This window comes from Methylobacillus glycogenes JCM 2850 (assembly GCF_000617925.1).
Lineage (GTDB): Bacteria > Pseudomonadota > Gammaproteobacteria > Burkholderiales > Methylophilaceae > Methylobacillus > Methylobacillus glycogenes.
In genome coordinates this window covers 1-105,434 of the sequence record NZ_BAMT01000010.1, presented here as the reverse complement: position 1 = coordinate 105,434, position 105,434 = coordinate 1, and the positions used below count along the sequence as shown (strand labels likewise).

Below are 105,434 nucleotides of genomic sequence, written 5' to 3'. Positions count from 1 at the left end.
TGCCTGTCGTGGTGTTGCCTGTCGTGGTGTTGCCTGTCGTGGTGTTGCCTGTCGTGGTGTTGCCTGTTTTTGCACCACCAGTAGAACTTCCGCTACCTCCTGCGGCACCACCAGAGGAGCCCCCCCCTCCGCCACTTGCAGTCGGAGCGCCTGCAGTCGCTTTCGCCCGAGGGGTAACTCTTTGAACATCTGTGGTTGTGTTAACATTCGGCGTAGGTTGCTGGCTCACTTGCGCATTATCATCCGTAGCCCCCCCAGACGACTGTCCCTTGGAAACAGGTGAACTAGCAGAACCTTTGCCCGGATAAACCTTAAGATTTTGTGAGCCGGATTGTGGTCGGTCTGAATAGGTAATAGTGCCGTCAGGTTGAACGGTTTTGTATACCTCACCATAAACCGGAGAAATCGCTAAAATGTATGAGCCCAAAAGCAAACAAAGATTTTTTTTCATGGCATCAAGTTCCCGTACATTTGGCTATCAAATAAAGACATATAGTAGCTTAAATTATTTTTAAGTTACTCGCCTGAAAAACAATTTACATTCAAACCCCTCAATATTTATTACAAAGCATGCTTGAAAATACAATTCTCGTCACTGGTGGCGCTGGTTTCATCGGTAGTAACTTTGTTCTTGACTGGATTAATGCTGGACTTGGCAAGGTAGTTTCTATGGACAAGCTTACCTATGCCGGAAATCTGGATAATCTTGCTACAGTGATTGACAACCCGCATCACAAGTTCGTTCATGGTGACATTGCAGACCGCGCCTTGGTCACCAAGCTTCTATCTGAGTATAAACCTCGGGCTATCCTCAATTTCGCTGCCGAGAGCCATGTAGACCGTTCTATTCATGGCCCGGAAGATTTTATTCAAACCAATGTCGTGGGTACTTTCCACTTACTTGAAGAAGCCAGGGCTTACTGGAATGCCTGTAAAAACCTGGAAGATCCTTCAGGGAACAGCTTCCGCTTTCTGCACGTTTCTACCGATGAGGTTTATGGCACCTTAGCAACGGACGACCCTGCGTTCACAGAAACCACTCCGTATGCCCCCAACAGCCCCTACTCTGCGTCAAAAGCCGCTTCAGATCATCTGGTAAGGGCGTATCACCATACATATGGCCTGCCTGTGCTGACCACGAATTGCTCTAACAACTACGGGCCTTATCACTTCCCTGAAAAGCTGATACCGCTTTGCTTGCTTAATGCACTAGCAGGTAAGCCTTTGCCGATTTATGGTGATGGCAAGCAGATTCGCGACTGGCTTTATGTCAAGGATCATTGCAGCGCCATTCGTCGAGTATTGGAAGCTGGAAAGCTTGGCGAGACCTACAATGTTGGAGGGTGGAATGAAAAGACCAATCTTGAGGTAGTCAGCTTATTGTGTCAGATACTCAATGAGTTGCAGCCCAGAGCAGATGGTCTGGCGTATGAATCCCAAATTACCTATGTCCAGGATAGGCCTGGCCATGACAGGCGTTATGCCATAGACGCTAGCAAGATTGAGCGCGAGTTGGGCTGGAAACCAAGCGAAACCTTTGAGACGGGTATCCGTAAAACTGTGCAGTGGTATCTTCAGCACCAAGACTGGGTGCAAAACATACTTAATGGCGACTACCGTCATTGGGTGGCCAAACATTATGACGGAGACACTCAATGAGAAAAGGCATCATTCTGGCCGGAGGTTCCGGCACTCGTCTCTATCCTGTGACCCAGGCTGTGTCCAAGCAGTTGCTGCCAGTGTATGACAAACCCATGATTTATTACCCTTTGTCTACACTGATGCTGGCAGGGATACGTGACATCCTGCTAATTTCCACGCCGCAAGACACACCCCGCTTTCAGCAGCTGCTTGGAGACGGCAGTCAATGGGGACTCAACTTGAGTTATGCCGTACAACCATCTCCAGATGGCCTGGCGCAGGCATTTATTATAGGCAAAGAATTTATAGGTACAGACTCCACACATTGATACTGGGGGATAACATTTTTTACGGTCATGACCTCGCACATGACTTGATCCAGGCAGACCAGCGCCCTCAAGGCGCCACGGTATTTGCCTACCCGGTACACGACCCTGAACGTTACGGCGTGGTTGAATTTAATGATGCAGGACAGGCCATCAGCCTGGAAGAAAAACCTCTCAAGCCAAAATCCCGCTATGCCGTCACTGGTTTGTATTTCTATGACAATCAAGTAACTGATATCGCTGCCAGCCTGAAGCCATCTCCGCGTGGAGAGCTGGAAATCACCGATATCAACTCCGCCTACCTGGCTCAGGGCGCATTGAATGTCGAGCTCATGGGTCGTGGCCATGCCTGGCTGGATACCGGCACGCATGAGTCACTACTCGAAGCATCCCTCTTTATTGAAACCATAGAAAAAAGACAGGGACTGAAAATTGCCTGCCCCGAAGAAATTGCTTATCGCAAAGGCTACATTTCTGCAGAACAGGTATTAAAGATTGCCCAGCCTTATCTCAAAAATGGCTATGGCCAGTATCTGGTACGCATGCTTACGGAAAAAGTATTTTGAACGTCACGCCCACTTTAATTCCCGATGTACTCGTCATAGAGCCCAAAATCTTTGGCGATGAACGGGGTTTCTTTTTTGAAAGCTTTAACCAGCAGACGTTTGCGGCAGCCACCGGAGTGAATCTACAGTTTGTGCAAGATAACCACTCCATGTCCGCGCAAGGCGTACTCAGGGGTTTGCACTACCAGGTCAGACAAGCTCAAGGCAAGCTAGTGCGTGTGGTATCAGGAGCAGTGTTTGATATTGCGGTTGATCTGCGCCGCTCCTCCCCCACATTTGGTCAGTGGGTGGGCGAGTATCTCTCGGCCGAAAATAAAAAACAAATGTGGATTCCACCGGGTTTTGCCCATGGCTTCCTCGTCATGTCGCCCCAAGCTGAGTTCTTATATAAGACCACGGATTTTTATGCCCCTGAGCATGAGCGATGTCTCGCCTGGAACGACCCTGAAGTAGGTATAGCATGGCCTGTATGTCATGTAGAGATACAGCTTTCGAATAAGGATCAGCAAGGGCAAAGTTTGGCCCGCACAGAGTTATTTGAGTAATGCGCCACTACAATAAAATCTTGCTGACAGGCATACACGGCCAGTTGGGCCACGCGCTGAAACCTGCCTTGGAGAAATTGGGTACGGTGATCGCCTTGGATCGGGAAAAATTGGATCTAAGCCAGCCCGACAGCATTAGAGCAGCCGTCAGATTAATAAAACCTGATCTAATCATCAACCCAGCGGCCTACACCGCAGTAGATCTGGCAGAGTCCGAGTCAGAAATTGCGCATGCGATCAATGGCATTGCGCCGGGAATTTTTGCAGAAGAAGCAGCTAGTATTAATGCGCTATTGGTGCATTACTCTACGGGTTTTGTCTTTGATGGAAAGAAAACACACGCATACAGTGAAGATGATGTAGCAGCGCCCATCAATGCCTATGGCTCGAGCAAGCTGGCTGGAGAAGAAGCGATACGCGAAAGCGAGGCCTCGCATTTGATACTGCGTACAAATTGGGTTTATAGTGCATACGGCAAAAACTTCATGCTAAAGATCCTGGAACTCGCTCAAACCCGTTCAGAGTTACGCATTATCAACGACCAGTTTGGCAATCCAACCTCTACCAATACCATCGTCAATGCCACCATCCCAGCACTCAGTGCCTGGGAGCCAGGCCATACGGGCACCTATCATCTGGTGGATCAGGGAGAAACCAGCTGGCATGGATTTGCACAAGAAATTATCCAACAATACGAACACTTGGCTCTCAAAAAAAACCTGCCAGCACTGGCAACATCAGCAAACCGGGTGTTAGGAATACCGACCGCAGATTACCCTACCCCTGCTCAACGCCCGGCACAATCCAGTCTCAATACCGAAAAACTACGTACAAGCTTCAAGCTCGAACTACCCCATTGGCAAGAGGACCTCAGGCAAGTCATGGCTGCAATTGCAGCATGACACTAGCCTGAGGACGACGCTTTTCTTATCAGGACCGGCCGTAGGTATCCTCGTAACGCACAATGTCATCTTCGCCCAGATAACTTCCGGACTGAACCTCGATCAAGTGCAGCGGCAACTTGCCCGGATTCTCCAATCTATGGGTGGAGCCAATTGGAATGTACGTTGACTGATTTTCACTGAATAGCTTGGTATTCCCATCCACCGTAATCATGGCTGAACCACTGACTACAACCCAATGCTCGGCACGATGGTGGTGCATTTGCAGGGACAGCTTTTCGCCCGGCTTCACCATGATACGTTTCACCTGGTGGCGCTCGCCCAGATCAATACTTTCATACCAACCCCAAGGCCTGTAGGCCCGTGGATGTATCTTGTGCTCAGAGCGTTGATTTAACTTGAGGTATTCCACTACCTCCTTGACATCTTGTGCAGCATCCTTGCTAGCTACCAGAACGGCATCACTGGTCTCCACCACGATCAGATCACGGACACCAATCGCGGCAACAAACCTATCCTCACTCCGCACCAGACTGTTCTCGACATTCTTGAGGTAAACATCGCCACGAGCTACATTGCCATTGGCATCCTGCTCTTGCACCTCTTGTAGAGACGTCCATGAGCCAACGTCACTCCAACCAATATCAGCAGGCACTACAACAGCATGATCGGTTTTTTCCATTACCGCATAATCGATGGATAAGGACGGAGACTCAGCAAAACTCGATTCTTCTAATCTGACGAAATCCAGATCCTTATAACTGTTATTGACGGCCTTGCTTACTGCAGCAGTAATTTCGGGGGCATGGATTTCCAGTTGCTTGAGGAAAGTTTCTGGCTTGAATAAAAACATGCCACTGTTCCAGAAAAACTCACCTGACGCCACATATTCAGTTGCTGTGGCAAGATCTGGCTTCTCAACAAAACGATTGACCTTATAAGATCCTGGTGCGCTCTCAACGCCTAATTTGATGTAGCCATAACCGGTTTCAGGATGAGCAGGTTTGATACCGAAGGTGACTAAGTTACCTTGATCAGCGGCAGTCAATGCGGTTTGCACAGCATGTTCAAAACTTTGCAGATCCCTGATGACATGATCAGCAGGCAAGACCAGCATATAAACATCCTGACCTTGTAGCTGCAATGCTGCAGCGGCAATAGCTGGTGCAGTATTCTTGGGGGCAGGCTCTAGAATAATAGAGTTAGGACTCAAAGCGATTTCGCGCAACTGTTCAGCCACTAAGAATCGATGATCGTTACCGCAAACAACAACTGGATTTGTTACAGTCGCCCATCTTGAAATTCTGAGAAGGGTCTCCTGCAGCATGGTTTTATTAGTGATCAAGGGCAACAGTTGCTTAGGTAATACCGCTCGAGAAAGTGGCCATAACCGTGTACCAGAACCACCGGAGAGTAATACAGGAACAATTTTCATTTTTCATTCCAATCAATAATTAATTGTTTAATAGATAAAAATCTTGCATTAAAAAATCAAATAGAAAATATAATTAAAATCTCTAAAACGATAAATTAATAACATTAAAAAAATATGGCACTCACATTGAAAGAATAATTATTCCAGCATGCAATAAGAGAATTAACCATCACTCTGCAGATTCAGTGATACGTTTTTCTTTTAGTTTTGCGGAAATATAATTCATCGATGGCAGCTCTATGTTGTGATACATAATATTTGAAATCAGCAAAACCACTGGAAAACTGACAAATAGGATAATCAAAGAAATTTGCTGGGTTACAGTGCCAGGGTCAGTCAGAGTTGCATAACCACCTAAGAAAATTGAGAAAATAGGAATATGGATTAGGTAAGTAGAATAAGACCACTTACCAATATTCGTGATGACTTTATTGTAGAAAAATAATGTCAGGATTTTTTTCCATAGGGGAGATTTAACACTCCAATAACCCATTTCATAAAATATGACAGCCAAAACAAACAGCCAGATAACAGCGCAATATCTATCCTGGAAAAGCAATATTCCACCTAGCAACACGGCAACATCATAAATAAACTTGCCATGCTGCAGTCGCTCGATAATTAATCTGCTTAAGATGCCGACCAAGAAATAATCGACAGCTTTAAAGAAGAAGGAGCTATGTTGCCAATTAAAGTCTAAAACATGGTTGGTAAAATATCGCAGCAGTAGCAACAACACAACCCAAACAATCAAAGACTTCTCAGACTTCACCAAAAATGGAATTAAGACTGGTGCAATTAGATAGAACTGCCACTCAAGACTGATGCTCCATGCCGGAGCAAGAAACGTGGTAGGTGAAAATTGAATCAGCTCTTGCGGGAAAACGCTATGAATGAGGAGTAAATGATTGAATAAATGCAATAAAAAATTACTATCTTGCTCAACAAGCCTGGCGAGTCGCATCGAGGTATCACCAGAAAAACTCAGACCGGTATATGCAACCTTGTAAAAATTAACTACCAAAATCGCGATAACTAACGAAACGTAAAATGCGGGCGCCAAGCGGAAAAATCGTCTAGTTATGAAATGTGAATATGGCTCATTTTTAGTAAGCAATAAATGAGTAATCACAAAACCACTTAAAATAATAAAAATGTTGACTGCAAGTTCTGGATTGATGATTAAACTGAGTATTTTTGAAAAAGTGGCATTAATTATGCCCCCTCCTGTAAAAAACTCATCTACTTCTTGCTTGTGCCAAAAACCAGAAAGTTGGATAGCATGACCTAAAACAACCCACCATGCCATATAACCTCTTAGTGATTCTAACACCTGAAATTTATAGAATTTAGACATATAATCCCTGGAGACATAGTGTGAACATAATCCAAAACACTTCGACAGTTCATCACTATCATTATAGTAAAAGCTTGCAATAAATTATGATGTGCCTGCTAATCAATAAATATTGAAAATTACACCAACATTAGTGTGCATATATCATAGATATAAAATGCAATGAAAACCATTAATACATATAAACATTATTATAGAATATTAACTGGGGAATCTAACTATTTTGCACCCTGAAAGCAGCCCGATGATAAGTCATAATTATCACACTAATTAAAATTCCCAGCGGCCAGTTCCTTAACCTTAAGTAGGTTTTTACGAATCAGGTCTTGATAATATTGCCGATTAGAACAAATAAAATCAATTTGTGAACAAATAAGATCGGAAAAACCTTTTTCCGGATTAATCGACAGTTTTTCAGTTTCGAAGAATTGCATAAGCCCATCAACCTTGCCTTGGGTCGATAATACGATAGATGGAACATTCTGATTCAGGCTCATGATGGAAAGATGCATGCGACCGGTGACGACAATTTTAGCCTCTTGTGCTAAGCGCTTAACCTGATCTGGTTCCAACAGTCTATTTACTAGGAAAGCATTCGGATACTTGCCTGACAATGCCTGACAAATCGGCAAGTCATTGGCTCCGTGTCTGATCACGTGAGGCAATAGTACAATATTAAAATTGTGGTCCATCAGCTTGTTTATTACCTTGCTATATTCATCAATTTGATCAATATTTTTGCCAATCAATCCACTGGCATTTACCAGAGCAATCTGCTTGCCTGCGCAGAATTGCAAAATATCTTCAATCCCAGCTGATTTGGTGTTGTCATTGGCAAACACCATATCTGCAACCAGCCTGATATTGGGAACCCCTGCATCTTGTAGACGCTGGAATGAAAGAGGATCTCGCGCACAAAGCAAAACCCCATTGGCAGCTGCGTTTCTGATAGCAGAAAGCGCTGCTGCATCAGGATTGCCATTCCAACTGAAACCAAACACCCTGGATGGAATATTATTACGCGCGAAATAAGTTGCAATTTTAGAGCGCATGATAGAGGCATTTTTATTATAGCCACCATCCATGATATCTGCGCCAACTACATACAAAGCGCTGGCAGATGCCATTATTTTTCTCAGTCTTACGTAATCCCGCAAAAACCTGAACAAATGACCGTAGATCAATCCTGGCATTTCGATCACTTCAACGTTCACTGCATAGTGACTAGGAATATCCAATGCTATAGGCTGTGTTTTGATAATGAGTTTTTTGCCATCAATATTATGCAAAAATGATTCCAGCATTGCCTGATCACCGATATTCCCCCCTCCTGGTGCCGGAATAAGAATAGAGACACTGTCATTAGTGCTTCTAGCCACACGACCAAACAGGAGATTGATGACTGCTGCAGCCTTGGCCTTGATGCCTGCACTACCTAGGATTTTGTATAGTAATTTTTTAATGGTCTTCATTGTTTGTTCCGAATATAACTTTTCACTTCAAATAACTTTTTCACGCTACGTTTGAACTTGGGGACCAACAAATAAAATACTGCCAGGATCAGCAACATCAGCAACCAGCCGACAAGAATGTTGTATATGGCAAAGTCCACATAATGATCGACCACGTAATTGGCGATAAAACTGGCGCTATAGTAAATGGCAGACATGATGAGTGGATCTACAATCATGCTTTTGACAGGAACGCCCGTTTTCCTCAGCCAGAAAACGCCGAGTAGCCAGGTAAAGAGCAGACTTGCCGAGTATGCATACGCTACGCCAATCACACCAGCGGGCAGCCCCAGGCAAATAATCAAAATAGAGATTGGCCTGCTAACCAAGCCTAGTTTAAATAGAGAGGCAGTAATCCCTTTAGATAAAAATACCCAGTAACTGGCATAGCTGAGCGCCAAAAATATCCCTGCAAATGAAAGTGCCCGGTAGACCGGCACCATTTCCAACCATTGTGTCCCGAGCACCAATTGCACCAGGCGCTCTGTCTGGCAGCAGGTTAAGGCCAGGCAAAATACAACGAGATGGACAATGATATTTTGTCCAAACAGAAGAAAACGATTGTATTTTTCCTGATCTTCCACTGCCAAACGTGACAACACAGGGACAGCAACCGACGATGAAGGCGCATTCAGCTGGTTTAGCGGCAACATCAGTAATTTGTTGGCTCTATCGTAAAACCCCAACTGGCTGGCACCTATTTGATTACCAATCAAGATAGCTGGAATATTGCGCGAGAAGTATCCCATCAATTGAGAACCAGCCAGCCCCCAACCGAATTTGAAGAAATGTCTGATAGAAACATGTCTTGAAGGCAAGGAAGGTAGCCAAGCGCCGAAAAGCATGTACAAAAGCATTTGTATCAATGCCTGCGCTATCTGCTGATATACGATGGCCCAGTAAGAATGTCCGGCATATGCGAAATAGACCCCGATACAAACACTGAGCAAAACAGCAGTCGTATCTGTTATTGCCATCTGTTTGAATTTGAAATTACGGTTCAGCTGGGCTTTATATTGTGCGGCAATACCATTGAATAAAAACACCACAGAAACATACTGCGCAATTTTGGTTAATTCTGGCTGAGCATAAAAGCTCGCCAGTAAACTTGCTGAAAAGTATGAAATCAGCGTAAACAACAGACCTATCAATACATTGACCCAGAACAGGTTGCTGATCTGCGCTTTAGTTATGTTTTGGACTTGAATAGACGCCGTCGAAAGGCCAAAGTCGAGCAAGATGTCGCAAATGCCATAAATCGCAATCACCATGGCAACCAAACCAAAATCTTCTGGTTGCAACAGGCGTGCCAAGATAATCAGGCTGCCAAACTGCAAAGCTACCTTCACAATTTGTCCTGACATCATGACCACACCACCGCGCGCGGCTTTTACAGATAGACTCAAATCCCTAGACCATTCAAAAATTAGATTAATGAGTGATAACGCATTGACCTAAGGCAATATTAAAAATATCGCTTCAGCCTATTGATCAGTCGCTTCATAAATGGATCCCTATACAGCTTAAGCATATTTCTCGCCAACTGCCCCATGGGCTTCATATAAAGGCTGAGATCGTGCTTTTCTCGGGCCTGCAGGAAATATTCGTGACTTTTCACGGCCATTTCCTTTCTGAGCCTGACAATTTTCTTTCTCTTCTGGTCAATCTTGCCTAATGCAGACAGATCAACCCGTTTTTTGGGGACCTTCTTGCCCTGCTTCAGGTCATCGTCTAACCTGACAATCAAACCATCTTTTCTGTGGCGGAAATTACCCAACTGCGACTTGCATAAATCATCAATGCTGACACCGCCCAGAGTGATGGCGCCTGCATTTTTCCCCGATTCCAGAATGTCGTCGATGATAGGGTTTCTTACCAGGACGATATTGGTACCTTGCCACCATGTGGAGAACTGCGGCAACCATGCATCACCAAAGACAGCGTCTGCTGTCTCGGCAAATATATCATCACAATAATCGCATGCCTGAAGTTGAAACGCCGCATGGCCCCAATTGCCGCCCAGCATTGTATTAGAGGTTTTTGCATGGGCTTGCTGATTGCTATCCACCACCTGGAAATCGTAGGAATTCACGGTGGAGGCATTATTTTTTACTCTAAAGTCCACACTCTGGATTTTTTCCGGTGGCACACTAAGTTGCCACGCTAGTAATTCGGCAAAGCGCGAAGACTTCAAATGACCACACACCAAGCCCAGCATGAATGGAATCTGCTCATTGAGCACAGCATCATTGAGACAAATATTTCTCAGAGATTTGACAAAGCAGGGCACGCCCACAAATACATAACGCTTACCATCTCCGCGTATGCTTCTTACTACCTCATCAAAACTCAGGGAATAATATTGTGATTTCTTGCAGGCATTGGCGTCTTCTTCTGTGTAAGACACCATGAACTTGAACAAAGCATCGCGATCATCTGACTGGTCGCGTCCCACATGAATAATGCCATCCACGTGATGACGCTTGAGAAGTTCAATGGCGACATAACTGGTCAGCCCACCAGAACTGCTTTTCAGCAATTCAGCTTCAGTGAACCTGCGGCCATAATATAAATTGGTGTAATAACCGGTACGTTGATCAAAATTTTCACAACTCGCAAAAACCCGTTCTCCCACAACATCTTCATTAAGACTGTTATCAGAAAATGGGCATACCCGGTCGGCAATAGACCCTGGCAGGATATTGGCATCAATGGCGGCCACCATGGAACCATATTGATTGCGCGTTAGCTTGACGTTTGAATCTACAACCGCGCACGCACCACATCCAACGCATAGCCCTCTGTCAACGACATCATTGATTGTAAATACTTCAGGAATGCCTGCAGGCTGGTTAACATCCTGACCTATCGTGGTCATCAATTTGCTCATTGTTGCAATTCAATCAAAATATTAAGTGAGACAAAAGATAAGGTATTGAATTAACCATGGAGCACACTACCCCATGCACTTCTCACCCTATCATTGCCAAATAAACGCTGGGCTGAAGCAGCAATAGTATTTTTTTCCACGGCCGCGGCAGTGGCTAGCTCAGCCGTCATTGCCTGCAGTGATGTGAACACCTGCAAGCCCTGATAGCCTTGCTCATTCTTCAGCCACTGGAAAAATGGAGTATCCATGGCAAAAACAGGCACGCCCAGACTTGCAGCAAAGAAAAAACTACCACTGACAATCATGTCGGCATCGCAATGTGAAAGAATCAAGCCCTTGCTGTTAGCTACCAGTTGTTCAGCCTCGGCTTCGGAGAGGAATTCAGCACGCAGTTCAACATTGCTCAACCCTCTGGACTGTATGATGGATTGCAAGCTGGCAGCGTAGGCATGATCCTCGACAATGCCGGCTATGATTAGCCGCTGCGACCCCCAGCTTTCGAGTAATTTATGGATGGCTTTATACGCAACAATCCTGCCAAAAATTACATAATAATCACTGCCTTGGCCTTCAACCTGCGAATCAACCCTGTACAAAGGATGAGGTACATATTTCGCGTTCTCATTTTCGAGATGCCCTGAATGTACAACGGATATTGTTGAGAGCTTAATCGCCGCTTCAATGATCCAGGTCGCGATGGATGCCTGCCGACCCTTCAAGGCATGAGGATAAATATTGTGCCTGACAAAAATCAACTTTCTCCCCATGACTCTGTAGATGAAAAACTTGAACAGAAATTTTGCTACCGCCCATATATCAAGCGACTTGTTTTTTCCAACCAGGTTGTTTTCCAGCCAGTTGATGATAATGCAATCATAGCGGTTGAAAGCATTGCGCAAGATGAATCCAGCATTCAATCTGGCTTGGGTTTCGACATGGGTAGCGTCTAGGGTTTTAATCAGGGCAATCGTGTTCTCGACATACTGATTACTCGCCGTAGCAGGTGAAAAAAGTATCCTCATATCCTTAACCCAACACCTTTTCAATCTGGCTAGTCATTGCCAAACAAATCACGCGTATATACTTTCTCATCAACGTCTGACAAATCCTGCGCCCTTCTATTGGCGACAATGACGTCTGAAATCTTCTTGAACTCTTCCAGATTGCGGATCACCTCTGAATTGAAGAATTGATCTTCTTTCAACTCAGGCTCAAACACCACGACCTTAATACCACGTGCCTTGATGCGCTTCATCACGCCCTGGATTGAACTGGCGCGGAAGTTATCCGAGCCTGCTTTCATGATCAGGCGGTAGATACCCACCACCTTGGGGTCACGCTTGATGATGCTCTGGGCGATGAAATCCTTGCGCGTGGTGTTGGCATCAACAATGGCATTGATGAGTTTTTGCGGCACGTTGTCGTAATTGGCCAGCAGTTGCTTGGTATCCTTAGGCAGGCAGTAACCACCATAGCCAAACGATGGATTGTTATAGTGGTCACCGACACGTGGGTCTAGGCACACCCCATCTATGATCTGACGTGTGTTCAGGCCATGGGTGGCGGCATAAGTATCCAGCTCATTGAAATAGGCGACGCGCATGGCGAGGAAGGTGTTGGCAAACAGCTTAATGGCCTCCGCTTCAGCACTATTGGTCAATAGCACCGGAATATTCTCTTTCACAGCACCTGCATTGAGAAGGTCGGCAAAAACTTGTGCGCGATCCGAAATTTCACCAATGACGATACGCGAGGGATACAGGTTGTCGTAAAGTGCCTTACCTTCACGCAAGAATTCAGGAGAGAAAATCAGGTTATCCACACCCAACTTTTCGGAAATCATTTTGGTATAACCAACAGGGATGGTGGATTTGATCACCATGGTCGCGTTGGGCGCAATCGCCTGGACATCCTTGATCACTGCCTCTACAGAGGAGGTATTGAAGTAGCTGGTAACCGGATCATAGTCCGTAGGGGTTGCAATCACTACAAAATCTGCATTTTCATATGCATCATGCTTGTTTGTAGTCGCACGTAGGTTCAATGGAATATTCTTAAGATAATGCTCAATCTCTTTATCAACGATTGGAGAAATTTTATTGTTGATAAGGTCAACTTTATCAGGGACGATATCAAGAGCAACAACTTCATTTTTCTGTGCTAAAAGCACAGCAATCGACAAGCCCACATACCCAGTACCTGCAACAGCTATTTTCATAGCAACTATCCTATAAAATTAAATATGAGAACTTACTATATGTCGTAAGAGAAAATAATTAATCGAGAGCCTTATTCACAGTTGAAATAATCTCATTTCTAAATCGATCAGGAGAAAAGCGCAGTGCGTTCTCTCTGCATGCAAATGGACTAATCTTTTGAGAGAGTAGATTAAATCTAGTAATAGCATCCACGATGGCATCAGCTGTCTGCTCATGGAAGAACAAACCAGTGGCAGGATCACCTCGCTCTTCTGGAATAACTGTCTCCAAGGCGCCACCTTTGGCGAAAGCAATCACGGGAGTACCACATGCTTGTGCCTCAACAGGAGAAATACCAAAATCTTCCTCCGCCGCGAAGACAAACCCTTTCGCACGCTGCATGTAGTCTCTTAACACAGCATGAGACTGATAACCGAGGATTTCAACATTTGGCCCTGCTTTTGCACGCACCTTGGACATGTCTGGACCATCCCCAATGACAACTAATTTCTGATCTGGGATTTTGGAAAAGGCTTCCACAATCAAGTCAACTCGTTTGTAAGGTACCAATCTCGAGGCAGTCAAGAAAAAGTCATCTTTCTTTTCCTGGAATGCAAAACTGTTGGTATCTACAGGAGGATAAATAACCCTAGCCTCACGTCCATATACCTTCTTTATTCTTTTAGCAATAAAAGAAGAGTTTGCGATAAAAACATCTACCCCGTTCGCCGTTCTTAGATCCCAAATACGCAATTTATGTAGCAACCATTTGACAATCCAAGATTTAAAACCTGAAACCAAATTAGACTCACGCAAGTATTGATGTTGCAAATCCCACGCATATCTCATGGGAGAATGGACATAACTTACATGCACTTGATCTGGCCCAGTAAGCACACCCTTGGCCACGGCGTGAGAACTAGAAATAATCAAATCATATTGAGACAGATCGAGCTGCTCAATAGCTAAAGGCATTAGTGGCAAATAATTGCGATAATGCGTTTTAGCTTTAGGCAAGTTTTGGATAAAAGTTGTCGTAACCTTCTTATTCTGAATAAAACCTCTCAGGTTATCAGGTAAGAATTCAATGACAGCAAAAATGTCTGCATCAGGATAGCAAAGAACCAACTGCTCCAGAACACGCTCTGCTCCAGCATATTCATTAAGCCAATCCACAACGATAGCTACTTTTTTTGGGTGCAATCTCGAATGCCTCGTATATTTATTAGTCATAATCTAGTTAATAATCAACATGCCTGGCCTAGACTTTATAAAGAAAAATTCAGCTTGGCAGATAATACTATTACTTTATTGTGAAAATCTCCTTGCACATCCGTGCAATATCTATTGCGGAATTTTTCCAAGAAAAATCTTTTGCTCGCTTCAAGCCTTGGTTGACTAACGACTTTCTCAAATCGGCATCATGAGCAACATTATCTATAAGCTTTGAAAGCTCCTGCGGATCATGCGGTGAAAAATATAATGCAGCATCACTGCACACCTCTGGAATTGATGCAGCATTTGATGCAAGTACGGGGCAGCCGCAATTCATCGCCTCCAGTGGAGGAAGACCGAAGCCCTCATAAAGTGATGGAAAAACAAAACAAAGCGCATGTTCATAAAGCGCGCGCAACTCATTATCCGAGACATAACCCAGCAACGTCACCTTAGAAGAATCTAACTGGGAATTTTCACCAAAAATTTTCTGATTAGCCCCACCTGCAATCAAATACGGAATATTTGCATTCTTAGAAAGTTTTAAAGATTCAATGGTTAAAGAAAAATTTTTGTGCGGAGCATGACTACTAACCGCCAACACATAAGAGCCCGGGTGAACTTGAAATTTTTCAAGAATACCTGCGTCTGGCTGTTGCGACAAAATATGCTCGCCGCCTGCACCAACAACTTGAACTTTTTCAGGATGTACACCAAAAAAGTTAATAATGTCTTTTTTCGAATATTCTGAAACCGTTACAATTTTCTTTGCGACTCTGCCGAGTACTGGCATGAGTGTTTTGTACCACACCCGAAATGCTAAAGAAAATGTACTAGGAATTCTCACCACTGCAGCATCGTGAATGACGACGATTTGACTACGCACGAAGATTGAGCCTGTATTACATAAATTTAATACCATTGACTTACTACTCAGACTCAACATTAGTAGGGACAATTGCTCCCACGCATGCCCACTAAAAAAACCATAAGCCACTATAGGTATATGAGTTAGATGCAAGTCAGTTTTGATGCGAGGAGGAATAACAATCTTATATTCAACACCAGCTACACTGGGATGATTTTCCGCAATCAGTGTATTTAACTCTTTTAATACTTCTATTGCGTATCGATCAACCCCAGTTATGCGTCTTCCTAAAAATCGGCCATTAATATATACAATCAAAATCTTTTCCCTACCATTATCTTGGATGCAAGGTTGATAGATAGTTTTGGGTAAACTATTTTTCTGAACAATTCGTATTTATTCACAACAAACTTATCAAGTACTATAGGTATCAATATTGCGATAACAATGCCGATCACAGCACTATATATTTTTGAATCACCAATTGTGAAAATTAAATGATTTTGAATCGCATTGTGAAATAAAAGAATCAATAACGTAGATTTACCAATACTGCTCAAGATAGTTGATAGGTAGGTATATTTATCTAGAAAAATTGAAAACAAAATACTGAAAAATATTCCTAAGATCATGCAGAGCATAGCCAAAGGATAATGCGCAATTTTTCTAAAATTCAAATCGACGTCAACACCAAAACTAAACAACCCCAACATAACGAAAATCGCACAAACAATAGATACAATAAGATATATTGATTTGATTTCAGTAATTTTGTACTTATCAACAAATACCTTTGCGTACATACCTAGAAGAATAAAGCCAGCACCAATTATTGCTATATCAATACTCCAAATCATTCCTGAATTTTTCAGACTACCCCAAGCAAGATTATCAATTAAATAATAATGAATTGAGTTAATGAGAAAAACACCAACTCCGATAAACAATAATGCAAGGAAAAAAATCGGACTTCTATTTGATTCACGATCAGTGTTATTAAAATGATTTGAAATAACTAATGCGAGACCGACCAAAACAATAGAGAAAAATAAACATGGTATAAACCAGAGAGGAGCAACTTCTATTGTATGTCCAGTTCCGTACAAAATACCAAGAACTATATTGAAAACACCATCATCTGGATTTTTCATTAAAACAAAAGGAAGAACTAAAAATGAAAATACAAAATATACCGCAATAACATTAATCGCCCGCGTGAAATAGTACGTTAATCCTTGATCTGGCTTGAGGGTTATACCACTAATAAAAAAGAACAGTGGCATATGAAAAAGATAAATAAATTTTACCAAAGAAAGACTTTGGCCCATTAATATCTGATTATGCCCAACCACAACCAACAGCATTGCAAATCCACGGCAGACATCGATCCATGAAATCCTCAATCTCGCACCTGCATCCACTTGCTAATTCCACTGCTCAATAAACTTAACAGCAGTTGATGTTATAGCAGAAACCGCCGATGTTGTTTTGGAATTAAGCCCATCAGAGAGCAGTCCGCTAAGCTGCACACCACTGATCTGCACCCCAGTTATCTGATGTGAAATAACGTTTTTCCCACCAATTCTAACCAAGGTGGTGGACTCCACTTTCATTTGGTTAATTAACACATTCTTAGCTTCAACAGCCCAGAAAATAGGCCAACTTGATTTATCTGCGAATCCGAAGGTATTGACATTAATCTTGGAGAAATTAGCAGTTAATGCTTTATTGACGTAAAGAGGTGTTGTTCCAATATTTAAAAACTCCCCATTCACTAACTCGATGTTATCCGCCATCATGGTTATGCCACTTGCTTTTGTATTCTTGACGACGATATCTTTCATTTTGACATTACCGCCATGCCTGTCGAAAACAATTCCATGCACGCGTGGGGCATTGACAGTCAAATTCTCAACAACAATTTTATCGGTAGCACCTTGGACTAGGAAACCATTGCCAGTTGCCTTTGCCACGCACCAAGTACCTGCCTCTTCAACAATGCCGTTTTTGATTGTCACATTGGAAGGAATTCTAGTGTCATAGTATTGCTCACTTCCAATCTTTAATCCTTCTGCGGAAGTGTGCCTAATTTCAAACTTGTCTATAGTCACACCAGATTGACCGATAATCGCAATTCCTCGTGCATAAGAACCATTGATAACAATGTTGTTCGCATAACCACCTACTGCATCGGGATGTTTTTTGTAGTTTACAAACGCCAACCCATCATCCCCTGTATTGGTAGACTGATAATCCAAGGCGATGCAGTTATTGCAATTTGCAAAGTGCAACCCATCAGCCCAGGAATTCCAAACCGTAGCTTTAATTACTGCACAATCATCACATAAGGTAAAAATGATACCTGTACCTGGTGTGTCATAATAAAATCCATCTCTAACGATGACTTTGGTACATCTAGAGAACTCGTAAATACCACCATGTCCAATTCTTCTAGCTGGGGGGTTTTTGTACGAAAAATCTCCACCAATGAGTGATAAATCACTGCAACTCGAAAATACTAAACCACTTAATTTATCATTCAAGAATTTCAGCTGAAAATCTGGTGCAAATTTTACGGTGCCACTCTTCAGTGAAAATCTTAAAGGATTACTTATTTCATAATAACCGCTTAGCACTTCCGTGCGTCCAGCAAGCGCGTCATCTAAAGCTCTAGTGAAGTCTGCATTGCCCCCGACCACCTTAGGCGCTGCCGAGGCGACCTTGGGAAGCCAGGATGAAAATAGCATCAAGAATAATGATTTAACCAGGTGTCTACGATTTTCTATCATTTTCAGTCCTTCCCTTAACTATAAAGAAAGCAATAATCACACCAATAATCTCGGTAAAAGCTCGGGACGTTCCTAAATACGGATATCTGAAAATTTCCAATAACGTAATAAAAAATAACGGATAAAAAATTACACTTAAAAAATTGCCTCTCAAATAGCCTTTATAAAAGATTCCTGCAAGAAATGCGGTTATAAAGAAGTAGATAATGCCAAATGGCAAGCCCAAATCCAGGATCACTGAAAATATCCCAGAAGGGTTGTTGAACTCCTCATCACCATACTGAGCGAGAAACTCACCCATTCTCATAGTGTGCAAATCTACGTAGTAACGAAACACGCCGCCAAAAATTGGAAATTTATGCATCCAATTCAACACATTTTCGAATTCATATGTTGGCCAGTTAACAGTAGCCAGCATTCCCGCACCATTATTGAGCGAGGTGTAATAATATGAAGCAATCCGCCCTAGAGCAAAATCCCAAAAACTCGATTTCCCGGCGTAAGTTGTAGAGCTCCAAGAGCGGAAGTATTCCGCCATACCAAAGTAAAGCACCAGCAAGGGCAATCCCGCGAAGGGACCAGCCTTAATGAAGAATTGCAAAATTTTAATCTTACTGAACACTTGTTGCCGCGTTATCAATAACGCAAATGGCAAAATAATTTCAATTAATGCCAGACGCTCTGCCCAGGCAAATACCCGCAGCAATGTCAATAAAACAATTGCATAGAACAACAATACAACATCTTGTCTTAAAGGTAATTTGGCGATATATCTGGCATATATGTAAATCGAAATAAATATTGGGGTGAAGTTAACAAGTGATGTAATCCCTTGCGTTGCACCAATTTCCTGTCTTGATAAACCTGTCCCTGTAAATATATTAATAATATTCATAGGATTGATAATCAGCTCTTTGAACCAGTATATATATGCTGCAACTGCTACATAGCCTAATACCCGCAAAGCCATATTAACCTGAGAGTCTGGCGGCACTCTGACTTTTGTCTTGACGAAGCTTCCCATCCAGGCTGCACTTGCTGACAGCACAACAATTAGCACAGCCAGAGCTATATATTCAGAACTTAAATATATATAACCCCGTATGGTTAATGTTGGTGATCTCACTGACCCCAACCACCAGATCAACAAGATCATAGGCAAAAGAAAGCCTAAGCATAGTCCATGAGGGGATAGCCACCATGGAACATTGGTTTGACTATCTTGTGGTTCAGTAGTTTTGTTCATTGCTTTACTTTGAATAAATATAGTTCAGTATTGTGATGGTTTTACTTGCCCAAGACTCATGCTTAGCATTATCTCGAGCCTGCTGAGCCAATATTTTGATATCCGCATTGCAAACATCACCAAGTTTATCTGTGAAAATCTGGGCATTCTCAGCCAAAAATACAAAGGGTAATGATCTGCGCTCAAGCTCTGGTGTTGAGGTAGAAACAACGGGAAGTCCGACTGCTGCATATTCAAACAATTTCATAGGACTACGGCCAAGGTTGGATGGATGATCAGACATCGGCAATAAACCAATTTGGCACTGACTCAAGAGATTGGGCAACGCTTTATATTGCACATGACCAAGAAAGTGTACGTTGGCAAGATCACTAAATGCCGCCTTGTATTTTTCCTCTACTGGCCCAGCCAATAAAAATGAAATTTTCTGGTGTTTTGTGGCTGCACTTTTCAGCACATCAAAACCAAAGCGATGATCCAGAGCTCCAGCATAAATTGCCCTTGGCTCAGGCGGCAAATCCAGTTTGGATTTTGTAAAATTCAGGTAATGATCTAGATCTACACCATTCTGCAGCAATAGCACCTCATCAACACCTAGGCGATTCAAATGCTGTCTTACAGGCTCTGATGTCGCAATGAAGCCGTGTACCTGGGATATCAACCCTTTTTCAGCATCTACAATACTGGGATCATTTCTGATTTCATGATAAATATCAGTGGGGCGGTATACGATCTTTGACTTAGGGAAATATTTGAGTAGATAGCCTAATCGAGGCTCATCAATCAACACTACGTCAGGATTAGAAAATTGATGTTTACGGAGTTGTCTGAGTGCTGAAAACTTCAGGAAGTAACCAAAGATATCGCTACCAGATCCCAAGCGGGTGGCAATACCCCAAGGTATTAATGAGAAAGGAATAATGTCGGTCACGTGGTTGATGACATCACCCGCTTTCATCCAGCGCTTAAACCGGACACGCTCAAACGGTGTTTTCTGCAACAGTGTCAGATGTGCTGGTGTCACTGGCGGACTGAGGTGGACAACCTCATGCCCTTGCAAGGCGAATTGTTTAGATAGTTGATGTGAGCCAACTACAAATTCGCCCCCTGCGGCAGTGTGACTTAGAAATAATATCTTCAAACCCAATCCCCATTATTTGACGAGATGGCTCAAGCGCCTGTTGTTGCAGAGACCAAAAAAGTCATCCCAGATTAGGTTTAACACCCAAGGATATGCCAACGCACTTGCGCCGCAGAGCTGGTGCGCTGTTATTAAGATATGTTGTTAATTCCCCTGCTGGCTGTTTGCTAGCATACCCAGCTTTTATGCTCAAATCCTTTACTCGATCTCCATTATCCTAATGGAAACACAAGGCTATAAAATTATGATGGAATCAAGTATTTACGCTTGTCCCTGGGCACTGCTTGCACCAGATCGTGCAGGAACTGTTGTTGTAGCTGCAAAGATTGCTCGGCATCATCTTCACCCAATATCTGTGAGGTTCTGACCAGTATCCCATCTACCAGTTGATGTTTGAGGCCTTGCTCCACAATATAAAGTCGGGTCTCCCAAGCACTCTTACTGATCATATCGCCTATCCTGATCCAGTAAAGCACCAGCTCTTCGCGCTGTCTTGAAGCCGCAACCAACGCCTTGGATGGGATGGGTGTTGCGCCTGCCCCCACATTCACTGCGGTATCCTGCTGATTTCTGATGGAGAAACCCTGCGCCGTATAGCACAGTTCAGGCCTATGCACCTTGACTTCCTGCCGCTGCAATTTGCCATAGGCAAGAGCCAGCATAATGACCTGACCCTTTTCATTGGCATAACTCCTCATGAGAACTTCATCATAAGGGTTATCGATGCTGGGTTCGCCATCTCTCCTGACTGTCAGGTCCATCTGCACCTGATTGGTTTTGACTTCCTGCCACTGACCAAAGCTGCTAGGCACGAAACTTTCAAGATGTGGATCATCCCGCACGGAGCTAAGATCAGGGGTCAAAGCCAACGCCAGGCCAGAACTCACCACCATGCATACTGCCAGGATATTGATTAATCTGACGCTCATATCAACTCTGCAATCTAGCCTTACGCTGTGTATGTTTGCCAACAAAGTATTGGATCAGGCTATCCACTGAAATAATCAGGGTTAATGCCACGACAAATAACAAAATACCCGCGAATCCATGTACAAAGCCCTGGCCCACTTCATCCCCGAAATAGTAGGTGATCAAGGTCAACACAATCACGCGTATGACATTCGCTGAGAAGGAAATAGGGATAATCAGCAAGGCCAGCAACAAGTTACGGGCCAGGGAATCATGCCTGACGATATTGAGGTAGAGCAGGCCCAGGGCCTCCAGTGAAATCAAGGTATGCATGCCTGCACAAGCATCCGCCACCAGCAACTGATACTGACCAATCTGAATGATCACACCCGAACGCGCGATGGGGTAATCAAACCAATACAGCACATGCTCGGCCACGTAAGAGACAGCGACCTTCATCGGCAAGGTCACAACATCCAGCATGGAGCCTGGCAATGGAATCATGAAGAACAAGAAGAACAAGGGGAACCAGAAGCGCTTGAGGGTTTTGGCCTTATAGAAAATCAACAGCAAGCCAGCCAATACCGGAATCTGCGAGCCCACATCAAACACCAGCAAATCTTGTGAACGCCCGATGATGTATACCAACAGGCCAAACAAAAACAGCAACAGGCCCACACCACGCCCGCTTTGTCTCAAGTTTGCCGTGTCTAGCAGTATTTCCTTGTCCACCCAGACTAGGTACAGCACCACCATCAGGATCAAGGGGCCATGCGCCTGATCCTGCATCTGCCAGACCGTGTTCGTCAGGTTCAGGTAGGTGGGCACAAATAAGAACAGCAAGCCTACCAGCAGTGGTATCACATGCTGGTACCTTCTTAGCTGGGTACTGGCGACCGCAATGCTCTGGTTCAAGCTCATTTTAGTTTTCAGTCAATACCGTGCCAACAACAGGCACCCTGATCTTGGAAAGCTGATCAACCACTTTGCTCAAGTCATTGGCTTTGGAGACATGACGCTTGGCAAGAAGCACCACCCCTTCCGTAGCACTTGCCACAGACAACGGTTCAGAGTGGCGGACAAAGGAAGGTGCATCGACCAGGATAACATCGTAGTCATTAGCAATTGCCGTGATGAACTGCTTGAGGAAACCACGTCCCAGAAGCTCTCGCGGATTAGGTGGAATGGTGCCAGAAGACAAGATGGAGAGATGCTCGAACTCGACTAGCCTAGTGATGGAAGAGGAGTAATCCGTAACCCGGCCTGCCAGAATATCCGACAAACCCGCAGTGCTCTTGATATTAAAAATGCGATTCTGCCGTGGGCTATCAAGATGGGCATCAATGATGAGTGTTTTCTCTCCCAGTTGAGAGAAAACCACGCCAAGATTGGCAACCAAGTCACTGGTGTCGTCCTTGTCGTAAACACTGGAAAATGACAGGCTCTTTTTCCCTTGTGCAAACCAGTAGAGCATGAGCTGGCTACGAATGGCGCGATACTTCTCCACATTGATACTGAATGGATCATAAGCCGCGACCAAGTTCTCGGAGAAATCGCCGCGACCATCCATCAGGTAGGGATAGGCAAACTGCTTGGATAATACATAGTTGATATCGGCAGAGGAAACTAGGCCCAAACTCTCGGCAGCCTCACCAAAGCGAACGCCTCTTTCCTTCTGCACACGCAGGATACGCTCCGCATCCTGCGGTGTAATCTTACCCATCTTGAGCAACATTCCACCGATATTGAAATCAGCATTCAATGCCGGAATGGAACTAGTATTGGAAACATCATTAGTCATGTCTATATCCACACAAATTAGGGTTTTTTAGCCAGCAGGCGCTGAATTCTGGAATGGGTTTTATTTTTGTCGATCACACCCAGCAGCGGTGCGCCAACAATCTCTACCAGCACTCTTTCTGAGCGAATTCGCTCATTAGTGAGCTCAGCCAACAAACTAAACAACAAGCCAAAAATTGTACCCAGCACCAACGCAACTGCCACGTTCAATATTTTTTTCGGGCTTGATGGCTTAAGTGGTGGTGTCGCTGGATTAAGGATGGATACATCAGCTTGATTAGACTGTCCCTCAAGATTTATTTGAGTATATCGCTGAGTCGCGAGTTCGTAAGCGCGTTGCGCACCCTCGACTTCACGCGTCAATACCGTCAGTGCATCCCTATCCTTGTTCAACAGCATGACCTTGGTTTTTTGCTCAGCCAAGGCATTGCGGATTTCACTCTCGCGTTGCTTAAGGATTCTATAATTGCTCGATATATTGACGGTAGCCGCCTGGATTTGCTTACTTAATTCAGACTTCAGATTGTCAAGCTCAGCTTTGGCCCCCTGATAGAGTGGGTGATTTCTCTCATATTTTTGTGAGATATCCGCGAAGCGTGATTCAGACCTAGCAATCTCTGTTTTCAGGTGCAGAACCATTGGATTACTCGCGACATCCGGAGATCCATAAGCATTGCTACCTTGTGCACCAGTCTGACGAGACTGTGCCTCAAGAGTTTGCCCTTGTGACATCACTAACTGCGAGGAAAGTTCATTCAGCTTGGCACGTTCAATGTCTAGACGCTCATCAACGCTGACGATGCTTTTATCTTGTTGGTAATCGGAAAGCTTTTGCTGCGCCCGGGTAATATCGGCACGCAAATCCTTCAATTGCCCGGTATAAAATTCAGCCGCCTTTTTCGAAGGCTCAACCTTGAGTTCGATAGTGGCCTTGATATATTCCTCGGCAAAGGAGTTAGCAACAACAGCAGCAAATTTGGGGTTGGCTCCATCAAACTCCAGCTGCAACACACTACTGTTGCGCGCAGGTTGAACTTCGATACGTGAGATCAGCAAATCCGCCAACCAATCAACGATATCACCTTCACCACCTGTGGAGTCATTGAAACTCTCCACAACCTCACTACTTTCATTGAGCTTTAATGTGGTCACAACCCTCTTAGCAATTTTCTTGCTAGTTATGATATCCACCTGGGTACCCATATAACCTGGAAGCAGCTGGGCAGGGACAGCCATACCAGTCACAGGATCTACACCTTTATAGTTGACTAGGATACTGGTGGTTGCCTTATAGCTGTTTGGCAAGAAAATATTGAGCGCAATTGCTACGACCAGGGCCACAACAATGGTGCTTAACAATATCTTATATCGCGCTTTGAATATCAGTAAAAGTTGAGAAAAGCTCATTAGATTAACCTTGCCTATCAAGTATTTATTAAAATCTGCAATCTATTAAAAGAAACTTTCCTGCACATAGATCACATCGTTGGGCTTGATGAGGTCATCATGTTTGGCAGTGATTACTTCAATATGGCCGCTAGCATCACGACGCTTGATCTTGACGCCTTTTTCTGTGCCGCGAGGGCTTAAGCCACCACCTACAGAAAGCGCTTGCAATACTGTCATTTCATGTTCGAGACGGTAATGGCTGGCACGTTGAACCTGACCATAGATATAGAATTTATCGAAACGTTCAACATAAATGATGTCACCACCAGCTACGCGGATGTTCTTGCTGAGATCGCCAGTACGCATCATGTCAGCAAGGTCAATCTGATCCCTGACCGCTTTACCATCGACGTTATGCACCAGCGTGATCAGATCGCCACCTTCAGGTGATACACCACCAGCCAAGGCAAGCACATCCGCCAGCGTTTTAGCGCTATCTATAGGGTATCTGCCCGGGCGATTGACTTGACCCAGAATAGAGACTTGAAGGCTCTGCAATTGCGCAACGATGATGTTGACGTGAGCACTCTTAAGGAAACCACCCTTTTCCAGCATGGTGGCAATTCTTTGCTCGGCGGCGGCAACCGTACCACCACCCACACGCACTTCACCTATCAGGGGATAAGTAATGGAACCTGATTCACTCACTCTGACCTCAAGTGACAGATCAGGCTGCTCGAACACCGATATTTTCAGCACATCGCCAGCGCCGAGAAGAATGTCACCTTCTGCAGCATGCGTTACAAAAGGCGTCAGACTCAGCATCAGCAAGAAAAACCATGTCATTAATTTTTTCATTTTACTATCGTCCTGATATTAAGGATGGGGAGTACTTATTTCAAGCCACTAACACCACTGGCGATATCATCCTCAGTAGAGCTTGGCTTCTTTTTGGCTGCCTTGGTTTCAGTCGCTGTTTCCATCTTTTTATCGATGTACTCAATCTTGGCATCGGCTTTCAAGCGCTTGACTTCATTTTCAGCAACTTCCTTGCGCGCCTTATTCAGCAAATTGTTTTCAATTTGCGGTGTTGCTTCTGCAAGTGAAACTGGGCTGTCCTTGATCTCGTTCATCATGATCAACATGGTGCGAGGGCCCATGCCGATCACGAACAACTTACCCTTATCCTCGGCCTTGAGGCGCTCGGAAATCTGTGGCGGCAATTCAGCAACACTGCGTGAAACCTGACCTTGATCGTACTGAATATTATGGGCATCCATCCATGCGGCTACTTCCTGCAAGGTCTTGAGTTTGCCAAGTGCTGTTTTCAATTCATCATTGGCGAATTTAGTATCAATCAACAATTGATCCATTTCCACCATTCTGCGCTTGCTGAAGAATTGAGGATTCTCGTTATAAAAATTCTCAATTTCTGTTTTGCTTGGCTTGGCGACACTGCCTAACTTGGATTGCAGATATGCCTGAGCAATGATTTGTGATTTCGCACGTTCAATCGTGGTCATCACATTTGGATCCCTATCCACCTTGGCCTTGAGCGCAGCTTCTTCAAGTAACTGGCGATCTATCAATGCAGTCAGAATCTGCTGCGTTGCCTGCTCGCGCTGATTCTCCTGAATGTTGGCACGACCCAGCTCCTGATTCAGCTGATGTACGGTGATTTCCTTGCCATTGACCTTAACCAGAGACTGGCTGGCTTTGGATTCATGCTTGTCGCCACAGCCCGACAATGCGAAAGCGAGCACAATCACAGCACCGACACACAGGGTTCTGGATTGCTTGAAGTTAGTTACAAATCCGTTATTCACTTTCCAATCTCCTCAAATCTATTTAAACAACCTAGTAGGCGTTATCTTTTTTGAACACAACCAGCACCGTCCTGACGATAATCCAGAAGTCAAAAGCCAGGGACCAATGGCGCAAATAATCCAAGTCATACTCGATACGGGACTCCATCTTGTCCAAGGTATCAGTTTCACCACGTAAACCATTCACCTGCGCCCAGCCTGTTATTCCAGGCTTGACCTTGTGCCGCAGCATATAGCCACGAATCAGCTTGCGATATTGCTCATTATGAGAAACGGCATGCGGTCTAGGCCCCACGATACTCATCTGACCTTGCAACACATTGATGAACTGCGGCAGCTCATCCAGTGAGTTCTTGCGCAAGAAACCACCAATCGGTGTCAATCGCTGATCTCGCTTCTGCGCCTGTACTACCTTGTCACCATCTTCCATTACTTTCATGGAGCGGAATTTATAGACAATGATTTCCTCACCATTCAGCATAACGTCGCTGCTTGAAAATCACCGGGCCTGGGGAGGTCAACTTCACGGCCAGAGCCAGTGTCAGCATGATGGGAGACAGCATTAATAGAATAAGCGACGCCAAAATAATGTCACTAGTCCGTTTGATTAAACTGTTGAAACCGGTGAATGGCGTCTCAAGAATAGCGACCACAGGCACACCAGCCACATCATCAAAGCGCGCTTGTACCAGATCAAAAATATAGATATCCGGCACAAAGTAAATAGATGCTGTGGTGTCTTGCAATTCTTCAAATAACTGCCTGATGCGTGGCTGCGCCGACATGGGCAGGCTGATGAAAATAATCTGGGTATTATTGGCGCGGACATATGGCGCAATTTCCGACATGGAACCAAGCAAAGGCAGATTACGCATGCCCTTGGGGTGCCTGGCGACCTCTCTGTCGTCAAAGATCCCCTTGACCTCCATAAACAGGTACGGGTCGTCCGTGATGCGATTGATCAAGCGCACGCCAATATCATTGGCACCGATAATCACTACGGACCTGACTTCACCATTCTTGTGCAAATCCGAGGCAATTTTGCGTATCGCCAGATGCGTGACAATAAATATCATCGGCACACTGGCAAACCAGGCATATATCATCTCATCCAGATACTGACTGGATAGATCAGCGGCATAGCCGATGAACATCAGCACAGCGATGACAATACCCCAGCCAAAGAGAATATCGCGGATATAACCAAGTATCTTGCCACTACGCCAGGTACGGTAAAGATCCAGACGCTCGTAGACATTAGAGGAAACAAAGTAGGCTAGCAACGCCAGAATCAGGTAGTAGCCATTAAAAGGCTCACCAAACAACAGGGTGAACACATACAGCGTACCAAGAATGATCAGCGGGTCGAGCAGCTGCTTGAAAAACGCTACTAAAGGGATGTCATTTACGGTCATTTATCTTACACCATCAGAATTCATAACGACCAGTAAGCGAAATGCTTGTCGAGTTGTAGTTTAAAATTGGTGAGGTTGAGTCACGCAAACTTCTATTTAGACCAGTAGTGAAACTTAACGATTCAAGAGGGCTGTACGTTACCCCAAAAGAAAAAACCTTATTCTTGTCGGTACGACCTTGATCTTGCCCGGTGATATCGCCTTCAAATTTTAGTTGTTGATACCTGGCTGAAGTTGACAGCAGGATCTTACTCGTTGCGCTATAGGAGATGCTTGCACTTGCGCCACTATCAATCACATAGCTGGCAGTTACGATTGATATAGCATTTGCATCGCGCCATGCGGCTGTCTTGAAAGAGGTTTTGTCGGTAATGGACCACACCATGTTCCCGTGGGCATTAAATCCGGAAAAATCGCGCTGTGAGAAGCTGTCATGTTTACGATCAACATACCCCCCCAAAAATTCAAATCGTGTTTTGGCAGAATAAAGCCAAAGTATGTCCGCCTTGAGTGATTGCTGCCTGTAGTCATTATTGACAAACACGGTACCAATCCCCGGGAAAAAAGCAGGCCTATCAAAGGGCCGCGTGCCACGCCCATTAGTGAAGACCAAGCCAACCTTACTGCCTGACTCAGCTAAATAGTCCAAACCTACGTGCTGGGAATTTTCCTGAAAAGAAGCCGCATTCAATGTTTGAGAGTCATACTCAACATCCTGGCGCTGCACACCAAAGCGCGCGCGCCAACTGGAATGGAAACGCCAGTTTGCTTCAAAAGTTTTACGCTCCTGAATACGCATATTCAATTCCACACCACGAAAATCCGCAAAAGGCAGCATAGCCTCGTTTTTATAGTACTCAACCTTGCCCCGGAATTGCGAGCCCACTGCCCAGTTCCATCGAGCGACAATATCTTTACCTGTATTGTCTAACTCTGAATTTTTGTTGTATTTGGTTTCATTCACACCGATATTGGCGTAGAAATTCTGCTGACTAATATCCTTATCCAGAATAATGCCAACCCGGCCCACTACACTCGTATCGGACTCCTTGTCAGAGCGGCGCCTCAGGTTGTCATCATAAACATATGTTGCACTGACATAGGGCCGTATGACATCACCTTCACGAGCCAGCACAGGGTCGGAATAACCCACTGCATTCCAACCTATGACTGCCGTGATAACCAGCTTTTTATAATGAGTAGAGTCTGTTAGTCGCAAAGAAATACTTCCCCAATGGCTACCAGTAATGCCAGTTACCGGTATAGATAATCCAAACTCCCAATACACCGTTGGTCACCGCATGCGCGATGATCGGCATCCATATTGTTCTGCTCCGGATGTAAAGCAATCCGTATGCCAGCCCCGCAACCAGACCAGCAAACCATAGGTTATGCTCTATGGCAAAAAGTAGTGAAGAAACCAGTAATGCCACAGCACCAACCGTGGCCGGCTCCACCTTGAGGAAGTCCTGATTTTGTATCCAGCGCATCAGGAAAGAACGCCAGAACAACTCTTCCATCAGAGGCACTACTAGGGCAGCACCGACAATTCTTGTCACCATTAGGAGACACGCTTCGACACCCTGCCCCGGATTGAAGCCTTGCGATGGCCCGCCCAGTAACATCCACGGGGCATCCAGGTTAATCCAAGCGACAAATACTAGCACACCAATGCTGATTGCGCTCAACCACGACTTCAAACTAAGCAACGACAAGCCACCAAGCTCGATATAGTGTTTGCGCAATGTCCAAAGCAAGTAGGCAACCAAGCCAACCTTGACTCCATATAACCATCGCAGATCAAAACCCTCAGGCACAACTGCGCCGATCAGGTCTACCCCTGCCATGAATAGCATATAGACCGCGAAGGGAATAACACGGCTACTTATCGGCCCCAGTGATGCCCTGTTCATGCATGTGCCTTAGTTTGAAATACGCTCATGATACAAAATCAAATCGCCAAATGACAGGCATTCTCATTTCAATAGTCCCTATGGACTAAATCAGACTCACTCACTGCATGAATGGCCTTGCGGATGCTACTGTGCAACTGCTATAGATTTATGACAAGTCTTGTCACACCTTCGCTCGCCATTCCCAGTATGTGCTACAACTTCAGGAATAGGCACCAACACAATACCCAAAATGAATAAGTCGGCATGAAGCCGACTTATTCATTTACTCTTAGCATGACTAAATGCACGCCTGATAAGCGCGTGCATTTACGTGCTCAGCTTAATTAAGCTTGGCGACGACGTGCAGCAAAGCCCAGCAGTCCCAGACCAACCAGCATCAATGCGTATTCAGATGGCTCTGGAACTGCAGCCACTGCCACCACACGGAAGCCACTCAGCCACATTTCAGCCGCCTTGCGACCACCTTCGCTGCTGGAAGCACCCTGTACGATGCGAATGGCATTGCTACCGAACTCATAGGTGTACTGGTCAGCATCTACGCTCAGGAAGTAGATACCAGAGTTAGGATTGTCTTCACCGAGACTGACATCGGTACGAATAGCAACCTTGTCCAGATCCAGGTAGGAAGCGGCATTGTTGGCATTGTAGCTGGCGACATAGTTGGAACGTGAGGGATCACGCAGACGGTAGCCATCTTCAGCACCATTGTAGGTGCCGGAAGCGTAGTACCAGGCAGCGGAGACAGTATCTACATTAGCGAAGCCGGTGCGGACGATAGAGTTGATTTCAGAGATCCCACCGCCACCATGGATGTTGCCAGTAGGATAATTAGGCAACAATTGGAAGTAGCTACCAATGATCAATTGATCAGTGGTTGCATCCAACCATACGGTGTCGATGAAAGTACCGACCTTGATGGTGTTGTTGATAGGGGAGTAAACAGAAGTGGTCACCGACGCCTGTTGAACCCAAGTTGAAGGAATGCCACCTGTCAGGAAAAACTTATCAGAACTGGCAATGTTTGTGCTACCAGGCGTACGAGCACCCGTGTTCAATACATCTACAAAACTGCCAGCGTAAGCGCTGCTGACACTAACCACAGCCAAAGCTGCACCGACGATAGCTTGCTTGAATGAAACTTGCATTTATTAATCCCCTATTATATGAGTCATTGCCTTATGAGCAGGCAATGACTCCGTTCTAATTTACGACTTCTCCAATGTGTACAACCAGATCATGCATCAGCTGATACATGACGCCCCGGCATTAAGCCAGGTTGTGCTTCTTGCGGCGTGTGGCCACAAAACCCACCATGCCAAGGCCCAGCAGCATCAGGCATATTCCGATGGCTCAGGTACCGCTGCCACTGTTGTTGGAATAAAACCACCAATAGAACCACCGACAACGGCCTGACCTTCTTCACCAGCCTGGTAGAAACCAATCGCTTTATCCCCCCAGACGTAGCTGGTTGCGTCGGTCTTAACCAAGTACAAACCGCTGTTTGGATTACCTTCAGATGCGCTGACATCGGACTTGAAGCGAATCGCATCAGCATCATAGGCAACGGATGAACCGAAGCTGTGATCATCGGTACGGCCAGATTGATACAGATTCAAGTCATAGTCGGACAGATACAGCCAAGCTGCAGACGCGGAGTAACCCTCAAAGCCATAACGGTAGAGGAAGTTAACTTCCTGGTTGTTATCTACTTCATTGATATAGCGAGTACCAAACACCAGGCTATTGTCACGGCTATCTTGGAAAACAAAGTCGAAGATAGTCGCCTGAGCTACCCCAGGCACCAAGACAACATTGCTAGTAATCTTGTAGTCAAGCAAAGTCAGCACGCCATTGCCTACAACACCATAAGGCGCAGTTGTGGAATGTGCTTTATAGGTAATTGAGGTAGCAACCAGATTGCCTGGATTGTCCTCAGGATTATCATAGCCAGCCAACCAATTGATGTTAGTTGCGTCAAGATAGAATTTATCTGAACGAGGATTGTTAATCCCGTTAACCAAGCCACCATTACCAACGGTTAGGTTTGCCAGATCATCACGCAAATGCACAAAATCACCCGCATAAGCGGAGGATGCTGTAGCCAGCATGGCAAATACCAACGCCATGGATTTCATTTTCATCATCAGTCTCCTTGTTGTTGCTTTCTCATTGATTTGACTTCTATGAACGAAGCCGCCTCTCAAGGATGGCCAGCGCAATACCAACCATCACCACTCAGCTACTGCAACTTTCAGGCCTGACTTGACCTGGCATACTCGCTAGGAGCGAGTGGCCTGTGACTACCAAAATTCATGACAAGATGTAAAAATGTTACAAATCATTAACATATGCCTGGATTTACAGCCGAAATTTGCTAGGTACTTGCGCAGTCATTAGTCCATACGGACTAATGAGTGCCACCTTGGCGAGCATTTCTTTTCAGGCTGCCAGTTCTAGATGGCGGCTAAATGCAACCAAAGTCGCTGGTTGCAACCACCAACAACCAAACCATTACTTGCCATTAGCCCCGAGCTTTTTCCAGTTCAAGTCGAAAGCCAAGCCCACCCACATGGCTCTGGGTGCTCCGGGGCCAATAAAGGTTGTGTTTTGCCACTGCTCGGTATTAGGGTTGAACTGACCATTGGCGCCAAAAGGATTACGTCCCAAATCACCTGCGGTCGCATAATCCTTGTCGAAGATGTTGTCAGCCTTGAAGAATAAGGTGATGCCGCGATCAAATTTATAGGTCGCGCGCAGATTGAAGACGGCATAACCCGAGTTGCTCCCTCTGCCGAGGTAATCGTAAGGGTCACGATCTGCGCCTGAGTACACCGTATGACTGGCAGCCCGCGCCCTGTGCTCGTTATTTTCATTGCCACGCACATAGGCCGAGGAGTGCATGACCATACTCAGCGTGGTGTCGAATCGTTCAGTGAAACGATAATTCCAACTGGCCTGCATGATGTGCCTGGGCATGCCTGGAAGATGATCGCCAGGCTCGATATTGACGTAAGACTGCAAGGTGGTGGTTGCAGTATTGCTGCTGTTATTGGGATTAATGGCATTGGCTGGAGATTCGAAGGTGGCCAGCAGGTAGGTGTAGTTGAGCCTGAAGCGGCTCTTGCCCCACTCTCCCGCAATGCCGCTTTCTATCCCTTGCCGCAGGGTCTCACCAAAATTATCGAAGACACCACGGTTTTTGCGCCCCAAGGGCATAAACAAGATGTCATCCTTCAACTCGGTACGGAAAGCGCCCACATTCCAGCTAAAACCGCCCACCAGGCCGCGGAAACCCAGCTCATAGGCCGTTGACCGAATTTGCTTCAGATAAGGGTCGGCAGACAATGAGGTCGGGATGGAACAACCATATTGGTAATTGGTGCTCGCAGGTTCATTATCCTTGGTGTAATCCCGCGCGCACCCCAACTCAATCACGGTAGGCACGCGAGCGCCCCTACTGATATTGGCGTAAGTGGAAAAAACCTCACTTACCTGCCATACCGCGCCTAATGAAGGATTGAAACTACGGTAGTCATAATCCCCATCGGTACAAACCCAGCGTGCGTTATCGGTGGGGCTGCTGCCCTTGCAGCGATTACGTGCAGGCAGAAAATCCCTGGTATCAAAGTTATACAAGTCCTTGCCACGGTCTGAAATCAGGGTATTTTTTACATTGGACCAGTTCCACCTGCTACCAAAAGTGATGTGCAAATTATCACTTGGAGACCAGGTATCACTGAAGAACAGCGCCTTGGTACGGCTGCTGCCCTCTAGATCATTTCTGATAATTTTACGCACGGCAGCCACGATGCCCCAGGAACCATAGGTATAGCGTGGATCATCGGAATAATGCACTTCGCGGTTATCGTTGATTTCTGCAAGCTGTTGGCTCTGCAGAAATTGCACCTCGTTACTATCCGTAGTGACCCCTGCCGTCACCTGATGTGCGCCGAGCTCCCACATTAATTGCAAAGCCCAGCCTTTGGACTTCTGATCAAGTTGCGAAAGATTGAACATACCGTTCAACTTGGTGGAGTCGGGACAAGCCTCGCTGACCACCTGATAACAAGGGTCTGATGGATTTTCTATCGGAACGCCATACCGCCCTATCAAGCGCTGATAAGACTCATAGACATCACCACTTGTCCCCGTCTGGTGCATATTCCGTCTATAGGCCAAGGCCGAGATCGACAAACTGTCAGTGACATCCCAACGGCCATTGAGATTGTAATGCGCTAACTTATTGCCTGATTCGTCAGGTGAAGTGAATACCCAACTCCGGTTGTTCTCTGCCATTTCAAAGGGCAACATGCCATTGCCGGTCAAGGCTGTATCAACATTGAGCGCGCTGAGGTTAATCTCGCCCTTGCTGAACTTGAAAGTTGCGTTGTTATATAACTGGCGCAGATTACTTGGGGAGTTCTGGCGCCAGCCATCTTCCTCGAAATGGTTGTAAGCCGTGAATAGGCCAAACATGCCATTGTTAACGCCGTTGGAGACCTGAACCTGCTGCCTACCCCAGGCGCCGCTGATGATTTCACCGCGCGCAAAATTATCGGTAAATCCGGTCTTGGTGCGAATCGCCAGTGCCCCACCCAAGGTATTCAAGCCAAACAAAGGGCTGGAACCAGGTAGCAAGTCCATGGAAGCAATCGCATTCATGGGCAACAAATCCCAGTTCACTACATCGCCAAACGCCTCATTCACACGCACGCCATCCAGATAAACCGAGATACCCTGCGGCGTGCCTATCATAGGCGACGCTGTAAAACCACGGAAGTTGAGGTCTTGCTGAAAAGGATTACCCGCATAGTCATTGATACTCACCGACTGCATATTGTTGTTCATGTACTCAGTGATATTGATCGCGCGTGATTCGGCGATTTCCTTGGCCGTGGCGCTTTGAATATTGGTAGCGGCCTGCTCCCTGTCTATCCCCACTCCGGGTAGCGGGCTGACTATACGCACCCGTGGTGCCTTCACCACAATCTCATCTACCTTGATAGCAGGCTCGGGCACCGCTTGCGTACTACCTGCGGCAACTGGCACTACAGGCCCGTTAGTGGTAGCAGGCACAGCTGCCTCATCCGCCGCCATTGTTTCTGAAATGCAGCCCACCGCCATGACTGCACACACCACTCCCACGCCCCCGATTAAAGGTAACCTTCTCCTGACCAGCACGCTCTCTCCTTCACCATCACCTTGTTTTTTCTAGAAAATGCTGGCTTTGTAGCCAGCTTGAGGTGGATGTCAGCAAAAGTTGCGCCATGGCCCAGCGCTTGGAATAAGGCGCTGTTTTTTAACAACATGTTACTAAATGTAAATAGCTGATACAGACATCCATGGCTATACAAGGCCAAATGGTTGCAACCATTTGGTTGTTTACAACCACGCATACTGGGGTGGGGTAATTTGAATTAGGAGCGGGATAAAACCAGCTGCTTGCCTGGGCTTTGCTTGCATGAGCAAGCCCAGAAAAGCAAAAAGCCACCGCAAGGTGGCTTTGAATATTTGGTAGACCCGAATGGACTCGAACCATCGACCTCTGCCATGTCAAGGCAGCGCTCTAACCAGCTGAGCTACGGGTCTGCATCTTGCCTTGCACAGAACATTGCGCAAAACAGAAGAGGTGCGCATTCTAGCCTAATCTACAGGCACCCGCAATCCTTGCTTATAAAAACCAACTTGCCACAACTGAAGGGCATGCGCCTGGGCATCAGTCGCTATAATGTCAGGCATTCTTTCCACAAGAGCATAGCCGTTTTGAACCCCCATATCAGCGCCATTATTGATGGCATTGCCCAGCAGGGTTATGCCGTCATTCCTGAGTTTCTGCCCAAGGAGTTTATCCAGCATTGCGCACGGAAGCGCTTGCCTTGCAAACGGCTGGCAAGCTGCAACACGCCAGCACTGGCCGTGCCGCAGCCAGCAAACTGGATACCCAGGTCAGGGGTGATTTGATTCATTGGCTGGATCAAGCCCAGGCCAGCGCCTTGCAGCAAAGTTTTGCGGCTTGCATGGAAGAACTGCGCGAGGCACTTAATCAGCACTTTTATCTGGGCGTGTTTGAGCTGGAAAATCACTTCGCGATTTATCCCCCCGGCGCTGTTTACAACAAGCATCTGGATCAATTCCGTGGCAACCAAGAGCGCCAGGTCAGCTGTATCTTGTATCTGAATCAGGATTGGCAGCCGCAGTATGGAGGCCAATTACGCTTGTATCTTGATGGTGAACAGCCGGAACCGTATATCGATGTCCAACCCGAAGGCGGCACCTTGGTGGTATTTCTTTCCGGGCAATTCTGGCATGAGGTATTGCCAGCCAGCCAGCCGCGTATCAGCCTGACCGGATGGTTCCGCAAGCGTAGCGACAACTTGTGATGCCACCCGCAGACAATCCCAGCAATCAGCCTGCCGCCGCAGACTTGCCGCCCACTGCAGCTGCTGCATCGTTTGCCTGGCGTGATGCCATGTTTGACCCCGAGCAATTCCGTGCAAGCGGCCAGGCCTTGGTCGCCTTGCTGGCCAAGCAATTGAGCCATGACCTTGCAGGAGAAGGTCAGCCGCTAAACTGGCAGCCGCCGCAGCTGGCGGAGCAAGCCTGGTTGCAGCCCATGCCAGAGCAGCCCGAACTGAATGCTGACACTCTGCTAAGTTGGCTATCGCAGCAGGTAATCCCGGCTAATCTGGCTGTCCACCACCCCCACAGCATGGGCCATCAACTGGCCCCACCCCTGCCGCTTGCCGCCCTCTGCGATCTAGTGGCCAGCCTGGCCAATCAGGCCATGCCAGTGTACGAAACCGGCCCTGCCGCCACGCTGATCGAACGTCAGGTGATACGCTGGCTGAGCGGGCTGTTGGCTGGCATAGTGATAGCGGCAGCGCTGGCATACTCACCTCTGGCGGTGCCCAGGCCAACCTCACAGCCTTGCTGGCCGCGCGACAACATGGTGTAGATGTCTGGCGCAGCGGGGTTAAGCATGCGCCACAACTGCGCATACTCACCTCAAGCCTTGCGCATTACTCCATCAGCCGTGCGGCAGGCATCATGGGGCTGGGTACCGATGCGGTACTGGCGGTAGCGGTAGATGCGCAGGGGCGTATGGATATGGCAGACCTAGCGCGCCTGCATGCTAGCTGCCTACAACACGGTGAGATAGTGATGGCCGTAGTAGCCAGTGCAGGCTGCACCGCCACGGGCAGCATAGATCCACTGCAAGACATTGCCGCGTTTTGCCAGGCACAGCAGCTATGGCTACATGTGGATGGTGCGCATGGTGCCTCCGCACTTTTATCCACCCAACATGCTCACAAGCTGCAAGGCATAGCCTTGGCAGATTCCGTCACCTGGGATGGCCACAAGCTACTGTATATGCCTGCCGCTGTTTCTGCGGTGCTGTTCCGCGAGGCTAGGCATAGTTACCTGGCGTTTGCACAGGATGCCTCCTATCTGTTTCATGGTGAGGATGCAGCGCTGGACTACAACACCAGCTACCGCACTTTGGAATGCACCAAACGCATGATGGGGCTCAAGCTGCTGGCGGCTTTCAAGCTCTATGGCCGTCAAGGCATGGCGCAGTTGCTGGACCATGTGTTTGCGCTGGCCAGCAGCTTTGCAGATGCATTGGCACAAGCGCCGGATTTCGAATTATTGATGCGCCCGCAGACCAATATTGTCTGCTTCCGCTACCGCACAGATGCGGCACAGAGCAACCGCCTGCAAAGCTGGCTACGCCTGCAGTTGTTGCAAGGTGGGGATTATCATTTGAGCCAGGTGGAGATATCGGGCACGCTCTGGCTACGCTGCACCTTGATGAACCCCTATACCGAGCTCAAGCATTTGCAGGGTTTGCTGGAACGCATACGCACACGGACACGCTCAGCAGAAGAAAATGGCTGAGACTGGCTAGAGGCAGAAAAAACAAAGGGGCTAAACAGCCCCTTTGTACTTAGTGCAAATGCTTATGCAGCATTACTTGCTGGATTCCAGCCCAGCCAAACCTGCCTTGATAAAACCATCCACTGCATTTTGTGCAGTCTCGTCATCCTGGCCTTCAGGCGGTTCATTGCCAGTATCAAAACGGTAGAAACGCGCCATCCAGCTCACCTTGCTGTTGCTGCCATCAGCTTCAACCTTGATGCGGCCAGTCAATGAACTCACAGGCAAGGCTTCCAGCGCAATCTCGCCACCCAGGCGGTAATTGATAGTCTTGCCAGCCACATCCAGCTCATCAATCTGCTGTTGTAACTTGCCGCCATTCTTGAGCGTGATATTGCTGGTCTTGTCATCCACCACTTCGCAGGCTTTGACTTCAGGGTGCCATTTGGCAATGCCACAAGGTTCAGCCACTTTAGCCCACACCGCATCAGGCGCGGCCTTGACCGTCACCGTCTCATCGGTCTTGCGTGGTGTTGGGCCATGGGCCAATGCAGGGGCGGCAATGGCAAGGCTCAGCAGTGCAATTAATAGTTTCATGGTTGTTTAACCCTCAAAAGTTGTTGAACGAAAGCGAAAGTGAAAGTAAAAAACCGGGGTGGCAGGAAAAACGCCAATATCAGCAGCAGGGCAGGCACAGCCAGCCAGGGGCGCAGGTCAGTTTTGCCAGAACGCCAGGTGGCCATCTCATGCGCGGTGGCATCACGCGCAAATCCGCGCAGGCTCTGCAAAGGCTCATATTGCAAGCCTGTGGTTTCCGCCAGATGCTGCAGGGTTTTGTTATCCAAACCGGAAAGATTGGCCTTGGTGTCCTCGGCCGGGTTACGGCCATGCGAGGCATTGCGGCGGTTGAGGCCATCGTCATCGGCCTCTACCGTCATGTCCGATTCCATGTCCGCCACGGATTTAGAGGTAAACATGCCAAAAGTGGCAAAGCGCATCACCTCCTCCAGCTCCCAATAGCCGATGATGTTGTCATGCTCATCCAGCTTGGGGATGCGGCTTAGCTCCTCCTTGCCGGTGCCAAGCAAATAGCCTTTGATATCACCAGGCTTGCCTTCATATTTGGGTAAGTAATCAGGGTTGGATGGTGGTGCCTGGTGACCATCAGTAAAGAAAGCCAGGCGCATATCTTCACCCAGCTTGGGCGTGAGGCTGGCAGCAGACAGCACACCATGGGTAATAAACGAATCCGCCGCCCAGGCCATGCGCCAGTCCATATGATCTATGGTTTGATCCAGTGCCGAGAAATGCGCGCACACCTCCAGCGGCTGCACAATATTCTGTGTGCCACGCTCGGTAAACATACCCAGCGCCACCATGGAGCCACAAGGCAGATCACGCAAGGCTTCACGCATGGTCTTTTTGGAAAACTCCAGGCGGCTGATGCTTTTGCCATCCAGCGTGTAATCGCGCACATTCATGCTCTGGGTGATATCCAGCACAAAAAACCAGTCAAACACCCGCCTGGGCAAAGTGGCGCTTGGTGCCAGCATGGCAATCAGCAACAGCACCAGCGTCAGCAACATGCCGCGCCCGCGCCAGTCAAGCTGCTTGGGGTTGAGGCGCTGCAGACTCAAGGCATGCCCCTGGGGAAGCCGGGAATCGAAGGCCAGCCGTCCGGGCGTTTCTCGGCCTCGTCTACTTCGTCATCTTCTTCGTTATAGCGGTTGGGGGTTTTCACTCCGGCAAACGAGGGCGAGAGACGCAAGGCCAGCTCCAGGTTGTACTTGGCGTCTATCCACTCAGGGTCTATCAGCAAGGCCTTGCTGTAGTTTTCCTTGCACAAGGACATCAGCGGCCCAACCTTATCCCAGGCCACATAGCCCTCGCCCTCAAGAATATCCACGCTTTGCGTCAGGTAGAGATTGCCGGAATTAAACAGTGCGGCCTTGCGCAGTGCATCACCGCCCTTGGCAGCAGCTTCAACGTAGGTTGCCAGCGCCTTATCGGTTTGCCCCTGCTCTGCCAGCAGCCAGGCATTGGCAAACAATGCACGTGCATCATCGCCTTTTTGCACCTCTCCGGCTGCGAGTGCCTGGTTGTATGCGTGCGCCTGGTAAAGGCTGATACTGCTGAACAGCACCCCAGTCAGGGATAGCAGCAGCAAAAGCAGCATCCACGGCAACAGTCTCAAGCGGCGCGCCATTTTTTAACCTCCGTCAGGTGTAGGGCAAACAAGGCTGCGGCACACAGCAGTGCCAGCAGGTAAAACATCCAACTCAAATCCTGCCGGGCGGCAGATTCGAAATATTTCACCGGCTGATTCTTCAGTTGGGCAATATCCGCCAGCGCCTCTTCCACCGCCTTCGGGCTTTCGGCTTCATAGACGTGGTAATTCACGCCCAGCGACTGAAAATACTCGTGTAATTGATATTCAGGGTAAGCATCGCGGTTTTCATCCTCGGGCGCGTCCTTAAGGCTGGCACCATTGGCAGAGCGCAGATAAACCCAATACAGGGAAGCGCCCTGTCTATGGAACATTTCGCGCAGCAAGTCCTGGGTTTTGATGTCCAGATGCGCCCCACCGTCAGACACCAGAAGAATGGCGCGCGCACCGCTGACTGGCCTGCCCTCAAAATAATCCAGCGCCATGCCCAGGCCGCGCGCCACAGCGGTAAAGCCCATGCCTCCGGCCTCAGTAGCCTTGAGCGCCGCCAGCACCGCTTCACGGTCCCCACCCAGGGGTGCCACCAGAATCGGCGAGGTACTAAAAGTCACCATCCCCAGCAAATCCTCGCGGCTTTGTGCAACAAAAGACTGCAACACGCGTCTGGCCGCTGCCATCTTGGACTCGCCATCACTCTTGGCGCGGGTATCGGCAAAGCTGTCATTCATACTGGCACTGCGGTCCAGCACCACCATGATATGGGCGCCCCTGCCAACTTTCTCCAGCTGCTGCTCGCCCCAATAGGGGCCAGATAAGGCAATGGCCAAGGCTGCAATTGCCAAGCTCCGGCTGCACGCCAGAAACGTTCTATCCACACTGACAGCTCATCGTGTGGCAAACGGCTGACCGCAGGGTAGGCAAAAGCCTGATGGCCACGCACCAGCAAGGGCACCAGCGCCAACAGCAGCAATACCAGCCAGCCCGGACTTTGCAGCCCGGCGCCCATGCTTTGCAGATATCCGCTCACGGCGTCTCCAGCAAGCTCAACTGCCTTGCCAGGCGTGCCACTTCAGGCTGTTGCATGGCATTGCTATTGCCCGCAAAAAACACTTGCTGAGTGGCGGCATAAAACTGGCTAATGTCGCTTTGCAGGCTTTGCAGCTCAGGGTGGCGCTGGAAAAACGCCTGCAGGCCTTCAGGTGTGACTGCCTTGCCTGCGTAATCATTAAACGCCCGGCTCAAAATCCGCATCGACTCCTGCAAGCCATGCGCTTGCTTGCCCTGCTGGCGTATGGCCCTGGCCGCCTTGCGGAACGGCCGCGCCTGTTGCTGGCCCGTCATCCAGGCAGGCAGCAGATCAAAACGCCAGGCAAAATATAATCCGGCCAGCAACAATGCCAGCAATGAGGCACTCAAGCGCCACCAATAAGGCTGCAACGGCTCTGCCTGCGGCGCAATGGCAGCGCGTGGCGTGGCTTGTTCCTTGGTAAGCATGGTAGGCAGCATAGGAGCCATCAACACTTCAGCGCTTGTACATTGGCCACCAGCACATCATCACCATGGCGGAATGTCAGCTCCAGAGCGCGCAAAGGAATAGGCCTGACATCGCGCAAGGTGCGGAACACCTGCCACTCGAAGGTGAGGCTATGTTTGATGCCTTGGGCAACACTGCTGGCTTCCTGCGTCACTTGGCGCAACTCGATATGCGCACCAGCCCCCAGGCGTTTGGGCAGGGAAGCCTCATCCAGTGTATAGCCTGCGGGGGTAATCACTTCCACGCGCTGGCTCACCACATCCCCCACGCGGTAACCAACATCGCGCACGAAAGATTGCGCATTGATATTTTTTTCAATGCGCGTTTTTTCAATAGGGGGTTTTTCTACAGCCTGGGTTGTTGCAGCCTCATCTTCCGCAGTCCATGCAGACATGGGCGTCAAAGCCAGCAATAACAGCAATAGAGATCTCATCAGCTAGCCTCCAGAAGATGACGCGTCAGCAATCCCGCATCAAACTTGTCTTCAACAAAAAATGGCGCCCTGGCCCCATATTGGCGGCACAAAGTTTTGAGTTCTTCCTGTCGCGCCAGATAACTTTGCGCGATCTCGCGCTTGAGGCCCGCGCGCAAAAACAAGGATCTTTCGCCGCCACCTTCCAGGTCACGCACCCTGGCCCAACCCCAATCCGGCAAATCCCGATATTCACTGCTGTCCCACAGCACCACAGGCACCACATCATGGGCGGAATAGCTGTTCAAGGTCTGTTTGAGCAAGCTCGCGTCCAGATGGAAATCCGACACCAGAAACACCAATGATCGGCTAGCGCGTATCTGCTCCACCGCGCGCGGCAAGGCCGTGCTGCCTGCCTGCGGCCTAATCTCGGCTTGCAATAACTGCCGGTGCAGCTCCTGGGCCTGGCCACGTCTATGTGAAGGCGGGCTGCATAACTCCTGGTGCAGCTTGTCATCGCAAGCCAGTAGCGAGAAGGCATCGCCATGGCGCGTGCTGGACCAGGCAATGGAAGCGGCAATCTCGGCCAGCAAGCGCTTTTTCTCAGCATTGCCTGCAAAGCGCATGGAGCCGACACATCGACCACGGCATAGACATTGATGGCGCCACGCTCAAAGAAGCTGCGCACCACATAGCGTCGAGGGATCACCCGCAAACTGGCGCGTAAATCCAGCCGCCGTGGGTCAGGGTTATCCATAAACGGCACATGCCCGGCAAAATCCGCACCGCTACCCGGTGTGCGGGTGGCATGCGCGCCAGGCTGCGCGCCGCGCGCGCGCCAGCGCAAGTGGTAATAGAATTCCTGGGGTGTGAAACTAGCCAAAATAAGACCTGCCTATGAGGAATGTCACTCGTTAAGGCGCAGGAATATGATTGAGTACGCCCGCCAGTAAAGCCGGGGCAATCTCGTCGCGGCGCAGTTCATAAGCCGCATTGAAGAACACGCGGTGACCTACGGTTGCACTGAATACCGCACGGATATCATCTGGAGTGAGGAAACCCCTGCCCTCCAGCCAAGCACGGGTACGTGCTGCACGCATCAGCATGGCCATGCCACGCGGGCTGGCACCACCTGCCACCAGCCGGCTCACATCCACATCTTCAATCTCAACCCCTATGCGCTCGGGTGGCGCAATGCCTGCCAAAGATTGACGGCGTAATCCTGCAAGGCCAGCTCAGCCCGCACACTAGCCTGCACCTGCTCGGCTACGGCGTTGAGCTGGTCATAAGGCACCAGGCCAGATTCCAGGGTATTGATCAAGGCATCCGCATCATGAAAGCGGGTGTTGAACATCAAATCGCGCTGCAATGCCCTGTCTTCTGGCGCATTGACGGAAATTTCCATAAAGAAGCGGTCACGTGCAGCAGCGGGTAACTCAAAAGTTTCCTCACGTTCCAGGCGGTTACGGTCAGCAAACACCGTGAGGTGCGGGAAAGCATAATCCCGGTTGAAGGCATTGACGCTACGCTCGGCCATCAGCCTCAGTAACAAGGAATGCGCCTGTGGCCGGGCACGGTTGATTTCGTTAAAGAAGAACACTGCCAGCTCATTGTCATGTCTGAGCAATGGGCCTGGGGCCACCGCAGGTTGGCCTTTTTCATCGATATACGCATGGTAGAGAAAATCGCCAGGCATCAGGTCTATGGCACCTTCTATGCGCTGATAGGCCCCGCCCAGCAAGCGCGATGCCGCTTTCAGCAGCGTGGTCTTGCCCACGCCCACATCGCCCTCCAGCAATACATGTCCACGCGAGAAAATCGCAATGGTCAGCGCACGGACTTGCTGTTCCAGACCGAGCACGACTTGGTTGGTAGCCTGCTCAAATGCCAGCGCGCGTTCGCGCCATTCATTCAAATTGATGTTTGCTTGCATGCTCATGTCCTGATGACTGAAGTGTTCGATTGAGACGGTGATTTCTGTGGGAAGGTGTTATCTGAAGTGCACTTAACATTCATGCTGATGCGCTCTTAAGCCTGCAAATGCGCTTGGGATAACCACTTGGATAGCCAGCGGCTGTCTGTAAAAAAAGCTGATGCCCGATCAAGAGCATCAGCCTTTGGTATCAGCCCAGCTTACTTCACGTCAAACTTGAAGGAACCAGTTGCCTTGGCATTGGCAATGCGCTTGGCATTGCGTTCGTCGATAGCCTTGATAGCAGCTTCTTGCTTGCTGAGTTCAGCAGCTTCGTGCTTAGGGTCATACTTGGAACCAGCAATCTTTTCTGGATAGCCAGGCTTGGCTTCCCAGCAATTGCCAGCTTCTTTACAGGTTTGGCCGTCGTAAGAGAAAGCCAGGCCTGAGGCAACCATCGCACCTACGGTTGCTACTAATGTCAAAACGCGCTTCATTGATATCTCCTTGTGTTATGGTTGCTGGTGGTACTACTGTTCTGCCGGGTGCCACCAGTCAGCAGCCCGGCAAGATTCCATCTGTTAGCCGTTTCTATGCTCGAAGGTATCCACTGCCTTCTTCGCTTTTTCCTTATCGTTCTGCAAGCCACGAACCCAGCTCATCACATGCAGGATTTCATCTGGCTCAAGCAAGCCTTGTTGCGGGCCCATCTGACCGGCAGCACCGCCGTAGATGGTCTCGAACAAGCCCTTGTCTTCCAGATTGGTAGGATAGGTCCAGTAATCATCACTCAAGGCTGGGCCCAGCTTACCTTCGGCCAAGTGACCATGGCAGCCGGAACATGCGGTAGCAAAGATCACATAACCCTTGTTCATCTCTTCCTGCTTGCCGTTGTAAGGATTCACGCCGGTATTCTTGAATTCCTTGAACGCTTCACTCTCGGTTTCACCCGTAAAATCTAGCGGCTCACCAGAAATGGTGCCGCGAAAATCCAGGTCTGCCTGTGCTGGCATCAGGGCAAACCCAGATGCGAGAAACACGCTCAACCCACCGACTACTGCTAATTTTTTAAACATTGACTACCCCGGAGTTACAAAGAAACTAAATAGGCAAGAGGGGTACGCCTTCCCTTTTCAGGATGGCATCGATCTCTTGCTGACTGGACGTAATGGCTTTATCCAGCGCTGACTTGAGGGCCTCATCACCACGCCTTACCCCCATGACCACTTCATACTGCATAGGTATCTTGCTGCCATTGGCACGCTTGGCGTTGTCCTCGATCAACACCATGGTCAATGGTGTCTTGGACTCCGCCACATACTTACCCACGGATGGGCCCCACAATGCCGCAGCGTGCAGGGTTTTATTGGCAACATCGTCCACCAACTTGCGCTCATCGATCTTGATGTAGCGATTACGGGTGGATTTAAAATCTGTGAGCTCGGTCAGGTAATCGAACATATCGTCGAAACGACCAATCTCCAGCATCATGTTCTTGGCAGGACTATCCGGCAGGAAGCCGAGCCTGAAATTACGTTCCTTGAGATATGGGTGATCCCAGGACTTGATATCGATCTCTCTATCGGTACGGCTAACAAATACATAGCCGGACTTGTAATAGGTTTGGGTGGTAGTGACACGCGGATCACCCTTGTCCAAGCCCATCAGCACATCACATTGCTTTTTGTCGAGGAAATCACGCACTGCATAACGTGCATCTGGCCACCAAACAAAGCTCACCTTGCGGTCCAATGCCTTGCCTATGACTTTGGCAATCTCGTTTTCAAACCCCTGTTGCTTGTCGTTTGAATAAGGCAGTTCATCCTTACCCGCACACACCTTGAGTTCTTCTTGAGCCTGGGCTTGCAGCATCACACTGCCAAGCAAACCAGCCACCAACATCTTCATGCCTGTCTTAATGCCTGTACTACAGGATTTCTTGCTAACAAATTGCTTCATGTGGGCTTGATTCCAAAACACTCTTGCTTACTGAGATGCCGGGGCAGAACCTCTGCCCCGGCACATGACATCAGCTAATAATCAGCAACTGATTACAGGCTGAACACCATCAGGCCACCGCCCATTTGTGTGTGGTTCTGCAGTTCCTTGAAGGCACCTACAGCACCCAGACCAGCGCTAGGATCGGTCAAGTCAAATACCAGACCAACACCAGGCCAACCGCCTACACCGTACATGGAACCGATGTATTGCTTACCCTTGACTGGTAGGTCATAGGAGCGCCGATACCACCGGATGGCATCTTGAACTTCCACAGTTCCTTACCGTTGTCCTTGTCCAGAGTCTTGATGTAACCATCAAGTGTGTTGTAAGCAACCAGACCGCCCTTGGTAGCCAGCGTACCGCCCCAAACAGCGAACTTCTCCCACTTGGTCCACTTGTACTTGCCAGTCACGATGTCCATGGCACGTACTTGACCCATTTCCTTCTTGGTTGGGCCGCTAGGTCCTGGGTACATCGCCAAGGTTGCGCCAACGAAGAACTGACCTGCACGGTATGGCAGCATGAACGGCTCCCAATCCATACAAATGTGGTTCAGACCGGCGTAAACGATAGGCTCGTCCAGATCCAATGCGTCCAGACCTTGGTTATGGAAGCCCATAGCGGAAGGACAAACGTTGGTGCTCTTGTGGTCCATGCGTGTGCTGAACTCAGGATCACGTACTGGAGTACCAGTCTTGAGGTCAACCTTCTTGAACACGTTCACAGCTGGATCAACCTTGGCAGCTTGTACCAGGTTACCGTTGTCACGGTTCAGGGTGTACATGATGCCGTTACGGTCAATGTGGGTCAGCAGAGGTGTTACCTTGCCGTCAACCTTGTGATCGGACAGGATCATCTGGTTCACACCAGCAAAGTCCCATTCGTCATGAGGAGTCTTTTGGTAGCCCCACTTGGCTTCGCCTGTATCCAGGTCACGTGCCCAGATAGTCATGGTCCACTTGTTGTCGCCAGGACGCATGGTTTCGTTCCATGGTGCTGGGTTACCAGAACCGTAGTAGAACAGGTTCAGCTTAGGATCGTATGCATACCAACCCCAGTTAGTACCGCCACCGATTTTCCAAGCGTCGCCTTCCCAGGTCTTCAGACCCAGGCCAAATTGACCGTAGTGAGGATTGTCGCTGTTGAAGTTCTTCGCCAGCTTAACTTCTTCGTCAGGGCCAGTTGCAAAGGCACGCCATTGCAGTTCACCAGTCTTGAGGTTGAAGGAGTTCACAGCACCACGAACACCCAACTCAGCACCGGAGCAGCCCACCAGCACGGTGTTCTTAGCGATGAATGGAGCTTGTGTCAGGGTTGCGCCAACCTTAGGATCACAGACTTCGATTTCCCAAGCGATCTTGCCGCTCTTGGCATCCAATGCCACCAGCTTGCCGTCAAGTTGAGTCTTGATGATCTTGCCATCGCCATAAGCCAGGCCACGGTTTACGATATCGCAGCAGGCAACCGCTTTAACGGAAGCCACTTGCTTAGGCTTGTGCTGCCATGCAATCACGCCTGGGTCATTCAGATTGACCGCAAAAGTGTTGTTAGGGAAGGCACTGTGAATGTACATCATGTCGCCGATCACCAGAGGCGCACCCTCGTGACCGTGCAGAACGCCAGTAGAGAAGGACCAAGCGGCCTTCAGGTTCTTGACGTTGTTTTTGTTGATCTGGTTCAGTGTGCTATTGTGCTGACCGGTAAAATTACCAGTTTGCAATGCCCAGTTATCTGCATTCTTGGTCAAATTCTGCAAATCGGAATTCGCCTGAGCACCTTGCATCGTCGCAAGTACCAGCAAACTGCCGACAGCAGCGCCGATACCGACGTTGGTTACTCTGCCTTTCATATACTTCTCCTCATTCTGGTTTGATTACAAACTCCCTGCCGACGGTTGTTACTCGGCGGAAACAATTTTTAACAATTTGTAACAAGTACAACAGATGAAAGATTCCCGATGAGTCGGGAAAGAGTTCACAGGTAAACCATGGCTAACTCATGGTGACTAGTCAGTATTGGCAGTCAGTGCGTGATGCCCAGCTTGAGCAAGTTCAGCTAAGCATCTGTTTTATGGGCTGGAGATGGGGCGGGAATCGCCGGGAGTTTCACCCGCGGTGACTAAGGATTTTTTTGAGGCTGAATTTCTTGTGGCTGAAGTGAGGCTGGCGATTTTTTACTACTAGCGCCCAAAAACAAAAACGCCATGGCAAAACCATGGCGTTTGTATCAAGACTGGTAATGAGATTTAGGCAGGCAGATTTGCGGATGAATTTGCGGGCAAATGCAGCATTGATCTCTTGATCACCCAGCAGGTAAATCGGCCAATAGTGCGGTATATCCTGCCACATAATCAGGGTAGATAAACGCGTAGCCTGTTGCCAGCATGCGCTGGTTACTCAGTCGCTTGTTACCAGAGACTGCGGGCACTGTGACCGCATTGGCCTCTACCCCTTGTTGGGCCGCCAGCCAGTGCAGCAAATCATACATAGGCAAAGGCTGGTGATCTGTCACCACGTAAAGCGCAGCCAGTGGCTGCTGCCCGAGCTGAGCAATCAGGTAGACTATAAAAGCGGCACCATCATCGCGGTGTATACGGTTGGTCCAGCCGTTACGTGGTGGCCATTTCTGCGGCTCGCGTGCCAGCGTAATCATGCGTAAACGCCCTGGGCCATAAATGCCGGAAAAACGTAACACAGTCGCAGGCAAACCCTGCAGCAAGGCCTCGGCCTCCAGCATGCGCACACCGCTGAACTCGGTGGCGATTGCCGGGGTGGTTTCATCCAGCACATCCTGGGTTTCCTGGCCATAGACCCCAGTGCTGGAAACAAAGAAGATATGTCGTAAGGTCACACTAGCCAGCGCGGCCAGCACATTGCGCAAGCCTTCGACATAGCTAAGCCTATAGTTTTCATCGCTATGCTCGCTGGCTGCGACGCAATACACCAGAATATCGGGCTTTAATTCCGCCAGCGTATGCAGGGTTTCTGGATTGCTGACATCCGCACTGATGACGCCCTCACTCTCCCCGGCGTTGCGACGGAGGCCCGTGGTTTGATGCCCAGCTAGCTGCAAGCGGCGCGCGAGTTCTTGCCCCAAATCACCAAAGCCAGCAATTAATACATGACTCATGGCATGCGCTTTCCAGGCCAGCTTCCATTAAGGAATTTTTCAGCATGGAACAGCGCCACTATGCTTTTGCCATCGGTCATTTCGCCGTTCTGCACCATCTGCAGGCATTGCGCCAGGCTGGCCTCAAACACATGCATGGCTTCATCTTCATCACGCTGGTGCTGCCCAGCCACCAAACCGCGCGCCAGATAGATGTAAATCACTTCATTGGAATAGCCTATGCACGGATGTTGCATGCCCAGATATATCCACTCGCTGGCGCTGTAACCTGTTTCTTCCAGCAGCTCACGCTTGCCAGTTTCAAAGTGCGGCTCACCTGCATCTATCTTGCCCGCAGGGAATTCAATAAACACCTGGTGCAAGGGATAGCGGAACTGGCGCTCCAACAACAAGTTGCCGTTATCCAGCACCGGGATCACGACGACAGCGCCAGGATGAATGACATATTCACGCTGGCTGGTAGCGCCCGAGGGCACACGCACCTGGTCGCGCTTGACCAGCAACATGCCGCCTTCTGCGATGGTTTCGGAAGAAAGAGTAATTTCGGTGAGGTCTTGCTGCGGCGATTCGGTGGTCATGGCGTGATCATCAGAAAGTAAAAGGTGTTGCTGCGGCAAAGCGGCAGCGCCGGAAAATCAAATATTCAGAAATCTAAATATTTAAAAATCTAAATACTTGAAAATATTAAGGCTTGTGCCAGAGATAGCGGTAAACAAAACCGGGAAAGGCAAACACCACAAACAAGCTGAAGGTAATGGCGTAAAACTCCCAGCCCTGCTTGGCCACCTGGCCCACACTGCTTTGCTCAACGGCTATGGCAACAGCACCTATGATGAAATACAACAGCACCAGTTCTAGCAGGCACCAGCAGGGCCTTGCGCGGAGACTTCAAAGGCAAGAGGTAGAACAGGCGCTCGGAAAACCAGGGAAGATTAGCTGCCAGCAAGGCCAGCAACAAGAGGATAGTGATGGTCATAGTGTCTTTAATGCTAAAGGGGCGTGCAATCTGGCGCTAAACAGCGCACACATTGAGAACGCCCCGCTTGATTATTGAATGCTATGGAGGATAGCGTAACCGCATGCCTCCATGAACTGCTCGGGCAACAAGCCCAATATCAGCAAAGCAATCGCATTAACACTCAAGAGCAGCTTCATGTCAACCGGGGCGCTGATCGGGCTGTTATCCTCGGCATCATCAAAGTACATATATTTGACCACGCGCAGATAGTAGAAAGCGCCTATCAGCGCCATCAGCACCGCAAACACCACCAGCACCACAAAGCCTGCCTGCAAGGCGGCTTGCAGCACGGTGAACTTGGCGTAGAAGCCAGCGTGGGCGGTATGCCTGCCATGGAAAACATGATGATCAGCATGAGGAAGGCAAACCAGGGGCTGCGTTGATTCAGGCCCTTGAGGTCTTCCAGCCTGTCGGCCTCAAAGCCCTGGCGTGTCAGCAGCAAAATAATGCCAAAGCCTGCCAGGGTCATGAGCACATAAGACAACATATAGAAGGTGGCAGAGGCGTAACCATTGAGGCTGGCGCTCAACAGGCCCAGCATCAGGAAGCCTATATGCGAAATGGTGGAATAGGCCAGCATGCGCTTGATATTGCTTTGCGCAATCGCCGCGATATTACCTATGATCATGGACAGCACCGCCATGATCATCAGCATGCCCTGCCAATCCACTGCCAATACAAACAGGGCTTGCACCAGCAGGCGCATCACCATGCAAACGCTGCCAGTTTGGTGGCTGAGCCTATAAACAGGGTAATGGCTGTAGGCGAGCCATGATAAACATCTGGCACCCACATCTGGAATGGGGCAGCCCCCAGCTTGAAGGCCAGGCCAGCGACAATAAACACTAGGCCCAGTACCAACACGCCATGATCAGGCGCGCCATTCATCAGCGCCTCGGCTACACCACTGATATTGAGGCTGCCGGTGACGCCATAAAGCATGGACATGCCATACAGCAACATGCCTGAGGCCAGGGCACCCAGCACAAAATACTTCATGGCCGCTTCTGTTGAGCGTGGATTATCTCTATCCAGCGCCACCAGTGCATACAGGCACAGTGACAACAACTCCAGCCCCATATACAGGGTGAGGAAATGCTGACCAGAGACCATCACCATCATGCCCAGCGTGGCAAACAGCACCAGGGCATAAAACTCGCCACTGAACATGCCACGCAGGCTGAGATAAGAACGGGTGTAGACCAAGGTGACGGAGGTAGCCAGATAAATCGCCAGCTTGAGCACATCTGCCAGCGCATCATCGACAAACAGGCCGCTGAAGGCATAGCGTATATCCGGCGTATGGGTAGCAAAGGTGAGTATGGCTGCCAGCAGCAGCGTCACTTGCGCAAACACATAGACCAGATAGCGATTACCGGGCTTGAGGAACAAATCCAGAAGCAGGATGAACATGGCCATGACCAGCACTACGATTTCCGGTAGTGCGGTCAAAAGGTCTAGGCTGATGGCATTTAAGGTTGGATCATAGGTTTGTGATCATCTCGTTAGGATCGTCCGTCACTTGTTTGGCTATAGCGCGGGCAGCTTGCTAATGGCCAGGTGCTCAAGCAACTGCTGCACGCTAGCATGCGTCATTTCGGTGATAGGCTGCGGATAAAGCCCGAAGCCCAGCACCAGAATGGCCAGCAAGGCCAGAATCAGGAATTCACGGCGGTTGATATCCGTCAATTCCGCCACATGATGGTTGGCGACTTCACCGTAATAGACACGCTTTACCATCCACAAGGTATAGGCCGCACCAAAGATCAGCGTGGTAGAGGCCAGCACCGCATACCAGAAGTTCACCTGAATAGCGCCCAGTATCACCATGAATTCACCAACAAAGCCCGACGTGCCTGGCAAGCCCGCATTGGCCATGGCAAACAGCACTGCAAAGGCGGCAAACACAGGCATGGTATTGGCCACACCGCCGTAATCAGCAATTTGCCTGGAGTGCATACGGTCGTAGAGCACGCCCACGGAGAGGAACATGGCAGAAGAAATAAAGCCATGCGAAATCATCTGCACCACTGCGCCTTCCAGCCCTAGCGGGTTGAAGAGGAAAAAGCCCAGGGTGACAAAGCCCATATGCGAGATAGATGAATAAGCAATCAGCTTCTTCATGTCTTTTTGCACCAGCGCTACCAGCGCGATATAGACCACGGCAATCAAAGACAGCGTGATCATAAAGCCGGAAAGATAGTGCGAAGCGTCAGGCGCTATCGGCATGGCAAAACGCAGGAAGCTGTAGCCACCCAGCTTGAGGGCAATCGCCGCCAACACCACGGAGCCGCCAGTGGGCGCTTCAACGTGGGCATCAGGCAGCCAGGTATGCACAGGCCACATGGGGATTTTCACGCGAAGGCCATAAAGAAGGCGATGAAGATCCACACCTGCACATCCAGCGCCAGCGGCATGGCGTAGTAGTCCAGAATGTTGAAGCTATTGCTCTGGTGATACAGATAGATAAACGCCACCAGCATCAGCAATGAGCCTAGCAAGGTGTAAAGGAAGAACTTGATGGTGGCGTAGACGCGGTTAGGCCCGCCCCAGACGCCTATCACCAGGAACATCGGGATCAGCATTGCTTCCCAGAACACATAGTAGAGGATGGCATCCAGCGTAGAGAACACCCCTATCATAATGCCGGACATAATGAGGAAAGCCGCGTTGTACTGCGCCACGCGTTTTTGTATGACTTCCCAGCCAGCCAGCACCACAATAAAGGTGGTAAAGCTGGTAAGCAGGATCAGCGGCACGGCAATGCCATCAACCCCCAGGTGATAGTGAATATTGAAGGCGGGAATCCAGTTGTGGATTTCCTGGAACTGGAAGCCACCACTGCCATTATCAAAATACAGATAGAGGGGAATGGTGACAGCGAAACCGGCAATACTGCCGAGCAAGGCCAGCCAGCGCGCCGCAGCTGCACGCCTGTCATCACCCGTAAACAGGACCAGTACGCCTGCCACTATGGGCACCCAGATGGACAGACTCAGGAAAGGAAGATCATTCATAGCGTGGTCAGATTTTCATGAAGACGGTCAGCAGGAGGAAAGCGCCAATAATCATGGCGAAGGCGTAGTGATAAACCAGCCCGGTCTGCAGGCGGCGTACCAGACTAGCCAAACGGGCCACCAGCGCGCTGAGCCATTGACTACCAGGCCATCGATGAATTTGACATCGCCCAACTGCCAGAGCTTGCCACCCAAGAAGCGGGAGCCTGCGGCAAAGACGCGCTCATTAAAGCTATCAAAGCCGTATTTATTGTCGAGTATGCGGTAGATAAAGCCACAACGCTGCTGGATGGCGGCAGGAATATCCGGACGCTTCATATAGAAGAACCAGGCCAGAGCGACACCAGCAGCCGCCAGGATAAACGGCAGCGATGTCAGGCCATGCAAGGCCATCGCGGCAGCACCATGGAAATGGTGTGCCAGGGTATGCATGGCTTCATGCTGCGCATGATCAACATGAATCACGCCATGGAAATAATTGCCAAACAGCATGGGTTCTATGGCGACATAGCCTATCAGCACCGAAGGAATCGCCAGCAGGATCAAAGGCACAGTCACTACCCATGGAGACTCATGCGGCTTGTCATTGGGGCCTAAGCCATGGTGGTGTTCTTCATGATCATCTGCGGCGTGGTGATGTTCGTCTTCATCGTGCGCGTCATGATGCGCGTCTGCATGCGCAGTGCTGTCATGATGCTCATGAGCATGCGCATGGGCTGGCTTGAGCATCCATTGCTCTTTGCCATGGAACACCAGGAAATACATGCGGAAGGAATAGAAGGCGGTAACAAACACCCCAGCCAGCACCGCAAAGTAGGCAAAGCCACTACCCGCGATATGCGAGAATTTCACTGCCTCAATAATGGAATCCTTGGAGTAGAAGCCGCTGAACAAAGGTGTGCCTATCAGCGCCAATGAGCCTACCAGCGAGGTCAGCCAGGTAATCGGCATATATTTGCGCAAGCCACCCATATTGCGCATGTCCTGATCATGATGCATGCCCATGATCACAGAGCCAGCGCCCAGGAACAGCAAGGCCTTGAAGAAGGCATGCGTCATCAGGTGGAATATCGCCACCGAGTAAGCCGATACCCCCAATGCCACAGTCATATAGCCCAACTGCGACAAGGTAGAGTAAGCCACCACGCGCTTGATGTCGTTCTGGATAATACCAAGGAAACCCATAAACAAAGCCGTGATTGCGCCTATCACCAAGACAAAGGACAAAGCGGTATTTGAGAGTTCGTAGAGTGGTGACATGCGCGCCACCATGAAGATGCCTGCCGTCACCATGGTAGCGGCATGGATCAGTGCCGAGATTGGCGTAGGGCCTTCCATGGAATCTGGCAGCCAGACATGCAAAGGCACTTGCGCTGATTTACCCATGGCGCCTATAAACAGCAGGATGCAGATCACCGTCATCAGCGACCAGGGCGTTCCTGAAATCAACTCTACCTGGCTATCCGCAAACTGTGGCGCCATGGCAAATACTGCCGCGTAATCCAGGCTGCCGAGATAATACAGCACCATGCCTATGCCCAGCAGGAAGCCAAAGTCACCGACACGGTTAACCAGGAAGGCCTTGAGGTTGGCGTAAACCGCAGTGGGTCGCTTGAACCAGAAGCCGATCAGCAGATAAGACACCAGGCCCACCGCCTCCCAGCCAAAGAACAGCTGCATGAAGTTATTGCTCATTACCAACATCAGCATGGAGAAGGTAAACAGCGAGATATAGCTGAAGAAGCGACTATAACCTGGGTCTTCCGCCATATAACCTATGGTGTAGATATGCACCATCAGCGAGACAAAGGTCACCACCACCATCATGGTAGCCGTCAGGCGATCCACCAAGAATCCGACCTCAAAGCGAGTGCCACCGCTGACCAGCCAGGTGTAGACCGTGCCGTTGTAAACATGGCCTTGCAAGGCATCGAAGAAGACACAGACCGATAGCGCAAACGCTGCTGCTACCCCGGCAATAGTGAACCAGTGGGCAGCGGATCTGGGCAGTTTGCGTCCAAACAGGCCAACGATAACCGCCGCAAACAAAGGCAGCAGCGGAATCCAGATATATAGACTTTCTATATTGCTCATGCCTGCCCTCCGCTGATCTTCAAGCTGGACAGTGCTGCATACAGGATAGGTGTAATGATCATGGCCTAGCCCTTCAGCTGGTCGAGGTCATCGACATTGATGGTGCGCAGATTACGGAACAGCAACACCAGGATGGCCAAGCCGATGGCGGATTCCGCTGCGGCCACGGTGAGGATGAAGAACACAAACACCTGACCCGCGATATCGTTGAGATAGTGCGAGAAGGCAATGAAATTCATATTCACCGCCAGCAGCATCAATTCAATCGCCATCAGCAGAATGATCACATTCTTGCGATTGAGAAAGATGCCGATCACGCTGATCGCAAATAATAGCGACCCCAGGATCAGGTAATGGGACAGCCCGACGCTCATTGATCAATCTCCATTATTTTCGTGCCCTGCAGGCTGTTTTTATGCTTGATGTTGTGCATGGTTGTGCGCGTTATTTCTTTTCTGCCACCGCTTCAGTCACGGGCGGCAGTTCTTTCTCGGCAGGCATGCTGATGATGCGCACGCGGTCTGCCCGCTTTACCCTGACCTGCTCGGCAGGGTCTATGAACTTGGAGTCCTTGCGCTCACGCAAGGTCAGCGCAATGGCTGCCACAATCGCCACCAACAACACCACGGATGCCAACTCGAAAGGCAAGAGATAATCGGTATACAGCTGACGGCCCAGCTCGGCGGTATTGCTGTAACCCGCAGGACGCGGTGCAGGTGCGGTGATCATCTCGCTGCTGAAATGCTTGCTGCCCAGTATCATGACCATTTCAGCGGCCATGAGTATGCCTATGGGCAAGGCCACAGGCAGCGCCTTCCAGAAACCTTCGCGCAATTTGTCCAGATTGATGTCCAGCATCATCACCACAAACAGGAACAGCACCATCACCGCCCCAACGTAAACCAGCACCAGCGCGATGGCGAGAAACTCAGCTTCCAGCAGCAGCCAGATACCTGCGGCGGTAAAGAAGGCCAGCACCAGGAACAGTGCCGCATGCACAGGATTGCGCGCCGTGATCACGCGGACCCCGGCAAACAGCAGAATGGCTGCCAAACCATAAAAAACAAAATCCTGGAATATCATCATTACCGTGTGTATGTCAGCCTGAGACTCCATGGTGTGTCATGGTCGCCCCGCTGTGATACTCACACTCCTCCTCTTCTTGATTGACGCTTGCCCGCTGCTGAAGCGGTATACCCAAAGCTAGTAACTGCTGTGCTGATTTATCTGTACTTGGCATCCTGTGCACGGTCAGCGGCAATCTGCGCCTCATACTTATCGCCTACTGCCAGCAACATGGGCTTGGTGTAGGTGAGGTCGCCGCGCTTTTCGCCGTGATAATCAAAGATGCGCGTCTCCACAATGGAATCCACCGGGCAGGACTCTTCGCAGAAACCGCAGAAAATGCACTTGGTCAAATCAATGTCGTAACGGGTAGTGCGGCGTGTATTGTCTTCACGCTGCTCAGATTCAATAGTGATAGCCATGGCCGGGCACACCGCCTCGCAGAGCTTGCAGGCAATGCAGCGCTCCTCGCCATTGGGATAGCGACGCAAGGCATGCAGGCCACGGAAGCGTGGACTGATGGGCGTGCGTTCTTCCGGGAACTGCACAGTGACCTTGCGAGCAAAGAAATAGCGCCCGGTCAGAGCCATGCCCTTGACCAATTCCAGCAGCATAAAACTCGCAAATAATTCTCTGATCTTGGTAATCATTTTCTTGAGTCTCAATGGAACAAGTAAGCCCAGCGGGTTTGCATCATGCCACCCACAAACAATATCCACACCAGGGTGACCGGGATAAACACCTTCCAGCCCAGACGCATGATCTGGTCATAGCGATAGCGCGGGAAGGTAGCGCGGAACCAGAGGAAGATGAACAGCAGCGCAAACACCTTGATAATCAGCCACCAGATACCATCTGGCAGGAAAGCCACAGGCGACAACCAGCCACCGAGGAACATCAGGGCTGCAAGCGCTGCCACCAGGAACATATTGGCGTATTCGGCCAGGAAGAACACCGCGAAGGCCATGCCGGAATATTCCACATGGAAACCGGCAACAATTTCGGATTCACCTTCAGCCACGTCAAACGGCGCACGGTTGGTTTCCGCTACCGCACTGATGAAGTAGACGATAAACAGCGGGAACAAAGGCAACCAATACCATTGCAGAATGCCGCCACTCTGCGCCAGCACTATCTTGCCCAGATTCAGGCTATTGGCTGACATCAGCACCCCCACCAGCGCAAAGCCCATGGCAATTTCGTAGGAGACAATCTGCGCGGCAGAACGTAAAGAACCGAGGAAAGCATATTTGGAGTTGGAGGCCCAACCCGCGATGATTACGCCATATACCGCCACAGAGGTCATGGCCAGGATATAAAGCAAGCCAGCATCAATGTCAGCAAGCACCAGCGTCAGATCAAACGGCACCACCGCCCAGGCAGCCAGCGCCGGGGCAATGGCCAATACTGGCCCCAGCAGGAACAAGGTACGGTTGGCAGCGGAAGGAATGATGATTTCCTTCATCAGCAGCTTGATGCCATCGGCCAGGGGTTGCAGCAAGCCATAATAGCCCACGCGGTTAGGCCCAATGCGCACCTGCATAAAGCCTATCACCTTGCGCTCAGCCAGTGTGAGGTAGGCCACGCCCCCCATCAGCGGCAGCACAATGGCAATGATCTTGACCAGGGTCCAGACCACAGGCCAGGCTGGGCCCAGGAGATTTTGCAAGGTTTCCATCATGCCACGACCTCAGCGCTGGGTTGTTGGGCTGGCAGTTTTTCCAGCGTGATTTCACCCAGCAGATCACCCAGATCAGCCGTGGCAGGCAAAGCGCCGGGAATGCGGATGCAACCCAGCGGTACGCGGCTGTCAGCTTGTGCTTGCAGCACAGCACTACCCTCACCTTGCCTGACCTTGATGCTATCGCCCTCCACCAGCCCCAACTTGCTGAGTTGCTCTGGATGCAGGGCTGCCAATACGGCCTTGGTCACATGACGGGTTTTTTGTAGTGGTGGAGAACGACGCACGATAGCGTCAGATTGGAACTGCGGAATCTCGCCCACGCGCTGTAAATCGCTATCCAGTTTGACCTTGATTTCAACGTCTATCAGCTCGCGCAGATTGTTATTGAGCGTACGCCAAACCACAGTGGAGGGTTTCTCGCCGCCGAAGATTTCATTTTTAACTTCTTCGCTGCTGTCGAACTCAAAGCCATGCAGCCCAGCCACGTTGCCCAGCACGCGCAGCACCTTCCAGCCTGGTCTGGCTTCACCCAGCGGCTTGGTCACCGCGGCAAAGCTCTGCACCCGGCCTTCCATGCTCATGAAGGTGCCTGAGGTTTCGGTGAACGGCGTAATCGGCAGCAGAATATCAGCATGCTCCAAAGCCTCAGACTTGAAGGCAGTCAAGGCCACCACGCACTCGGCTTTTTGCATGGCTTCACGCGCCAGCGCCGCATTGTGGCAATCCAGTTCAGGCTCTACATTCACCAGCACATAGGCTTTGCGTGGTGATTCCAGCATGGTGCGAGCATTGAGGCCCCCGGCCTTGGGCATGGCACCCACCAGATTGGCGCCCACACTGTTGGCGCCTGCATTCAATACGCCAAACGTTGCACCGCATAGCGAGGCAATGGCTTCGGCCAGGCTGTAGATTTCGGTATAGCGTGGATGGTGCTGGGAAATATTACCCAGGAACACCGCAGAGCGTGGGCTGATCAAATCCATGGTTTCACCATGGCCAGTCAGGCTAAGTGCGATGGCCTGGCTGTTTTCCCAGACGCGCACGCCTTCCAGCAACTCGCTCAGGGATTTAGGCAGGCATAGCGACAAACGCTCCATGCTGGAAACCGCCTTGAGTATTTGCGACAGCACATTGACCATATCATTGGGCGAGCAAATTGCCTTGTGCCTGATAGGAATCAGCGGGTCGTCATCCAGCGGATTGACCACAGACAGCTCACCCCCATTGGCCACGGCACGGCGTATGCGCTGCGCCAGCAAGGGGTGCTCATTGCGCAGATTGCTGCCTATGACCAGGATGCGGTCCATTTCCTGCACATCTGGGATATTGCAGCCCATCCACACCACGCCCAGGCGCTTGCCATCGTGGCGGAAATCAGTGTGGCGCAGGCGGTAATCCACATTGTCGCTACCCAGACCGTGGGCAAACTTGGTGGCCAGATGCGCTTCTTCCATGGTGCTGTTGGGCGAGACCAACACACCCAAGGCATCGCTGCCCTCAGCGTTGACGATATCCTTGATCTGGCCTGCCGCCAGTTCCAGCGCGGTTTTCCAGTCGGTTTCCTGCCAGACGCCGTTATGCTTGACCATGGGCACTTTCAGCCTATCCGGACTGTTAAGGCTTCATAGGAGAAACGGTCACGGTCCGATAACCAGCACTCGTTGACGGTTTCTTTCTCGCGCGGCAATACGCGCAAGACCTTGCCATCCTTGATATGCACTTCTATCTGCGAGCCCAAACCATCATGCGGGGCGATAGATGGCCTGCGGGTCAATTCCCAGCTACGCGCGGTGTAGCGGAATGGCTTGCTGGTCAGCGCGCCTACCGGGCATAAGTCTATGATATTTCCGGATAATTCCGAATCAACGCTCTTATCGACATAGGCGGTAATCTCGGCGTGCTCGCCGCGATTCACCAGGCCCAACTCCATCATGCCGCCTACTTCCTTGAGGAAGCGTACGCAACGCGTGCACTGTATGCAGCGGGTCATATCGGTGGAGACCAGCGGGCCTATATTCTTGTTGAGCACTACGCGCTTTTCTTCGGTGTAACGCGATTTAGGCGCGCCATAGGCCATGGCGATATCCTGCAAATCACACTCGCCGCCTTGATCGCAAATCGGGCAATCCAGCGGGTGATTGATCAGCAGAAACTCCATCACACTCTGCTGCGCTTCCACGGCAGACTTGGAGCGGGTGAAAATCTTCATGCCATCGGCCACAGGTGTAGCGCAAGCTGGCAAAGGCTTGTTGAATTTTTCCACCTGCACCAGACACATACGGCAATTGGCGGCGACCGACAGCTTCTTGTGATAGCAGAAGCGTGGAATGGCAATACCGAGCTGGTCTGCCGCGTCTATGATGGTGGCACCGTGTTCGACTTCGACCTGCTTGCCATCAATCTCGATATTAAGCATAGGCTACCTCTGGCTGCGTTTTTCCGTCTTCCACCATGCTGCGGCCATGGCGGATGTAATACTCGAATTCGGGGCGGAAGTGCTTGATAAAGCTCAGCACTGGTGTAGCAGCAGCATCTCCCAGCGCACATATGGTGCGGCCCGAGATATTGTTGCTGACGTCGGTGAGCAGATCGAGATCCTCCAACTTGCCCTGACCATCGACAATGCGCTTGATCACCCTATACACCCAGCCCGTGCCTTCACGGCAAGGTGTGCATTGGCCGCAGGATTCCTCAAAGAAGAAATACGACAGCCGCTTCAAGGTTTTCACCATGCAGGTGGTTTCATCCATCACTATCATGGAACCCGCCCCCAGGCTGGAACCCGCTTTGGACAAACCGTCATAGTCCATGGTGGCACCGATAATGGCGGCGGCAGGCATTACAGCGGTGGAAGGCCCACCCGGAATCACCGCCTTGAGCTTGCGCCCTTTCCACACCCCGCCTGCCATTTCCAGCAGATCGGTGAAAGGGATGCCCATATTGACTTCGTAATTGCCAGGCTTGGCCACATGGCCGGAGATAGAGAAAATCTTGCTACCACCAGAATTAGAGACGCCTAGTTCCTGAAAGGCTTGACCGCCATGCTGCAGTATCCAGGGAATAGAGGTATAGGACTCGGTGTTATTGACGTTGGTCGGCTTGCCGAATACGCCGTAGCTGGCGGGGAAAGGCGGCTTGAAGCGTGGTTGGCCTTTTTTGCCTTCTATGGATTCTATCAAGGCGGTTTCCTCACCGCAGATATAAGCACCGTAGCCATGCACGGCGTAAAGATCAAAGCTGAAATTGCTGCCAAACAGTTGCTCGCCCAGATACCCAGCCGCGCGGGCTTCATCCAGTGCCGCTTCGAAAATCTCGTAATCCTGCCAGATTTCACCGTGGATATAGTTATAGCCTACGCGCGCACCCAGAGTGTAAGCCGCAATCGCCATGCCTTCTATCAGCTGGTGCGGGTTGTAGCGGATGATGTCTCTGTCCTTGAATGTGCCAGGCTCGCCTTCATCGGTATTGCACACCAGATACTTGGTGCCATCGAAATAGCGCGGCATAAAGCTCCACTTGAGCCCGGTGGGGAAACCCGCACCGCCACGACCGCGCAAGCCTGAGAGTTTTACCTGGCTAATGACTTCGGTAGCCTTGACCTTGTCGGTAACCAGACGCTTGAGCTGGGCATATCCGCCAAGCTTGAGATAGGTTTCCAGAGAAGCGGGATTATCCTGACCTACGGTGCGCAGGCATACCAGAGTTTGCGTAGCACTCATTTGCGTAGCACCCCCTTGTCCAGGTTTTCCAGTATCTGATCCACTTTCTCGGTGGTGAGGTACTCATGCATTTCTGTATTGTTGATATGAAACAGCGGTGCACCGCCACAGCAACCCATGCATTCACCCTCTTTTAGGGTGAAGCGACCATCGGCAGTGGTTTCGTTAAAGCCTATACCCAGGCGTTGTTCCAGATGCTCCACAATCTCGGCGGAGTCACGCAGCATGCAGGAGATATTGGTGCAAACGGTAATCTTGTATTTCCCGACTGGCTCCAGCTCGTACATATTGTAGAAAGTGGCCACCTCAAGCGCGGCAATCGCAGGGATGCGAGGTAATCCGCCACTTCGGCGATGGTGTCCTTGGAAAGCCAGCCCAGCTCGGTCTGCGCAATGCGCAGCGCAGACATGACCGCCGCCTGCCGATGTTCAGGCGGATACTTGGTCAGTTCTCGATCTATCTTGGCCAGAGATTCAGCAGATAAACTCATCTATCGATTTCTCCGAATACAATGTCTTGTGTGCCTATGATGGCCACCAAATCGGCAATCATATGACCGCGTGTCATTTCATCCAGCGCCGCCAGATGCGGGAAGCCGGGCGCACGTATCTTCAAGCGGTAAGGCTTGTTGGCCCCATCCGATACCAGATAAATGCCAAACTCGCCCTTGGGGTGCTCAACCGCGGCATAAGCCTCGCCTGCGGGGATATGGAAACCTTCGGTGAAGAGCTTGAAGTGATGGATCAGCGCTTCCATGTCGTGCTTCATGCCCTCGCGCTGCGGCGGAGCCACCTTGGTATTGCCAGTGATCACCGGGCCGGGATTTTTGCGCAGCCAGTCTATGCATTGCTTGATGATGCGATTGGATTGACGGAACTCCTCGATGCGCACCAGATAACGGTCATAGCAATCGCCGTTAACGCCCACCGGGATATCAAAATCCAGCTTGTCGTAGACTTCATAAGGTTGCTTCTTGCGTAAATCCCAGGCAATGCCTGAGCCACGTAACATCGGGCCGCTCAGACCCAAGGCCAATGCCCGTTCTGGCGTCAGCACGCCTATGCCTACAGTACGTTGTTTCCAGATGCGGTTGTCAGTGAGCAGAGTTTCGTATTCATCCACATAAGCGGGGAAACGATTGGTGAAATCTTCTATGAAATCCAGCAGCGAGCCCTGGCGGTTCTCATTCAGCTGCTTGACGTCTTCCTTGCTGCGTACTGGCGATTCCTCATATTGTGGCATGCGGTCTGGCAGGTCTCTATACACACCACCCGGACGGTAATAAGCCGCGTGCATGCGTGCACCAGAAACTGCCTCGTAACAATCGAATAAATCCTCGCGCTCACGGAAGGCATACAGAAACACCGTCATCGCGCCCACATCCAGCGCATGTGCACCCAACCACAACAAGTGATTGAGCACACGGGTAATTTCATCAAACATCACGCGTATATACTGCGCACGCAATGGCACTTCCAGACCGAGCAGCTTTTCAATCGCCATCACATAGGCGTGCTCGTTGGACATCATGGAAACATAATCCAGTCTGTCCATATAAGGTACAGACTGCAAGTAAGTGCGGTTTTCCGCGAGCTTTTCCGTGCCTCTATGCAGCAGGCCTATATGCGGATCGGCACGTTGTATCACTTCACCATCCAGCTCCAGCACCAGGCGCAATACGCCGTGCGCCGCTGGGTGCTGCGGGCCGAAGTTCATGGTGTAGTTTCTGATCTCAGCCATGATGCACGCCCTCGTCACGAATCACGCGCGGCACATTGTTGCGCGGGTCTATGCTCACAGGCTGGTAGATGACGCGCTGCTGCTCAGGGTCATAGCGCATTTCCACATTGCCTATCATGGGGAAATCCTTGCGGAAGGGGTGACCAACGAAACCGTAATCTGTCAGCAAACGACGTAAATCCGGATGCCCCTCATACATGATGCCGTAAAGGTCAAAAGATTCACGCTCGAACCAATTGGCCACTGGCCATAAATCCACCAGCGTGGGGAGAACAGGGAAATCATCTTCGCTGGCAAACACACGTAAACGCAGGCGGTGATTGAGGCTAACTGACAAGAAGTGATAAACAGTGGCAAAGCGCAAGCCAGACCAAGTGCCTTCGCCGTAATCAGCGTAATCCACGCCGCACAGATCGATCAACTGCTCAAACTTCAATTGTTGGTGGTCGCGCAAGGTTGTGCAGACATCGAGCAACTGGCTGGCTTTGCACTCTATGGTGAGTTCACCCACATGCTCGACCAAGCGGGTCACCTTGTCTTCCAGTACTTGTTGCAGCGCTTGTTTTAACTGTTCCAGACGGGTCATGGGTGTGAGCTCTTAACGGGCGATGGTGTTGGTACGCTTGATTTTGTTCTGCAGCTGGATAATGCCGTAGAGCAGGGCTTCAGCGGTGGGCGGGCAACCCGGCACATAGACATCCACAGGGACAATGCGGTCACACCCGCGCACCACCGCATAAGAATAATGGTAGTAACCGCCACCATTGGCACATGAGCCCATGGAAATCACCCAGCGCGGCTCAGCCATTTGGTCATACACCTTGCGCAAAGCGGGTGCCATCTTGTTGACCAGGGTACCTGCCACTATCATCACATCGGACTGGCGCGGGCTGGGGCGGAAGACAATACCAAAGCGGTCCAGGTCATAGCGCGCGGCCCCGGCATGCATCATCTCTACAGCGCAGCAGGCCAAACCAAAGGTCATAGGCCACAGCGAACCAGTGCGGGTGTAATTGATCACCGTATCCAGCGTGGTGGTCACAAAGCCCTTTTCCAGCACCCCTTCAATACTCATGCAAGCAAACCTTTCATGAACATCCCACCGACTATGATGCCTGTTACTCCCATTCCAGCGCCCCCTTCATCCACTCATAGACAAAGCCGACCACCAGAATGCCAAGGAACACCACCATGGCAATAAATCCGAACAAGCCTATCTCCTGCAGCACCACGGCCCAGGGAAACAGGAAAGCAATTTCCAGATCAAACAGAATGAAGAGGATGGCGACCAGGTAATAGCGCACATCAAACTTCATGCGGGCATCTTCAAATGCCTCAAAACCACATTCATACGGGGAATTCTTTTCGGCGTCCGGCCGGTTGGGAGAAACCAGCTTGCCGAGGACAATAGGGGCTACGCCGACGCCAAGGCCGACCAGAATGAACAGCAATATCGGAAAATAATTCTCCAGCACGTTCAAGTCCTATTCTTAAGCGGCTTAACACCGCACATGGGATGCGACAGTGAACCTAGACCAGAATTCACCACCACCTGCATATCCAGCATCATTCACATTGATTTTGAACACATGGGGCAGAGCACGCAAAGCGCGACTACAAATTGAGTACAAAAACAGCAAATTTATGACTGAAAAACCAAGTAAACACGAGGCATCATACCCCTCACTTGTTAATGAATTGTAACACATAAATTACAACTCAACAGCGCCAAACACCGCACTGGGAGCCACTATCAAGGTTATTCCATGTTTTAATTGGACTTATTCAAAAATAACCTTACAAATTCAGGGGTAAAATGATAATCAATTAACTTTTTGTTACAAAATACCCTTGTAAATAATAGGCTTTTTACTGATTCAGGGCGATGTGCTTATGTGCAAATTTCAAAGTTGCCAAGCAAAACTCATTGCAGCTAGGCAAATTGAGATGTTGGCAAAGCTAACTGGCATGAATGCCGAGCAAACGCACAACTGGGGAGATGAATACCGCCGTGAGAAACAAGCGGCACAGAGAGAAGTGACAGACAAAAAAACAGGCCCTTGCGGGCCTGGATAGTTTCTGGAAGATTCAATGCGTAAAACGCATCAATGACTATATTATTTCCTCAATATTGCAATCTGAAGAAACAGGAACTAGTACCTTGCGCCAATCCAGCGCGAGATGCACCAGCCAGCCCATAACCACACCACCTCGCGCAAAACTATAGCAACCCAAGACATAAAAAAACCCGTATGACCTAAGTCATACGGGTTTTTGTTTGGTGCCGACGGTGAGACTCGAACTCACACGGCTTTCGCCACTACCCCCTCAAGATAGCGTGTCTACCAATTCCACCACGACGGCATTGGGCTTTTCAGCCCGGTAAAACCAATTTAGTTGGGTACATCCTTAGCAGAGGAGGATTCTGCTGGTTTTGGAGTCTCAGATGCAGGCACAGATTTCACTACGGAATTTTGTACCACGCTGCCTTGTTGACCCCTATGGCTGGTCAGATAAGCGAGACTGAGGCTGGTCACGAAGAAGATGGCAACAAACACTGCCGTTGCACGACTCATGAAGTTGGAGGAGCCACTCACCCCGAACAGGCTGCCAGATGCGCCGCTACCAAAGGCCGCGCCCATATCTGCACCCTTGCCATGCTGCAGGAGAACCAGGCCAACAACACCCAGCGCAGCAATGACGTGTATAACTGTAACGATTGTTTCCATTCTCTCTACAATCCCCTGCCTGCCTAAATACCGCAAGCAGCGCGACAAATTCTTTCAAAATCAGCAGCGTCCAATGAGCATCTGCCAATCAGGCCACCGTCTATATCCGGCATAGACAGCAATTGTGCCGCATTTCTCGGATTTACGCTACCCCCATAGAGGATTCTTACGGTTTCGGCAGCGCGGGATGCAGGGCTGCCACACGCTCGCGTATGAAGGAGTGTGCCGCCCGGGCTTGTTCAGGCGTCGCGGTTTTGTTGGTGCCTATGGCCCAGACTGGTTCATAGGCAATGACCGCATGATCCAGCAGCGCACCGCCAGAGACCGAAAGCACGGCATCCAGCTGATTGGCGATGGCATATTCCATGACGCCAGACTCACGCTCCTGCAAGGTTTCACCCACGCAAAAAATTGGCGTAATGCCATGCTGCTTGGCAATGGCAAACTTGTCGGCAATATTGGCGTCACTCTCGCAATAGGCATTGCTGCGCTCGGAGTGGCCGACAATCACGTAGCTGGCACCAAACTCCTTGAGCATCTGGGCGCTGACTTCCCCGGTATGCGCCCCACTTTCTTGCGTAGCCACATTTTGTGCACCCCAGGCAATATTGCTGCCTTGCAGCAATTGCTGCGCCTGAAAGAGATAGGGATAAGGCACACACACCGCAAAATCGGCGTGATCCACACCCTGAAGATCGTTTACAAGCGTACGCAGCAACTGCTCGTTCTGCGCAAGGTTGCCATTCATTTTCCAGTTACCGACAACCAGCTTGCGACGCATAAGAAACTCGAAAAAAAGTTGATTGATATTACCAAGCCGCCAACGGCACGGTCAACGTGAGGTCGGCGCTTGCCAGTGTTGCAGGCAGAGTTGTACGGATTTCACGCCGCGGAATTCATTGACTTGCAACTGATACACCGCAGAGATACTTTCGGGCAGTAATTCCTCCTGGCGGAAAAAGATGGCATCCAGCACCCTGCCTGCTTTCTCCAAGCTAAGCTTGAGATGGCGCTCGCCGACAATGCGCTGACCCACAACGCGAAACTCATCGATGAATAATGGCGGAGGGAATCCCTGCCCCCAGACCTGGCGCTCAAGCGATTGCGCCATCTCCAGGGCAAAATCTTCCGCAGCAAGCGCGCCATCGACCTCTATCACCGCTTCTAGCTGTTCTGGCGTCAGCAAGCTCGCCACCACAGACTCAAACTCGTGGGCAAACCGTGCAAAATCCACTTCGCGCAAGCTCAGCCCGGCTGCCATGGCATGCCCGCCAAACTTGACCAGCAAACCAGGCTGGCGTTTGGAGACCAGATCCAGCGCATCACGCAGATGCAAGCCAGGGATAGAACGACCCGAGCCTTTGATCATGCCATCGCCTGCTTCGGCAAACGCAATCACTGGCCTATGGAATTGTTCCTTGATGCGCGAAGCCAGAATACCAATGACACCCTGATGCCAACCAGACTCAAACAGGCTCAGGCTATAGCGACCTGTCGCATCTATGCCATCGAGCTTGAGCAAGGCATCATCCTGCATGTCGGCTTCTATGCTGCGGCGCTCCTGATTGAGCTCATGCAGTTGCTGCGCCATCTGCTGTGCACGCTCTGCATCCTGCTCCAGCAGGCAGGCAATGCCTAGCGTCATATCATCCAGCCTGCCTGCGGCATTGAGTCGCGGCCCTATGCTAAAGCCCAAATCCTGTGGCCCTGCCTTGGCATGGTCACGGCCTGCCACTTTGAACAACGCCAGTATGCCGGGGCTGCACTTGCCTGCGCGTATACGGCGCAAGCCCTGCTCCACCAGAATACGGTTGTTGTCATCCAGCTTGACCAGATCAGCCACCGTGCCCAGGGCCACCAGATCCAGCAACTCGCTAAGGTTGGGTTCAGCCCTATCGGCATAAGCCCCGCGCAAGCGTTGCTCGGCGCGCAATGCCAGCAATACATAAAACATCACGCCAACCCCGGCCAGGTTTTTGCTGGCAAAATCACAGCCGCGCTGATTGGGGTTAACAATACAGGCAGCGTCTGGCGTTTCATCCCCGGGTAAATGGTGATCCGTCACCAACACCGGAATCCCCAGCGCTTGCGCCGCCTTGACGCCATCCACACTGGCAATGCCGTTATCCACCGTCAATATGATATCGGGCTGTTGCGTCGCAGCCAGGGCGACAATTTCCGGCGTCAGTCCATAACCATACTCAAAGCGATTGGGCACAAGAAAATCCACCTTGGCCCCCAGGCTGCCCAGGCCCTTGACCGCTACCGCAGTGGCGGTCGCGCCATCAGCATCGTAATCGCCCACCACGATGATGCGCTTGCCGTCTTCAATCGCGTTGGCGAGCAATACCGCCATGGCCAGGTTGTGGGTCAGGGTTTCCGGCGGCAGCAAACGCGCCAACGACACTTCCAGCTGCCCGGCTTCATGAATGCCTCGCGCGGCCAACAGGCGCGCCAGGGCAGGTCTGACACCAGCCGCAATCAAGGTCTCGCAGGCGCTAGCATCAACCTTACGTTCTACAATCTGTACCATTAAAAATACGCTTCCATTGCTTGCGGCTTGCGCCAGAATTTCAATAAATCATAGGGTTTGACAACCAACTGTCGCAGCCGCCCCTGCCAGGCAAAATACAGCGCCAATTCATGCAGCTTTCTACTGCGTAGAGCAGCCAGCAACAACTCACTGTAAGCAGACTGCCATTGCTGCAAGGGGTAGACCAGCAAGGCATCTTCACGCTTATTCAGCACCTGGGCCAAATCCGTCACGGGCAAGGCCTTGCTGCCAGACAACAGGGCCAGGCCTTGCACACTGGCATCATCGGTATAAACCTGCATGGAAACAGCGGCTGTAGATGCAGGCATCACGCCGCCACCATGCAGCCAGAGACTATTAACAGGCATTTCGCCCTGCGCTTCTCTGGCCTGATTAACTGCATGCCCGTGCAATAGCATTTGTATTTCGTTCAGCCGTGCGCGCCAGCGGGCGGCATCTGCGCCCTGCGGCATATACTCGGCAATATTCTGGCCCTGGGCGATATAGGGCGAGGTGGTGGATAGCACAGTGTCTGCTGGCAGGCGTAACCACCAGTGACCGCCGGGCGCGGCTTGAAACTGCAAATTATCTGCCGAGAAATGCTGATTAAGACTTACCCTTAACCCCTCTTCATGCGCCACGCTCAAAGGCAGCGGCACAGGGGCATTTAACAGAAATGAATCCCGCATCAAGGCCAGGTTAACCGGGCTGGCAAATAGCCAGTAATCTTGATCTGGCTGCTGGTCTTGATCTGGCTGCTGGGCTTGATCTACAGCGCTCGCCTGCTCACCCAAGCGCGCCAGGGCAGCCCAGGGGAAATCCTGCTGTTTGCTCACGCCAAACACGCCACACAAGGCGGCATCCAGCGCGCTTTGCTGCCACTGCAGCTTGCCATGCGCCAACAGCCGCAACATGGCGGCATCATGGCTGATATTGGCGATATATTCGGCAGTATCGGGTAGATAAATATGCAATTTCACACAGATGTCACTTTGTCATAATGCAAGTTGGGCGCTAAGATAGAAGGACATTCTCTGCTTAGCAAACCCATCTATGGATATTATTTTATGGCGTCACGCCGAGGCTGAGGAAGGCACTCCCGACCTGGCCCGTAGACTCACCGCCAAAGGTGAGCAGCAAGCTGAAAAAATGGCCGCATGGCTGAAGCAACACATGCCACCCAACACCCGCATTCTTGTCAGCCCCGCCCAACGCACTCAACAAACCGCGCAGGCACTAGGCCTGGAGTTTACCACGCTGGATGCGCTGGCCCCTGGCGCATCGCCACAAAGCATACTGGAAGCGGCTGGCTGGCCCCTGGGCAAGGACAGTGTGTTGATCATAGGCCATCAACCCACGCTAGGCATGGCGGCGGCCTATGCCATGACCCGTAGAATGCAGTACTGGAGCGTCAAGAAAGGCGCTATCTGGTGGATATGCAACCGCAGACGTGGCGAAGAAGAACAAACCGTCTTGCGTGCCATGCTGACGCCAGATCATATATAGCCCTGATAACTATATATCTAGCTATATATCAGATAGATAAAACTTGATAACTGGCCTGGGCAGCATTAGCTCTTGAACATCGCCCCCCTGCCAGCAGCAGCAAAAAAATAATGAAAAATAACCCCCAGGAGAAGACTTGAGCACAGTCTTGATTGCCAACCCCAAGGGTGGCAGTGGCAAAACCACGCTAGCCACCAATCTTGCGGGTTATTTCGCCAGCCGTGGCCGTCACGTTGTGCTCTCCGACATGGACAGGCAACGCTCCGCCTTGCAATGGCTGGATCGCCGTCCTTACAAGCTGCCCTTGATTCACGGCCAGGATGCACGTGGCAAGCATGCCATCAGCTTAAGCGCCGACTGGACCATCATCGACTCTCCCGCAGGCCTGCGTGGTGAAAAACTCAGCAATGCAGTCAAGGAAGTCGATTTCGTTATCGTGCCCATGCAAGCCTCTGCCTTTGATATAGGTGCCACACGCGACTTTCTGCAACTGTTGCAGGAAGAAAAAGCCGTGCGCAAAGGCCGTACCTTTGTTGCCGTCATCGGCATGCGCATTGATAGCCGCACCCGTGCGGCGGCAGGCTTGCAGGAATTTCTCACCGCCTCGGGCTTTCCCGCTGTGGGCAATCTGCGCAGCGCCCAGGTGTATGCCCTGGCGGCAGAACAAGGCGCCAGCCTGTTTGATATCCGCCCCTCCCAGGTGCAACGCGATTTGCAGCAATGGGCGCCTTTATTGCATTGGCTTGTCAACAACGACAAGCGCCTACAAAAATAATCTGACCAGGGAATATCATGCCTAACGAGATTGAGCTCAAACTGCGCATTGCCACTGCCGACATTCCGCAACTCAAGCGCCATGCGGCCATACGCAAACACCTGATAGGCAAAGCCCTCACCCGCCGATTGGTAAGCACCTACTACGACACCGACGACTTGCAGTTGATGGATCGTAAAGTCAGCTTGCGCGTCAGGCGCATGTCGGGTGGCTGGTTCCAGGCGGTCAAGGCTGCGGGGCACTCGCTCGCTGGTTTGCACCAGCGTTTGGAGTGGGAAGACATCATCTCCAAGGGTGAGCCAGACTTCACCAAAATAACCGACCCTTCATTGACGCCTATCTTTGACGACCTGACATTACGTCAGGCGCTGAAACCCATTTTCACCACCGATATGCAGCGCACCGAATGGCAGCTGGATTATGAGGGCAGCAAAATAGAGCTTTCCCTAGACAATGGGCAGCTGATTGCAGGCAAACAGCAACAGCCCATGGTGGAAATTGAGCTTGAGCTCAAGGATGGTCAGGTGGCGCATTTGTTTGCGCTGGCGCTGCAACTGCAAGCGGACATTCCGCTCACCATTGAAAACGTCAGCAAGGCACAGCGTGCTATGCCTATTACCGCAGCTTCCAGCAGCAAGTTGCCAAAGCCAAGTCCGCGCAAATCACGGCAGATGATAGCTTGAACCAGGCGCTGGAAAAATCTGGTTGGGAATGTTTACGCCAGCTACAAGCCAACCAGGGCTTGGCGCTGGAAGGCACCGAGATTGAAGGCGTGCACCAGATGCGTGTCGCCTTGCGCAGACTAAAAGTGGTGCTAAGGCTGTTCAAGCTGCATGACGAGGAAATCAGTGCAGACCTAAATTGGCTCAATACCCTGCTAGCCAAAGCCCGTGATTTGGATGTGATGCTGACTGAGACCCTGCCGCAGCTCAAACTGCCCGCGGCAGAAGCACAACAAGTGCAAGAACATTTCCAGCGTTCGCGTAAACGTGCTTACCAGGCGGTACGCCAGGGCTTGAATTCACAGCGCTACCAGCACCTGTTGCTGGCACTGGGCCACAAAATTGCCAGCGGCATCCCCCATGGCAATTCCCCTTTATCCAGCCAGGCTGGCCCGGCTTTGCAAAAGCTGCACAAGCGTCTGCTGCAACGCGGCAAGGGGCTGCACAAACTAGCCAGCAATGAGCAACACGAGGCAAGAAAATCTGCACGCCACCTGCGCTTTGCGCTGGAGTTTATTGCCCCGGCGCTCAGTGGCAAACGTGCAGCAGCAAAAACTGATGCCATGCTGGAGGAGATTAAAACCCTGCAAAGCCTGCTGGGCACGCTTAACGACACTGCCACTACTGCGCAAACCTTGGCATTGGCAGCCCGTCGCACCCCTGCCTTGCTGCCCGCAGCCCAACTTTGGCAGCACGATGCCGCGCGCCAGCTCAAGCGTAGCAAACCCAAGCTAAAAGCCGCCTGGAAGCAGTTCAAGCAGGCAAAAATCGCCTGGTAGAGATGCCCTCCAAGCCAAAATCCTCTAAACTCGCACCCATCTTGATAACCTGCAGAGCAAACTGAGAGCGCCATGAATCTGGAAAAAGTAGTCTTTGGCTTCTTCATCGTGCTGGCGATGACACTCAACTTTGGCTTTTTCATCGGTGGTAGTGATAACCCGATTTATCACCATATTTATGAGCTATACGCCGCCATCGTCGTCAACCTGATTGCCACCGTGCTCAAGTTTGGCGACCGCACGCAGATTGGTGCCATCCACCTTTCCACCAGCCTGGTAGCGGATTTGCAATTGATCGCGGCAGCCGTGGTGTGGGTGGCCTTCAATGGTTCAGATGAGGCAGGCACTACGGCACGCGTGGTCTCCCTCAGTGGCGGGGCCTTGCTGGCCAATATCACCTCCGTGATTCTGCTGCTGGCCGAAACCATCACGCTGCGCCGCTAAACCAACCGCCCACTCAGGCGCATAGTGAACAATATCTTCTTCCTGATCCTGCGGCGCATGCGTGCGCCGCTGATCACCGTGATCGTCACCTATACGATTGCGATTATTGGCCTGACCCTGATGCCAGGCGTGGACGACAAGGGCCAGGTCTGGCACATGAGCATCTTCGAGGCGCTCTATGTCGTCAGCTACACCGCTACCACCATAGGCTTTGGCGAAGTGCCTTACCCCTATAGCGCGACACAACGCTTGTGGATGACCTTCTCGATTTACCTGACGGTGATTCCCTGGTTTTACGCCATAGGTAAAATTATCTCGCTGTTTCAAGACCCTGCACTCAAGCAGGCACTCACTACCACCAGCTTTGCCCGCGCGGTGGAAAACCTGCATGAACCGTTTTATATCGTCTCTGGCTATGGTGAAACCGGCAGCCTGCTGGTCAAGGCGCTGGATCACAAAGGCATACGTGTAGTAGTTACCGAGCTGAGCCAGGACCGCGTGAATGACCTGGATCTGGAAGACTACCAGTTTGATATTCCGGTGCTGTGTGCCGATGCCATGCTGCCCGACACCTTGCTGCGCGCCGGGGTGCGGCACCCCATGTGCAAGGGCATAGCCGCGCTGACAGATAACGACCACGTCAACTTGGCGGTGGCAGTGGCGGCCAAGCTGCTCAACCCCAAGCTGACTGTGCTGGCGCGTGCCGAGGATGATGAAGTTGCGGCCAATATGGCCTCATTTGGTACGGATCACATACTCAACCCCTACACCCTGTTCGGTGATCAGCTAGGCATGGAAGTGCATGCCATAGGCACATATTTGCTGCACCAATGGTTGACAGGTGTGCCGGGTGAAACCCTGACCCTGCCAAAGTGCCGCCCATAGGCAAATGGATAGTCTGTGGTTATGGCCGCTTTGGCAAAGCGGTGGTGGAGAATCTGGAACGTGAGCAAATCACCACCGTGATTATTGAAGCCGACCCTGAACTCACGCATTGCGAACAATGCGTAGTGGGCAGCGGCACCGATGCTGCCACGCTCACCGAGGCGGGGATTGAAGGCGCGGTAGGCATCATCGCTGGCACCAACCACGATATCAACAACCTTTCTATCGTCATGACCGCGCAGCGCCTCAATCCCGAGCTGTTTGTGGTGGTGCGCAAAAACCGCCGTTATAACGAACCGCTGTTTGAGCACTCCAGCGCCGATATCTCCATGGACCCCAGCGACATCATTGCCCATGAGTGTCTGGCGCGCATGATCACGCCTATGATGACGCACTTCTTGCGCCTGGTACGCACGCAAGACAACAACTGGGCCAATCACCTGATCAGCCGCCTGGTGGAAGTGGTGGGTGAAAATGTGCCCGAAGCCTGGGGCGTGACCATAGATGTAGAACACAGCCCCGCCGTTGCCAACCTTATCGCCTGGGGCTTGCCCGTCACCCTCGATGCCCTGATGCGCGACCCGGGCAACCGCACAGAAAAACTGGCGCTGGTGCCGCTGATGCTGGTGCGCAGCGGCCATTACGAACTGCTGCCTGATGCAAGCACCCCACTCTTTGTGGGCGACCGCTTACTTTGCTGCGGCACCCCTAATGCCAAGGCGGCACAACCTATATCACTAAGCAATCACAAAACCTTGACCTGGATTATCAACGGGCGGGAAATTGCCGATGGCTGGCTATGGCGCTGGATGACCAGAAAAATCACCCGCCTGCGCCGCGCAGCCAAACCCAAAGGCAACAGCAGTTAATACCAAGGGGACATTCATCAACACGTCATCATGAAAGGGGAGTTTTATGATACGCAACACTACACTCAGCCTGCTGATCATGGCCTTAAGCGCATGTTCAGCACCCGTCACCCGGCAAGCAGGCATAGACAATAGCCACAGCGAAACCGAAAAAACCCTGCAACGTGAACTGGCTTTTCAAAGCCAGGTAAACCGCAGCCTCAAGGCGCAGCGCATAGGCTTGCCCATACTGCGCGAATCCGCCAGCCATTGTGGCAGCAATACCGCCCCCCATCTGGGACTTTTGGCATTCACACGCGCGCATTTCAAGGGCGAGCTACAAGAAGCCGCCAGCAAACATTGGCAGTTAAGCGATGAATACAAAATTGTTGAAGTGTTTGCCAACAGCCCCGCCAGCAAGGCAGGCCTGAAACCTGGCGATGTGGTGATGCGCATCAACAACCAAGCAGTGACCCCCAGCAATTATGAACTGCGCAAACTGATTGCAGGACCCTACACCACAGGCCTGCCAGTGCCTGTAGACATCATGCGTGCCGGAGAAGCGCAAACCCTGACTCTGGATATGGAAGTCATCTGCAACTACCCGGTCAACGTGGTGAGCAGTGATGCCGTCAACGCCTATGCCGATGGCAAGGCCATCTACATCACCAGCGGCATGATGCGCTTTACCGAAACCGATGAAGAACTGGCCACCGTCATCGGCCACGAGCTGGCCCACAACCAGATGGATCATATAGGCAAACAATCCAACAACCGCATGCTGGGCGTTATTCTTGGTGCTATCGTCACCGTGGCCACAGGGGTGGATGTCACCAACCTGGGCGGCAACATGGGCGCAGGCGCGTTCAGTCAGGATTTTGAGGCAGAAGCGGATTATGTTGGCATCTATGCCACCGCCAGGGCAGGCTATGACATCAAGCAGGCCCCGAACTTCTGGCGCAGAATGGGTGCAGAGCACCCGGCAGGCATAGCGCACGGCGCATCACACCCCAACACCGCCAATCGTTACCTGGCGCTTGATAAAGCCGTGCAGGAAATTGCCGAGAAACAAACCGCAGGTCTGGCACTGGCCCCCAACCTTAAATAAGCCAGCGCCTGCTTAAACCAGGGCTTGAAGAGCAATGCAGACGCGGCAGGGCATCCCCGCCCTGCCGTCAGCATTTAACTATCAACCACCTTGCGCCGCAAAGCCTTCACCTCTCCACGCTGACTCTTGCCCTCCAGCCTGCGCCGCTGTGATCCGCGCGTAGCTGGGTAGGCCTGCGTGCCTTGGGCACCACCGCCACACTACTCACCAACTCCTGCAAACGCCGCAGTGCATCTTCACGGTTCAACTCCTGACTGCGGTGCAACTGAGCCTTGATGATAACCACCCCGTCACGCGTAATACGGTGATCATGCAAGCGCAACAAGCGCGCCTTGATATGCTCAGGCAGGCTGGATGCGCGCACATCAAAGCGCAGATGAATAGCGCTGGATACCTTATTCACATTCTGCCCCCCTGAGCCTTGAGCGCGTATTGCGGTCAACTCAGCCTCGTGCGGCAGAATCTGTAGATCATGTCCTTCCAACATGTCGTCATGATAAATAAAAATGCAGGGCTGGCGAGCATTTTCCATGCAGGCACTCCCTAAGAATGAATGGCACAGGCGATAAGTGGGAATTGTTAAGTTGGGAGAGGTGGTAGATATGGGAGGTTGTGAAAACCTTCCCTTGCTAGTGCCAACTTTAGGGGTAATTTTGTTGCTCTGAGGCTGGATAGTCATAACCTGAGTAACTCTTTATCTTCACATAGTTCTTAAGATAGTTATGGAAGGCAACGACCAACAGACTCAAGGCAAGCCCAACCCTCATAAAGCGTTAATCCGGTTTTTTACCAAAATAAGTCAGGATTCTCTCTAGCCATCCTTGAAAAGGTTCAGGCCGATAAGGATGGGTGCTGGGGCCATCAGGTCTTAACAAGTCACCGGGATAATATCATGTCCTAGACAGGCACTGTCATCAAGATTAAAAGCCTTGACGGCCGCCACTGCTTCCAGGCACCAACGGCCAAAATAGCAGCCCCCGGCAAGACGACTTTTAACTGGGTCTCCAAAGGTGTACCACCACAGTTCATCATGGCCCTTGCGCTCAAGTTCTGCATACCAATGCTCTACAAACTCTCGCAATAATGCTGCTTGTTCTGCCTGGGGAGCATCAATGGCCTTAAGCATGCGCGCATAAGGTTTGCGGTGCAGTAGCTTGCCCCCTATCTGGCGTTGTGGCTGGCGGCTGGCGATTACGCGATCCAGCAGGATGTCTTCGCCCTCACCTCCTACCAATGCTAATAGGCGTTGCCATTGCGCATCGGGAATGTTGAGCGACAAGGCCAAACCAACCAGCCAGAAGCACCAGTTATAGTGGTTGAGGTTATGTAGATCAAAGGCCCAGGAACGGGGGTCATTGTGCCCTCGTGGGTCTTTGGTCACTCTGGGAGGGCCAAATGCGCGTCTATAATCCCAACCTTGCCCTGGCTTCAGGGCGGCATTAAGTTCTGCTGCAAGTTGGTTGGATAGCTCCCAAGCTTCAAGTAGGCCAGGGAAAGATTCGGCTAACTCGTGAACATTGTCGCCGCGGGAATAACGACAAACTATGTAATAAAAAATTATGTTTTTTGCGAGATCGAAAACATATTGAGGGCGAAAATCGGGATTTTTACTTGGCACGCTAATTTTCTGCCAACGTTCATCGGTAGTTTTTCTGCCGAATTCGACCCATTTGTTCCAGTAATGTAAATCCCCGAGTGGTGCCCTTATCATGGCTGTATCTCCATCAATGGCATGGTGTTAATGATTTAATATAAACACAACATCTGGCATAACAACTACCATTAACAACGCAATGACCTTTCAATCCTTTTCTTGATCATTTATTTGCTTAAGATATTTTTCCAATATCCTGACATCCGAAGGGTCTGCATTCACGCTCCTATCAAAACGGGCGTACCATTTCTCCAGTGCCAATCTGTCTAATTCTAGGGCTTTTGGCACTAAATCTCGATAATAAATCACGAGATCATCTGGTATGTCTGGAGCCGTTGCGCAAATAATTTTCCTCGTAAGATTATTGTCTTGCAAAAACTTCAAGAGATAACCTGTCGTAATTTTTTTACTAAGTCTAGCTTTCTGAGTCATCTCAGGGGTTTTTTCTTCAAAAACACTAAAAGCATCCTCAAAATAAATATTTGGAAATTTTTCCAACAATTCATCATATGTCAATAATTTCTTTCTTTTATTTATCATCATAATTTCCTTTCTATTCTTGAAACACTCGTAACTTCTAACAATTCACCTGTCCGTCGGTCCCTAATGAATTCCCCTCCAGCTTCTGCTGCCCGCGCGTCTATTGCAGACAAGCCCAGTGCCAGACACCCACCGCAGATGGCGCTGCAGATTGGACTGAACGACATTTTCCGGGCTGAAGTTTGCTCAAGTGAAGATGTTGCTTGCCACGACAATAAACGTTTGCTGAACCAGCTAAAGCGCAGGAGAAAGACGCGCATGACTTTGGTGCATAGATGTGAGGACAGGATGAAAAGCATGCACAAGACCCAGCGTTTTGACATTTATAAATTAGCAAAAGTAAAATATTAATGTCAAATCCCTTTTCAAATTATGGTTAATTTTTAGGGAGCATCCGCATTTCCATCGCCATTTCTGCCCGTCGAATAAAGGCCTGGTGCTGTGCAAACAAAGGCTTGCAGCAGAATGTCCAGATCGGTATAGCGCCAAGAATGGTAAGAGTGTGTCAGGCGGGCAGGCTATGCGCGGTTTTTGCGGCTGGCGGCCGCATGTGGCAAAGACTAATCGGTATAGAAAATCTGGGCAGATTTTGTTGATTTTGCACCACGGCTGAGCATGGCTTGTTGCAACCCAAGTTTTCCCTTGTATTTAGCAGCTTACCGCCTGCCATTCAGTGCTTGTCGCGCACTGCAAAACTTGACCTAAACAGTCAAAAAAGCCAATATAGCGGCTTCAAAACGGCATCAAGCCAGCGATTTGGCAATGCTTGGTGCTGCATCAGGACCTGATACCCCAGCGTATCTTAAAAAGTTTCCCGGAGAATCCTTACATGGCATTGACCCCCGATATTGACCCTCAAGAAACCCAGGAATGGCTTGATGCCATCTCATCGGTACTTGAGAACGAGGGAACCGAACGCGCACATTTCCTGCTGGAAACGCTGATCGACAAGGCACGCCGCTCAGGTGCTTACTTACCCTACAACGCGACTACCGCCTATGTGAATTCCATTCCATCTCACCTGCAAGCCAAGCATCCAGGTGACACCGCCATGGAGCGCAAGATTCGCGCCCTGGTACGTTGGAACGCCATCATGACCGTACTGCGCGCCAACGAGAAATCGCCAGGCGTGGGTGGTCACATTGCCAGTTTCCAGTCTGCGGCTACGCTGTACGACACTGGCTTTAACCACTTCTTCCGCGCTGCCAATGAAAACTTCGGCGGTGACTTGATCTACTTCCAGGGTCACTCCTCTCCAGGTGTGTATGCCCGTGCCTTCCTAGAAGGCCGTTTGACCGAAGAGCAGATGTCCAACTTCCGTATTGAAGCGGAAGGCAATGGCTTGTCTTCTTACCCACACCCTTGGCTGATGCCTGATTTCTGGCAGTTCCCTACCGTATCCATGGGCCTGGGGCCATTGCAGGGTATTTACCAGGCACGTTTCCTTAAGTATTTGCACGACCGTGGCATTGCCGACACATCCGGCCGCAAGGTCTGGGTGTTCTGTGGTGACGGTGAAATGGATGAGCCGGAATCTCTGGGTGCCATCTCGCTCGCAGCGCGTGAAAAGCTCGACAACCTGATCTTCGTGATCAATTGTAATTTGCAGCGTCTGGACGGCCCGGTACGCGGCAACGGTAAGGTCATTCAGGAGTTTGAAGCCGCCTTCCGTGGCTCTGGCTGGAATGTGCTCAAGGTATTGTGGGGTTCTTATTGGGATCCGCTACTGGCCATGGACAAGGACGGCCTGCTGCGTAAGCGCATGGAAGAGTGCGTGGACGGTGAATACCAGAACTTCAAGTCCAAGGGTGGCGCTTACACGCGTGAACACTTCTTCGGCAAGTACCCTGAGCTTAAGGAAATGGTGGCCGCGATGTCTGATGAAGATATCTGGCGCCTTAACCGTGGTGGTCATGATCCGCATAAGGTTTACGCCGCTTACCACAGCGCGGTTAACCATGTTGGTCAGCCTACCGTCATCCTCGCCAAGACCGTTAAGGGTTATGGCATGGGCCAGGAAGGCGAAGGCCAGAACACCACCCACCAGCAAAAGAGCATGGGCGTGGAAACTCTCAAGGCATTCCGTACCCGCTTTGATCTGCCCCTGACCGACGAACAAGTAGAAAACCTCTCCTTCTACCGTCCGGCTGAAGACAGCCCAGAAATGCAATACCTCAAGTCGCGCCGTGAAGCGATGGGTGGCTTTGTGCCTTCCCGCCGCCGCAAGGGCAATGAGTTGACCGTGCCTGAACTGTCCGCTTTCGAGAATATGTTGGGCGCGACTGGTGAGCGTGAAATCTCTACCACCATGGCCTTTGTGCGTATTCTCTCTACCTTGGTGCGTGACAAGCAGATCGGCAAATACGTCGTGCCTATCGTGCCTGACGAAGCTCGTACCTTTGGTATGGAAGGTATGTTCCGTCAACTCGGCATCTACTCCTCCGTTGGCCAGCTTTACGAGCCACAAGATGCTGACCAGGTGATGTTCTACAAGGAATCCAAGGACGGTCAGATTCTGGAAGAAGGTATCAACGAAGCGGGTTCCTTCTCGTCATGGATTGCAGCGGCAACGTCTTACAGCGTCAGCGGCGTTCAGATGATTCCGTTCTACATCTTCTACTCCATGTTCGGTTTCCAACGTATTGGCGACTTGGCATGGGCGGCGGGTGACTCACGTTCACGCGGCTTCCTGCTTGGTGCCACCGCAGGCCGCACCACATTGAACGGTGAAGGTTTGCAGCACGAAGATGGTCATAGCCACTTGATGTCGGCCACCATCCCCAATTGCATCTCCTATGACCCGACCTTTGCCTACGAGCTGGCGGTGATCATTCAGGAAGGTATGCGCCGCATGGTGCAAAACCAGGAAGATGTGTACTACTACATCACCCTGATGAACGAAAACTACACCCACCCTGCTCTACCCAAGGGTGCTGAAGAAGGCATACTCAAGGGTATTTACCAGTTCAGCAAATCCAAGAACAAAGGCCCGAAAGTGCAATTGCTGGGCAGTGGCGTGATTCTGCGTGAAGTGATCGCCGCAGCTGAGCTGCTGGAACAAGACTGGGGTGTCTCTGCCGATATCTGGAGCGTGACCAGCTTTACCGAGCTGCGCCGTGAAGGCCTGGATGTTGAGCGCTGGAATCTGCTCAACCCAGAAAAGCCACAGAAGGAAAGCTATGTCGCCAAGTCCTTGAAGAAGGCTGAAGGCCCGGTGATTGCTTCTACTGATTACATGAAGTCGTTTGCCGACCAGATTCGCACCTTTATCCCGCAACGCTATGTCACGCTGGGCACTGACGGCTATGGCCGCTCAGACTCGCGCGAGGCACTGCGTAGCTTCTTCGAGGTGGATAGATTCCATGTGGTGGTAGCCGCGCTGAAGGCACTGGCGGATGAAGGCAAGCTGCCAGCAGCCAAGGCCGCCGAGGCACTGAAGAAATACAATATCAACGTCAACAAGCCCAACCCGACCACGGTTTAAGCTTGAGACTGGCCGCCTAAAGGCAGGCTAGTCATGATCCTGTAAATGCCCGCGCAAACTGCTGCGGGCATTTGCACAAGACTGCTAAAGATTTTTCTTAAGGAACATGAAGCATGGCAATTAAAGACGTACTCGTTCCCGACATCGGCAACTTTGACAGCGTGGATGTCATTGAAATCCTGGTCAAGGCCGGTGATTCCGTTGCCAAAGATGACTCGCTGATTACGCTGGAGTCCGACAAGGCCTCCATGGACATCCCTTCTCCGTTCTCCGGTACGGTGAAGGAAGTCAAGATCAAGCTTGGTGACAAGGCCACTCAGGGCACCCTGATTTTGACCCTGGACGCCGATGAAGCTGCGGCTACTGCTGCGCCTGCTGCCGCACCGGCTCCAGCTGCAGCACCCGCGCCAGAAGCGCCAGCGCCTGCAGCCAGCGCACCTGAACCCAGCCGCCCTGCGCCTGAACCACCCAAGACCATACAACCCGCAGCAACCCCTAACCCGATAGCCGCCAGCGTGGAAACCGCGCCAGGCAAGCAGGCACATGCCAGCCCATCGGTACGCAAGTTTGCGCGCGACCTGGGTGTCAATCTGTCTCTGGTCAGCCCTAGCGGCCCCAAGAACCGCATTCTGCAAGAAGATGTGCAAAACTTCGTCAAGGGCGAACTGAGCAAGCCACGTGGTGGTGGCATTGCCACGGCTGGCGGCTTGGCGGTGAGCCAGGCACCTGTCATCGATTTCAGCCAGTTTGGTGCTACCGAGACCAAGGCGCTGTCGCGCATCAAGAAGCTCTCAGGTGCCAATCTGCACCGCAACTGGGTGACTGCCCCGCACGTCACGCAATTTGACGAAGCCGATATCACCGATCTGGAAGACTTCCGCAAGTCCATGTCGGCCGAGGCTGAGAAACGCGGCGTCAAGCTCACCATGCTGGCCTTCCTGATCAAGGCTTCGGTCAACGCCCTGCGCACTTACCCCAACTTCAATGCATCGCTTGCGCCTGATGGTGACAGCCTGATTCTCAAGCAGTACTACAACGTCGGCTTTGCCTGCGATACGCCTGATGGCTGGTAGTCCCTGTGATCCGCGATGTGAATCGCAAGGATGTGCTTGAAATCGCCGCTGAACTGGGCGAGCTTTCTGCCAAGGCACGTGAACGCAAGCTGAAGATTGAGGAAATGCAAGGTGGTTGCTTCACCATTTCCAGCCTGGGTGGCATAGGCGGTACCGCTTTCACGCCTATCATCAACTGCCCTGAAGTCGCCATTCTTGGCGTTTCCCGCTCCAGCATACAGCCGGTGTTCAACAGCAAGACGCGCGAATTCGAGCCACGCTTGATTCTGCCGTTGTCGCTGTCCTACGATCACCGCGTGATTGATGGCGCTGATGGCGCTCGCTTCACCAGCCACTTGCGCATGATGCTGTCTGATGTGCGTCGCTTGTTACTGTAAGCAGTCTAAAGGTTAGAAATGAGCAAATTAACTGAAGTACTCGTGCCCGATATCGGCAATTTCGATAGCGTTGATGTCATCGAAGTGCTGGTCAAGGTCGGCGATACCATCGCCAAGGAAGACTCGCTGATTACCCTGGAATCCGACAAGGCTTCCATGGATATCCCTTCTTCCCACGCTGGCGTGGTGAAGGAAATCAAGGTCAAGGTTGGCGACAAGGTAGCAAGGGTGCATTAATTCTGCTGGTGGAAGCTGAAGCTGCCGAAGCTGCATCTACACCTGCGGCTACACCCGCACCTGCACCTGCCCCCGCGGCGGCTCCAGCCAGTCAGGCACCCGCTGCCAGCCCTGCGCCAGCTGCTAGTTCAATCCCTGCTGCGCCCAGTGGTGATTCTGATATCAACACCGAAATCGTGGTACTGGGCTCTGGCCCTGGTGGCTACACTGCCGCTTTCCGCGCGGCTGACCTCGGCAAACAAGTCGTGCTGATCGAGCGTTATTCCACCCTGGGTGGCGTCTGCCTCAACGTCGGTTGCATTCCATCCAAGGCCTTGCTGCACACCGCCAAGGTCATCACCGAAGCCGAAGAAACCAGCCACCATGGCGTCAGCTTTGGTCAGCCACAGATAGACCTCGATACCCTGCGCAACTGGAAAGCTAATGATGTTGTGGCCAAGTTGACTGGCGGCCTGGCACAAATGGCCAAGCAACGCGGTGTTACCGTGGTGCAGGGCGTGGGCCAGTTCACCAGCCCTCACCAAATTGCGGTGACCGCTGCCGATGGCAAGGTCACTACTGTTGGTTTCCAAAACGCCATCATCGCCGCAGGCTCACAAGCCACCAAGTTCCCCGGTGCGCCAGAAGATGAACGCATTATGGATTCCACTGGTGCCTTGGCGCTGGCTGATGTGCCCAAGAAACTCCTGGTCATAGGTGGCGGCATCATAGGCCTGGAAATGGGCACGGTATATGACGCGCTGGGCAGCAAGGTCAGCGTGGTCGAGTTTATGGATGGCCTGATTCCAGGTGCTGACCGTGACTTGATCCGCCCCTTGCAAAAACGCATGGAAAAACGCTTTGAAAGCATCATGCTCTCGACCAAGGTCGCCAAGATTGAGGCTAAGCAAGACGGCATACACGTCAGCTTTGAAGGTGCCAACGCGCCTACAGAAGCCCAGATTTATGACCGCGTGCTGGTGTCCATAGGCCGCAAGCCCAATGGCAAGAATATTGGTGCTGAAAACGCAGGCGTGGCAGTTGATGAGCGCGGCTTTATCGCTGTCGATAAGCAAATGCGTACCAACGTGCCGCACATCTTTGCGATTGGCGATATCGTCGGTCAGCCCATGCTGGCACACAAGGCCACGCATGAAGCCAAGGTGGCCGCTGAAGTCATCGCCGGACACAAGGTGGAGTTCCAGGCCATGGTGATTCCATCGGTAGCGTATACCGACCCTGAAGTGGCATGGGTAGGCGTAACAGAAACCGATGCCAAGGCCCAGGGCCTGAACATTGAAAAAGCCTCCTTCCCCTGGGCTGCCAGTGGCCGTGCGCTATCGATTGCGCGCTCTGAAGGTGCTACCAAGCTGATTTTCGACAAAGACACTCACCGTGTGATCGGCGCTGGCATTGTGGGCGTTAACGCAGGTGAACTGCTGGCGGAAGCCGTGCTGGCCATCGAGATGGGCGCAGATGCGCATGATCTCGGCCTGACCATACACGCGCACCCTACGCTGTCGGAAACTATCTGCTTTGCCGCTGAACTGAAGGAAGGCACTATCACCGATATGTTGCCGCCAAAAAAGAGATAAGCTTTAGCTAACTCAGGCTGGCAAATAAAAAAACGGCGCTCCGGAGCATATCCAGAGCGCCGTTTTGTTTTGTGCTGTGGCTGGGAGCTTAAACTACCCCCATGCAGTTTTACTTAGGCAGCAGCCTGGCGGGCCTTGGCTTCATCGCGGCGCTTCACTTCCTCACGCACGGTAGAGATGATGTAACGGCCATAATCAATCGCGTCGTACAGCGGCTCATAGCCTCGATTGAGGAAGGTGGTCACCCCTAGATCGTAGTAATCCAACAGTGATTGCACGATGGAGTCAGGCGTACCCACCAGCGAGGTGGTATCAGCACCTGTACCAATCGCCGTAGAAGTGGCCATATAAAGATTACGGTCATGACGGTCACCACGCGCGGCAATTTCTTGCTGGCGCAAGGCGCCACCCGCGTGCAGACGATTTTGTACAAAAGGCGTGGTGCCTTGATGGCTTTGCTTGAGACGCTCGACAATCTCATGCGCACGCTGCCAGGCAATTTCTTCAGTGGGGCCTATGATCAGGCGCGCCGACAGACTCACCCGTGGGGCAGGCACGCCAGCTGCATCGGCCACCCCCTGTAGTTTGGCGATACGCTCCTTTATATCCGCAAGCGGCTCAGCCCATAGCGCATAAAGATCGGTATGGCGTACCGCCACTTCATAAGCGCCATCTGAGGAGCCACCGAGTGAAATCGGAATATGGGGCTGCTGTAAGGGCTTGAGCGGGATATACGCATCCTTGAGCTGGAAGTATTTGCCTTCATAATCAAAAGGCTTGTCCGAAGTCCACAAGCGTCGCACGATATCCAGATACTCCCCGGCACGTTCATAGCGCAAGGCTTTATCAGCCAGGGTATCGCCATGTTCAGCATCCACCGCATGGCCAGTAATGGTGTGCAAGCGTATGCGTCCGCCCGTAATATGGTCTAGTGAAGCATAGGCGCGCGCTGCCAGCGTGGGGCTTTGCAGCGCGGGCCTGTGCGCAATCATAAAGCCCAGACGCTCGGTCTGCGAGGCCGCATAGGCCGCCAGATAAGCGGGGTCAGCGCCACCATTGGCAATCAGCACGCGGTCAAACCCAGCATGCTCATGGGCGCGTGCTAAATCACGCAGATAATGCAGATCAAGCTTTTCACCACCGCCTTGACGCGGGCTGTACTGGTTGCGCGCAAACAGGCCGCCAACAAATTCCACGGGCATTTCATCACTCCTGAATCGGTTTATAGATATGGGTTTTCTCAGCTCATGCCGACGCAAGCTCCATGCCTGACGCAGGTGCACAAAAAGGTGCGCCGAATCAATCCATTACATTCAACACCCAGCAAGGCAGTGTATAAAAATCAGCAAATATCACGCCCGTCTGCACGCTTGGCAACAGCGTGGGTTGGCCCAGCAGCACTGCTGGGTTTCTTGGTAGCACCGTATATTCAGTGCACTAATCTGCGCCTGTTGTTAAAGGCTTATGCATCACAAAACCACTGCCTGTTTCTTGTACAGCTGAGCTGCTCATTCGCAGGCAGCTGCTGGTGAGCCATCAGCAGGCACAATTATTAAGCTATTGTTTTTATTTAAATTATTTTCTGGCACAGAATTTGCCGACAACCCCCAAGTTGTTAATTTTTGCAAAACCCCCGCCATGTGGCGGGCTTCAACAAGGGGAAATTATGAAGAAACGCCAATTGCACGCCAGGCGCTCGCTGGGCTTTATTGCCATCAGCACCTTGCTCAGCGTGTATTCCAACCAGGCGCTGGCTGCGGAAGAAGCCATTGCAGCCGAGGCTACTGCTGCCACAGCGGCTGAAGACAGCAGCACTGAAACCCGCGCCAATGCCAGCGCCAGCAATGATGCCGATGCCAATGTGCTTGGCCATGTGGTGGTGCAGGGTGCCACCGTGAAAAGCGGGCCACTACCTGGCCGCCCCACCAGCTCGCTAGGGGCCGCAGCTTCGGTGCTGGATACACCACGCTCGGTGTTTGAGATTACCGCCGACCAACTGGCCAAAGACCCCATCCGCAATGCCGATGACTTGGTGCGCTACGGCCCCAGCATTCAGCGTAACGGCGGGCAAAACGTCAATCTGGCCCCGACTATCCGTGGTCAGTCCTCAGAACTGTTCCAGGACGGTCAGCGCACTTATAACGTACGCCGTCCTTTCAACATCAATGCCTATGAAGGTGCTGATGTGGTCAGCGGCACACCACCGCAAGTGTTTGGCCCCAGCTCGCGTAGTGGCGGTTATATCAATTATCTTTCCAAGCTGCCGGATTTTGAGAAGCAGCGCTCGGAAATTCGCGGCCTGATTGGCACCTGGGTACCTAGCGGCGGCTCTTTCCGTACTGCACGTATTTCTTATGACACCACAGGCCCCATCAGTGACACCCTGGCCTACCGCGTCAGTGTCACACCGCAGCGTACCAACGATTATTACGATAACGTCAGCAACAATTTCAATGCCTTCTACGGCGCGCTGGCCTGGAAGCCGCAGGACGGTGTGCGCGTGGACTGGAATGCCAGCTACGATGACTACTACGATTACAACATCATCCACGGCTGGAACCGTACCACGCAGGACTTGGTTGATCACGGCACCTACAATGCGGGTCGTGCAACGCCCATCATTCAGCAGGGCACAAATTACTATTCCCCAGTTTATGCCTCAGGTGCCGCTGATTCCGCGATTACCGGCTGGCAACAACGTGTGCGCAACAGTGCCGGGCAAATGGTGGTCGTGGGCAATGTGGCAGCACCGTTCACCAATGCCAGCGCCCCAGGCACCATACGCGGTTGGGTCTACGATCCCTCGATTCCTGGCAATGACCCGGTCAAGCTTTCGCGCAGTGACTTCTCCCGCTCTGAGGACAAAAACACTTCCAAGCGCGGCGTCAGCCAGTTGCGCGTGGCGATAGACCTCAACCCGCAATGGTCCATCCTCAACAGCACCATGGTGCAGTACTCGGACGATACCAATGATTCGGTAGGCAGCTTCCTCACTCAGTTTACCGACAAGATTTTTGATAACCGTACCGAGTTGCGTGGCCGTCATGAATTTGAGCTGTTTGGCCTCAAGGTCACTGACCGCAGCAATACCGGTATTTCCTTCCGCCGCGAAAGCTTCCGCACCCTGGCAGCCAACAATAGCTTTACCACTTCACCTTATGATCTTACGGCATCACTCAGCCTGAAAACCCCGGCAGGCCTGCTGGGCTTGCCTACCTATGGCACTTCAGGATCATGGATAGGCCAGGCAGGTGTACCGCAATTATCCAGCTTTGGTTATCTGGTATTGCCGCGTATGTATCCGGTGGGTGGTGGACTCTATGCTGAGGTGGGCGGCTTCCCGGCCTCTGGTGGCGGTGCGGTCTATACTAGTGAAGGCCGCTGGACCACGACCTCGGTATTTACGCAGCAGAACTTCCTCATCAATGATAAATACGGCTTCAATATCGGCCTCAATTCGTCCTATATTGATGCTAGGATCAAGAACCCGCTGGTGATCAACCCGGCGACGGATAATCGTAGCGACAGCTACAGCGTCTGGTTGCCCAGCCTGCAGACTGGCCTGCTATACAAGCCTACCCAGTACACCACGCTATACACCAACTATGATCGCTCCTATGCCATCAATACTGGCGGCTTTGCCGATGTCTTGACCTGGGGTGCAGGCAACCAACTTTCGCCGCTGGCATTCCGCAGCCTGAGCATATTGCGTGAGGCTGGGATCAAGTCTGAGGTCATCCCCGACAAGTTGTTTGCTACGCTGACGGCTTATCGCCAAGAGCGTGACACCTCCCCAGATAACCTCGGGCAAATGGCACGTTTGATCGTCAAGGGGGTGGAAACCTCAATACGCTTCCAGGCCACAGACAGACTCAGCGGAGGGGCCAATGCCTCGCGCACCGATGCCAGGTTCTCTTATCTGGCTTATCCCGGTGGCTTCTTCTCGGCAGCAGGCTTTGTGCCAGATAACGCTACGGTATTTGGGGATGGCAACTTCTTCAGCCGCTTGCCCAACCCAGGTGCGATTCGCGCCCCAGGCATCCCTAAGTATTCCGCCAATGGCTACTTGGATTACCGCCTACCTTCCGGCCTGGGCGCCACGCTTTCTGCCTGGTGGACCAGCAGCTGGTATACCAACCCGGCCGAAGATGTGCGTATTCCCAACAACTACAACTTCGACCTGACGCTGTATTACAACCAGCCCAAGTATGACGTGGCCTTGCGTGTGCTCAACCTGACCGACCGCAAGAACTACAGCACGGGCGGCGTGGGCGGTACTACAGGAGAGTTCGTGGTGCCTTCACATCCACTGTCGGTACAAGCCACTTTTGGTTATCGCTTCTAAGGTTTGAATCAGGCAAAGAGCGCTGCGCTTTTCGCCTGGCAACAGCACTGCTGCCGCAGCAACAGCAGTGCTGTTTTTCAGCCATAAAAGCAAGCTCAAGCCGGACTGAACCTCACCTTATATAGATTAAAAACATCAACTTATACGTGTTTTCAAGCCACATGCAGCGGTAACAACCGTTGGCATGCGGCTTGCAGAATACCTGCATGGCAATGGCCTCAGGCCAGCCTACATGCAAGAACACCAATAAAGGACTCTGACATGGCAGTAAAACTATTGTGGTACCTCACCGAACCAGACGGACCGGTACCCTGGGAAAACGATGGCCGCTGGACCACAGGCTTTGACCATCTGCAGCAACTGGCCACCAGCATAGACAAGCTGGGCTATTACGGTGCCCTGCTCGCCACTGGCGGTGGTTTTGGCAATGACGTCAACACGGTAGCAGCGGCGCTTGCAGCGCAGACCAAGCGCATGAGGTTTGTGGCGGCGCTCTACCCTGGCCTGATTGCCCCGGCCAAGCTGGCGCAGATTGCCAGAACCATAGACCGCTTCACCGAAGGCCGACTGATTTATAACGTTGTCAATGGCAGTGATGCCATGCTGCCTTCCATGGGTTTCCATATCACCCACGATGAGCGCTATGACTTCAGCTTTGAATACTGGGATGCTTTCCGTAAGCTTTACAGCGGCTCGCCTGATGGCTATGAGGGTGAATACATCAAGATAGCGCCCTACCCACCAGCGCTGGCTGGCATGGTCAAGCGCCAGCAATCTTCTGCCATTCAGTACCAACCCAATATCCCACTGTGGGGAGCGGGCACCTCGGCACCTGGGGTGGCGCACTCGGCCAAGCTTTTGGATGTTTACCTGAGTTTTGCCGATAAACCGCACTTGCTGGGCGAAAAATTCAAGCGTGTGGGCGCAGAGGCTGCCAAGCATGGCCGCAAACTGACCTTTGGCACGCGCTTGCAGATTATCGTGCGCGAAACCGAGGAAGAAGCCTGGGAATATGCGCAATACCTGGTGGACAGAACCTCGGTGCAATACGCCAAGGATTCTATCTTGCGCCAACTACCCCCCGGTGAAACCTTTGAAGGCTACCGCAGCCCGGACCCTCAGGTGCAGAAAAACCTGGAAAGCATACGCGCAGGCAAACTGCCCAAGGCCAGGGATTACGAAATCTATCCCAATATCTGGACTGGCCCTGCGCTACACGGCTTTAACGTGCTAGGCCCGCTGGCTGGCACCACCCTGGTGGGCAGTGCCGAGAATGTAGCCGCACGCATACGCGAGTTTGAGGCCAATGGCACGCATGCCTTTATTCTTTCAGGCTGGCCATTGATAGAAGAAGCCCATCGTGTGGCTGACCTATTGTTCCCACTACTGGATCTAGATCACGGTTTTGAGGTGCCTCAGCTTTCATCGGTCAGGCGCAGTCGCTATCCCTTGCGTGGTGAGCGCCATGCACAGGCTGCTGAAGAATCCATCACCCCAGACCCAGTAACCCAGGCCGCCTAAACAGCTAGCGCTGGCCAGTCACGTTCAGACGGAATTCACATGACTTCAGAATTATCAAGACGCGGTTTTCTTATCAACAGCGCCGCCCTGGGCGGCAGCCTGCTACTGGGCGGTGGCCTCACAGGAGGCTTGTTGAGTGCCTGCAGCAATAACAGCAGCCCTGAGCCCACAGCCCTGCCCACCACACCGCAATATGGCGGCCGCTTGCGCTTGGGGATTATAGACGGCAGCAAAACCGGGGATCTGGATGCGCACAAGCCATTAACCACAGGTGCCATCATTCGCGGCTTTGCGCTCTACAGCAAGCTATGGGAGTGGAGCGAGCAGATGACGCCAGACCTGGCTTTGGCAGAGGAAGTTGATGTGAATGCCGACGCCTCGCAATGGACCATACGTCTGCGCCAGGGCCTTGAATTCCACAATGGCAAAACCATCACCGCTGATGATTTGATTTTCTCGGCGCGGCGTTTGTCTGACCCGGCACTGGCTTCGCCCTATCTGGCCTATTTAAAGTGGATAGACAGAGACAATCTGGTCAAGCTTGATGAGCGCACAGTGCGCATTCCCATCAAGGGTGGCATAGGTTTGCTGTCGCTGCCGGATAGCTGGGTCAACTTTGGCGGCATCGTGCCGCAGGATTATCACCCGGTGACCAATCCAGTTGGCGCAGGCCCTTACAAAATCAAGGAGTTTGTGCCCGGACAACGCTCACTGTTCACGCGCTTTGAGAATTTCTACAAGACAGGCAAGCCTTATCCCGATGAACTGGAAATCATAGACTTCAAGGATCAGACCTCGCGCGTAGCGGCACTATTGAGCGGCCAGATTGATATGGCCAATGCGCTGGACCCCGAGCAGTTGATTCCGCTCAAGCGCAACCCCAAGGTCAATGTGGTGATCAGCGAAACTCATGGCTGGAATTCCTTTGATATGAATCTGAGCCAGGCACCGTTCAATGATGACCGTGTACGCCAGGCTTTCCGCCTGCTGGTAGACAGGCAGGAGATCGTGCAACGCGCGCTGGGCGGCGAGGGCCGTGTGGGCAACGATATTTATTCACCGCTGGACCCGACCTTTAACCATAATATTCCGCAGCGCGAATATGATCTGGAGCAGGCACGCTCCCTGCTCAAACAGGCAGGTTACGACAATGACCTGAAAGTTACCCTGACTGTAGGCCCAGGCCTTACCGCCGTGGCCGGAGGTTCTCCCGCTGGCCTGGTGCTGGCGGAGCAGGCCAAAAAGGCTGGGGTGACCATCAAGGTGACGCAGGTGGATGCGGCAACTTTCGGCGGGCCACAACGTAATGACTGGCAATTCAGCACCAATAGCCGTTTGGGTGGCAGTTTCCTGCATACCGCCGCCATGGTGGATAGCCCCATCTCCAGCGCCAACAAGACCCACTTTGACAATGCCCGCTTTAGCGAACTGTTCCGTCAGGCGATCTCCACCACCGATCTGGAAAAGCGCAAGCCACTGGTGCATGAAGCCCAGCAAATCCAGCACGCGCAAGGCGGGCTGATTCTGTGGGGCTTCAACAACACCCTGGACGCTGCAGGCCGTCATGTCGGTGGCCTGGCCCCCGAGCGCTCGCACTTCCCGACCTGGCGCTTTGACAAACTATGGCTGAGCAGTTGAGCATGGAAAGCAGCAGCAAGCTGGCAGGCCATTGGTCTGCCAGTGCAACACAGGCCAGCGATTCTGGAAAACGTGCTGGCTTAACCTTGGCCCTGCCCGCATGGCTGGGCTGGGCGCTCAAGCGCATTGCCTCCAGCCTGCTCGGCATTATCGTCATCAGCATGCTGGTGTTTGCCGCCACTCAGGTGCTTCCATCAGACCCCGCACGCACCATACTCGGCCCAGAAGCCACTGAGGACGCAGTGCAGGTATTCAGGGAAAAGCTGGGGCTGGATCAACCGCTGATCAAGCAATACTGGCAATGGATCAGTCGCGCGGCACAGGGTGACTGGGGGCATTCAATAGACTCCAATATGCCAGTGACGCAGTTGATTGCAGGACGCGTCAATAACTCCCTGGCGCTGGTAGCCAGTGTGCTGGTCTTGATTGTGCCCGGTTCTTTGATTGCAGGCGTGTTTCTCGCGCTGCGGCGTGATGGCTGGCTGGATAGAACCTTGGTTGCCAGCATGATTGCGCTCAAGGCCATCCCTAGCTTTGCCATTGCCATCGGCCTGGTGATGTTGCTGGCAACATCAGTGTTTTCCATCTTCCCTGCTGTCTCGCTGCTAGACCCCAACCGCTCAGCATTCGCGCAGCCGCAGTTTATGATTTTGCCAGCCCTGACCCTGGTGGTCGCCACCATGCCTTATCTGGTTAGGCTGGTGCGTGGAGCCATGATAGAAGTGCTGGATGCGGAATTCATTACCAGCGCCCGCTTGCGCGGCCTGTCGAAACGGGTGCTGATCTGGCAATACGCGATACCCAATGCCGTGATCCCGGCGATACAAGCGATTGCCCTCACCACCAGCGTGTTGCTGGGTGGAGTATTGGTGGTGGAGGTAGTGTTTACCTATCCTGGTATAGGCAGTGCGCTTAATGCGGCTGTGGATATCCGCGATATTCCGGTGATACAAGCCATCGTGGTATTTCTTGCTGCCAGTGTTATGACCGTCAATCTGATTGCCGATCTGGCCACGGTATTGCTCACCCCCAGGTTGCGTACCCGTCCCGGCAAGGAGGCCGCATGAGTCTCCTCAAGCCACGTTTTCTCACCAGCCAGGCTGGCCTGGGCCTGGTGATCAGCCTCAGTATTCTCGCGCTGGCGCTGCTGGGCCCCTGGCTGGCACCGCATTCGCCTGTGGCACTGGTTGGCCCACGCTATGGCGCGCCTGATGCCAGCGCACTGCTGGGCTATGACTATCTTGGGCATGATGTCTGGTCGCGCCTGCTGGCTGGCGGGTTCTCGCTGGTGTGGATGGCAGCAGCGGCCTCATTGATTGCGCTGGCAGTCGGCACTCTCATTGGCATGACCGCGGGCTTTTTCCGTGGCCGTTTTGACCAGGCCACGCTGTGGTGGGCCGATGTGTTTCTGGCATTTCCCAATCTGATTCTGGTGCTATTGGTTGTCGCCATGCTGGGACGTGAGCCCTGGCTGATTGTGCTGATCGTCGCCGTGGCATTTTTGCCTGGTGTCATCCGCCTGTCGCGCAGTGTTACCTTGGGCATTGCTCAGCTTGAATATATAGAAGCCAGCACCATGATGGGTTACTCCCTGCCGCGCATTCTGCTGCGCGAAATTTTGCCCAATATTGCCACGCCTTTGCTGATTCATCTGGGCACCATGATGTCCTGGGCGGTGGGCATATTGGCCGGGCTGAGTTTTCTTGGTTATGGCGTGGAGCCGCCTGCGGCTGATTGGGGTTTGATGGTGAATGAAAACCGTGCCGGATTACAGATACAACCTTATGCGGTGCTGGCACCTGCCGTGCTGGTTGCCCTGTTTGCGCTGGGCACCAATTTATTGGCTGAAGGCCTGGGCCGTGCCAATGCAGGCATCAAGGAGAAAGCATGAGCACGGCATTAACTGTACGTGACCTGCGTATAGGCATAGGCCAGGGTATCAATCTGGTGGCGGATATCAATTTTTCCGTGCGGGCGGGTGAGGTGTTGGCCCTGGTCGGTGAATCCGGCTCAGGCAAGACCACCATTGCCATGGCTTTGCTTGCCCATACCCGCGCTGGCGCAGTGATAGAGTCGGGAGCAGTACTCACTGATGGTCTGGATATTCTCTCCTTGAGCGAAGCCGAGTTACGTCATGTGCGCGGCAACATCATTAGCCTGGTGGCGCAGAACCCGGCCATGGCCTTGAATCCACTACGCACCATAGGTCAGCACCTGCATGATGTACTCAAGGCGCATCAGCCCGAGCTGGATGTTGACAGCCGCTCTGCGCGTATTGCCGAGGTGATGCAGGATACCGGTTTGCCGGGCGATGCTGCATTCCTCAAGCGCTTTCCGCACCAACTTTCCGGCGGGCAACAGCAACGTATTCTATTGGGCCTGGCTTTTGTATTGCGCCCCCGGGTGATTGTGCTGGACGAGCCGACCACCGCGCTGGATGTCAGCTCCCAGGCACGGATTTTGGTGACGATACGCACGCTGTGCCAGCGCTATGGCACGGCCGCAGTCTATGTCTCGCATGATCTTGCCGTGGTCAGGCAGTTGGCAGATCATGTCATGGTGCTGTATGCGGGCCGCATTGCCGAGATAGCCCCACGTGCCAGCCTGTTTGCGCTGCCACGCCACCCTTATAGCCATGGCCTGCTGGAAGCGATTCCTGATATTGCCCTGCGCCGTGCACCCAGCCCTATCCCTGGCCAGGCTGTTGGCCCGGCACAGCGTGGTGCGGGTTGCGCTTTCGCGCCGCGTTGCCGTCATGCAGATGGTATTTGTCAGGCGCAGGCACCACGCTTGCGCGATGTAGCGCCAGATCACCAAGCTGGGGTGCATCAGCTTGCTTGTCACCACACAGCGTTGGGCCTGACACTCAGCCAGCCACAGCCCAGCCTGGCCACTCAACAGCGTGATCAAAGCAGCTTGCCCCCGGTGCTGTATCTGCATGAGGTCTCAGCACATTATGGTAAGCAGCCAGTGCTGCATGGGGTGTCACTCTCGGTGAGCATGGGGGAATGCCTGGCGATTGTCGGGCAGTCAGGCTCGGGCAAGACCACGCTGGCAAAAATCATGGCCGGGCTGGATATTGCCGCCAGCGGCCGTATCAACTTCAATGGCCATGAACTGCCCATGCGCGCGGCTGATCGTGCGCCCGCGCAACGTCACAAGATTCAGTATATTTTCCAAAATCCTTATCAGGCACTCAACCCCAGGCATACCGTGGGGGAAACTCTGGCTACGGCAGCCCGACATTTCTTCAAGCAAGATGCGGGTGATATTGCCCAGCAGGTCAATGCCGCCTTGCATAAGGTCGCGTTGCCCGCACGCGTTGCCACACAATATCCACGTGAATTGTCTGGCGGCGAGCTACAGCGTATCGCCATTGCGCGCGCGTTGATCTGCCAGCCCAGTTTGCTGATCTGCGATGAAATCACTTCGGCATTGGATGTTTCAGTGCAGGCCAATATTCTGGAACTGTTACAGTCATTGCAGCAGCAAGGTTTGGCCATTATCTTTGTCACGCATAATCTTGGGGTCGTACGCGCGATTGCTGATCGTGTGCTGGTGCTTAACCATGGCATCACGGTGGAGAGTGGCTTGGTTGATGCCTTGCTTGATCAGCCAGTGCAGGAATACACCAAGCAGTTAATCGCCGACTCGCCTTCGCTGTTTTCCGACCTGGCGGCCTGAAAATGACAACGCCCGGACTTAGCCGGGCGCAATCATGATCTTGAGTTCAGCGTGCACACGCTAGAGGCGCGGCACTAGATCATCACCTTTTAATGCGTAGTATCTGAAGATGGTGCTGCAGAGGTTGTCGTGGTTGCAGGCGTTGCCGCCTCGCCAGCGCCATTGGCAGGCTTGCTTGCCGCCGTTTTCGGTTGGCACGTGAGCGTGGCTTTTTGGCAGTGCTGGTTTTTGTAGCGGCGGCTTTACTGGTGGAAGCTGGCTTGCTGCTGGCCTTGTCTGCGCTGGCTGCGGGCTTGGCAGTGCTGGTGGCACTGGCAGCAGTTTTGGCTGTGGTCGAGGGCTTTTTGGCAGCAGGTTTACGCCGTCTTGCTGCAGGCTTGGCTTCGGTCTTAGCGCTGCTGGCTGACTTGGCGCTAGATTGTGACTTGGCATTCGCTTGCGCATTGGGCTTGTCATCATCCAGCACATCGCTGACCACTTTATTCAAGATGCGTTTGCCAGCAACCACGGCTGCGGCCAAGGCCACTTTCTTGAAGATATCCTTGAAAATTCCCATACAGACTCCTATTGGCAATTAATCTGTTTCAGTTCGCTACCAGGGAAGCGTGCGCCCATTTTGCTCAGTTCTATCGCCATTTCTGCCGACATATTATTGATGAGCAAACTGGTACGACCTTTTTCCTGATTACGTACTCCCTTTTGTGCCGTCACCACACCACGGCGCTTAAGCTGTTCTAGTAGTTTAGTCGCTAATCGCTCATCCTTGAAGACTCCCAGCGAAATCGCATTGCGTAGCGGTGGTTCCTGAATGATGAAACTGATCTCTACGCCCAAGGCTTTCAGTTCAACCACTTTTTCCAATGCGGCCTGGAAGCTCGGCAATGGCGGGATATAGACCCAGTAGCGTGCTGCCTCGCCTGTAGATTTTTGCTCCAAGGTTGCCGTGACAGATTGCTGGCTCAATACCTGCTGCGCCTGCTTAAGATCATTATTGGAGAAACTGCCCCACTCATAGCAGGCATAGATTTCTTCTGGCTTGGGTGTGCCTTCCACTTCCCCGGTTTTCGGTAGTGCTTCCACTTCCTCCGGGGTCAGCATCTTGATCTTGTCGGCCATCAAAGGCGCGTGCAGCGGCTGCTTGGCCGTTCCTGGCACTTCATTCAGGCTTTGGCCTAGCCATAAGCCAAGGTTAGCGATCACCAATATGCTCAACAACCATTTCATGATGCGTCTCTCTCCAGATACCACAAACCTTGCAGCACCAGTTGTTCTTCCAGGTGATATTCACGTGCCAGCGCATGTTTTTCCAGCAAGGGTAACAAGACGCTGGCATCACCACCACTCACCATGCACGGCACAACATAGCCACAATATTCACTGAGTTTTTGCACCATATTATCTACCGCCCCACACATGGCTTGCAGGCTGCCACTGTAAACCGCATCTGCGGTGTTGCGGGGAAAATCCTGCCAGTTACCCTGTCCAGGTGCTATGCCTGCCGCCGCTGCGACTATGCTGTTTTGCATCAGGCGCAAACCGGGGGCTATGATGCCGCCCATAAAGCGCCCTTGGCCTGGCGCGGTTTTTTCTATCAGGTCCACGGTCAAGGCAGTACCTGCATTGACCACTACGCAGCTGCGCTGGTAATACTGCCAGGCCGCCACCATGGCCGCCCATCTATCCACGCCCAGTTGCGCTGGTATGCTGTAATCATTGACCAGACCACAGGCCTGGGCAGTGCTGGTGTGCCAGCGTATGGGCAGCTTCAATGGTGCCAGACACGCTTGTAACCAGGCTTGGCTGTCTGGCCCTGCCACATTGACAACCCCGATACGCGCACATTCCTGCCAGGCGGATAGCACAGTATCCGACAAGACCTCACCCTGTTGCAGCCATCCCTGTGTGCTGATGACGCCATCTTCCAGCGTCATTACCGCCCATTTGGTGCGGGTATTGCCCGCGTCTATCACCAGTAAACGCGACATCTAGTGCGCTCCCCGCAGGCTGATTTCACCGGAGCTGAATCTTTGCACGCCTTGTGCGGTGGCAACCAGCAACACGCCATCATCGGCTATGCCCTGGACTTCACCATGCTGCTCACGACCATCGGGGAACAGCAAGCGCACTTGCTGCAGATGATAGGCATGATGACGCTGCCATTCCGCGCCCAGGCCAGCAAAACCTTGTTGCTCGAATTGTTGCAATACACTGCTTAGCTGTAGCAAAAGCTGTCCCAATAATTCATTTGGATTAATCGTCACGGGTAAATGACTGGCGATATCGGTCACTGGCTGGTCTATGCGTGCCCGCGTGGCAGGCGGCAGTTGCAGATTCAGCTATGCCGATCACGGCGGCACTGGGGCCTTCCATATCGCCTTGCAGCTCAATCAAAATGCCCGCCAGTTTGCGCTCACCTATGAGTACATCATTAGGCCATTTCAGCCTGGCACTTTGCAGGCCAAACTGGTGCAGGTACGTACCAACGCCAACCCCACGGCCAGGCTAAGGCCAGACAATGCCGCCGCCCCCAGTTGAAAGCGCCAGAGCAGGGAAAAAGTCAGCCCAGCGCCCAGGGCGGCTTGCCAGCTACGGCCACGTCGCCCCCTACCCTGTGTCTGCAACAAGGCCGCCACAACGCTGCCATGGGGTGCGCCCTGCCCGGCTTGCTGCATGAGATAACGATTAGTGGAATCAATTTCATCCAACACTTGCAGTGTGAATGCCTGTGCCTGAGGCAGTGCGTTAGATCCGAGAGCCTGCTGCACAGCGTCTTTCTCGAGCAATTGCACTGCTTGCGGCAAACGATAGCCACGGCCACGCACTGAGAAGATTTCTATGCCCAAGCTTTCTGCCGCTTGTATGGCATTCCATACTGAGGCACGGGTGACGGAGAACTGGCGTGCGATGTCCTCACCCGAGTGAAAACGACCATCTGCCAGCAGTTTGAGTATGGGAAAAACCAGGTTATTCATTGCGTGGGCCAGTATATATCAAGCCATGTAACGAGAAATCAATTATATGGGCTAGCACAGGGATATGTGTTGCCCACTGCCGTGCAGGCAGGGTTATAAGCGAATGCCATGTGCAGCAACCCGCTGGGGGCGGACACAGTGTAAAATGATTGCACTTTTTACCCTGTTTCAATCCCATGTCAGATAAAACCCCCATTGCGCCAGCCGCCAATTTCATCCGCAATATTGTCGAACGTGACCTAGAGCAAGGCACTTATGCCCAGCGTCTATGGGCAGGCTCACCCGGTGATGCCAGCCACCAGGCCACAGGCACACCCGACCCGGCCAAGATACGCACGCGCTTCCCGCCGGAGCCAAATGGGTATCTGCACATTGGTCACGCCAAGAGCATCTGTCTGAATTTCGGCATTGCACGTGACTTTGGTGGTGTCTGCCATATGCGCTTTGATGACACCAACCCAGAGAAAGAAGAGCAGGAGTATGTAGACAGCATCACCGATGCCGTGCAGTGGCTGGGCTTTGGCTGGGAGGCCTTTGGCCAGTCGCACCTGTATTACGCGAGCAATTATTTTGACTTTATGTATCGCGCTGCGGAAAGCCTGATCGAATCTGGCCATGCTTATGTTGACCAGCAGACTGCGGAAGAAATGCGCCAAAACCGCGGCACCTTGACCGAGGCTGGCAAGAACTCACCCTGGCGTGATCGCCCTGCTGCGGAGAGCCTGGCCTTATTCCGTGAGATGCGCAACGGCAAACACCCCGATGGTGCGATGATTCTGCGCGCCAAGATTGATATGGCTTCCCCCAATATCAATTTGCGTGACCCCGCCATTTACCGCATCAAGCACGCTACCCACCACAACACTGGCGACAAGTGGTGTATCTACCCCATGTACACCTTCGCTCATCCGCTGGAAGATGCACTGGAAGGCGTGACGCATTCGCTATGCACGCTGGAGTTTGAAGACCAACGACCATTCTATGACTGGGTGCTGCTGCGCCTGGCCGAAGCTGGCCTGTTGGCCCACCCGCTGCCCAAGCAATACGAGTTCTCCCGCCTTAACCTCAGCTATGTGGTGCTGTCCAAGCGTAAATTGATTGAGCTGGTAGAAAACCAGCACGTCAATGGCTGGGACGACCCGCGCCTGCCTACGCTGGCGGGTGCGCGCCGCCGTGGCTATGCGCCCGAAGCTTCCGCCTGTTTGCTGACCGTATTGGTGTTTCCAAATCTGATTCATGGATTGAATACACCATACTGGAAGACTGCATGCGTGAAGTGCTCAATAGCTCGGCCGAGCGCCGTATTGCGGTGCTGGATCCGATCAAGCTGGTGATAGACAACTACCCTGAAGGCCAGAGCGAAGATTGCCACGCCCCTAATCATCCACAAAAACCCGAACTGGGCCACCGTGTGGTGCCACTGTCACGCGAGCTATGGATAGAGCGTGAAGACTTTATGGAAGAACCCAGCAAGGGTTACTTCCGCCTGTTCCCCGGCAATCAGGTGCGTTTACGCTATGGTTATGTAGTGAAATGCCTGGGCTGCGAGAAAGATGCCGCAGGCAATGTCACTACCGTGCATTGCGAATACCTGCCTGACACCAAATCTGGAACACCGGGTGCAGACAGCGTCAAGGTCAAGGGGAATATCCACTGGGTATCTGCCGCGCATGCTTATAGCGCTGAAGTGCGCTTGTATGATCGTTTGTTCAAGGAAGCCCACCCTGGCGCGGGTGACCGCAACTATCTGGATGATATCAACCCGGATTCGGTCAAGACCATCACCGCCCAGCTTGAGCCTGCCCTTAAGGATGCCAAGCCTGAGGATAGCTTCCAGTTTGAGCGCCATGGCTATTTTGTTGCTGACCGCAAGGACAGCCAGCCTGGTCAGCCCATCTTCAACCGCACCGTGACCCTGCGCGACAACTGGCAGAAATAAATCTAGCCCTAGGCATGTGCAGAAATACTGCTGCATATGCCTAATACAGACTCACACCTAGCACAGACTTAAGCCTAGCCCATGACCTATATCCAGACTGTAGACCCTGCCCACGCCTTCAAGCTGCTCAACCACGGCCCCACCGTACTGGTGAGCGCAGCCCACGGCGGCAAAATCAATGCCATGGCGGCTGCCTGGAACATGCCCTTGGACTACAAGCCCACGCGCATTGCGATTGTCATCGACAAAAAGACTTATACCCGTGAATTGATAGAAGCCAGCGGCACTTTTGCCATCAATGTACCGTGCAAGGCGCAGACCGAGCTGGTGGTCAAGCTGGGTTCTAGCTCTGGGCGTAGCCTGCTGGATCAGCAGCCTGACAACAAATTGCAAGCCTATGGGGTGGATAGCTTTGCGGCTAATGAAATAGCTGCACCGCTAATCAGCGGCTGCGTGGCCTGGCTGGAGTGCCGCATCATTCCAGAACCGCATATTCAGGACAGCTATGATTTATTCCTGGCTGATGTCGTGGCAGCGCATGCCGATAGCCGGGTGTTCAGCGAAGGCCGCTGGCATTTTGATGGCCATGATGACTTGCGCACCCTGCACCATGTTGCAGGCGGCTTTTTCTTCTCCCCAGACGATGGCGTGGCCGTACAACGCTAGGCCAGTTACCAGCCTTATAAAGCCTTCACGCTGGCAATGGTCCAGTGCTGCTTTTCCTTGTCGCGGGTTTGGGAGCAGCCCAAAGCTACGGCTTCATCGCCTGGCTTGAGTGTATGCTTGGTGTGATCCGCGGTTTGCACCCCCATAAACCAGCGATCCAGCCACACTTCCACCACGGTATCTGCCTCGCTCTTAAGCAGAATGAGCTTGCCGTCATTGGCCAGGCATTCCGAGCTGTCATCTTCAATCAAACCAACTTGGCTATTCACGCTTTCTGCTGCTGACAGATGAGTCGCCAGGCATAACAGCCCAGCCATTAAGTAATAACGCATGCTTTCTCCAATGTTTTAGCTAGGGCTTTCCCACCCCAGCAGACGGCTAGCCTGCCAAATAGGCTAGGCAAGCCTAGGCCGTTGTATACTTTATAAGCTTAATCATTTTCAGGGTATGTATGCGTATCGCCAATAACACTGCCGAACTGATCGGCAACACCCCTTTGGTCAAACTCAATCGCAGTGCCGCCGAGATAGACCCGGCCACGACCATAGCCTGCAAACTGGAATATTTCAACCCAGCGCATAGCGTTAAGGACAGAATTGCCGTCGCCATCCTCGATGATCTTGAAGCTAGCGGCAAAATCCAAGCTGACTCCATCATTCTCGAAGCCACCAGTGGCAATACCGGCATTGGTCTTGCCATGGTCTGTGCCGCACGCGGCATCAAGTGTGCTTTTGTCATGCCGGAAACTATGAGCCGCGAGAGAAAATTATTGCTCAAGGCCTATGGTGCTGAGTTGATACTGACGCCTGGTCCTGATGGCATGCCAGGCGCTATTGCCAAAGCCGAAGCCCTGGCTGCCAGTGATACGCGCTATATTCTGGCGCAACAATTTGCCAATCCGGCCAATCCAGACATACACCGCCGTACTACCGCAGAAGAAATCTGGCGTGATACCGATGGGCTGGTAGATATCGTCATTAGTGGCATAGGGACTGGCGGCACGATTACTGGCGTGGGCGAAGTGCTCAAGGCGCGCAAGCCTGGCGTGCAGATCATCGCAGTGGAGCCAGACGCCAGCCCGGTATTATCCGGCGGCGAGCGTGGCCCTCACCCCCTACAGGGCATAGGTGCAGGCTTTATCCCTACTATTCTCAATACCGCTATTTACGACGAGATCATCCGGGTTAAAAACGAGGATGCCTTGCAGACTGCCAGAAATATGGCACAACAGGATGGTCTCTTAGTGGGGATATCCTCTGGTGCAGCAACCTGGGCCGCCCTACAAGTTGCGCAGCGGCCCGAGAACCATGGCAAGCTTATCGTGGTCATTATTCCATCATTCGGTGAACGCTACTTATCCACTGTTCTCTTTAACGAGCTTGAGGTCTGATGCCTGACTTTTTAGGCCTGAAACCTAATATCAGACACTATCTGGCGGATTTTGCATGAAAAAACGGCGCCACGCCCATAGTAAGAAAATCGGGCTGCCCCCAGGCAGCCTGGTGCATACAGGTGAAGTTAAAACCCCGGAAGTGACCATGTCGCTGTTCCGCTACAACGCGGAACGCCTGGAAGAAAAAATCATCACCTCACTGGATGAAATAGCGGGCCCATCTGGGGAAGATATCCTCTGGCTCAATGTGCATGGTTTACATGACCCCAAGCTCATGGCCAGCATAGGCTTGAAATTCCAGCTGCACCCTTTGGTTCTGGAAGATATCCTCAATACCGATCAGCGCCCCAAGGCTGATGCTTACGACGATTACCTGTTTCTGGTGACACGCTTTTTCAGCTATGACTCGGAGCAGATGGCCATTAATTCTGAGCAGATCAGTCTGATTCTGGGTGAACGCTTTGTCCTGTCGTTCCAGGAGCGGCCAACTGGCTCATTTGACCCAGTGCGCGAGCGCCTGCGCGCCAACAAAGGCCTGCTGCGCAAGTCAGGCCCGGATGTACTGGCATATGCATTGCTGGATATGGTTGTGGACAAGTATTTTGTCATGCTGGAGCAGATCAGTGATGACTGTGAAAAGCTGGAAGAACAACTACTGCACAAACCTACCGATGCCGTGTTGCAGAGCATCCATAAACTCAAGCGCGAAACCATGGATTTACGCCGTGCGGTATGGCCGCTACGCGAGATCATCAATAACCTGATCCGCAATGAATTCGGCTTCTTCCAGGAAGCCACCATCCTGTATCTACGTGATGTCTACGATCACAGCATACATTTCATAGAGTCACTGGAATCCCTGCGTGACCTACTCGCGGGCATGCTGGATATTTATCTTTCCAGCATCAGCAACCAGGTCAATAAAGAAGTACGCCTGCTGACCGTGGTGACCATGCTGTTCATGCCAGCCACACTCATCTCGGGTATCTTCGGCATGAACTTCGCGCATATGCTTGCTGGATGATGGCTGGGGGTTCTGGTTTGCACTACTCATGATGCTAGTGGTTGCTGGCGGCATGGGTTTGCATTTCTGGCGCAGGCAATGGCTAAGCCAGCATTAGCTGGCTCAACAAGTGTGTATTTAGCACTATGGTTTAATCAGCGCAGCATACTTCGCTTGTATTTTTGCCACTTTGGGCGCTGCCACAGCTAGGCAGTAGGGCTGCCCTGGGTTCTTGGCAAAATACTGCTGGTGGTAATCCTCGGCGGGGAAAAATTCCACGGCTGCTAATACCTGAGTGACTGGCGCTGCTCCAAAGGTATTTTCACGGCGGTAGTTATCCAGCAAGGCATTGACCGTGTCTTTCTGCGCCTCATCCTGATAAAACACTGCGGAGCGATATTGCGTGCCTACATCATTGCCCTGACGGTTAGGCGTAGTTGGGTCATGTGAGAGAAAGAAAATCTCCAATAAAGCCGCATAGCTGATCTGCTGCGGGTCAAAGCTGATCTGTATGGCTTCTGCATGCCCAGTCTCACCCGTGCATACCTGCTTGTAGTTGGGCTGATCTACGTGGCCCCCTATATAGCCTGAAACCACCGCATTCACGCCTTTAAGTTGGGAAAACACTGGCTCCAGGCACCAGAAACAGCCACCCGCCAGCACCGCAATTTCATTGCTCATATCACTGCACTCCCAAAGAATTTAATAGCAGGGCTAGTAATAGCACTGCTTTCACAGCAGAACTTTAATAATAGAACTATAAGGTAATCACCACGCAAATCAGCGCTTAGCTGCATGGCTATTCACTTCATAATAGAGTTTCAAGCTCTATCTTTAATCAAGACGAATCAGACAACATGGCGCGTATTGCAGTTTTCAATCAAAAGGGCGGAGTTGCCAAAACCACCACAGTGCTTAATCTGGCGGCGGCAATGGAACGCACAGGTAAACATGCTTGATGATAGATATGGATCCTCAGGCGCATTTGACGCAGATTCATGGTCAGCATCCGGAAACTGCCAAGCAAAGCTTGTTTGGCTTTTATCAGGATGATAAACCGCTGTACCACCTTGAAGTGGAATGGCCAGGCATAGGTCAACTGATACCCTCGCACAAAGAACTAATCAAAGTTGACTCCATCTTTGGTAAAGGTCCAGCCGTACTCAATAAACTAAAAGTTGGGCTGGATATTGCGGACAAACTCTATATTGGCCGCCATACCTTGATCGATTGCTGCCCGTATCTTGGCGTACTTTCGCTCAACGCCATCTTTGCCGCCGACTTGATGATCATCCCTATTTCTTCGGATTATCTTTCCTTACAGGGCGCGAAAAAGGTTGAGCAGACTCTGACAGCCATTGAACCAGTACTAAAACGCCCTATACACAGGCGTTACCTGCTGACTCGTTTCGACCGTAGAAGAAGCATGACGTTCGAAGTACAGAAAAAAGCCAAACAGCTATTTGGCGAGCAGGTATTGGATACCGTGATTTCGGAAAACGTAGCCATTGCGGAAAGCCCAGAAAAGGGCAAGGACGTGTTTAGTCATCAGCCGAATAGCGCAGGCGCCAATGATTATTTTGCTTTGCTTATGGCGCTTGCTAGAGATGGTTGGATTTAAGTAGAAATATCAATTAAAAACCACAGCGCAAAAATACAAAAAGCTTTCCTAAGGAAAGCTTTTTTAATATCTACTACGCTGCTTTGACAAAGAAAAAAGCCCGCTAGAAACTAGCGGACTTTTCCTGAA

Annotated in this window: 89 protein-coding genes, 2 tRNA genes and 14 pseudogenes; 30 read left to right on the top strand and 75 right to left on the bottom strand. The window is 51.4% G+C overall.

Annotated elements, in window-relative coordinates; all coding sequences use genetic code 11:
- Window positions 1-451, bottom strand: a 451-nt coding sequence (locus JCM2850_RS22955) for a DUF4124 domain-containing protein (protein ID WP_234406258.1), incomplete at its 3' end; no start/stop codon positions are given.
- 119 nt (window positions 452-570) lie between these two features.
- Between JCM2850_RS22955 and rfbB the strand changes: the two genes are divergently transcribed.
- The 4 genes and pseudogenes from rfbB (at window position 571) to rfbD (ending at window position 3,980) form a co-directional block, all read left to right on the top strand.
- The gene (gene rfbB, locus JCM2850_RS12845; RefSeq protein WP_025872334.1) at window positions 571-1,659 is read left to right on the top strand and encodes a dTDP-glucose 4,6-dehydratase; all 1,089 of its coding nucleotides are present in this window, start codon (window positions 571-573) and stop codon (window positions 1,657-1,659) included.
- Window positions 1,656-2,533, top strand: a pseudogene (gene rfbA, locus JCM2850_RS19230) (glucose-1-phosphate thymidylyltransferase RfbA). Before rfbB ends, rfbA begins: the two are co-directional and overlap by 4 nt.
- Window positions 2,530-3,078, top strand: a complete 549-nt coding sequence (rfbC, locus tag JCM2850_RS12835; protein ID WP_025872332.1) for a dTDP-4-dehydrorhamnose 3,5-epimerase — start codon at window positions 2,530-2,532, stop codon at window positions 3,076-3,078. The pseudogene rfbA and the gene rfbC overlap by 4 nt, the downstream one beginning before the upstream one ends.
- Window positions 3,078-3,980: a dTDP-4-dehydrorhamnose reductase gene (gene rfbD / locus JCM2850_RS12830; RefSeq protein ID WP_025872330.1), complete on the top strand. Its 903-nt coding sequence runs from the start codon at window positions 3,078-3,080 to the stop codon at window positions 3,978-3,980. The genes rfbC and rfbD overlap by 1 nt, the downstream gene beginning before the upstream one ends.
- A 28-nt stretch (window positions 3,981-4,008) precedes the next feature.
- Here the strand turns inward: rfbD and JCM2850_RS12825 are convergent, their stop codons facing one another.
- The 27 genes and pseudogenes from JCM2850_RS12825 to JCM2850_RS22950 form a co-directional block, all read right to left on the bottom strand.
- Window positions 4,009-5,415 carry a mannose-1-phosphate guanylyltransferase/mannose-6-phosphate isomerase gene (locus JCM2850_RS12825; protein ID WP_025872328.1) on the bottom strand — a complete coding sequence of 469 codons (1,407 nt, stop codon included), beginning with the start codon at window positions 5,413-5,415 and terminating at the stop codon, window positions 4,009-4,011.
- 169 nt (window positions 5,416-5,584) lie between these two features.
- On the bottom strand, window positions 5,585-6,772 hold the full coding sequence (locus JCM2850_RS12820; protein WP_025872326.1) for an acyltransferase family protein: 1,188 nt from the start codon (window positions 6,770-6,772) through the stop codon (window positions 5,585-5,587).
- A 266-nt stretch (window positions 6,773-7,038) separates the two neighbouring features.
- Window positions 7,039-8,244, bottom strand: coding sequence for a polysaccharide pyruvyl transferase family protein (locus JCM2850_RS12815; RefSeq protein ID WP_025872324.1), 1,206 nt, complete (start codon window positions 8,242-8,244; stop codon window positions 7,039-7,041).
- Window positions 8,241-9,689, bottom strand: coding sequence for a lipopolysaccharide biosynthesis protein (locus JCM2850_RS12810; RefSeq protein ID WP_148301269.1), 1,449 nt, complete (start codon window positions 9,687-9,689; stop codon window positions 8,241-8,243). Before JCM2850_RS12810 ends, JCM2850_RS12815 begins: the two co-directional genes overlap by 4 nt.
- A 59-nt stretch (window positions 9,690-9,748) precedes the next feature.
- On the bottom strand, window positions 9,749-11,161 hold the full coding sequence (locus JCM2850_RS12805) for a Coenzyme F420 hydrogenase/dehydrogenase, beta subunit C-terminal domain (protein ID WP_159105172.1): 1,413 nt from the start codon (window positions 11,159-11,161) through the stop codon (window positions 9,749-9,751).
- A gap of 62 nt (window positions 11,162-11,223) precedes the next feature.
- A complete protein-coding gene (locus tag JCM2850_RS12800) occupies window positions 11,224-12,195 on the bottom strand; it encodes a glycosyltransferase family protein (protein WP_148301268.1) in 972 nt (323 codons plus the stop codon).
- 29 nt (window positions 12,196-12,224) lie between these two features.
- Window positions 12,225-13,391, bottom strand: a complete 1,167-nt coding sequence (locus JCM2850_RS12795; protein ID WP_025872316.1) for a nucleotide sugar dehydrogenase — start codon at window positions 13,389-13,391, stop codon at window positions 12,225-12,227.
- A 58-nt stretch (window positions 13,392-13,449) separates the two neighbouring features.
- Window positions 13,450-14,574, bottom strand: coding sequence for a glycosyltransferase family 4 protein (locus JCM2850_RS12790; protein ID WP_036266212.1), 1,125 nt, complete (start codon window positions 14,572-14,574; stop codon window positions 13,450-13,452).
- Between the two features lie 100 nt (window positions 14,575-14,674).
- Complete coding sequence (locus tag JCM2850_RS12785) at window positions 14,675-15,772, bottom strand: glycosyltransferase family 4 protein (protein ID WP_025872313.1); 1,098 nt, start codon at window positions 15,770-15,772, stop codon at window positions 14,675-14,677.
- A complete protein-coding gene (locus JCM2850_RS12780; RefSeq protein ID WP_148301267.1) occupies window positions 15,769-16,875 on the bottom strand; it encodes an acyltransferase family protein in 1,107 nt (368 codons plus the stop codon). The genes JCM2850_RS12785 and JCM2850_RS12780 overlap by 4 nt, the downstream gene beginning before the upstream one ends.
- Window positions 16,876-16,878: 3 nt before the next feature.
- Window positions 16,879-18,243: a right-handed parallel beta-helix repeat-containing protein gene (locus tag JCM2850_RS12775; protein ID WP_025872311.1), complete on the bottom strand. Its 1,365-nt coding sequence runs from the start codon at window positions 18,241-18,243 to the stop codon at window positions 16,879-16,881.
- Window positions 18,227-19,489, bottom strand: a complete 1,263-nt coding sequence (locus JCM2850_RS12770) for an O-antigen polymerase (RefSeq protein ID WP_081775068.1) — start codon at window positions 19,487-19,489, stop codon at window positions 18,227-18,229. Before JCM2850_RS12770 ends, JCM2850_RS12775 begins: the two co-directional genes overlap by 17 nt.
- A 4-nt stretch (window positions 19,490-19,493) precedes the next feature.
- The gene (locus JCM2850_RS12765; protein WP_159105171.1) at window positions 19,494-20,630 is read right to left on the bottom strand and encodes a glycosyltransferase; all 1,137 of its coding nucleotides are present in this window, start codon (window positions 20,628-20,630) and stop codon (window positions 19,494-19,496) included.
- A 242-nt stretch (window positions 20,631-20,872) separates the two neighbouring features.
- Window positions 20,873-21,559, bottom strand: coding sequence for an exosortase-associated protein EpsI, B-type (gene epsI, locus JCM2850_RS19225; protein WP_036266188.1), 687 nt, complete (start codon window positions 21,557-21,559; stop codon window positions 20,873-20,875).
- A gap of 1 nt (window position 21,560) precedes the next feature.
- Window positions 21,561-22,403 (bottom strand): exosortase B, encoded by an 843-nt coding sequence (xrtB, locus tag JCM2850_RS19220; RefSeq protein ID WP_234406257.1) that lies wholly within the window; start codon window positions 22,401-22,403, stop codon window positions 21,561-21,563.
- Between the two features lie 58 nt (window positions 22,404-22,461).
- A complete protein-coding gene (locus JCM2850_RS12755; RefSeq protein WP_025872306.1) occupies window positions 22,462-23,340 on the bottom strand; it encodes a polysaccharide biosynthesis tyrosine autokinase in 879 nt (292 codons plus the stop codon).
- 17 nt (window positions 23,341-23,357) lie between these two features.
- Window positions 23,358-24,746, bottom strand: coding sequence for a chain length determinant protein EpsF (epsF, locus tag JCM2850_RS12750; protein ID WP_025872305.1), 1,389 nt, complete (start codon window positions 24,744-24,746; stop codon window positions 23,358-23,360).
- A 45-nt stretch (window positions 24,747-24,791) separates the two neighbouring features.
- A complete protein-coding gene (epsE, locus tag JCM2850_RS12745; protein ID WP_234406256.1) occupies window positions 24,792-25,574 on the bottom strand; it encodes a polysaccharide export protein EpsE in 783 nt (260 codons plus the stop codon).
- Window positions 25,575-25,621: 47 nt separating this feature from the next.
- Window positions 25,622-26,554 carry an EpsD family peptidyl-prolyl cis-trans isomerase gene (locus tag JCM2850_RS12740; RefSeq protein ID WP_025872301.1) on the bottom strand — a complete coding sequence of 311 codons (933 nt, stop codon included), beginning with the start codon at window positions 26,552-26,554 and terminating at the stop codon, window positions 25,622-25,624.
- Window positions 26,555-26,585: 31 nt separating this feature from the next.
- Window positions 26,586-27,969: pseudogene (locus tag JCM2850_RS19215) on the bottom strand (undecaprenyl-phosphate glucose phosphotransferase).
- A 13-nt stretch (window positions 27,970-27,982) separates the two neighbouring features.
- Complete coding sequence (epsL, locus tag JCM2850_RS12730; RefSeq protein WP_148301266.1) at window positions 27,983-29,122, bottom strand: XrtB/PEP-CTERM-associated polysaccharide biosynthesis outer membrane protein EpsL; 1,140 nt, start codon at window positions 29,120-29,122, stop codon at window positions 27,983-27,985.
- Between the two features lie 85 nt (window positions 29,123-29,207).
- Complete coding sequence (locus JCM2850_RS12725; protein ID WP_025872297.1) at window positions 29,208-29,882, bottom strand: CAAX prenyl protease-related protein; 675 nt, start codon at window positions 29,880-29,882, stop codon at window positions 29,208-29,210.
- Between the two features lie 326 nt (window positions 29,883-30,208).
- On the bottom strand, window positions 30,209-31,030 hold the full coding sequence (locus JCM2850_RS12720; RefSeq protein WP_025872295.1) for a PEP-CTERM sorting domain-containing protein: 822 nt from the start codon (window positions 31,028-31,030) through the stop codon (window positions 30,209-30,211).
- A gap of 186 nt (window positions 31,031-31,216) precedes the next feature.
- A complete protein-coding gene (locus JCM2850_RS19210; protein ID WP_234406255.1) occupies window positions 31,217-32,029 on the bottom strand; it encodes a PEP-CTERM sorting domain-containing protein in 813 nt (270 codons plus the stop codon).
- Window positions 32,030-32,396: 367 nt separating this feature from the next.
- On the bottom strand, window positions 32,397-34,961 hold the full coding sequence (locus tag JCM2850_RS12710) for a TonB-dependent receptor (protein ID WP_036266206.1): 2,565 nt from the start codon (window positions 34,959-34,961) through the stop codon (window positions 32,397-32,399).
- A 436-nt stretch (window positions 34,962-35,397) separates the two neighbouring features.
- Window positions 35,398-35,474, bottom strand: a tRNA-Val gene (locus JCM2850_RS12700).
- Between the two features lie 54 nt (window positions 35,475-35,528).
- The gene (locus JCM2850_RS22950) at window positions 35,529-35,741 is read right to left on the bottom strand and encodes a hypothetical protein (RefSeq protein WP_234406254.1); all 213 of its coding nucleotides are present in this window, start codon (window positions 35,739-35,741) and stop codon (window positions 35,529-35,531) included.
- Between JCM2850_RS22950 and JCM2850_RS19205 the strand changes: the two genes are divergently transcribed.
- From JCM2850_RS19205 to JCM2850_RS22940, 3 genes are read left to right on the top strand one after another with little or no spacing between them, the layout of a single operon-like run.
- The gene (locus JCM2850_RS19205) at window positions 35,741-36,265 is read left to right on the top strand and encodes a 2OG-Fe(II) oxygenase (RefSeq protein ID WP_234406253.1); all 525 of its coding nucleotides are present in this window, start codon (window positions 35,741-35,743) and stop codon (window positions 36,263-36,265) included. The two genes, JCM2850_RS22950 and JCM2850_RS19205, sit on opposite strands and share 1 nt — an antisense overlap.
- The gene (locus JCM2850_RS22945; RefSeq protein ID WP_234406252.1) at window positions 36,262-36,840 is read left to right on the top strand and encodes a hypothetical protein; all 579 of its coding nucleotides are present in this window, start codon (window positions 36,262-36,264) and stop codon (window positions 36,838-36,840) included. Before JCM2850_RS19205 ends, JCM2850_RS22945 begins: the two co-directional genes overlap by 4 nt.
- A complete protein-coding gene (locus JCM2850_RS22940) occupies window positions 36,813-37,784 on the top strand; it encodes a pyridoxal phosphate-dependent decarboxylase family protein (protein WP_234406251.1) in 972 nt (323 codons plus the stop codon). The genes JCM2850_RS22945 and JCM2850_RS22940 overlap by 28 nt, the downstream gene beginning before the upstream one ends.
- 72 nt (window positions 37,785-37,856) lie before the next feature.
- On the opposite strand, the gene JCM2850_RS12685 is transcribed toward JCM2850_RS22940, so the two are convergent.
- From JCM2850_RS12685 to JCM2850_RS12520, 35 genes and pseudogenes are all read right to left on the bottom strand, one after another.
- Window positions 37,857-38,360, bottom strand: a complete 504-nt coding sequence (locus tag JCM2850_RS12685) for an SRPBCC family protein (RefSeq protein ID WP_025872291.1) — start codon at window positions 38,358-38,360, stop codon at window positions 37,857-37,859.
- On the bottom strand, window positions 38,357-39,400 hold the full coding sequence (locus tag JCM2850_RS12680) for an MxaL protein (protein WP_025872289.1): 1,044 nt from the start codon (window positions 39,398-39,400) through the stop codon (window positions 38,357-38,359). Before JCM2850_RS12680 ends, JCM2850_RS12685 begins: the two co-directional genes overlap by 4 nt.
- Window positions 39,397-39,969 (bottom strand): hypothetical protein, encoded by a 573-nt coding sequence (locus JCM2850_RS12675; protein WP_025872287.1) that lies wholly within the window; start codon window positions 39,967-39,969, stop codon window positions 39,397-39,399. Before JCM2850_RS12675 ends, JCM2850_RS12680 begins: the two co-directional genes overlap by 4 nt.
- The gene (locus JCM2850_RS19195; protein WP_234406250.1) at window positions 39,954-40,685 is read right to left on the bottom strand and encodes a vWA domain-containing protein; all 732 of its coding nucleotides are present in this window, start codon (window positions 40,683-40,685) and stop codon (window positions 39,954-39,956) included. Before JCM2850_RS19195 ends, JCM2850_RS12675 begins: the two co-directional genes overlap by 16 nt.
- Window positions 40,655-40,957: a hypothetical protein gene (locus tag JCM2850_RS22935; protein ID WP_234406249.1), complete on the bottom strand. Its 303-nt coding sequence runs from the start codon at window positions 40,955-40,957 to the stop codon at window positions 40,655-40,657. Before JCM2850_RS22935 ends, JCM2850_RS19195 begins: the two co-directional genes overlap by 31 nt.
- Window positions 40,954-41,424, bottom strand: coding sequence for a hypothetical protein (locus tag JCM2850_RS12665; RefSeq protein ID WP_159105170.1), 471 nt, complete (start codon window positions 41,422-41,424; stop codon window positions 40,954-40,956). The genes JCM2850_RS22935 and JCM2850_RS12665 overlap by 4 nt, the downstream gene beginning before the upstream one ends.
- A gap of 20 nt (window positions 41,425-41,444) precedes the next feature.
- The gene (locus JCM2850_RS12660) at window positions 41,445-41,897 is read right to left on the bottom strand and encodes a hypothetical protein (protein ID WP_025872283.1); all 453 of its coding nucleotides are present in this window, start codon (window positions 41,895-41,897) and stop codon (window positions 41,445-41,447) included.
- The gene (locus JCM2850_RS19190; RefSeq protein ID WP_234406248.1) at window positions 41,897-42,502 is read right to left on the bottom strand and encodes a DUF58 domain-containing protein; all 606 of its coding nucleotides are present in this window, start codon (window positions 42,500-42,502) and stop codon (window positions 41,897-41,899) included. The genes JCM2850_RS12660 and JCM2850_RS19190 overlap by 1 nt, the downstream gene beginning before the upstream one ends.
- A gap of 288 nt (window positions 42,503-42,790) precedes the next feature.
- Window positions 42,791-43,809, bottom strand: a pseudogene (locus JCM2850_RS19185) (AAA family ATPase).
- A 200-nt stretch (window positions 43,810-44,009) separates the two neighbouring features.
- A complete protein-coding gene (locus JCM2850_RS12645) occupies window positions 44,010-44,285 on the bottom strand; it encodes a methanol dehydrogenase (protein WP_025872281.1) in 276 nt (91 codons plus the stop codon).
- An 84-nt stretch (window positions 44,286-44,369) separates the two neighbouring features.
- On the bottom strand, window positions 44,370-44,864 hold the full coding sequence (gene moxG / locus JCM2850_RS12640; protein WP_025872280.1) for a cytochrome c(L), periplasmic: 495 nt from the start codon (window positions 44,862-44,864) through the stop codon (window positions 44,370-44,372).
- Window positions 44,865-44,889: 25 nt separating this feature from the next.
- Complete coding sequence (gene moxJ / locus JCM2850_RS12635) at window positions 44,890-45,747, bottom strand: methanol oxidation system protein MoxJ (protein WP_025872278.1); 858 nt, start codon at window positions 45,745-45,747, stop codon at window positions 44,890-44,892.
- 92 nt (window positions 45,748-45,839) lie between these two features.
- Window positions 45,840-47,638 (bottom strand): annotated as a pseudogene (locus JCM2850_RS19180) (methanol/ethanol family PQQ-dependent dehydrogenase).
- A 452-nt stretch (window positions 47,639-48,090) separates the two neighbouring features.
- On the bottom strand, window positions 48,091-48,918 hold the full coding sequence (locus JCM2850_RS12625) for an SDR family oxidoreductase (protein WP_025872276.1): 828 nt from the start codon (window positions 48,916-48,918) through the stop codon (window positions 48,091-48,093).
- On the bottom strand, window positions 48,915-49,496 hold the full coding sequence (locus JCM2850_RS12620; protein ID WP_025872275.1) for an NUDIX domain-containing protein: 582 nt from the start codon (window positions 49,494-49,496) through the stop codon (window positions 48,915-48,917). The genes JCM2850_RS12625 and JCM2850_RS12620 overlap by 4 nt, the downstream gene beginning before the upstream one ends.
- A gap of 106 nt (window positions 49,497-49,602) precedes the next feature.
- Window positions 49,603-49,894 (bottom strand): annotated as a pseudogene (locus tag JCM2850_RS19175) (DUF2818 family protein).
- Window positions 49,895-49,965: 71 nt separating this feature from the next.
- A pseudogene (nuoN, locus tag JCM2850_RS19170) lies at window positions 49,966-51,355 on the bottom strand (NADH-quinone oxidoreductase subunit NuoN).
- A gap of 111 nt (window positions 51,356-51,466) precedes the next feature.
- Window positions 51,467-52,953, bottom strand: a pseudogene (locus tag JCM2850_RS19165) (NADH-quinone oxidoreductase subunit M).
- Window positions 52,954-52,960: 7 nt separating this feature from the next.
- Window positions 52,961-55,047, bottom strand: a pseudogene (gene nuoL, locus JCM2850_RS19160) (NADH-quinone oxidoreductase subunit L).
- Between the two features lie 65 nt (window positions 55,048-55,112).
- Complete coding sequence (gene nuoK, locus JCM2850_RS12595) at window positions 55,113-55,421, bottom strand: NADH-quinone oxidoreductase subunit NuoK (protein ID WP_025872272.1); 309 nt, start codon at window positions 55,419-55,421, stop codon at window positions 55,113-55,115.
- Window positions 55,422-55,491: 70 nt separating this feature from the next.
- Window positions 55,492-56,130: an NADH-quinone oxidoreductase subunit J gene (locus JCM2850_RS12590; protein ID WP_025872270.1), complete on the bottom strand. Its 639-nt coding sequence runs from the start codon at window positions 56,128-56,130 to the stop codon at window positions 55,492-55,494.
- A 140-nt stretch (window positions 56,131-56,270) separates the two neighbouring features.
- Entirely contained in the window at window positions 56,271-56,762 is a 492-nt protein-coding gene (nuoI, locus tag JCM2850_RS12585) for an NADH-quinone oxidoreductase subunit NuoI (protein WP_025872268.1), read from the bottom strand.
- 11 nt (window positions 56,763-56,773) lie between these two features.
- Window positions 56,774-57,790 (bottom strand): NADH-quinone oxidoreductase subunit NuoH, encoded by a 1,017-nt coding sequence (nuoH, locus tag JCM2850_RS12580; protein WP_439645869.1) that lies wholly within the window; start codon window positions 57,788-57,790, stop codon window positions 56,774-56,776.
- Window positions 57,790-60,212 (bottom strand): annotated as a pseudogene (nuoG, locus tag JCM2850_RS19155) (NADH-quinone oxidoreductase subunit NuoG). The gene nuoH and the pseudogene nuoG overlap by 1 nt, the downstream one beginning before the upstream one ends.
- Window positions 60,205-61,515, bottom strand: coding sequence for an NADH-quinone oxidoreductase subunit NuoF (nuoF, locus tag JCM2850_RS12570; protein ID WP_025872264.1), 1,311 nt, complete (start codon window positions 61,513-61,515; stop codon window positions 60,205-60,207). The pseudogene nuoG and the gene nuoF overlap by 8 nt, the downstream one beginning before the upstream one ends.
- Window positions 61,512-62,005: pseudogene (gene nuoE, locus JCM2850_RS19150) on the bottom strand (NADH-quinone oxidoreductase subunit NuoE). The gene nuoF and the pseudogene nuoE overlap by 4 nt, the downstream one beginning before the upstream one ends.
- Window positions 62,002-63,255 carry an NADH-quinone oxidoreductase subunit D gene (locus JCM2850_RS12560; protein ID WP_025872262.1) on the bottom strand — a complete coding sequence of 418 codons (1,254 nt, stop codon included), beginning with the start codon at window positions 63,253-63,255 and terminating at the stop codon, window positions 62,002-62,004. Before JCM2850_RS12560 ends, nuoE begins: the two are co-directional and overlap by 4 nt.
- On the bottom strand, window positions 63,248-63,841 hold the full coding sequence (locus JCM2850_RS12555) for an NADH-quinone oxidoreductase subunit C (RefSeq protein WP_025872260.1): 594 nt from the start codon (window positions 63,839-63,841) through the stop codon (window positions 63,248-63,250). The genes JCM2850_RS12560 and JCM2850_RS12555 overlap by 8 nt, the downstream gene beginning before the upstream one ends.
- Window positions 63,842-63,853: 12 nt before the next feature.
- On the bottom strand, window positions 63,854-64,330 hold the full coding sequence (locus JCM2850_RS12550) for a NuoB/complex I 20 kDa subunit family protein (RefSeq protein ID WP_011480281.1): 477 nt from the start codon (window positions 64,328-64,330) through the stop codon (window positions 63,854-63,856).
- A gap of 43 nt (window positions 64,331-64,373) precedes the next feature.
- Entirely contained in the window at window positions 64,374-64,730 is a 357-nt protein-coding gene (locus JCM2850_RS12545; RefSeq protein ID WP_025872252.1) for an NADH-quinone oxidoreductase subunit A, read from the bottom strand.
- Window positions 64,731-65,534: 804 nt separating this feature from the next.
- Window positions 65,535-65,619 (bottom strand) — tRNA-Leu (locus tag JCM2850_RS12540).
- Window positions 65,620-65,648: 29 nt separating this feature from the next.
- Window positions 65,649-65,984 carry a preprotein translocase subunit SecG gene (gene secG / locus JCM2850_RS12535; RefSeq protein WP_025872250.1) on the bottom strand — a complete coding sequence of 112 codons (336 nt, stop codon included), beginning with the start codon at window positions 65,982-65,984 and terminating at the stop codon, window positions 65,649-65,651.
- 23 nt (window positions 65,985-66,007) lie between these two features.
- Window positions 66,008-66,765 (bottom strand): annotated as a pseudogene (tpiA, locus tag JCM2850_RS19140) (triose-phosphate isomerase).
- Between the two features lie 51 nt (window positions 66,766-66,816).
- Entirely contained in the window at window positions 66,817-68,517 is a 1,701-nt protein-coding gene (gene recJ / locus JCM2850_RS12525) for a single-stranded-DNA-specific exonuclease RecJ (protein ID WP_025872249.1), read from the bottom strand.
- On the bottom strand, window positions 68,517-69,497 hold the full coding sequence (locus tag JCM2850_RS12520) for a hypothetical protein (protein WP_025872248.1): 981 nt from the start codon (window positions 69,495-69,497) through the stop codon (window positions 68,517-68,519). Before JCM2850_RS12520 ends, recJ begins: the two co-directional genes overlap by 1 nt.
- 73 nt (window positions 69,498-69,570) lie before the next feature.
- Here JCM2850_RS12520 and JCM2850_RS12515 point away from each other — a divergent pair, with 73 nt between their 5' ends.
- From JCM2850_RS12515 to JCM2850_RS12485, 8 genes are all read left to right on the top strand, one after another.
- On the top strand, window positions 69,571-70,023 hold the full coding sequence (locus JCM2850_RS12515; protein ID WP_025872247.1) for a SixA phosphatase family protein: 453 nt from the start codon (window positions 69,571-69,573) through the stop codon (window positions 70,021-70,023).
- A 136-nt stretch (window positions 70,024-70,159) separates the two neighbouring features.
- Window positions 70,160-70,798, top strand: coding sequence for a nucleotide-binding protein (locus JCM2850_RS12510; protein WP_025872245.1), 639 nt, complete (start codon window positions 70,160-70,162; stop codon window positions 70,796-70,798).
- Window positions 70,799-70,815: 17 nt separating this feature from the next.
- Entirely contained in the window at window positions 70,816-71,481 is a 666-nt protein-coding gene (locus JCM2850_RS12505; protein ID WP_025872243.1) for a CYTH domain-containing protein, read from the top strand.
- On the top strand, window positions 71,478-72,299 hold the full coding sequence (locus tag JCM2850_RS20595) for a CHAD domain-containing protein (protein ID WP_025872241.1): 822 nt from the start codon (window positions 71,478-71,480) through the stop codon (window positions 72,297-72,299). Before JCM2850_RS12505 ends, JCM2850_RS20595 begins: the two co-directional genes overlap by 4 nt.
- A gap of 72 nt (window positions 72,300-72,371) precedes the next feature.
- Window positions 72,372-72,743, top strand: a complete 372-nt coding sequence (locus JCM2850_RS12495) for a DUF6394 family protein (RefSeq protein WP_025872239.1) — start codon at window positions 72,372-72,374, stop codon at window positions 72,741-72,743.
- A gap of 24 nt (window positions 72,744-72,767) precedes the next feature.
- Complete coding sequence (locus JCM2850_RS24075; protein ID WP_369384898.1) at window positions 72,768-73,628, top strand: potassium channel family protein; 861 nt, start codon at window positions 72,768-72,770, stop codon at window positions 73,626-73,628.
- On the top strand, window positions 73,616-74,497 hold the full coding sequence (locus tag JCM2850_RS24070) for a potassium channel family protein (RefSeq protein WP_369384897.1): 882 nt from the start codon (window positions 73,616-73,618) through the stop codon (window positions 74,495-74,497). The genes JCM2850_RS24075 and JCM2850_RS24070 overlap by 13 nt, the downstream gene beginning before the upstream one ends.
- Before the next feature lie 46 nt (window positions 74,498-74,543).
- Window positions 74,544-75,584: a M48 family metallopeptidase gene (locus tag JCM2850_RS12485; RefSeq protein WP_025872237.1), complete on the top strand. Its 1,041-nt coding sequence runs from the start codon at window positions 74,544-74,546 to the stop codon at window positions 75,582-75,584.
- 106 nt (window positions 75,585-75,690) lie between these two features.
- On the opposite strand, the gene arfB is transcribed toward JCM2850_RS12485, so the two are convergent.
- The 3 genes from arfB to JCM2850_RS12470 form a co-directional block, all read right to left on the bottom strand.
- Window positions 75,691-76,116, bottom strand: a complete 426-nt coding sequence (gene arfB, locus JCM2850_RS19130) for an alternative ribosome rescue aminoacyl-tRNA hydrolase ArfB (RefSeq protein WP_439645868.1) — start codon at window positions 76,114-76,116, stop codon at window positions 75,691-75,693.
- A 336-nt stretch (window positions 76,117-76,452) separates the two neighbouring features.
- A complete protein-coding gene (locus tag JCM2850_RS19125) occupies window positions 76,453-77,295 on the bottom strand; it encodes a PoNe immunity protein domain-containing protein (protein ID WP_051525410.1) in 843 nt (280 codons plus the stop codon).
- A gap of 90 nt (window positions 77,296-77,385) precedes the next feature.
- Window positions 77,386-77,781, bottom strand: a complete 396-nt coding sequence (locus JCM2850_RS12470) for a hypothetical protein (RefSeq protein ID WP_148301264.1) — start codon at window positions 77,779-77,781, stop codon at window positions 77,386-77,388.
- Between the two features lie 826 nt (window positions 77,782-78,607).
- On the opposite strand from JCM2850_RS12470, the gene aceE reads away from it, so the two are divergent.
- The 3 genes and pseudogenes from aceE to lpdA all read left to right on the top strand — a co-directional run bounded on the left by aceE (window position 78,608) and on the right by lpdA (window position 84,523).
- On the top strand, window positions 78,608-81,262 hold the full coding sequence (gene aceE, locus JCM2850_RS12460) for a pyruvate dehydrogenase (acetyl-transferring), homodimeric type (RefSeq protein WP_025872232.1): 2,655 nt from the start codon (window positions 78,608-78,610) through the stop codon (window positions 81,260-81,262).
- Window positions 81,263-81,375: 113 nt separating this feature from the next.
- Window positions 81,376-82,712: pseudogene (aceF, locus tag JCM2850_RS19120) on the top strand (dihydrolipoyllysine-residue acetyltransferase).
- An 18-nt stretch (window positions 82,713-82,730) separates the two neighbouring features.
- Window positions 82,731-84,523 (top strand): annotated as a pseudogene (gene lpdA, locus JCM2850_RS19115) (dihydrolipoyl dehydrogenase).
- 113 nt (window positions 84,524-84,636) lie between these two features.
- Here the strand turns inward: lpdA and JCM2850_RS12445 are convergent.
- Entirely contained in the window at window positions 84,637-85,725 is a 1,089-nt protein-coding gene (locus JCM2850_RS12445) for an LLM class flavin-dependent oxidoreductase (RefSeq protein ID WP_025872230.1), read from the bottom strand.
- A gap of 464 nt (window positions 85,726-86,189) precedes the next feature.
- Here JCM2850_RS12445 and JCM2850_RS12435 point away from each other — a divergent pair, with 464 nt between their 5' ends.
- The 6 genes from JCM2850_RS12435 (at window position 86,190) to JCM2850_RS12410 (ending at window position 95,711) form a co-directional block, all read left to right on the top strand.
- On the top strand, window positions 86,190-88,868 hold the full coding sequence (locus JCM2850_RS12435) for a TonB-dependent receptor (RefSeq protein WP_025872228.1): 2,679 nt from the start codon (window positions 86,190-86,192) through the stop codon (window positions 88,866-88,868).
- Window positions 88,869-89,129: 261 nt separating this feature from the next.
- Window positions 89,130-90,389, top strand: a complete 1,260-nt coding sequence (locus JCM2850_RS12430; protein ID WP_025872226.1) for an LLM class flavin-dependent oxidoreductase — start codon at window positions 89,130-89,132, stop codon at window positions 90,387-90,389.
- 39 nt (window positions 90,390-90,428) lie between these two features.
- Window positions 90,429-92,027: an ABC transporter substrate-binding protein gene (locus tag JCM2850_RS12425; protein ID WP_025872224.1), complete on the top strand. Its 1,599-nt coding sequence runs from the start codon at window positions 90,429-90,431 to the stop codon at window positions 92,025-92,027.
- Window positions 92,028-92,029: 2 nt separating this feature from the next.
- Window positions 92,030-93,094 carry an ABC transporter permease gene (locus JCM2850_RS12420; protein ID WP_159105169.1) on the top strand — a complete coding sequence of 355 codons (1,065 nt, stop codon included), beginning with the start codon at window positions 92,030-92,032 and terminating at the stop codon, window positions 93,092-93,094.
- Window positions 93,091-93,918, top strand: a complete 828-nt coding sequence (locus tag JCM2850_RS12415) for an ABC transporter permease (protein ID WP_025872221.1) — start codon at window positions 93,091-93,093, stop codon at window positions 93,916-93,918. The genes JCM2850_RS12420 and JCM2850_RS12415 overlap by 4 nt, the downstream gene beginning before the upstream one ends.
- Complete coding sequence (locus JCM2850_RS12410; protein ID WP_025872219.1) at window positions 93,915-95,711, top strand: dipeptide ABC transporter ATP-binding protein; 1,797 nt, start codon at window positions 93,915-93,917, stop codon at window positions 95,709-95,711. The genes JCM2850_RS12415 and JCM2850_RS12410 overlap by 4 nt, the downstream gene beginning before the upstream one ends.
- 82 nt (window positions 95,712-95,793) lie before the next feature.
- On the opposite strand, the gene JCM2850_RS20590 is transcribed toward JCM2850_RS12410, so the two are convergent.
- Genes JCM2850_RS20590 through JCM2850_RS24055 form a run of 6 tightly spaced genes read right to left on the bottom strand, consistent with a single transcriptional unit; the run spans window position 95,794 to window position 98,683 of the window.
- Complete coding sequence (locus tag JCM2850_RS20590) at window positions 95,794-96,267, bottom strand: hypothetical protein (protein WP_025872217.1); 474 nt, start codon at window positions 96,265-96,267, stop codon at window positions 95,794-95,796.
- Between the two features lie 8 nt (window positions 96,268-96,275).
- The gene (locus tag JCM2850_RS12400) at window positions 96,276-96,935 is read right to left on the bottom strand and encodes a hypothetical protein (protein ID WP_025872216.1); all 660 of its coding nucleotides are present in this window, start codon (window positions 96,933-96,935) and stop codon (window positions 96,276-96,278) included.
- Window positions 96,932-97,696 carry a type III pantothenate kinase gene (locus JCM2850_RS12395; protein WP_025872214.1) on the bottom strand — a complete coding sequence of 255 codons (765 nt, stop codon included), beginning with the start codon at window positions 97,694-97,696 and terminating at the stop codon, window positions 96,932-96,934. The genes JCM2850_RS12400 and JCM2850_RS12395 overlap by 4 nt, the downstream gene beginning before the upstream one ends.
- Window positions 97,697-97,915, bottom strand: coding sequence for a biotin protein ligase-related protein (locus JCM2850_RS24065; RefSeq protein WP_369384896.1), 219 nt, complete (start codon window positions 97,913-97,915; stop codon window positions 97,697-97,699).
- Window positions 97,916-97,961: 46 nt separating this feature from the next.
- The gene (locus JCM2850_RS24060; RefSeq protein WP_369384895.1) at window positions 97,962-98,102 is read right to left on the bottom strand and encodes a hypothetical protein; all 141 of its coding nucleotides are present in this window, start codon (window positions 98,100-98,102) and stop codon (window positions 97,962-97,964) included.
- 47 nt (window positions 98,103-98,149) lie between these two features.
- Window positions 98,150-98,683 carry an HTH domain-containing protein gene (locus tag JCM2850_RS24055; protein WP_369384894.1) on the bottom strand — a complete coding sequence of 178 codons (534 nt, stop codon included), beginning with the start codon at window positions 98,681-98,683 and terminating at the stop codon, window positions 98,150-98,152.
- 176 nt (window positions 98,684-98,859) lie between these two features.
- Here JCM2850_RS24055 and JCM2850_RS19100 point away from each other — a divergent pair.
- Together JCM2850_RS19100 and JCM2850_RS19095 are read left to right on the top strand one after the other, a co-directional pair.
- Window positions 98,860-100,622 (top strand): annotated as a pseudogene (locus JCM2850_RS19100) (glutamine--tRNA ligase/YqeY domain fusion protein).
- Between the two features lie 81 nt (window positions 100,623-100,703).
- Window positions 100,704-101,288, top strand: a complete 585-nt coding sequence (locus JCM2850_RS19095; RefSeq protein ID WP_036266179.1) for a flavin reductase family protein — start codon at window positions 100,704-100,706, stop codon at window positions 101,286-101,288.
- 14 nt (window positions 101,289-101,302) lie between these two features.
- Here JCM2850_RS19095 and JCM2850_RS12375 read toward each other — a convergent pair whose 3' ends face one another.
- Window positions 101,303-101,620 (bottom strand): hypothetical protein, encoded by a 318-nt coding sequence (locus JCM2850_RS12375; RefSeq protein ID WP_036266178.1) that lies wholly within the window; start codon window positions 101,618-101,620, stop codon window positions 101,303-101,305.
- A 119-nt stretch (window positions 101,621-101,739) separates the two neighbouring features.
- Between JCM2850_RS12375 and cysK the strand changes: the two genes are divergently transcribed.
- Window positions 101,740-102,678 carry a cysteine synthase A gene (gene cysK, locus JCM2850_RS12370; protein WP_025872210.1) on the top strand — a complete coding sequence of 313 codons (939 nt, stop codon included), beginning with the start codon at window positions 101,740-101,742 and terminating at the stop codon, window positions 102,676-102,678.
- A 55-nt stretch (window positions 102,679-102,733) separates the two neighbouring features.
- Window positions 102,734-103,705 carry a magnesium/cobalt transporter CorA gene (corA, locus tag JCM2850_RS19090; RefSeq protein WP_369384893.1) on the top strand — a complete coding sequence of 324 codons (972 nt, stop codon included), beginning with the start codon at window positions 102,734-102,736 and terminating at the stop codon, window positions 103,703-103,705.
- A 123-nt stretch (window positions 103,706-103,828) separates the two neighbouring features.
- On the opposite strand, the gene msrA is transcribed toward corA, so the two are convergent.
- Window positions 103,829-104,365 carry a peptide-methionine (S)-S-oxide reductase MsrA gene (msrA, locus tag JCM2850_RS12360; protein ID WP_025872208.1) on the bottom strand — a complete coding sequence of 179 codons (537 nt, stop codon included), beginning with the start codon at window positions 104,363-104,365 and terminating at the stop codon, window positions 103,829-103,831.
- A 176-nt stretch (window positions 104,366-104,541) separates the two neighbouring features.
- Between msrA and JCM2850_RS23500 the strand changes: the two genes are divergently transcribed.
- On the top strand, window positions 104,542-104,643 hold the full coding sequence (locus JCM2850_RS23500; RefSeq protein ID WP_267879285.1) for a ParA family protein: 102 nt from the start codon (window positions 104,542-104,544) through the stop codon (window positions 104,641-104,643).
- Window positions 104,643-105,305, top strand: coding sequence for a ParA family protein (locus JCM2850_RS19085; protein ID WP_267879290.1), 663 nt, complete (start codon window positions 104,643-104,645; stop codon window positions 105,303-105,305). The genes JCM2850_RS23500 and JCM2850_RS19085 overlap by 1 nt, the downstream gene beginning before the upstream one ends.
- The last annotated feature ends 129 nt before the right edge of the window (window positions 105,306-105,434 follow it).

Coding starts and splice junctions, on each gene's coding strand:
- JCM2850_RS12445 (WP_025872230.1), bottom strand. CDS start 85,725: ATGCCCGTGGAATTTGTTGGCGGCCTGTTTGCGCGCAACCAGTACAGC.
- cysK (WP_025872210.1), top strand. CDS start 101,740: ATGCGTATCGCCAATAACACTGCCGAACTGATCGGCAACACCCCTTTG.
- JCM2850_RS12820 (WP_025872326.1), bottom strand. CDS start 6,772: ATGTCTAAATTCTATAAATTTCAGGTGTTAGAATCACTAAGAGGTTAT.
- JCM2850_RS12505 (WP_025872243.1), top strand. CDS start 70,816: ATGCCTAACGAGATTGAGCTCAAACTGCGCATTGCCACTGCCGACATT.
- JCM2850_RS12400 (WP_025872216.1), bottom strand. CDS start 96,935: ATGAAATGGTTGTTGAGCATATTGGTGATCGCTAACCTTGGCTTATGG.
- JCM2850_RS12470 (WP_148301264.1), bottom strand. CDS start 77,781: ATGATGATAAATAAAAGAAAGAAATTATTGACATATGATGAATTGTTG.
- JCM2850_RS12645 (WP_025872281.1), bottom strand. CDS start 44,285: ATGAAGCGCGTTTTGACATTAGTAGCAACCGTAGGTGCGATGGTTGCC.
- JCM2850_RS12560 (WP_025872262.1), bottom strand. CDS start 63,255: ATGGCTGAGATCAGAAACTACACCATGAACTTCGGCCCGCAGCACCCA.
- JCM2850_RS12425 (WP_025872224.1), top strand. CDS start 90,429: ATGACTTCAGAATTATCAAGACGCGGTTTTCTTATCAACAGCGCCGCC.
- JCM2850_RS12555 (WP_025872260.1), bottom strand. CDS start 63,841: ATGACCCGTCTGGAACAGTTAAAACAAGCGCTGCAACAAGTACTGGAA.
- JCM2850_RS19125 (WP_051525410.1), bottom strand. CDS start 77,295: ATGATAAGGGCACCACTCGGGGATTTACATTACTGGAACAAATGGGTC.
- JCM2850_RS12550 (WP_011480281.1), bottom strand. CDS start 64,330: ATGAGTATTGAAGGGGTGCTGGAAAAGGGCTTTGTGACCACCACGCTG.
- JCM2850_RS12590 (WP_025872270.1), bottom strand. CDS start 56,130: ATGATATTCCAGGATTTTGTTTTTTATGGTTTGGCAGCCATTCTGCTG.
- JCM2850_RS12770 (WP_081775068.1), bottom strand. CDS start 19,489: ATGAACAAAACTACTGAACCACAAGATAGTCAAACCAATGTTCCATGG.
- JCM2850_RS12620 (WP_025872275.1), bottom strand. CDS start 49,496: ATGACCACCGAATCGCCGCAGCAAGACCTCACCGAAATTACTCTTTCT.
- JCM2850_RS12815 (WP_025872324.1), bottom strand. CDS start 8,244: ATGAAGACCATTAAAAAATTACTATACAAAATCCTAGGTAGTGCAGGC.
- JCM2850_RS23500 (WP_267879285.1), top strand. CDS start 104,542: ATGGCGCGTATTGCAGTTTTCAATCAAAAGGGCGGAGTTGCCAAAACC.
- JCM2850_RS12805 (WP_159105172.1), bottom strand. CDS start 11,161: ATGACCACGATAGGTCAGGATGTTAACCAGCCTGCAGGCATTCCTGAA.
- JCM2850_RS12795 (WP_025872316.1), bottom strand. CDS start 13,391: ATGAAAATAGCTGTTGCAGGTACTGGGTATGTGGGCTTGTCGATTGCT.
- nuoH (WP_439645869.1), bottom strand. CDS start 57,790: ATGGAAACCTTGCAAAATCTCCTGGGCCCAGCCTGGCCTGTGGTCTGG.
- JCM2850_RS12420 (WP_159105169.1), top strand. CDS start 92,030: ATGGAAAGCAGCAGCAAGCTGGCAGGCCATTGGTCTGCCAGTGCAACA.
- msrA (WP_025872208.1), bottom strand. CDS start 104,365: ATGAGCAATGAAATTGCGGTGCTGGCGGGTGGCTGTTTCTGGTGCCTG.
- JCM2850_RS12395 (WP_025872214.1), bottom strand. CDS start 97,696: ATGTCGCGTTTACTGGTGATAGACGCGGGCAATACCCGCACCAAATGG.
- JCM2850_RS12665 (WP_159105170.1), bottom strand. CDS start 41,424: ATGCTTACCAAGGAACAAGCCACGCCACGCGCTGCCATTGCGCCGCAG.
- recJ (WP_025872249.1), bottom strand. CDS start 68,517: ATGGTACAGATTGTAGAACGTAAGGTTGATGCTAGCGCCTGCGAGACC.
- JCM2850_RS19085 (WP_267879290.1), top strand. CDS start 104,643: ATGATAGATATGGATCCTCAGGCGCATTTGACGCAGATTCATGGTCAG.
- JCM2850_RS12495 (WP_025872239.1), top strand. CDS start 72,372: ATGAATCTGGAAAAAGTAGTCTTTGGCTTCTTCATCGTGCTGGCGATG.
- JCM2850_RS12685 (WP_025872291.1), bottom strand. CDS start 38,360: ATGAAACTATTAATTGCACTGCTGAGCCTTGCCATTGCCGCCCCTGCA.
- JCM2850_RS12720 (WP_025872295.1), bottom strand. CDS start 31,030: ATGCAAGTTTCATTCAAGCAAGCTATCGTCGGTGCAGCTTTGGCTGTG.
- JCM2850_RS12755 (WP_025872306.1), bottom strand. CDS start 23,340: ATGACTAATGATGTTTCCAATACTAGTTCCATTCCGGCATTGAATGCT.
- epsI (WP_036266188.1), bottom strand. CDS start 21,559: ATGAGCGTCAGATTAATCAATATCCTGGCAGTATGCATGGTGGTGAGT.
- arfB (WP_439645868.1), bottom strand. CDS start 76,116: ATGGAAAATGCTCGCCAGCCCTGCATTTTTATTTATCATGACGACATG.
- JCM2850_RS19095 (WP_036266179.1), top strand. CDS start 100,704: ATGACCTATATCCAGACTGTAGACCCTGCCCACGCCTTCAAGCTGCTC.
- JCM2850_RS12410 (WP_025872219.1), top strand. CDS start 93,915: ATGAGCACGGCATTAACTGTACGTGACCTGCGTATAGGCATAGGCCAG.
- JCM2850_RS12675 (WP_025872287.1), bottom strand. CDS start 39,969: ATGGCGCGCCGCTTGAGACTGTTGCCGTGGATGCTGCTTTTGCTGCTG.
- JCM2850_RS12660 (WP_025872283.1), bottom strand. CDS start 41,897: ATGAGATCTCTATTGCTGTTATTGCTGGCTTTGACGCCCATGTCTGCA.
- JCM2850_RS19195 (WP_234406250.1), bottom strand. CDS start 40,685: ATGGTGGTGCTGGACCGCAGTGCCAGTATGAATGACAGCTTTGCCGAT.
- rfbD (WP_025872330.1), top strand. CDS start 3,078: ATGCGCCACTACAATAAAATCTTGCTGACAGGCATACACGGCCAGTTG.
- nuoF (WP_025872264.1), bottom strand. CDS start 61,515: ATGAGTGCTACGCAAACTCTGGTATGCCTGCGCACCGTAGGTCAGGAT.
- JCM2850_RS12375 (WP_036266178.1), bottom strand. CDS start 101,620: ATGCGTTATTACTTAATGGCTGGGCTGTTATGCCTGGCGACTCATCTG.
- JCM2850_RS22950 (WP_234406254.1), bottom strand. CDS start 35,741: ATGCTGGATAAACTCCTTGGGCAGAAACTCAGGAATGACGGCATAACC.
- JCM2850_RS24055 (WP_369384894.1), bottom strand. CDS start 98,683: ATGAATAACCTGGTTTTTCCCATACTCAAACTGCTGGCAGATGGTCGT.
- JCM2850_RS12485 (WP_025872237.1), top strand. CDS start 74,544: ATGATACGCAACACTACACTCAGCCTGCTGATCATGGCCTTAAGCGCA.
- nuoK (WP_025872272.1), bottom strand. CDS start 55,421: ATGAGCGTCGGGCTGTCCCATTACCTGATCCTGGGGTCGCTATTATTT.
- JCM2850_RS12430 (WP_025872226.1), top strand. CDS start 89,130: ATGGCAGTAAAACTATTGTGGTACCTCACCGAACCAGACGGACCGGTA.
- epsE (WP_234406256.1), bottom strand. CDS start 25,574: ATGACATGGTTTTTCTTGCTGATGCTGAGTCTGACGCCTTTTGTAACG.
- JCM2850_RS12515 (WP_025872247.1), top strand. CDS start 69,571: ATGGATATTATTTTATGGCGTCACGCCGAGGCTGAGGAAGGCACTCCC.
- JCM2850_RS12725 (WP_025872297.1), bottom strand. CDS start 29,882: ATGAACAGGGCATCACTGGGGCCGATAAGTAGCCGTGTTATTCCCTTC.
- JCM2850_RS12800 (WP_148301268.1), bottom strand. CDS start 12,195: ATGAGGATACTTTTTTCACCTGCTACGGCGAGTAATCAGTATGTCGAG.
- secG (WP_025872250.1), bottom strand. CDS start 65,984: ATGGAAACAATCGTTACAGTTATACACGTCATTGCTGCGCTGGGTGTT.
- nuoI (WP_025872268.1), bottom strand. CDS start 56,762: ATGATTACCAAGATCAGAGAATTATTTGCGAGTTTTATGCTGCTGGAA.
- epsF (WP_025872305.1), bottom strand. CDS start 24,746: ATGAGCTTTTCTCAACTTTTACTGATATTCAAAGCGCGATATAAGATA.
- moxG (WP_025872280.1), bottom strand. CDS start 44,864: ATGTTTAAAAAATTAGCAGTAGTCGGTGGGTTGAGCGTGTTTCTCGCA.
- JCM2850_RS12415 (WP_025872221.1), top strand. CDS start 93,091: ATGAGTCTCCTCAAGCCACGTTTTCTCACCAGCCAGGCTGGCCTGGGC.
- moxJ (WP_025872278.1), bottom strand. CDS start 45,747: ATGAAGCAATTTGTTAGCAAGAAATCCTGTAGTACAGGCATTAAGACA.
- JCM2850_RS12625 (WP_025872276.1), bottom strand. CDS start 48,918: ATGAGTCATGTATTAATTGCTGGCTTTGGTGATTTGGGGCAAGAACTC.
- JCM2850_RS12825 (WP_025872328.1), bottom strand. CDS start 5,415: ATGAAAATTGTTCCTGTATTACTCTCCGGTGGTTCTGGTACACGGTTA.
- aceE (WP_025872232.1), top strand. CDS start 78,608: ATGGCATTGACCCCCGATATTGACCCTCAAGAAACCCAGGAATGGCTT.
- JCM2850_RS19190 (WP_234406248.1), bottom strand. CDS start 42,502: ATGCGCTTTGCAGGCAATGCTGAGAAAAAGCGCTTGCTGGCCGAGATT.
- JCM2850_RS19210 (WP_234406255.1), bottom strand. CDS start 32,029: ATGATGAAAATGAAATCCATGGCGTTGGTATTTGCCATGCTGGCTACA.
- JCM2850_RS12435 (WP_025872228.1), top strand. CDS start 86,190: ATGAAGAAACGCCAATTGCACGCCAGGCGCTCGCTGGGCTTTATTGCC.
- rfbB (WP_025872334.1), top strand. CDS start 571: ATGCTTGAAAATACAATTCTCGTCACTGGTGGCGCTGGTTTCATCGGT.
- corA (WP_369384893.1), top strand. CDS start 102,734: ATGAAAAAACGGCGCCACGCCCATAGTAAGAAAATCGGGCTGCCCCCA.
- JCM2850_RS20590 (WP_025872217.1), bottom strand. CDS start 96,267: ATGGGAATTTTCAAGGATATCTTCAAGAAAGTGGCCTTGGCCGCAGCC.
- JCM2850_RS12775 (WP_025872311.1), bottom strand. CDS start 18,243: ATGATAGAAAATCGTAGACACCTGGTTAAATCATTATTCTTGATGCTA.